The 112,028-nt window shown below is 70.2% G+C and carries 109 protein-coding genes, 1 tRNA gene and 1 pseudogene (1 of these 111 running past the window's edge); 33 read left to right on the top strand and 78 right to left on the bottom strand.

The features are described from left to right. The 8 genes from ACFQU4_RS27430 to ACFQU4_RS27395 form a co-directional block, all read right to left on the bottom strand. Window positions 1-820 carry the 5' portion of a TerC family protein gene (locus ACFQU4_RS27430; protein ID WP_377498183.1) on the bottom strand. The gene continues 200 nt to the left of window position 1, outside the view, so 820 of the gene's 1,020 nt are visible here — the first part of the coding sequence; the start codon lies at window positions 818-820; its stop codon lies beyond the left edge, outside the window. Between the two features lie 345 nt (window positions 821-1,165). Next, the gene (gene uvrB / locus ACFQU4_RS27425) at window positions 1,166-3,265 is read right to left on the bottom strand and encodes an excinuclease ABC subunit UvrB (protein WP_377498181.1); all 2,100 of its coding nucleotides are present in this window, start codon (window positions 3,263-3,265) and stop codon (window positions 1,166-1,168) included. Window positions 3,266-3,305: 40 nt separating this feature from the next. Continuing rightward, window positions 3,306-3,980, bottom strand: coding sequence for a hypothetical protein (locus ACFQU4_RS27420; RefSeq protein ID WP_377498179.1), 675 nt, complete (start codon window positions 3,978-3,980; stop codon window positions 3,306-3,308). 16 nt (window positions 3,981-3,996) lie between these two features. Next, on the bottom strand, window positions 3,997-5,040 hold the full coding sequence (locus tag ACFQU4_RS27415; protein WP_377498177.1) for a hypothetical protein: 1,044 nt from the start codon (window positions 5,038-5,040) through the stop codon (window positions 3,997-3,999). Beyond that, complete coding sequence (locus ACFQU4_RS27410) at window positions 5,037-6,599, bottom strand: PrsW family glutamic-type intramembrane protease (RefSeq protein ID WP_377498174.1); 1,563 nt, start codon at window positions 6,597-6,599, stop codon at window positions 5,037-5,039. The genes ACFQU4_RS27415 and ACFQU4_RS27410 overlap by 4 nt, the downstream gene beginning before the upstream one ends. 108 nt (window positions 6,600-6,707) lie before the next feature. Next, window positions 6,708-7,304 carry a dephospho-CoA kinase gene (gene coaE, locus ACFQU4_RS27405; protein ID WP_377498172.1) on the bottom strand — a complete coding sequence of 199 codons (597 nt, stop codon included), beginning with the start codon at window positions 7,302-7,304 and terminating at the stop codon, window positions 6,708-6,710. A 67-nt stretch (window positions 7,305-7,371) separates the two neighbouring features. Continuing rightward, window positions 7,372-8,838 carry a 30S ribosomal protein S1 gene (gene rpsA, locus ACFQU4_RS27400; RefSeq protein WP_377498455.1) on the bottom strand — a complete coding sequence of 489 codons (1,467 nt, stop codon included), beginning with the start codon at window positions 8,836-8,838 and terminating at the stop codon, window positions 7,372-7,374. A 199-nt stretch (window positions 8,839-9,037) separates the two neighbouring features. Next, the gene (locus tag ACFQU4_RS27395) at window positions 9,038-9,517 is read right to left on the bottom strand and encodes an NUDIX domain-containing protein (RefSeq protein ID WP_377498170.1); all 480 of its coding nucleotides are present in this window, start codon (window positions 9,515-9,517) and stop codon (window positions 9,038-9,040) included. Window positions 9,518-9,571: 54 nt separating this feature from the next. On the opposite strand from ACFQU4_RS27395, the gene ACFQU4_RS27390 reads away from it, so the two are divergent. After that, a complete protein-coding gene (locus ACFQU4_RS27390; RefSeq protein ID WP_377498168.1) occupies window positions 9,572-9,895 on the top strand; it encodes a DUF2277 domain-containing protein in 324 nt (107 codons plus the stop codon). A 57-nt stretch (window positions 9,896-9,952) separates the two neighbouring features. Here ACFQU4_RS27390 and ACFQU4_RS27385 read toward each other — a convergent pair whose 3' ends face one another. From ACFQU4_RS27385 to ACFQU4_RS27360, 6 genes are all read right to left on the bottom strand, one after another. Beyond that, the gene (locus ACFQU4_RS27385; RefSeq protein ID WP_377498166.1) at window positions 9,953-10,285 is read right to left on the bottom strand and encodes a DUF1048 domain-containing protein; all 333 of its coding nucleotides are present in this window, start codon (window positions 10,283-10,285) and stop codon (window positions 9,953-9,955) included. Window position 10,286: 1 nt separating this feature from the next. Continuing rightward, window positions 10,287-10,643: a DUF1048 domain-containing protein gene (locus ACFQU4_RS27380; RefSeq protein WP_377498164.1), complete on the bottom strand. Its 357-nt coding sequence runs from the start codon at window positions 10,641-10,643 to the stop codon at window positions 10,287-10,289. Next, on the bottom strand, window positions 10,640-10,966 hold the full coding sequence (locus tag ACFQU4_RS27375) for a PadR family transcriptional regulator (protein ID WP_377498162.1): 327 nt from the start codon (window positions 10,964-10,966) through the stop codon (window positions 10,640-10,642). The genes ACFQU4_RS27380 and ACFQU4_RS27375 overlap by 4 nt, the downstream gene beginning before the upstream one ends. Window positions 10,967-11,052: 86 nt before the next feature. Further along, a complete protein-coding gene (locus ACFQU4_RS27370) occupies window positions 11,053-11,616 on the bottom strand; it encodes a dihydrofolate reductase family protein (RefSeq protein WP_377498160.1) in 564 nt (187 codons plus the stop codon). 84 nt (window positions 11,617-11,700) lie between these two features. After that, window positions 11,701-12,096 (bottom strand): hypothetical protein, encoded by a 396-nt coding sequence (locus ACFQU4_RS27365; RefSeq protein ID WP_377498158.1) that lies wholly within the window; start codon window positions 12,094-12,096, stop codon window positions 11,701-11,703. Then, window positions 12,096-14,474: a CehA/McbA family metallohydrolase gene (locus tag ACFQU4_RS27360; protein WP_377498156.1), complete on the bottom strand. Its 2,379-nt coding sequence runs from the start codon at window positions 14,472-14,474 to the stop codon at window positions 12,096-12,098. The genes ACFQU4_RS27365 and ACFQU4_RS27360 overlap by 1 nt, the downstream gene beginning before the upstream one ends. A 186-nt stretch (window positions 14,475-14,660) precedes the next feature. On the opposite strand from ACFQU4_RS27360, the gene ACFQU4_RS27355 reads away from it, so the two are divergent. Then, on the top strand, window positions 14,661-15,524 hold the full coding sequence (locus ACFQU4_RS27355) for a DUF4862 family protein (protein ID WP_377498154.1): 864 nt from the start codon (window positions 14,661-14,663) through the stop codon (window positions 15,522-15,524). A gap of 70 nt (window positions 15,525-15,594) precedes the next feature. On the opposite strand, the gene ACFQU4_RS27350 is transcribed toward ACFQU4_RS27355, so the two are convergent. The 5 genes from ACFQU4_RS27350 to ACFQU4_RS27330 all read right to left on the bottom strand — a co-directional run bounded on the left by ACFQU4_RS27350 (window position 15,595) and on the right by ACFQU4_RS27330 (window position 21,387). Then, window positions 15,595-16,785: a Gfo/Idh/MocA family protein gene (locus ACFQU4_RS27350; RefSeq protein ID WP_377498152.1), complete on the bottom strand. Its 1,191-nt coding sequence runs from the start codon at window positions 16,783-16,785 to the stop codon at window positions 15,595-15,597. A gap of 5 nt (window positions 16,786-16,790) precedes the next feature. After that, on the bottom strand, window positions 16,791-17,843 hold the full coding sequence (locus tag ACFQU4_RS27345) for a Gfo/Idh/MocA family protein (protein WP_377498150.1): 1,053 nt from the start codon (window positions 17,841-17,843) through the stop codon (window positions 16,791-16,793). Window positions 17,844-17,923: 80 nt separating this feature from the next. Next, on the bottom strand, window positions 17,924-19,549 hold the full coding sequence (locus tag ACFQU4_RS27340) for an extracellular solute-binding protein (protein WP_377498148.1): 1,626 nt from the start codon (window positions 19,547-19,549) through the stop codon (window positions 17,924-17,926). 36 nt (window positions 19,550-19,585) lie between these two features. Then, window positions 19,586-20,458: a carbohydrate ABC transporter permease gene (locus ACFQU4_RS27335; protein WP_377498146.1), complete on the bottom strand. Its 873-nt coding sequence runs from the start codon at window positions 20,456-20,458 to the stop codon at window positions 19,586-19,588. 65 nt (window positions 20,459-20,523) lie between these two features. Beyond that, window positions 20,524-21,387, bottom strand: coding sequence for an ABC transporter permease (locus ACFQU4_RS27330; protein ID WP_377498144.1), 864 nt, complete (start codon window positions 21,385-21,387; stop codon window positions 20,524-20,526). A 615-nt stretch (window positions 21,388-22,002) separates the two neighbouring features. On the opposite strand from ACFQU4_RS27330, the gene ACFQU4_RS27325 reads away from it, so the two are divergent. Then, window positions 22,003-23,028: a LacI family DNA-binding transcriptional regulator gene (locus ACFQU4_RS27325; RefSeq protein WP_377498142.1), complete on the top strand. Its 1,026-nt coding sequence runs from the start codon at window positions 22,003-22,005 to the stop codon at window positions 23,026-23,028. Between the two features lie 85 nt (window positions 23,029-23,113). Here ACFQU4_RS27325 and ACFQU4_RS27320 read toward each other — a convergent pair whose 3' ends face one another. Further along, window positions 23,114-23,917, bottom strand: coding sequence for a hypothetical protein (locus ACFQU4_RS27320; protein ID WP_377498140.1), 804 nt, complete (start codon window positions 23,915-23,917; stop codon window positions 23,114-23,116). 94 nt (window positions 23,918-24,011) lie between these two features. Between ACFQU4_RS27320 and ACFQU4_RS27315 the strand changes: the two genes are divergently transcribed. Beyond that, window positions 24,012-24,314, top strand: a complete 303-nt coding sequence (locus ACFQU4_RS27315; RefSeq protein ID WP_377498138.1) for a hypothetical protein — start codon at window positions 24,012-24,014, stop codon at window positions 24,312-24,314. After that, window positions 24,311-25,129, top strand: coding sequence for a Cof-type HAD-IIB family hydrolase (locus ACFQU4_RS27310; RefSeq protein ID WP_377498136.1), 819 nt, complete (start codon window positions 24,311-24,313; stop codon window positions 25,127-25,129). The genes ACFQU4_RS27315 and ACFQU4_RS27310 overlap by 4 nt, the downstream gene beginning before the upstream one ends. 9 nt (window positions 25,130-25,138) lie before the next feature. Here the strand turns inward: ACFQU4_RS27310 and ACFQU4_RS27305 are convergent, their stop codons facing one another. The 10 genes from ACFQU4_RS27305 to ACFQU4_RS27260 form a co-directional block, all read right to left on the bottom strand. After that, window positions 25,139-25,795: an SDR family NAD(P)-dependent oxidoreductase gene (locus ACFQU4_RS27305; RefSeq protein ID WP_377498134.1), complete on the bottom strand. Its 657-nt coding sequence runs from the start codon at window positions 25,793-25,795 to the stop codon at window positions 25,139-25,141. A gap of 85 nt (window positions 25,796-25,880) precedes the next feature. Next, entirely contained in the window at window positions 25,881-26,543 is a 663-nt protein-coding gene (locus ACFQU4_RS27300; protein WP_377498132.1) for a response regulator, read from the bottom strand. After that, entirely contained in the window at window positions 26,540-27,772 is a 1,233-nt protein-coding gene (locus ACFQU4_RS27295; protein ID WP_377498130.1) for a sensor histidine kinase, read from the bottom strand. The genes ACFQU4_RS27300 and ACFQU4_RS27295 overlap by 4 nt, the downstream gene beginning before the upstream one ends. Window positions 27,773-27,789: 17 nt before the next feature. Next, the gene (locus tag ACFQU4_RS27290; protein WP_377498128.1) at window positions 27,790-28,281 is read right to left on the bottom strand and encodes a hypothetical protein; all 492 of its coding nucleotides are present in this window, start codon (window positions 28,279-28,281) and stop codon (window positions 27,790-27,792) included. 598 nt (window positions 28,282-28,879) lie between these two features. After that, complete coding sequence (gene polA, locus ACFQU4_RS27285) at window positions 28,880-31,615, bottom strand: DNA polymerase I (protein WP_377498126.1); 2,736 nt, start codon at window positions 31,613-31,615, stop codon at window positions 28,880-28,882. 121 nt (window positions 31,616-31,736) lie between these two features. Next, window positions 31,737-33,440 carry an ATP-binding cassette domain-containing protein gene (locus ACFQU4_RS27280; RefSeq protein ID WP_377498124.1) on the bottom strand — a complete coding sequence of 568 codons (1,704 nt, stop codon included), beginning with the start codon at window positions 33,438-33,440 and terminating at the stop codon, window positions 31,737-31,739. After that, the gene (locus tag ACFQU4_RS27275; protein WP_377498122.1) at window positions 33,437-35,116 is read right to left on the bottom strand and encodes an ABC transporter ATP-binding protein/permease; all 1,680 of its coding nucleotides are present in this window, start codon (window positions 35,114-35,116) and stop codon (window positions 33,437-33,439) included. The genes ACFQU4_RS27280 and ACFQU4_RS27275 overlap by 4 nt, the downstream gene beginning before the upstream one ends. A 3-nt stretch (window positions 35,117-35,119) precedes the next feature. Then, window positions 35,120-36,124: an ABC transporter substrate-binding protein gene (locus ACFQU4_RS27270; RefSeq protein ID WP_377498120.1), complete on the bottom strand. Its 1,005-nt coding sequence runs from the start codon at window positions 36,122-36,124 to the stop codon at window positions 35,120-35,122. After that, window positions 36,121-36,945: an ABC transporter ATP-binding protein gene (locus ACFQU4_RS27265; protein ID WP_377498118.1), complete on the bottom strand. Its 825-nt coding sequence runs from the start codon at window positions 36,943-36,945 to the stop codon at window positions 36,121-36,123. The genes ACFQU4_RS27270 and ACFQU4_RS27265 overlap by 4 nt, the downstream gene beginning before the upstream one ends. Continuing rightward, window positions 36,942-38,045: a FecCD family ABC transporter permease gene (locus ACFQU4_RS27260; RefSeq protein WP_377498453.1), complete on the bottom strand. Its 1,104-nt coding sequence runs from the start codon at window positions 38,043-38,045 to the stop codon at window positions 36,942-36,944. Before ACFQU4_RS27260 ends, ACFQU4_RS27265 begins: the two co-directional genes overlap by 4 nt. Before the next feature lie 117 nt (window positions 38,046-38,162). Between ACFQU4_RS27260 and ACFQU4_RS27255 the strand changes: the two genes are divergently transcribed. From ACFQU4_RS27255 to ACFQU4_RS27220, 8 genes are all read left to right on the top strand, one after another. Then, window positions 38,163-38,582 (top strand): PaaI family thioesterase, encoded by a 420-nt coding sequence (locus ACFQU4_RS27255; protein WP_377498116.1) that lies wholly within the window; start codon window positions 38,163-38,165, stop codon window positions 38,580-38,582. After that, complete coding sequence (locus tag ACFQU4_RS27250) at window positions 38,579-38,887, top strand: hypothetical protein (RefSeq protein WP_377498114.1); 309 nt, start codon at window positions 38,579-38,581, stop codon at window positions 38,885-38,887. The genes ACFQU4_RS27255 and ACFQU4_RS27250 overlap by 4 nt, the downstream gene beginning before the upstream one ends. Before the next feature lie 143 nt (window positions 38,888-39,030). Continuing rightward, the gene (locus tag ACFQU4_RS27245) at window positions 39,031-39,177 is read left to right on the top strand and encodes a hypothetical protein (protein ID WP_377498112.1); all 147 of its coding nucleotides are present in this window, start codon (window positions 39,031-39,033) and stop codon (window positions 39,175-39,177) included. A 34-nt stretch (window positions 39,178-39,211) separates the two neighbouring features. Further along, the gene (locus ACFQU4_RS27240; RefSeq protein WP_377498110.1) at window positions 39,212-39,568 is read left to right on the top strand and encodes a hypothetical protein; all 357 of its coding nucleotides are present in this window, start codon (window positions 39,212-39,214) and stop codon (window positions 39,566-39,568) included. 238 nt (window positions 39,569-39,806) lie between these two features. Continuing rightward, entirely contained in the window at window positions 39,807-40,877 is a 1,071-nt protein-coding gene (locus ACFQU4_RS27235) for an SGNH/GDSL hydrolase family protein (RefSeq protein WP_377498108.1), read from the top strand. 19 nt (window positions 40,878-40,896) lie between these two features. Next, entirely contained in the window at window positions 40,897-41,028 is a 132-nt protein-coding gene (locus tag ACFQU4_RS27230; RefSeq protein WP_377498105.1) for a hypothetical protein, read from the top strand. A 100-nt stretch (window positions 41,029-41,128) separates the two neighbouring features. After that, window positions 41,129-41,752: a hypothetical protein gene (locus ACFQU4_RS27225; RefSeq protein WP_377498103.1), complete on the top strand. Its 624-nt coding sequence runs from the start codon at window positions 41,129-41,131 to the stop codon at window positions 41,750-41,752. Between the two features lie 97 nt (window positions 41,753-41,849). Next, the gene (locus ACFQU4_RS27220; protein ID WP_377498101.1) at window positions 41,850-42,917 is read left to right on the top strand and encodes an SGNH/GDSL hydrolase family protein; all 1,068 of its coding nucleotides are present in this window, start codon (window positions 41,850-41,852) and stop codon (window positions 42,915-42,917) included. Here the strand turns inward: ACFQU4_RS27220 and ACFQU4_RS27215 are convergent. Then, window positions 42,893-43,279: a DUF192 domain-containing protein gene (locus tag ACFQU4_RS27215; protein ID WP_377498099.1), complete on the bottom strand. Its 387-nt coding sequence runs from the start codon at window positions 43,277-43,279 to the stop codon at window positions 42,893-42,895. The genes ACFQU4_RS27220 and ACFQU4_RS27215 overlap by 25 nt on opposite strands. 54 nt (window positions 43,280-43,333) lie before the next feature. On the opposite strand from ACFQU4_RS27215, the gene ACFQU4_RS27210 reads away from it, so the two are divergent. From ACFQU4_RS27210 to ACFQU4_RS27195, 4 genes are all read left to right on the top strand, one after another. Continuing rightward, a complete protein-coding gene (locus ACFQU4_RS27210; protein WP_377498097.1) occupies window positions 43,334-44,017 on the top strand; it encodes a hypothetical protein in 684 nt (227 codons plus the stop codon). A gap of 83 nt (window positions 44,018-44,100) precedes the next feature. Continuing rightward, on the top strand, window positions 44,101-45,351 hold the full coding sequence (locus tag ACFQU4_RS27205) for a hypothetical protein (RefSeq protein WP_377498095.1): 1,251 nt from the start codon (window positions 44,101-44,103) through the stop codon (window positions 45,349-45,351). Then, the gene (locus tag ACFQU4_RS27200; RefSeq protein WP_377498093.1) at window positions 45,345-45,887 is read left to right on the top strand and encodes a hypothetical protein; all 543 of its coding nucleotides are present in this window, start codon (window positions 45,345-45,347) and stop codon (window positions 45,885-45,887) included. The genes ACFQU4_RS27205 and ACFQU4_RS27200 overlap by 7 nt, the downstream gene beginning before the upstream one ends. After that, window positions 45,887-46,282 (top strand): hypothetical protein, encoded by a 396-nt coding sequence (locus tag ACFQU4_RS27195; protein WP_377498091.1) that lies wholly within the window; start codon window positions 45,887-45,889, stop codon window positions 46,280-46,282. The genes ACFQU4_RS27200 and ACFQU4_RS27195 overlap by 1 nt, the downstream gene beginning before the upstream one ends. Here ACFQU4_RS27195 and ACFQU4_RS27190 read toward each other — a convergent pair whose 3' ends face one another. The 13 genes from ACFQU4_RS27190 to ACFQU4_RS27130 form a co-directional block, all read right to left on the bottom strand. Next, window positions 46,283-46,978, bottom strand: a complete 696-nt coding sequence (locus ACFQU4_RS27190) for a pilus assembly protein TadG-related protein (RefSeq protein ID WP_377498089.1) — start codon at window positions 46,976-46,978, stop codon at window positions 46,283-46,285. It abuts the gene before it with no gap. 87 nt (window positions 46,979-47,065) lie between these two features. Further along, a complete protein-coding gene (locus ACFQU4_RS27185; RefSeq protein WP_377498087.1) occupies window positions 47,066-47,308 on the bottom strand; it encodes a hypothetical protein in 243 nt (80 codons plus the stop codon). A 141-nt stretch (window positions 47,309-47,449) separates the two neighbouring features. Next, on the bottom strand, window positions 47,450-49,456 hold the full coding sequence (locus ACFQU4_RS27180) for a VWA domain-containing protein (protein WP_377498085.1): 2,007 nt from the start codon (window positions 49,454-49,456) through the stop codon (window positions 47,450-47,452). 83 nt (window positions 49,457-49,539) lie between these two features. Then, window positions 49,540-50,202, bottom strand: a complete 663-nt coding sequence (locus tag ACFQU4_RS27175; RefSeq protein WP_377498083.1) for a response regulator — start codon at window positions 50,200-50,202, stop codon at window positions 49,540-49,542. Further along, window positions 50,178-51,380, bottom strand: a complete 1,203-nt coding sequence (locus tag ACFQU4_RS27170; RefSeq protein WP_377498081.1) for a sensor histidine kinase — start codon at window positions 51,378-51,380, stop codon at window positions 50,178-50,180. Before ACFQU4_RS27170 ends, ACFQU4_RS27175 begins: the two co-directional genes overlap by 25 nt. Further along, window positions 51,377-52,285, bottom strand: a complete 909-nt coding sequence (locus ACFQU4_RS27165; protein WP_377498078.1) for a type II secretion system F family protein — start codon at window positions 52,283-52,285, stop codon at window positions 51,377-51,379. The genes ACFQU4_RS27170 and ACFQU4_RS27165 overlap by 4 nt, the downstream gene beginning before the upstream one ends. Continuing rightward, the gene (locus ACFQU4_RS27160; protein ID WP_377498076.1) at window positions 52,282-53,208 is read right to left on the bottom strand and encodes a type II secretion system F family protein; all 927 of its coding nucleotides are present in this window, start codon (window positions 53,206-53,208) and stop codon (window positions 52,282-52,284) included. Before ACFQU4_RS27160 ends, ACFQU4_RS27165 begins: the two co-directional genes overlap by 4 nt. After that, window positions 53,205-54,524 carry a CpaF family protein gene (locus ACFQU4_RS27155; RefSeq protein WP_377498074.1) on the bottom strand — a complete coding sequence of 440 codons (1,320 nt, stop codon included), beginning with the start codon at window positions 54,522-54,524 and terminating at the stop codon, window positions 53,205-53,207. The genes ACFQU4_RS27160 and ACFQU4_RS27155 overlap by 4 nt, the downstream gene beginning before the upstream one ends. Next, window positions 54,521-54,856: a TadE/TadG family type IV pilus assembly protein gene (locus ACFQU4_RS27150; RefSeq protein WP_377498072.1), complete on the bottom strand. Its 336-nt coding sequence runs from the start codon at window positions 54,854-54,856 to the stop codon at window positions 54,521-54,523. The genes ACFQU4_RS27155 and ACFQU4_RS27150 overlap by 4 nt, the downstream gene beginning before the upstream one ends. Then, entirely contained in the window at window positions 54,853-56,484 is a 1,632-nt protein-coding gene (locus tag ACFQU4_RS27145; RefSeq protein ID WP_377498069.1) for a CpaE family protein, read from the bottom strand. Before ACFQU4_RS27145 ends, ACFQU4_RS27150 begins: the two co-directional genes overlap by 4 nt. Further along, window positions 56,481-57,206, bottom strand: a complete 726-nt coding sequence (gene cpaB / locus ACFQU4_RS27140) for a Flp pilus assembly protein CpaB (protein ID WP_377498067.1) — start codon at window positions 57,204-57,206, stop codon at window positions 56,481-56,483. Before cpaB ends, ACFQU4_RS27145 begins: the two co-directional genes overlap by 4 nt. Beyond that, the gene (locus ACFQU4_RS27135) at window positions 57,203-58,000 is read right to left on the bottom strand and encodes a hypothetical protein (RefSeq protein ID WP_377498065.1); all 798 of its coding nucleotides are present in this window, start codon (window positions 57,998-58,000) and stop codon (window positions 57,203-57,205) included. The genes cpaB and ACFQU4_RS27135 overlap by 4 nt, the downstream gene beginning before the upstream one ends. Before the next feature lie 129 nt (window positions 58,001-58,129). After that, on the bottom strand, window positions 58,130-58,777 hold the full coding sequence (locus tag ACFQU4_RS27130) for a prepilin peptidase (RefSeq protein WP_377498063.1): 648 nt from the start codon (window positions 58,775-58,777) through the stop codon (window positions 58,130-58,132). Between the two features lie 92 nt (window positions 58,778-58,869). Between ACFQU4_RS27130 and ACFQU4_RS27125 the strand changes: the two genes are divergently transcribed. The 3 genes from ACFQU4_RS27125 to ACFQU4_RS27115 all read left to right on the top strand — a co-directional run bounded on the left by ACFQU4_RS27125 (window position 58,870) and on the right by ACFQU4_RS27115 (window position 61,424). Continuing rightward, window positions 58,870-59,394 carry a hypothetical protein gene (locus ACFQU4_RS27125; RefSeq protein ID WP_377498061.1) on the top strand — a complete coding sequence of 175 codons (525 nt, stop codon included), beginning with the start codon at window positions 58,870-58,872 and terminating at the stop codon, window positions 59,392-59,394. 150 nt (window positions 59,395-59,544) lie between these two features. After that, a complete protein-coding gene (locus ACFQU4_RS27120) occupies window positions 59,545-60,960 on the top strand; it encodes a hypothetical protein (RefSeq protein WP_377498059.1) in 1,416 nt (471 codons plus the stop codon). Then, window positions 60,957-61,424: a hypothetical protein gene (locus ACFQU4_RS27115; RefSeq protein ID WP_377498056.1), complete on the top strand. Its 468-nt coding sequence runs from the start codon at window positions 60,957-60,959 to the stop codon at window positions 61,422-61,424. The genes ACFQU4_RS27120 and ACFQU4_RS27115 overlap by 4 nt, the downstream gene beginning before the upstream one ends. Here ACFQU4_RS27115 and ACFQU4_RS27110 read toward each other — a convergent pair. Next, window positions 61,421-61,969 carry a TetR/AcrR family transcriptional regulator gene (locus ACFQU4_RS27110; protein WP_377498054.1) on the bottom strand — a complete coding sequence of 183 codons (549 nt, stop codon included), beginning with the start codon at window positions 61,967-61,969 and terminating at the stop codon, window positions 61,421-61,423. The two genes, ACFQU4_RS27115 and ACFQU4_RS27110, sit on opposite strands and share 4 nt — an antisense overlap. Window positions 61,970-62,008: 39 nt before the next feature. On the opposite strand from ACFQU4_RS27110, the gene ACFQU4_RS27105 reads away from it, so the two are divergent. Continuing rightward, a complete protein-coding gene (locus tag ACFQU4_RS27105) occupies window positions 62,009-63,034 on the top strand; it encodes a DsbA family protein (RefSeq protein ID WP_377498052.1) in 1,026 nt (341 codons plus the stop codon). Window positions 63,035-63,443: 409 nt separating this feature from the next. On the opposite strand, the gene ACFQU4_RS27100 is transcribed toward ACFQU4_RS27105, so the two are convergent. The 6 genes from ACFQU4_RS27100 to ACFQU4_RS27075 all read right to left on the bottom strand — a co-directional run bounded on the left by ACFQU4_RS27100 (window position 63,444) and on the right by ACFQU4_RS27075 (window position 70,046). Further along, window positions 63,444-64,151, bottom strand: coding sequence for an ABC transporter ATP-binding protein (locus ACFQU4_RS27100; protein WP_377498050.1), 708 nt, complete (start codon window positions 64,149-64,151; stop codon window positions 63,444-63,446). Beyond that, window positions 64,144-64,977: an ABC transporter ATP-binding protein gene (locus ACFQU4_RS27095; protein ID WP_377498451.1), complete on the bottom strand. Its 834-nt coding sequence runs from the start codon at window positions 64,975-64,977 to the stop codon at window positions 64,144-64,146. The genes ACFQU4_RS27100 and ACFQU4_RS27095 overlap by 8 nt, the downstream gene beginning before the upstream one ends. Window positions 64,978-65,099: 122 nt before the next feature. Then, entirely contained in the window at window positions 65,100-66,830 is a 1,731-nt protein-coding gene (locus ACFQU4_RS27090; protein ID WP_377498048.1) for a branched-chain amino acid ABC transporter permease, read from the bottom strand. Then, window positions 66,827-67,714: a branched-chain amino acid ABC transporter permease gene (locus ACFQU4_RS27085; protein WP_377498448.1), complete on the bottom strand. Its 888-nt coding sequence runs from the start codon at window positions 67,712-67,714 to the stop codon at window positions 66,827-66,829. Before ACFQU4_RS27085 ends, ACFQU4_RS27090 begins: the two co-directional genes overlap by 4 nt. Before the next feature lie 276 nt (window positions 67,715-67,990). Then, complete coding sequence (locus tag ACFQU4_RS27080; protein ID WP_377498046.1) at window positions 67,991-69,217, bottom strand: branched-chain amino acid ABC transporter substrate-binding protein; 1,227 nt, start codon at window positions 69,215-69,217, stop codon at window positions 67,991-67,993. A gap of 202 nt (window positions 69,218-69,419) precedes the next feature. Next, entirely contained in the window at window positions 69,420-70,046 is a 627-nt protein-coding gene (locus tag ACFQU4_RS27075; protein WP_377498044.1) for an ANTAR domain-containing response regulator, read from the bottom strand. 72 nt (window positions 70,047-70,118) lie between these two features. Here ACFQU4_RS27075 and ACFQU4_RS27070 point away from each other — a divergent pair. Further along, window positions 70,119-70,201: transfer RNA gene (locus tag ACFQU4_RS27070), tRNA-Leu, on the top strand. Between the two features lie 62 nt (window positions 70,202-70,263). Here ACFQU4_RS27070 and pyk read toward each other — a convergent pair. From pyk to ACFQU4_RS27050, 4 genes are all read right to left on the bottom strand, one after another. Further along, window positions 70,264-71,679: a pyruvate kinase gene (pyk, locus tag ACFQU4_RS27065; RefSeq protein ID WP_377498041.1), complete on the bottom strand. Its 1,416-nt coding sequence runs from the start codon at window positions 71,677-71,679 to the stop codon at window positions 70,264-70,266. 232 nt (window positions 71,680-71,911) lie between these two features. Next, window positions 71,912-72,841 carry an RluA family pseudouridine synthase gene (locus tag ACFQU4_RS27060; RefSeq protein ID WP_377498039.1) on the bottom strand — a complete coding sequence of 310 codons (930 nt, stop codon included), beginning with the start codon at window positions 72,839-72,841 and terminating at the stop codon, window positions 71,912-71,914. Continuing rightward, complete coding sequence (gene lspA / locus ACFQU4_RS27055) at window positions 72,841-73,416, bottom strand: signal peptidase II (RefSeq protein ID WP_377498037.1); 576 nt, start codon at window positions 73,414-73,416, stop codon at window positions 72,841-72,843. Before lspA ends, ACFQU4_RS27060 begins: the two co-directional genes overlap by 1 nt. A 47-nt stretch (window positions 73,417-73,463) precedes the next feature. Then, window positions 73,464-73,904, bottom strand: coding sequence for a TraR/DksA family transcriptional regulator (locus tag ACFQU4_RS27050; protein ID WP_377498035.1), 441 nt, complete (start codon window positions 73,902-73,904; stop codon window positions 73,464-73,466). Window positions 73,905-74,007: 103 nt separating this feature from the next. Here ACFQU4_RS27050 and ACFQU4_RS27045 point away from each other — a divergent pair, with 103 nt between their 5' ends. Next, window positions 74,008-74,343, top strand: a complete 336-nt coding sequence (locus ACFQU4_RS27045) for a hypothetical protein (RefSeq protein ID WP_377498033.1) — start codon at window positions 74,008-74,010, stop codon at window positions 74,341-74,343. Between the two features lie 298 nt (window positions 74,344-74,641). Here ACFQU4_RS27045 and ACFQU4_RS27040 read toward each other — a convergent pair whose 3' ends face one another. The 16 genes from ACFQU4_RS27040 to mraZ form a co-directional block, all read right to left on the bottom strand. Beyond that, window positions 74,642-75,499, bottom strand: coding sequence for a DivIVA domain-containing protein (locus ACFQU4_RS27040; protein WP_377498031.1), 858 nt, complete (start codon window positions 75,497-75,499; stop codon window positions 74,642-74,644). 107 nt (window positions 75,500-75,606) lie between these two features. Next, window positions 75,607-75,900, bottom strand: coding sequence for a YggT family protein (locus tag ACFQU4_RS27035; RefSeq protein WP_179757475.1), 294 nt, complete (start codon window positions 75,898-75,900; stop codon window positions 75,607-75,609). 110 nt (window positions 75,901-76,010) lie between these two features. Beyond that, window positions 76,011-76,529 (bottom strand): cell division protein SepF, encoded by a 519-nt coding sequence (locus ACFQU4_RS27030; RefSeq protein ID WP_377498028.1) that lies wholly within the window; start codon window positions 76,527-76,529, stop codon window positions 76,011-76,013. Window positions 76,530-76,687: 158 nt separating this feature from the next. After that, window positions 76,688-78,001 (bottom strand): cell division protein FtsZ, encoded by a 1,314-nt coding sequence (gene ftsZ / locus ACFQU4_RS27025; protein WP_377498026.1) that lies wholly within the window; start codon window positions 77,999-78,001, stop codon window positions 76,688-76,690. A gap of 310 nt (window positions 78,002-78,311) precedes the next feature. Continuing rightward, complete coding sequence (locus ACFQU4_RS27020) at window positions 78,312-79,043, bottom strand: cell division protein FtsQ/DivIB (protein ID WP_377498023.1); 732 nt, start codon at window positions 79,041-79,043, stop codon at window positions 78,312-78,314. Beyond that, the gene (gene murC / locus ACFQU4_RS27015; protein WP_377498020.1) at window positions 79,043-80,521 is read right to left on the bottom strand and encodes a UDP-N-acetylmuramate--L-alanine ligase; all 1,479 of its coding nucleotides are present in this window, start codon (window positions 80,519-80,521) and stop codon (window positions 79,043-79,045) included. Before murC ends, ACFQU4_RS27020 begins: the two co-directional genes overlap by 1 nt. After that, window positions 80,512-81,663, bottom strand: a complete 1,152-nt coding sequence (murG, locus tag ACFQU4_RS27010; protein WP_377498018.1) for an undecaprenyldiphospho-muramoylpentapeptide beta-N-acetylglucosaminyltransferase — start codon at window positions 81,661-81,663, stop codon at window positions 80,512-80,514. Before murG ends, murC begins: the two co-directional genes overlap by 10 nt. After that, a complete protein-coding gene (gene ftsW, locus ACFQU4_RS27005; RefSeq protein ID WP_377498015.1) occupies window positions 81,660-83,009 on the bottom strand; it encodes a putative lipid II flippase FtsW in 1,350 nt (449 codons plus the stop codon). Before ftsW ends, murG begins: the two co-directional genes overlap by 4 nt. A 42-nt stretch (window positions 83,010-83,051) precedes the next feature. Further along, complete coding sequence (murD, locus tag ACFQU4_RS27000) at window positions 83,052-84,524, bottom strand: UDP-N-acetylmuramoyl-L-alanine--D-glutamate ligase (RefSeq protein ID WP_377498013.1); 1,473 nt, start codon at window positions 84,522-84,524, stop codon at window positions 83,052-83,054. Further along, window positions 84,506-85,579: a phospho-N-acetylmuramoyl-pentapeptide-transferase gene (mraY, locus tag ACFQU4_RS26995; protein ID WP_377498010.1), complete on the bottom strand. Its 1,074-nt coding sequence runs from the start codon at window positions 85,577-85,579 to the stop codon at window positions 84,506-84,508. Before mraY ends, murD begins: the two co-directional genes overlap by 19 nt. Further along, a complete protein-coding gene (gene murF, locus ACFQU4_RS26990; protein WP_377498008.1) occupies window positions 85,576-87,054 on the bottom strand; it encodes a UDP-N-acetylmuramoyl-tripeptide--D-alanyl-D-alanine ligase in 1,479 nt (492 codons plus the stop codon). Before murF ends, mraY begins: the two co-directional genes overlap by 4 nt. Window positions 87,055-87,106: 52 nt before the next feature. Further along, the gene (locus ACFQU4_RS26985; protein ID WP_377498446.1) at window positions 87,107-88,651 is read right to left on the bottom strand and encodes a UDP-N-acetylmuramoyl-L-alanyl-D-glutamate--2,6-diaminopimelate ligase; all 1,545 of its coding nucleotides are present in this window, start codon (window positions 88,649-88,651) and stop codon (window positions 87,107-87,109) included. Window positions 88,652-88,779: 128 nt separating this feature from the next. Beyond that, a complete protein-coding gene (locus ACFQU4_RS26980) occupies window positions 88,780-90,678 on the bottom strand; it encodes a peptidoglycan D,D-transpeptidase FtsI family protein (protein WP_377498006.1) in 1,899 nt (632 codons plus the stop codon). Further along, entirely contained in the window at window positions 90,678-91,283 is a 606-nt protein-coding gene (locus ACFQU4_RS26975; RefSeq protein ID WP_377498004.1) for a hypothetical protein, read from the bottom strand. The genes ACFQU4_RS26980 and ACFQU4_RS26975 overlap by 1 nt, the downstream gene beginning before the upstream one ends. 64 nt (window positions 91,284-91,347) lie before the next feature. Continuing rightward, the gene (rsmH, locus tag ACFQU4_RS26970; protein WP_377498002.1) at window positions 91,348-92,355 is read right to left on the bottom strand and encodes a 16S rRNA (cytosine(1402)-N(4))-methyltransferase RsmH; all 1,008 of its coding nucleotides are present in this window, start codon (window positions 92,353-92,355) and stop codon (window positions 91,348-91,350) included. Between the two features lie 243 nt (window positions 92,356-92,598). Continuing rightward, window positions 92,599-93,027 carry a division/cell wall cluster transcriptional repressor MraZ gene (gene mraZ / locus ACFQU4_RS26965; protein WP_179757462.1) on the bottom strand — a complete coding sequence of 143 codons (429 nt, stop codon included), beginning with the start codon at window positions 93,025-93,027 and terminating at the stop codon, window positions 92,599-92,601. Window positions 93,028-93,999: 972 nt separating this feature from the next. On the opposite strand from mraZ, the gene ACFQU4_RS26960 reads away from it, so the two are divergent. The 4 genes and pseudogenes from ACFQU4_RS26960 to ACFQU4_RS26945 form a co-directional block, all read left to right on the top strand. After that, a complete protein-coding gene (locus tag ACFQU4_RS26960; protein ID WP_377498444.1) occupies window positions 94,000-94,986 on the top strand; it encodes an AAA family ATPase in 987 nt (328 codons plus the stop codon). A 6-nt stretch (window positions 94,987-94,992) separates the two neighbouring features. Further along, window positions 94,993-96,255 (top strand): DUF58 domain-containing protein, encoded by a 1,263-nt coding sequence (locus tag ACFQU4_RS26955; RefSeq protein WP_377497999.1) that lies wholly within the window; start codon window positions 94,993-94,995, stop codon window positions 96,253-96,255. Then, complete coding sequence (locus tag ACFQU4_RS26950; protein WP_377497997.1) at window positions 96,255-98,486, top strand: transglutaminaseTgpA domain-containing protein; 2,232 nt, start codon at window positions 96,255-96,257, stop codon at window positions 98,484-98,486. The genes ACFQU4_RS26955 and ACFQU4_RS26950 overlap by 1 nt, the downstream gene beginning before the upstream one ends. A 190-nt stretch (window positions 98,487-98,676) precedes the next feature. Continuing rightward, window positions 98,677-98,988 (top strand): annotated as a pseudogene (locus ACFQU4_RS26945) (Lsr2 family protein); the annotation flags it as partial. A gap of 183 nt (window positions 98,989-99,171) precedes the next feature. On the opposite strand, the gene ACFQU4_RS26940 reads toward ACFQU4_RS26945, so the two are convergent. The 6 genes from ACFQU4_RS26940 to ACFQU4_RS26915 all read right to left on the bottom strand — a co-directional run bounded on the left by ACFQU4_RS26940 (window position 99,172) and on the right by ACFQU4_RS26915 (window position 103,790). Beyond that, window positions 99,172-99,567, bottom strand: a complete 396-nt coding sequence (locus ACFQU4_RS26940) for a DUF3040 domain-containing protein (RefSeq protein ID WP_377497994.1) — start codon at window positions 99,565-99,567, stop codon at window positions 99,172-99,174. A gap of 246 nt (window positions 99,568-99,813) precedes the next feature. Next, window positions 99,814-101,040 (bottom strand): DNA polymerase IV, encoded by a 1,227-nt coding sequence (dinB, locus tag ACFQU4_RS26935; protein WP_377497992.1) that lies wholly within the window; start codon window positions 101,038-101,040, stop codon window positions 99,814-99,816. 37 nt (window positions 101,041-101,077) lie between these two features. Then, the gene (locus ACFQU4_RS26930) at window positions 101,078-101,809 is read right to left on the bottom strand and encodes a methyltransferase domain-containing protein (protein WP_377497989.1); all 732 of its coding nucleotides are present in this window, start codon (window positions 101,807-101,809) and stop codon (window positions 101,078-101,080) included. Between the two features lie 111 nt (window positions 101,810-101,920). Beyond that, entirely contained in the window at window positions 101,921-102,400 is a 480-nt protein-coding gene (locus tag ACFQU4_RS26925) for an SAV_6107 family HEPN domain-containing protein (RefSeq protein ID WP_377497987.1), read from the bottom strand. Window positions 102,401-102,656: 256 nt separating this feature from the next. Then, window positions 102,657-103,388 (bottom strand): PIG-L deacetylase family protein, encoded by a 732-nt coding sequence (locus tag ACFQU4_RS26920; RefSeq protein ID WP_377497985.1) that lies wholly within the window; start codon window positions 103,386-103,388, stop codon window positions 102,657-102,659. A 9-nt stretch (window positions 103,389-103,397) separates the two neighbouring features. Further along, window positions 103,398-103,790, bottom strand: coding sequence for a winged helix-turn-helix transcriptional regulator (locus tag ACFQU4_RS26915; protein ID WP_377497983.1), 393 nt, complete (start codon window positions 103,788-103,790; stop codon window positions 103,398-103,400). 74 nt (window positions 103,791-103,864) lie between these two features. Between ACFQU4_RS26915 and ACFQU4_RS26910 the strand changes: the two genes are divergently transcribed. The 4 genes from ACFQU4_RS26910 (at window position 103,865) to ACFQU4_RS26895 (ending at window position 108,952) form a co-directional block, all read left to right on the top strand. Continuing rightward, window positions 103,865-104,488 carry a malonic semialdehyde reductase gene (locus ACFQU4_RS26910; RefSeq protein ID WP_377497981.1) on the top strand — a complete coding sequence of 208 codons (624 nt, stop codon included), beginning with the start codon at window positions 103,865-103,867 and terminating at the stop codon, window positions 104,486-104,488. Between the two features lie 38 nt (window positions 104,489-104,526). Beyond that, window positions 104,527-105,834 carry an NAD(P)-binding protein gene (locus tag ACFQU4_RS26905; protein WP_377497979.1) on the top strand — a complete coding sequence of 436 codons (1,308 nt, stop codon included), beginning with the start codon at window positions 104,527-104,529 and terminating at the stop codon, window positions 105,832-105,834. 36 nt (window positions 105,835-105,870) lie between these two features. Beyond that, the gene (locus ACFQU4_RS26900; protein ID WP_377497977.1) at window positions 105,871-108,108 is read left to right on the top strand and encodes a HelD family protein; all 2,238 of its coding nucleotides are present in this window, start codon (window positions 105,871-105,873) and stop codon (window positions 108,106-108,108) included. A 187-nt stretch (window positions 108,109-108,295) separates the two neighbouring features. Continuing rightward, window positions 108,296-108,952 (top strand): DUF3558 family protein, encoded by a 657-nt coding sequence (locus ACFQU4_RS26895; RefSeq protein WP_377498442.1) that lies wholly within the window; start codon window positions 108,296-108,298, stop codon window positions 108,950-108,952. On the opposite strand, the gene metF is transcribed toward ACFQU4_RS26895, so the two are convergent. Beyond that, window positions 108,949-109,887 (bottom strand): methylenetetrahydrofolate reductase [NAD(P)H], encoded by a 939-nt coding sequence (gene metF / locus ACFQU4_RS26890; RefSeq protein ID WP_377497975.1) that lies wholly within the window; start codon window positions 109,885-109,887, stop codon window positions 108,949-108,951. The genes ACFQU4_RS26895 and metF overlap by 4 nt on opposite strands. Before the next feature lie 81 nt (window positions 109,888-109,968). Between metF and ACFQU4_RS26885 the strand changes: the two genes are divergently transcribed. Next, window positions 109,969-111,108, top strand: a complete 1,140-nt coding sequence (locus ACFQU4_RS26885) for a polyprenyl synthetase family protein (protein ID WP_377497972.1) — start codon at window positions 109,969-109,971, stop codon at window positions 111,106-111,108. 24 nt (window positions 111,109-111,132) lie between these two features. After that, window positions 111,133-111,663 carry a DinB family protein gene (locus ACFQU4_RS26880; protein WP_377497970.1) on the top strand — a complete coding sequence of 177 codons (531 nt, stop codon included), beginning with the start codon at window positions 111,133-111,135 and terminating at the stop codon, window positions 111,661-111,663. Window positions 111,664-112,028 lie beyond the last annotated feature (365 nt).

Here is a 112,028-nt window from a genome sequence, read left to right as displayed (position 1 = left end):
TCAGCAGCTTCACGCCGATGAAGGCCAAGATCACCGAGAGGCCGAGGGACAGGTAGACCAGCCGGCGCAGCAGGCCGCCGAGCAGGAAGTAGAGCTGCCGCAGCCCCATCAGCGCGAACACGTTGGCGGTGAAGACGAGGTACGGCTCCTGGGTCAGCCCGTAGATCGCCGGGATCGAGTCCAGCGCGAACATCAGGTCGGTGCTGCCCAGCGCGATGATCACCATCAGCATCGGCGTCGCCATCCGGCGGCCGTCGATCCGCGGGACCATCCGGGTGCCGTGGAAGTCAGGGGTGGAAGGGATCCGGCGCTTGACCCACCGCATCGCGATGTTGTCCGGTGCCTCGTCCTCGTCGTCGTGCTTGCGGTAGTCGATCACGAGCCGTACCGCGGTGAAGATCAGGAACGCGCCGAACAGGAAGAACACCCCGGCGAACGCGTTGATCACCACGGCGCCGAGCGCGATGAAGATGCCGCGGAAGACCAGGGCCAGCACGATGCCCACCATCAGGGCGAACTGCTGCAGGTGCCGCGGCACCTTCAACGCACCCATGATGATGATGAAGATGAACAGGTTGTCGATCGACAGGCTGTATTCGGTCAGCCAGCCGGCGAAGAACTCACCCGCGTAGCGCGCACCGGAGACGGCCCAGACGCCGAACCCGAAGATCACCGCCAGGGCGATGTAGATGGCGATGAAGATGCCGGCTTCCTTCATCGACGGCTCGTGCGGCCGGCGGCCGATCACGAGTACGTCGATGGCCAGGATCGCGACGGTGACGCCGACCGTGATGATCCAGGCGTACAGATGAACGTCCATGCGTGGCCTTCCGAGACTTGGGCAGGGGGAACCCTCTCGGAGGTCTCTTCCGCCGGGGGTGTCCGGCCACGGCGCCGGGGAGTCGCACGGATCGCTGGTCTGTGATCCGCTGACCGCCGTGGTGACGACGCCGCGCGGGGGAATACTCCCCTCCAGGCGGCAATTCTTCCAGGACTCACCCGGGCTGGGAAATTTGACAAGCCCGGCGGCTGCGCCCCGGCCAACGGCCGCTGCTCAGCACAGCGCCGCGGCACCACCCGCTATTCCGGAACACCGCTCCGGTCAGGTGAGATGTCCACCACACCGCTCCGGCAGCGGTGCTCGCGGGGCGATCAGGCGGGCGACTCAGCGGTTGGCTTCGACCATCTGCCGCAGTTCCTTCTTCAGCTCCGAGATCTCGTCGCGGAGCCGGGCGGCGACCTCGAACTGGAGGTCGGCGGCCGCGGTGTGCATCTGGTCGGTCAGGTCCTGGACCAGGTCGGCCAGGTCACCGGCGGGCAGGCCGGCGAGTTCGCGGGCGCGTTCGCTGAGATCGGCCGACTTGCCCAGCGACGGCACGGCGGCCTTCTGCCGGCGGCCGCCCCGCTTGGACAGCAGGTCGTCGGTGTCGGCGTCCTCCCGGGCCAGCATGTCGGTGATGTCGGCGATCTTCTTGCGCAGCGGCTGCGGGTCGATCCCGTTGGCCTTGTTGTAGGCCTCCTGCTTGTCCCGCCGCCGGTTGGTCTCCTCGATCGCCGAGGCCATCGAGTCGGTGATCTTGTCCGCGTACATGTGCACCTCGCCGGACACGTTCCGGGCGGCCCGGCCGATGGTCTGGATCAGGCTCTTCGCACTGCGCAGGAAGCCTTCCTTGTCGGCGTCGAGGATCGCCACCAGCGACACCTCGGGCAGGTCGAGGCCCTCCCGGAGCAGGTTGATCCCCACCAGCACGTCGAAGGCGCCGGTACGCAGCCCGCGCAGCAACTCGATCCGCTGCAACGTGTCCACCTCGGAGTGCAGGTAGCGGGTCTTGATCCCGTTCTCCAGCAGGTAGTCGGTGAGGTCCTCGGCCATCTTCTTGGTCAGCGTGGTGACCAGGACCCGTTCCGACTTCTCGGTCCGGATCTTGATCTCCCCCATCAGGTCGTCGATCTGGCCCTGGGTCGGCTTGATCACGACCGCCGGGTCGACCAGGCCGGTCGGCCGGATCAGCTGTTCGACGAAGCCGTCGGACCGAGCCATCTCGTAGTCGCCGGGCGTCGCCGACAGGTAGATCGTCTGGCCGATCCGCTCCACGAACTCCTCGAACCGGAGCGGCCGGTTGTCCAGCGCGCTGGGCAGCCGGAACCCGTGGTCGACCAGGGTCCGCTTCCGGGACGCGTCGCCCTCGAACATGCCGCCGATCTGCGGCACGGTCACGTGCGACTCATCGATCACCAGCAGGAAGTCCTCCGGGAAATAGTCCAGCAGGCAGTTCGGCGGCTCGCCGGCCGCCCGGCCGTCCATGTGCCGGGAGTAGTTCTCGATGCCGGAGCAGGTGCCGATCTGGCGCATCATCTCGATGTCGTAGCTGGTCCGCATCCGCAGCCGCTGCGCCTCCAGCAGCTTGTTCTGCTGCTCCAGCTCGGCCAGCCGTTCGGCCAGCTCGGCCTCGATCTTGGCGATGGCCTGCTCCATCCGGTCCGGCCCGGCCGAGTAGTGGCTGGCCGGCATCAGGAAGACCTCCTGGTCCTCCGAGACCACCTCGCCGGTCAGCGGGTGCATCGTCGACAGGGCCTCGATCTCGTCGCCGAAGAACTCGACCCGGACCGCCATCTCCTCGTACTTCGGGAACACCTCGAGGGTGTCGCCGCGGACCCGGAACGTGCCACGGGTCCCGGCCAGGTCGTTGCGCACATACTGGATCGCGACCAGCTTGCGCAGCAACGCGTCGCGGTCGAACTCCTGGCCGACCCGGAGCTGCACCATCTGATCCAGATACGACTCCGCGCTGCCCAGGCCGTAGATCGCCGAGACGGTCGCCACGACCACCACGTCGCGCCGGGTCAGCAGCGAGTTGGTGGCCGAGTGGCGGAGCCGCTCGACCTCCTCGTTGAGCGAGGAGTCCTTCTCGATGTACGTGTCCGTCTGCGGAACGTACGCCTCCGGCTGGTAGTAGTCGTAGTACGAGACGAAGTACTCGACCGCGTTCTTCGGGAAGAACTGGCGCAGCTCGTTGGCGAACTGCGCGGCCAGCGTCTTGTTCGGCTGCATCACCAGCATCGGCCGCTGCACCCGCTCGGCCAGCCAGGACACCGTCGCCGTCTTGCCGGTGCCGGTCGCGCCGAGCAGCACGACGTCCTGTTCGCCGGCGGCCAGCCGGCGCTCCAGGTCGGCGATCGCCTGCGGCTGGTCGCCGGCAGGGTCGAAGTCGCTGTGCACCTTGAACGGCGCAACAGTACGGATCAGATCATCCAGCGGACGCATGCGTCGAGCCTACGACCCGGCACTGACAACCCGCGATCGCTCAGTCGATCAAGGTCTCCCACATCGAGTCGGCCATCGTGCCGAAGTCCTGCAGGGTCTCCTCCTTGGTCGACCCGGGGCGGTAGCGCAGGGTGAGTTGGGCGGTCAGGCCGGGCTCGGCCCTGGCCACGACGCAGCGCCGGCCGGTTGGCCCGGAACCGAAGCCGCCGGTGGCGGTGCCGGTCACCTCGCACAGCACCGCGACGGTGTCGCCCGACGACTTGATCACCGTCGCGTCGGTGTACACGGCGTTGGCGATGCCCACACGGGCCATGGAGCGCAGGTAATCGTTGCACAGGTCGGCCGGGCTCTGCCGCATCTTCCGATACGTATTGCCGCTCACCGTCGAGAGTCCGCGGCTCGCACTGGCAGGCTCGTACTGCACGGCCTTCGGCTGCTTGACGTCCCAACCGTCGGGCACGGTCACGGTGACCTGGTTGCCGAGGTCCATCGTGCCGCCGGGACCCGAGTCCCCCATCGGTTCCAGCAACTGGGCGATCTCGTCGAAGCTGTCGCGGAACACCACGAAGACGACGCCGACCGCGCAGAGCAGTCCGACGAGCACGGTGACCAGCGCGATGATCCCGGTGCGGCCGCGACGGGGCGGCCTCGGTGCCGGGACCGGGTGCTGGGGCCAGCCGCCCTGCGGCGGCGGGCCCCATCCCTGTTGACTCACCAGACGCTCAACGGGCTCAGATCATCGAGGTGAGCATCGAGCCGTTGATCGCGCCCCAGTCCTTGCTGAGCTTCTCTTCGTCGCTGTTCGGCGTGTAGTAGACGGTGCTGGCGGCCAGCGTGCCGTCCGACTTCAGCGCCATCAGGCAGTTGACCATGAGCTGGCCCGAACCGCCGCTGCCGGTGACCGTGCCGGTCACGCCGCAGCTGGCCAGCGTGAGGCCGGACGCCTCGGAGGCCTTGGCCTCCAGGAACTTGGCGTTGGTCATCTTCTTGGCGACCTGCTGCATGAACGAGTCGCAGACCTGGTCGACCGAGTCGCCGACGTTGGTCACGGTCTGGCCGGTCCACTGGTCCTCACCGTTGCTGTACCGGACCACCGAGCCGCTCTTGCCGAGATCGGACCAGCCGTTCGGGATGCGTACGCTGACGCCGTTGCCGAGGCTGACCTCCTCGCCGCCGCCACTGCCGCCGCCGGTCGGGTCGTCCGACGGTGCCTCGCTGGTCGGATCCTCCGACGGCGGTTCGCTGGACGGGTCCTCCGACGGGTCCTCGGAGGGATCCTCGGTCGGGCCGTCGCTCGGCGGCTGCGTGTTGGTCGGCGTGATCGTCGCCTCGGGGCCGGCGGCGTTGCGGTTCAGCAGCATGAAGATGCCGCCGATCGCGACCAGCAGCACGACCGCCGCGACCACGATGCCGATCACCATGGCACCGCTGCGCTGCTGCGGTGGCTGGCCGGAGCCGCCCGGCGGCTGCTGATAGCCGCCGCCACCGCCGCCGTACCCACCGCCGGGCCGGTTCTGATAGCCCGGCTGCTGGTAGCCCTGTTGCTGGCCGGGCTGCTGGTAGCCGCCCTGCTGCCCGTAGCCACCCTGCTGGCCGTAGCCGCCTTGCTGCCCGTAACCGCCGCCCTGCTGCTGGCCGTAGCCGCCCTGCTGCTGACCCCAGCCCTGCTGCGGCGGCTGTTGCGGCTGCTGGGGCTGCTGCGGCTGGCCCTGCTGCGGCGGCCAGCCCGGCTGACCGCCCTGCTGCTGGCCCCACTGTCCCGGCTGCTGGCTCACGACCGGCCCTCCTCACCGTCGGTGGGACGCGCTTCCGGCGCCGATGCTTCGGCCTCCTCCGCGGTCCCCGGTTGCTCGGCTTCGCCCAGCCCGGCCTCGTCCGTCAGCCCGGCCTCGTCCGTCAGCCCGGCTTCGTCCGTCGGCACACCCTCGTCCGCCGGTACGGTCTCGTCGGCCGGACCGACCTGCTCGGCCGGGGCGTCGTCGAACGACGCGGTCTGCTCGGCCGGGGCGTCGTCGAACGTCGCGGTCTGCTCGGCCGGAGCGGGCGGCATCTCGGGCGCCCGGTCCTCGGCCACGCCGGCCGGCGGCTGCTGCGCATCCGGATACACCGGCACGGTGTCCTCGGTCTCGGCGGAGCCCGGCATCCCACCGTCGGGCAGCGCGGCGGCCGTAGCCACCACGGCCCGGCCGCGGACATGATGCGCCTTCGGCTGCACCCGGACCGCCGTCCCGCACGCGTTGCAGAAGGCGGCGTGCTCGAGCAGCGGCATCTCGCAGCGGGCGCAGAAGCCCAGCTCGCCGTCCTCGCCGACGCCGCCCTCGCGGGCGGTGCGCTCCAGCGCGGCCTCCATCAGGCCGGTGTGCAGCACGGTCCGTACCCGAAGGATCAGGATGGCCAGGATCAGCACGCCCCAGATCACGTTCAGCGAAATACTCAGGGCGAGGTTGCCCAGGAACGAGAACAGGTAGATGCCCGCCTGGTAAGCGATGTTGGCCACCACGGCCTCGACCAGGCCGCGGAAGTAACGCGGCGTGAAGCCGTCGTAGCCCCGGCCCAGGCCGGAGAACTCGGCGCAGGCGATGCCGGTCGCGGTGCCCATCAGCAGCGGCTTGACGAAGCCCTCCAGGAACATCAGCGGCACCCAGACGCCCGGGTCCGCCGCCTGCAGGCCGCCGGTCAGCAGGTCCCAGTGCCGGACCAGGGTGTCGAACGTCGCGTACGAGACGCCGGAGATCACGCCGAAGGTCAGGCCGTCCATCAGGTCGTCGAACTGCGGCCGGCTGGCCAGCACCAGCGGACCGACCTGCCGGATCGCCTCGCCGATGATCGGCACCAGCAGCGCCGCGATCAGGAAGCCGCCGACGGTCGGGCCGCTGCCCAGACCCTCCAGGTCGGAGGTGATCACCCGCGGGCCGCCCAGGCCCGTCCACCAGACGATGGTGAAGACGATCGCCAGCACACCGGTCAGGCCGAACGCCATCGCGGTCACCGGCACCGGGGCGTCGTCCCACAGGTTCACGTCGTACAGATAGACGATGTAGACGAGCGGGATCGCGAACGCGGCCACCAGGACGGCGATCGGCAGCGCTCCGAAGATCGCCGCGACCAGCGCGACCACCAACGCGAACACCAGAGCGATCCGGTACGTCTGCGGACGTTCCCCGGTCCCGCGCGGCATGATCGTCGAGATCAGCGCGAACGAGGTGACCGGTTCGTCCGGCTTGACGGCGAACGCCTTCCGGCGCGCCTGGTCACCGGAGCGCTGGTCCTGGCCGCAGACGTGACAGTAGTGCGCGACCTCGGGGAGTTCGGCTCGGCATCGTGGACACTCCACGCGAGTCCTCCTACGGGCTTGGCCGTATCAGCAACGGCGTCGTTCGACGATCACCCGGAAGGTGCAGCCGAACTCACCGGCCGCAGGGTGCGTCCGCCGGAGAGTATGTCACTTCGGCTCTCGAATGTCGTGGACCCGCCGCCACAACCGGTCCACCTCGCCCGGCAGCCGCTCGGCCGGGCCCGTGTTGTCCACCACCAGGTCGGCCGCGGCCAGCCGATCCGCCCGGCTCGCCTGGGCCGCCAGCCGCTCCTCGACCTGCCGTTCGTCCAGCCCGTTGCGGCGGCGCAGCCGCTCCCGCTGCTGGGCCGGATCGGCGTCGACGACGATCACCAGGTCGAACCCGTCGGCCAGGCCGGCCTCGACCAGCAGCGGGATCACCTGGATCACCACGGCGTCGTCGGGCGCCGCGCGTTCCAGCTCCTCGGCGCGCTGCCGGACCAGCGGATGGGTGATCGCCTCGAGATCCCGCCGGGCCGCCGGGTCGGCGAAGATGATCTTGCCCAGCGCCGCCCGGTCCAGCTGGTCGCCGTCCAGGACGCCGGGTCCGAACCGCTCCACGATCGCGGCCAGTCCGGGCGTGCCGGGGGCGACCACCTCGCGGGCCAGCAGGTCGGAGTCGATGATCACCGCACCGCGCTCGCGGAGCAGGTCCGACACCGCCGTCTTGCCCGACGCGATGCCGCCGGTCAACGCGATCCGCATCCAGAATCCTTTGCAGATAAGACGAAACGGCCCCGGACGCTATCGCGTCCGGGGCCGTTCGTGGTGATCAGTTACTGCTGCCGGTCAACTTCTCGCGCAGTGCCTGCAGCGCCTCGTCCGAAGCCAGCGAGCCTTCCGGCGCGGCGGGGGTCGGAGCGGAGCCACTGGTGCTGCTCGAGTACGAAGCGGACGGCGGCGGCGCGACAACGTCGCCGTTCTCGGCCTCGGCCACCTGCTTCTTGTGCGCCTCCCAGCGGGCATGAGCCTCGGCGTACTGCTGCTCCCAGGCCGCCTGCTGCTCCTCGTACCCTTCGAGCCACTCGCCCGTCTCCGGATCGAAGCCGTCGGGGTAGATGTAGTTGCCCTGATCGTCGTAGTTCGCCGTCATGCCGTAGAGGGCCGGGTCGAACTCGTCCGAGCTGACGTCGACGCTCTCGTTGGCCTGCTTGAGCGACAGCGAGATCCGGCGACGCTCCAGGTCGATGTCGATGATCTTGACCATCACGTCGTCGCTGACCTGGACGACCTGCTCCGGGATCTCCACGTGGCGCTCGGCCAGCTCGGAGACGTGGACCAGGCCCTCGATGCCGTCCTCGACCCGGACGAACGCACCGAACGGCACCAGCTTGGTGACCTTGCCCGGAACGATCTGACCGATCTGGTGCAGCCGCGCGAACGCCTGCCACGGATCTTCCTGGGTCGCCTTCAGAGACAGCGAGACGCGCTCGCGGTCCATCTCGACCGACAGCACCTCGACCGTGACCTCCTGGCCGACCTCGACCACCTCGGAGGGGTGATCGATGTGCTTCCAGGACAGCTCGGACACGTGCACCAGGCCGTCCACGCCGCCGAGATCGACGAACGCGCCGAAGTTGACGATCGAGGACACAACACCCTTGCGGATCTGGCCCTTCTGCAGCTGGGTGAGGAAGGACTGCCGCACCTCGGACTGGGTCTGCTCGAGCCAGGCCCGGCGAGACAGCACGACGTTGTTGCGGTTCTTGTCCAGCTCGATGATCTTCGCCTCGAGCTCCTGGCCGACGTACGGCTGGAGGTCCCGGACCCGACGCATCTCCACCAGGGAGGCCGGCAGGAAGCCGCGCAGACCGATGTCGAGGATCAGGCCACCCTTGACGACCTCGATCACCTGACCGGTGACCACGCCGTCCTCGTCCTTGATCTTCTCGATCGTGCCCCAGGCGCGCTCGTACTGAGCCCGCTTCTTGGACAGGATCAGCCGGCCCTCTTTGTCCTCTTTCTGCTGGACCAGGGCCTCGACCTCGTCGCCGACGCTGACCACGTCGTGAGGATCGACATCGTGCTTGATCGAGAGTTCCTTGGAGGGGATGACCCCTTCGGTCTTGTAACCGATGTCGAGCAGGACCTCGTCACGGTCGACCTTGACGACGGTTCCAGTGACAATGTCGCCGTCGTTGAAGTACTTGATTGTTGCGTCGATAGCCTCGAGGAAGGCTTCCGGCGAACTGAAGTCGTCTACCGCAACCTGCGGCGGCGCTTCTAGGGAGGACGTCATGTAGTAGGGCTCCGATATGGCTGGACTAGAAATTCGGGTTGCTGCGGCCCTTCCGTACAATCCGTTCCGCCGAGAACCTTGACCTGCTGCCAGCTGCCCAGGGTGTACGAGCGTGACCCACTCCGTCCGAGGTCGCGCAGGCCACAGCGACACGACAGCCTATCGCCGCGGGCAAAGCAGGGTCAATTTGAGGTCCACGTCAGCCGAGCTCGTGCAACGTGCCGTCGGCCACCGCGGCCAGCCCGGCGGTGACCAGCCGGCGGCTTCGCGGTCCGAGATAATCACCGATCCGGTCCACCTCGACGAGTGCGTACGACCTCAGTTCGTCGGCCGGCAACCGGATCGCCGCGAGCTCCTGCTCGGTCAGGACGCCGCCGTCGTAGCCGAACTGCAGTGAGCCGTACGGATCCGTCGGCGGCTCCGGCCGGTTGGAGTTGATCACCAGCAGCCGGCCGATCGGACGATCCAGCCCCAGCTCCTCCAGCACCTCGCGCCGACAGGCCTCCGCCGGAGCCTCGTGGGCCTCCACCGTCCCGCCCGGCAGCAGCCAGTCCGGCCGGTAGGTCGGCTCCACCAGCAGCACCCGGCCCGCCTCGTCCCGGAACAGCGCACCGGCCCCGATCCGGCGCCGCGGCAGCGTCGCCAGGAAGGTCGCCCGGTCCAGCCGTTCCCCGCTCACCGGCCCGAGTGTAAGTGGGTGCCGGGTGTCATCGCCCGCAGGTAGGTTCGGAGCATGTGCCGAAACATCACCACACTGCGTGGACTCGAGCCGCCCGCCACGGACGAGGAGATCACCGCCGCCGCCCTCCAGTTCGTCCGCAAGGTCACCGGCGTCACGAAGGTGACCGACGCCACCCGGGACCAGGTGGAGCAGGCCACCGACGAGATCGCCGGCATCGTGACGCGACTGCTCGGCTCCCTGCCGGAGCGCCGACAGCCGCCGAAGAACGTGCCGCCGCTGCGCCGCCCCGAGGTTCAGGCCCGGATCGCGCAACGGATGAAGGAGCGCGAGGAGCACGAGCGGATGCACGAACTCGGGATCGCGCACACGCACTGATCCCGCAGCTCGCATCGATTGGACGCCAAGGGCAGCGAAATCGCGCGGGAGTTGCCCTTAGCGTCCACTCGGCGAAGCTGGCGGGCGGGTGCCGGCGGCTTCCTGGTACTGGTCGGCGTAGGTGGGCGTGTCCTTGATCAACTCGTCGCAGAACGCGGCGACGTCCTTGCCGGTGAGCTCGAGGACACCCTTGCCGGCCGCGACGCCCTCCTCGAAGAAGTCGACGAGTTCCGCGAGCAGGTTGCCTTCGGTGAGCGAGACCGGGCCGACCTTGAACAGGTAGCGCTGCAGCTCCTGGTAGACGATCCGGTAGTCCGGCGGGAGTGCCTTGACCCGGGCCAGGTGGGCCCGCCACTGCTTCTTGCCCTCGATGATGTCGTGGATTCCCATGTCAGCCTCCGAGCCGTTCGAGTTTGCGGGCGACGTTGCGGTTCAGCTGCTCCCGCCAGCGATCCCGGTAGGTCCGGCTCCCCTGGCCGCCGGTCAGGGCCGCGCCGAAGCCGGCCAGGTCGTCGCCCAGCACGTCGCGGGCGCTCTGCCCTTCGGCCGCCGCCTCCTCGAGCAGGCCGAGGACGCCGTCCAGGATCGGCATCAGCTTGCGCCCCGAGAAATCCCCCGGGACCGCGAGACTGAACTTGAGTTCGTCCCAGGCCTCCTTGTGGTCGACCGGCAGCGCCGCCGCCCGGGCTTCGAACGCCTTCCATTCCCTGGTCAGATCGCTGCCGGTGATCGTTTCCCAGAAGTTCATCTGCCACCCTCCTTGAGCTTGTCGATGCGCGAGGTGAGGTAGTCCCATTTGGCCCAGAAGGTCGCGAGTTCGGCTCGGCCCGCAGCGTTGAGCGCATAGAACTTGCGCGGCGGGCCCTGCTCGGACGGCCGTTTCGTCACTCGCACGAGCCCGTTCCGCTCCAGCCGGACCAAGATCGTGTAGACCGTCCCCTCGACCACATCAGGGAAGCCGAGCTCGTTCAGCCGGCGCGTGATCGCGTAGCCGTACGTCTCCTCGCCGCTGATGATCTCGAGCACGCAGCCCTCCAGGGTGCCCTTGAGCAACTCCGTCAGGTCGTCCATCCCCACCACCTACACCTCGGTACTGAGTGTTACCAAGTACCACTATACAGTAACACCGAGTAGCGGTCGGAAGGAGCGGGGCGGCCTCACCGGATGATCGCGTAGCGCAGCAGGAGTACGCCGTTCGAGAACCCGGTCGCCTGGATCAGCTTCAGGTCCTGCCGGTCCTCGAACACACGCCGCCCCTTGCCGCGCGAGGTCGGGCAGACGAGCAGCCGGATCTCGTCGACGGCGCCGGCGGCCAGCAGCGCCTGCATCAAGTCCAGACTCCCCCACAGCCAGAGATCCTGGCCGTTCTGCTCCTTCAGGTCCCGCACGGTGGTGATCGGGTCGCGGGTCACGGTCGCGGCAGGGAAGTCGCCCCAGGGTGCCTCGGTCAGGGTCGTCGAGGCGACGTACTTGGTGAGGTTGTTGAGCTTCTCCCCGTACTCACCCTGGCCCTCGGCGTCCGCCCAGCCGGTGGACTGGGCGTAGGTCCGCGCCCCGAGGATCAAGGTGTCGACCGAGTCGATCAGCCCCATCATGGCGGCCTTGTACGCGGGGTCGGTGGTCTCGGAGAAGGGTTCCACGTCGACGAAGCTGAGGCCGCCGTCCTCCTCGGCGGCGATGTTGTCGACGGTGACCCACTGCTGTACGACGAGCTTGCGCATGACGATCCTTCCGTTGCGGTGAGATCCGGCCACTCCGGCCGTCTCTGCACCTGGAACGGAGCCGCCACGCGGCTTTCGACATCGTCAGGAAGCAGTGCGTACGTAAAGCTGCGCGGTGTTCTTGTTGGCCAGGCCGCCGAGGGCGCCGAGGGCCCAGAAACGGAAGGTGACGTCGGCGGCGCCGCGGTCGGCGAGCCGGACCCGGAACCGGGTGTCCTGCCGGGCCGCTCCGGTCAGCTCGGTGTCCGGAGCGTCGACCTCGACGCCGGGCAGCCGGGACCAGCGCAGCTGCAGCGGGCCGGTCACGTACCCCTGGTTGAGCACGGCGACATCGATCTCGGCCCACTCCCCCGGCCGGACCGGCGCAACGGCGAGCTCGGTCCGCGCCGCCTCCACCCGGCCCTCGGGGTTGATCGTCACCACGAACGCGGCGTCATCGACGGCCGGCGTACAGCAGGAACAGCCCGGTTCGCAGGACATCAGTCGACCTCGCTCTCGTCGCGGCGCGCGGCATAGACGGCCTGCGCCTGGTCGTAGGCGAACCGTGCCGCCGGCCGCTCGGCCGGCCGGATGAAGCCGTGCTTGACCTCCCACAGCTGGTCCACGCAGTCGTGCAGCCACTGCGCACTCCGGCGCGAGGCGCGGATCGGCCGGCCGCCGATCTCGACGAAGACCGGCGAGGTGTGCAGGCTCGGCAACAGCCGCAACGCCACCCAGGACGAGCGCTCCAGGTCGAGGTCGAAGCTCACCTCCTGCTCGCTCCCGTCGGCGACGATCTCCTGCCGCGCGACGGCCTGTCCGTTGACGACGGCCTCGACGGCGACGGTGCGGGTGTCGCCGATCCGGGCCCATTCCAGGTGCCAGGCCGACGCGTCCCAGTCCGAGGAACCGTCGCTCGGCACGGTGAGTTCGGCCGGCGCGAGGTCGTAGTCGAAGTCGGGCACGCTCGGTTCCGGCCGCTGCTCGGGCAGCAGCGCGGCGACGGTCGCGGTCAGCCGGACCGGCCCGGCGGCGGCCCGCCGCTGTTCCCGGGACTGGTCGCCGTCCAGGGCCACGTCGAAGGCGTGGCTCCGCCCGTCCCCGAAGTACGAGGAGCGGGTCCGCAGGCCGTCGATCCAGGCCTCCAGCGCGCGGTCGCCGGCCGGCGGTTCCGGCAGCGAGACGTACGTGCGGCCGATGCCGGGACGCTCGTCGGAGACGCAGGGGAAGTCGGTCTCGCCGAGCATCAGCGTCCGGAAGCCGGTGTTGAGCAGGTGGTACCAGACGTTCATCTCGGCCGCGAGCCCGAACTCGGCGCCGGCGATGAAGTCCGCCGCCCCGTGCGGGACGTCGACCACGAGCTCGTTGGAGCCGATCGAGGAGAACGGCGGCAGGTCGAAGTTGGGCAGGTCCCGGGACGGAGTCGCCATGCCGAGCCCGCAGTGGGCGAACCCGGTGAACGCGCCCTGCGCCTGCGCCCACTGGTGGATCGGCAGATTCCAGGACGGCCAGTCCTCCAGCACCGACGTCCCCGGATAGTCCTGGTCGGTCAGTCCGAGCAAGATCAAATGGCCCGAGTGGCTGGACGGGAAGCCGGAGATCTCGACGTCGTAGCGGAGCACGCTCTCGCCGTCGGTCTGGGTGGGCTGCGGCTGCCAGGTGACGCCGTTCGCCTCCTGGTGCGACGGGTGTTCCAAGATCGCCGGCGGGCTGATGCTGCGGCCGGTGAAGAACTGCTTCTGGTAGTAGTAGCAAGGCCCCCAGGTGAGCACGCTGGACACCCAGATGGCCTCGCCGCGGGCGTGCCTGATCATGGTCTCCGGCGACACGCCCTCGGTCGGCTGGCTGTAGTGCGAGCAGCCGCCGCCGTGGATGTGCGGGTCGCCCGAGTAGTAGCCGCGGGTCGACGGGTCGATCCACCGATCCAGCTGTACGGAGAGCTGCGCCGGACCCGCCGGATCGACGGTGAACCGGGTCGTCACCGGCCGGTACTCGGGGCCGCGCCAGGCCGTGACCGCGTACTCCCCCGCGGGCAGCCGCAGGATCTCGCCGGTCGAGCGGTACACCTGGTCCTGGAAAAACATGTCCGGGGCCAGCCGCAGCCCGCGGCTCGGATAGACCCGGCCCAGGTCGTCCTTCGTGATGATCGAGGCGACGCAGGTCCGGCCGTCGGCATCGCGCAGGTCCAGCACGACGTCGTGCGCCGGCGCCGCGTCGAGCTCGAGGTCGACGGACGCCGAGCCGACCGTGGAGAGCCGGCGCCGCTGGGTCTGGGTCCAGCTGTCCCCGGCGTTGCCGTCGGTCGGCCGGCCGGTCCGGGAGACGCTGATCGGTGCGGCGCGGCGGCCGGCGTCGCGGCTGTACAGGCTGATCACGAAGAATTCCAGCTCGCGGCCGGTCAGGGTGCCCGGACCGTCCAGCTTGAGCTCGTACCACCACTTGTCGCGGATCGTCGCGGCGTGCTCGATCCGGTCCGGCAGGTACGGCCGGGTGACCATCCCGCCCGCCCGGGTCACGTCGCTGCCGCCGCCGGACACCGAGAACGCGGCCTCCAGCCCGCCCGGATTCACCGCACAGAGCAGGAAACTGTTCCAGCCGCCCTGCACCACGCGCGCCGGATCACCGTGCTGGACCAGGGTCTCCGGACCGTGCCGGCCCACGGTGAGTTCGAGCAGCAGGTGCGGCGCGAGCAGCCGCCGCAGTTCGTCGGCGAGGTCGGCGTCCGGCCGGTCGGCCAGCGCGCTCACCGCCTCGCGAAGCGTTGGATCGACGGGTTCACCGAGCTCGGCCAGCCGGTCCAAGGCCCGCGTCGCGGAACTGAGGATCGGCTGCGCTGCCGGGTTGGTCGTCGCCAGTTGGTCGGTGTGGTCGAGCGTCACGGTGCTCCCCTCGCAAGGCTGCGTCTCGACCGATGCTACGTGCGCCGATCACCGGACGGCGAGCGGGTTTCGGGTCGTCCGTATCATGATCGTCCCCGGCGGCCCGGGGTCGGCCCACAGCTTCGCGCACGAGGGAACTCGGTGCCTGGGCGAAATATGAAATCCTGTTCCATCTATCCTGGCGCGATGCGACTGATTGCCGGTGCGTATCCCGCCGCCCCGCCCGAATCCGCCGACCAAGCCGCGTTCCTGAGCCGCCTGACAGAGTCTGACCTGATCGGCGGCCTCGAACTGCCGTTCATCGATGACGAGGAGCGGTGGCTGGCCGGCGCGTTGCCGACCGAGTGGCGACACGTCGTGACCGCCGCGCCCGTCACCGGGATCCGGAGCCGCAACGACCCGGCCTACGGACTCGCGTCCACCGATCCGGCCGGACGCCGCGAGGCCGTCGCGGTGACACGATCGATTCGGGACGCGATCGAACGATCGGGCCTGACCGTGGCCGCGATCGAACTCCAGTCGGCCCCGTCCCGGACGGGCACCCCCGAGGCCCTGGCGGAGTCGTTGTCGGAGATCGCGGACTGGGACTGGTCCGGGGCGGCGATCCTCCTGGAACACTGCGACGCGGTCATGGCCGGACACGAACCGGAGAAGGGATTCCTGGCGTTGGCCGACGAGTTGTCGGTCGCGCGGGACCTCGGGCTCGGCGTCGTGATCAACTGGGCCAGGTCGGTGATCGAGACGCGGAGCCCGGAGGGCGCCGTGGCCCACGTGAGAGAGGCGGGTGAGCTCTTGTCGGGACTGATCTTCTCCGGGGTCGCCGATGTGCCGCTCAACGGTCATTCCGCTTGGGTCGACGCGCACCTGCCGCCGGCGCCGATCGAACCGGCCTCGCTGCTCACCGCCGAGCACATCGCGCGCACTCGGGCTGCGGGCAGGCCGGACGTCCTCCTCGGCGCCAAGGTGCGCGCGGGCACGGCGGACCGCAGCCCGAAGCAGCGAGCCGAGTCCGTACTCGAGGCGCTGCACCTGGTGATCACGTCTGCCTGACGAACCGAACGTGGGAGCCGCCCGCATGTCCAAGGAGTAACGGACAACGGGCGGCTCCCGTTCGTAGACGTCAGATCGCCATCGACGCGTCGATCTCCTCCTGTGAGACGTTGCCGTGCAGGGCCGGGTAGTACGGGTGTCCCGGGGTCAGGTCGGCCCGGTTCACCGGGCCGCCGGTGATCGACGAGGCGTAGAGCGCGGTGACGAACTCCATCGTCGGCCGGGTGCTGGCCAGCGTGGTGTCGTGGGTGCGCCCGGCGAGCAGGTCGTCGATCACGCGGTTCAACTGGGCCTTGTGGCTGCTCGGCACCTCGGTCCCGGTGGAGGCGGCCCACGGATCGGTGTCATGATCATCGGCGGCGCCCGCGGCGGCCAGGTCGCCGGTCGCGGTGCGGACGCCGGGATCGGCCCCGAGCTTGGCGGCCCGGCCTGCGTCGGGTGCCGGGTGGAAGGTCCAGTCGGCGTCCTTGTAGCCGTACACATGATCGACTTCGAGGGAGCCGCCGGTCGTGTCGATCCGGATCCGGCTCAGCTCGCGTGGCGACAGCAGGCTGTTGATCACGGTCGCGACGGCACCGCTCTCGAAGATCACCGTGGCCAGTGACACGTCCTCGAACTGCACCGGCCGGTCCAGCCGGACGGCCGTCGCGGTGATCGTCTTCCACGGCCCGAGCAGGTGCAGCAGCAGGTCGATCTGGTGGATCCCGTGGCCGAGCGTCGGGCCGCCGCCCTCGCCCACCCAGGTGCCGCGCCAGTCCGGATCGAAGTAGCTGCGCGGCCGGTACCAGAGCGTCTCGCAAACCGCGACCTGCGGGGCGCCGAGCGCGCCGCTGGCCAGCAGATCGGCCGCCCGGAGCGCGCCGGAACCGTGCCGGTGCTGGAAGATCACGTACGCGGAGCCGTCGCTCGCCTGCTCCGCCTCGGCGATCGCGTCCAACTCGGCCAGCGACAGCACCGGCGGCTTCTCGATCAACACCGAGGCGCCCGCGCGGAGCACCTCGATCGCGATCTCGGCATGGCTGCCGGGTGGAGTCGACACCGAGACCAGCTCCGGCTGCTGCGCCGACAGCAGCTCGGTGACGTTCCCGTACGGCTTCGACCCGAACTTCTCCGCCGCCGCCTCGGCCCGTTCGGGCACGATGTCGGCGACCCCGACCAGCTCGGTCCGGCCGGAGTCGGCGTACCCCTCCAGATGCCGGCGGCTGATCCCGCCGCAGCCGACGACGGCGACCTTCAGTTTCCGATCATTCCCTTTCTGCACTGTATTCACCGCGCCGCGCCCCGAACCGTGGCGTTCTGCTGGGCGGTCAACGCCAGCCGCATCGTCTCGAACGTGTGCTGCTGCGGCGCGGCCGTCGTGGTCCGCTCCCGTACGTCCTGGACCAGGGCCGGGTAGTACGGCAGCACGACGTCGCTGCAGTCGATGTAGTGGGTGCCCTCCTGATCGACCAGGAACAGGTGGTTGCCACCCTCCCGGCCCTCCAGGTCGATGTACTTGCGCATCTCGATGTAGCCCTGGGTGCCGAGCACCATCAGCCGCCCGTCGCCCCAGGTCGGCAACCCCGCCGGGGTGTACCAGTCGACCCGGACGTAGCCCTGCGCGTTCTCGCTGCGCAGCAGCACCTCCCCGAAGTCCTGCAGGCCGGGCGTGTCCGGGTTGGCGAAGTTGCCGACCGTGCTGGCGACGACCTCGGCCGTCTCCGAGCCGGTGAACCAGAGGAACTGGTCGATCTGGTGCGAGGCGATGTCGGCGATGATGCCGCCGTAGCGCTGGTTGTCGAAGAACCAGTCCGGCCGGCCCTTGCCGTCGCCGAGGTGGCCGCGGTCGCCGACCCGGTGCGGGCCGAGCCCGAGGGTCTGCACGACCGTGCCGATCCGGCCCTCCCGGACCAGCTCGCCGGCCTTGATCACGCACTTGACCTCGAACCGCTCCGAGAACGTCACCGACCAGAACCGGCCGGTCTCGGCGACCGCCTTCTCGATCTCGGCGAGTTGATCAAGAGATACGCAGCCCGGCTTGTCGGCGACCACGTCCTTGCCGGCCCGGAGCGCCGCGACGGCGATCGGCCCGCGCCGGTCCGGCACCGCGGCCGTGACGACCAGGTCGATGCCGTCCCGGACGGCCAGCTCGTCGGGATCGTCGGCCACCTCGACGTCCGGGTGGACCTCCCGGACCTTGGTGGCGATCGCTGCGTCCGGATCGTCCGTCGCCATCGCGACGAACTCGGCACCGGCCCGGATCAGGCCGGCGATCTGACCGAAGATGTGAGCATGATCAAGTCCGACGGCGGCGAACCGTACGGGCTGCGGGGTGGTCATGGATTCCTCTCAATCAAAAGGGACGCGCCCCTCCACGGACGGAGGGGCGGTCCGGTCACGATGATGCGTGATCTTGTACGTCAGCGGGATTCGGCGAGTGCCTTGGTGAACTCCTCCGCAATCTGATCACCGCCATCAGTCTTCCACTTCTTGACGGCCGACGCCCATGCGGAGATCGGCTTGCGGCCGGTGATGATGTCCTCCGCGACGTCGTCGAGCGCCTCGTTGATCTGCGGGCCCTTGCGGCGATCGGTCTCCGAATACATGCCGGTGACCGGGTTGTCGAGGGCGTTCGGGATGATCTCCTTCATCGCGTTGAAGCAGGACTCGGTGCTCTCCTGATCCTCGGGGAGGAAGATCGTCCACGGCCCGTCGGCCTGGTAGGACAGGCCCAGCTGGGTCTCGCTGAAGCCCTTGTCGTTCAGCACCGGCTTGCCGTCTTCCATCTTGTGGTGCACGCCTTCGAGGCCGTACTTGCGGAACAGGTACTCCTGGGTGCCGAACGGCGCGGCCAGGAAGTTCAGGTACGCCAGGATGGTCTCGATCCGGTCCTCGGCGTTCTTGTTGACCGCCACGGTGCCGATGACGTGCCCGCCGAGCCAGGTCGCGCCGACGCCGGAGCCGTCGGCCTTCGGCGGCGGGATGATCGCGATCCGGGTGTCCTCCTGGACCCTGGTCTGCAGGTACGTCTGCCAACCGCTGAAGGTGTCCAGCACCAGCGGGCTGGAGCCGTTGTTGAACCGGACCTTCATGTCCTGGTTCTGACCCGAGTAGGCATCCGGATGGATGTAGCCCGCCTTCCAGAGCTGGTTCAAGATCTCGAACACGGCCTCGTGCGCCTCGTGCTCGCGGAAGTTGACCAGCTTGCCGCCCTCTTCGGCCCAGCCGTTGGGCATCGCGAACATGTTCCGGACGTACTGCGTCGGCGCGGTCGCCAGGGCGAACCGGTTCTTCCGCTTGTCGCTCAGCGACTTGCACAGTTCGATGAAGTCGTCGGAACTCTTGACCTCGGCCTTCAGCCCCTGGGCCTCCAGCATGTCCTCGCGGCTGTAGAGAACACTGGAACTGATCGCGCCGCGCGGAATCGGAATCGCGTAGATCTTGCCGCCGAAGATGCAGGAGTTCCAGCCGGCCTCGGGCAGGTTCGCCAGGAACGGGTACTTCTTGATGTTGTCGCCGGACAGGTGCGGCGTGAGGTCGACCGCCTTCGCCGCCAGCATCTGCGGGACCTGCGGAATGCCGCCCACCATGAAGATGTCGCCGAGCTTGTTCCCGGCCACCGCGGTGGCGAACTTCTGGGTGTAGTCGACCGACGGGGTGAGGCTCACCGTGATCGGCGAGCCGGCCTGCTTGTTCAGCTCCTGCCAGAACGTGTTCTGCTCCAGCTTGGGCGGGATCGGCGTGTTCGTGTACGTGGTCACCGAGATCGGCTTGCCGTCGCCCGGCGGTTCCGTGATCGCGTCGACCGGGGCCTCCGGGTACTTCAGGAATGCGTTCGGGATGTTGAACTCGGCGCCGGAGAGGTCCGGCTTCACGCCCTCGTACGGGACGTAGACGGGCCGGACCTGGGTCCGCGTCGCCTCGTCGTTGTTGCCGGTGGCGCCGCCGCGGCCCTCGTTCGAGCAGCCGACGACGCCGGCCATGCCGAGCGCCGCGCCGCCGGCGAGGATCGCCCGGCGGCTCAGCCGTGAATCAGGAGTCTTCATTGTCTCTTTGCCTTTCGGTTCTATGAGCGAGGGCATTCAGCCCTTCACGGCTCCGGTCAACACACCCTTGGCGAAGTGGCGCTGGATGAACGGGTACACGCACAGGATCGGAATGATCGAAATCATCAGAATGGCCATTTGGATCGAGGTCTGCGGGGGCAGGATCTCCTGCCCGACGCCGAGGTCCTGACCGCCGATCTCGACCCCGTTGACGACATAGGTGCGCAGCACCAACTGCAGCGGCCACAGGCTGCTGTCGTCGAGATAGAGCAGGGCGCTGAAGAAGCTGTTCCAGTAACCGACGCCATAGAAGAGGCCGATCACCGCCACCACGGCCTTCGACAGCGGCAGGCCGATGTGCCAGAACAGTTTCCACTCCGTCGCGCCGTCGATGCGTGCCGAGTCGATGACCTCGCCCGGCAGACCGACGAAGAACGCCCGGACGACGATCACGTTGAACGCACTCACACAGGTCGGCACGATGACCGCCCACAAGGTGTCCAGCAGGCCGAACTGCTGAACGGTGAGGTACATCGGGATCAGGCCCGGATTGAACAGCAGGCTGACCAGGACCAGCAGCAGCAGTGCCTTGTTGCCGATCGTCCCGCGCCGGCTCAGCGCCCAGCCGAGGGTGCAGGTGAGCAGCAGCGCGATCGCGGTGCCGACCGTCGTGATGAAGGTGCTGACCAGCAGCGCCTGGGTCACCGTGCCGCCGGCGAAGATCGACCGGTACGCCGACAGGTCGATCCCCTGGGTCGGGAAGAGGACGAAGCCGCCGGAGCCGACCACCTCCTCCGGCTTGGCCAGGCTGGTCGAGATCACCCCGATGAACGGGAACACGACCAGGCCACAGATCACGAAGAGGAAGATCGCCTTGATCACCCGCTCGGGCATCCGCGGCATCACCATGCCGCCGACGAGCACCTGACGTCGTTTCCCTTGTGCACGAGCGGGCCGTGCAGCAGTGAGCTGGCTCATCCCTTGTACACCCCCTCTTCGCCGAACTTGTGCGCGATCTTGTTGGCCAGCAGGACCAGGGTCAGCGCGACCACGCTCTTCACCAGGCCGACCGCGGCCGAGACGCCCCAGTTCCCGCCGATGATCCCGTTGTTGTAGACGTACGTATCGAGGACCTCACTCGCATCCACCCCGACCGCCGACTGCTGCAGGATGATCTGCTCGAAGCCGACCGTCAGCGAGTCACCCAGCTTCAAGATCAACAGCAGGATGATGATCGGTTTCAGGCCGGGCAGCGTGACGTGCCAGGTCTGCCGCCAGCGACCCGCCCCGTCCACCGCCGACGCCTCGTACAGCGAACGGTCGATCTGGGACAGCACGGCGAGGAACAGGATGGTCGCCCACCCGGTGTCCTTCCACATCACCTGCGAGGTCAGCAGTGCCCGGAACGCCTCGACGTTCCCGATGATGTTGATCGCCTCGAGGCCGTTCATCCGCAACCAGTTGTTGATCATGCCGGTGCCGCCCAACACCTGCTGGAAGACCGCGACCACGATCACCCACGACATGAAGTGCGGTACGTAGATGATGCTCTGCACCAACTGGCGGAGCCGGTTGGAGAGCAGGCTGTGCAGGACCAGCGCCACGACGATGGGCGCCGGGAACACGATCACGGTCTGGATCGCGGTCAGGATCAGCGTGTTCTGGACCGCGTTCAGGAACGCCGGGTCGCCACTGGCGATGATCTTGAAGTTCTCGAAACCGACCCAGAGACTCTGCTCGACGCCGAGGTAGGGCTGGTAGTCCTGGAAGGCGATGACATTGCCCCACAAGGGGTAGTACTGGAACGCCAGAATGATCAACATTCCCGGAATCGCCAACAGCAGAACCGGATAGTCGCGCCGTAATCGCGTGAAGACGGAGAGTCTCCGTATTTGATGCGGGGGTTCCGCTATCGCCTCCGGCCCGCGTGTTCGACGGGCCGGACGGGCGAGATCGACCTCGGTCACGAACGCTCCTTTGGGTCGGCCGGCAAAAAGTGATCGATCCACTTTCTGACCGGGAGGCTAATCGTGGCCGGACCGGTGCGTCAAGGCTGTGGCCAACGGTTGCCATGGTTTGCCATGGATCGTTGCGGACCGGTGTCCTAACCCTGGGTTCACGCCCGGAAACCCATGACAACAAAGGGCTCCAACGACGTTCCGAGGCCACTCAAGAGGCCGCCGACCGGCGGTCCGAGTCCGCGGTCCGAGGGTTGATGAGGCCAGTCCGCGGACTGGTCCGGTCGGCCGGTCCGGAATCTGTGCGTGCATTTCCCGTACGCGATGTCGAATTTCTTCGGATTCTCGTACGATCGGTGGATCGATCACTTTCTGGGTCACGGATAGGGCGAAAGATTCTCAACGAATGACGCCGTTGGTTCCGCATAATCGACAGAACTCCTGTCCACCCAGTGATACTGTGGCTCGGCATGCGGGTGGCACGAGGAGGACACTGTGGCGGCTTCAGGGCTGAATAGGCCGGCGACGATCCATCAGGTGGCCCGGCTCGCCGGCGTCTCCCACACGACGGTCTCCCGGTACCTGGCGGACAAGGAGAGCCTGAAGCCGACCACCCGGGTCAAGGTGGACTTCGCCGTGAAGGCACTGGACTACCGGCCGAACCTGGTGGCCCGCTCGATGCGGACCCGGCGGACGAACCGGCTCGCGATCGTGCTCCCCTCCGGCCCGAACCACTTCCCGGGCCGGCTGCTGGCGGCGGCATCCGAGACCGCACACCAGGCCGGGTACCAGGTCGAGATGGTCAGCGTCGAAGGCAGTGTGCGGGCCCGCTCGGCCAGGATCCTCGACCTGGCCCGGTCGGGTCAGGTCGAAGGCATCCTGTCCATCTCCTCGATCGACGTGCGCGGCCGGGCCTCCTCCGAGGTGCCGATCGTGGCCACCGGCACCTACGACGACAACCTCCGCGGCCTGGGCGAGCTCGCCGACGCGACCGAGATCCGGGAGATCATCGAACATCTCGCGGGGCTCGGCCACCGGGTCTTCTTCCACGTGGCCGGACCGTCGACCTTCGCCTCGGCGCGGAACCGGAAGCGCGTCTATCTCGAGACCATCGAGCGGATGGGCCTGCGCTCGGTCGGCGTCCACGACGGCAACTGGTCCGCGCAGTCGGGGTTCGACGGGATCACCGGCCTCCCGGACGACTGCGGTGTGACCGCCGTCGTCGCGGGCAACGACGTCGTCGCGATGGGCGTGATCCGCGGCGCCCGGTCCCGCGGCTGGGAGGTGCCGCGCGATCTCAGTGTGTTCGGCTGGGACGACCTCGAGATCGCCCGCTTCACCACCCCGTCACTGTCCACCGTCGCGGTGGACCGGGAGGCCCAGGGCCGCGACGGGATCCGCAGGCTGCTCGCCGAGATCCGCGGCGAACCCGCGCCCCAGCCGACCACCAACACGATCAACAGGATCATGTACCGCGAATCCACCGCCCCACCCCCACCCGCACCACCCCAACCCCGCTGACTCGGCACAAAAGCAGGCGTTTCTGCGGCGTGTCGCTGCACGAGTGCCCAGTCGATGAGAAGCAGGGACGGGAGGCGGGTCGGGATCAGGCGGCGGATTTGATCTTGTACCGGTGCAGCCTGGTGCCCGGGAAGCGCCAGGAGTGGACGGCGTCGGTCACGGTCCAGACCAGGCGTGGGCTGGACCAGGACTGGGACGGCTTGTTGATCACCCAGCCGTCGCCGAGGGTCACCACGGCGTGGCCGAGTTCGCCGTTCTCGGTCCAGACCAGGACGGTGCCCGGTTCGTGATCATGACCGGTCCCCCGCACCGGTTCGGTCGCCTCGTCCAGCCAGGCCTGGAACGGCTCCCGGACGACCCGTACGGTCTCGGTGCCGGGCACCCCGGCCGCGGCGAGGACGTTGCCGAAGCAGTTCGGCCCGGAGCCGGCCGCCTCGAAGGTGCCGGCCAGCCGTTCCGCCTCGGGCAGCAGCCGGCGGGCCGCGCGCCAGACGTCGGCCGGCACCGCCTCGTGGCTGCTCGGCCGGACGCCCGCCTCGATCCACCGGAACATCGGCTCGTCGCCCTCCCGGGCGAGTTCCGTCGGCCACAGCAGCCGGGCGGACTTCGGCCGCATCGTCCGGCGCCGGGCCGCCAGCAGGGCTCGTCGGCTCCGGCCGGGCAGCGCCGCGAACTCCGTCTCGTCGAACCAGGTCCAGCTGCCGCCGTACAGGAAGAACGTGTCCCGCCACTCGGCGGTCGGCTCTCCCTTCTGCACCGGCAGGTCGCCCGCGACCTTCGGGTCGGCCAGGTCGAGCGGGAAGGCCTGCCGAGCGGGCGCGAACCAGTCCCGCCAGCGCCGGACCAGGGCGTCGTCGACCGCGATGCCGAGCACCTCGCGCAGAGTCACCCGGCCCAGCCTTCCGTACGGCCGCGGTCGCCGCGAACCCCTTTTCGGGCGGGCCAGCCGTGGGCTCGCGTACCGCATCGGACAGGATGGGGCCATGGCGAACTTTCGGGCGACGACGGGTGACGGCCGGGTCATCGAGGAGATCACACCGGAGGCCCTGCGGCCGTTGCTCGCGGCCGGCACCGGCTCCGTGATCATGGAAGGACCGGACGGCCGGGCCGCACAGGCCGAGGCCGGCGACGACGGCCGCTGGTTGATCAAGCTCACCGGAGGTCCGGACGGGCCGAAGGAGTCGGCGACCGTGCCGAACGGCGATGCGGCGTTCGACGCGCTGCGGTCCTGGGCGGCCGACGACGACTGGTGGCGCGAGGCCTTCAGCTGGACCCCGCTGCCGTGACCGTACGGCTGATCGCCACCGACCTGGACGGCACCCTGCTCCGCGACGACCTGTCGGTGAGCCCGCGGACCAGGCGTGCCCTGGACGCCGTACGCGCCGCCGGGATCGAGGTCGTCCCGGTCTCCGCCCGACAGCCGCGGGGCATCCGGATGATCGCCGAGCAGGCTGGGTTCACCGGGTGGGCGCTCGGCGGCAACGGTGCCCAGTGCCAGCACCTGACCACCCGCGAGGTGCTGTTCGAGGCCCACGTCGACGTCGCGGTGCAGCAGGCGGTCGCCGCCCAGCTGGCCGAACGGTTGCCCGGCGTCCTGTTCGTGAGCGTACGGTCCGGCGGCGAGGTGTTCATCGCCCAGGACGGGTACGCCGAGCTGGCCCACTTCGAAGATCACAAACGCGACCCGGCGACGATGGGCCGGCACGACCTGGCCGCCGTCCTCGCGGAGCCGAGCCTGAAGTTCATCGTCCGGCATCCGGACCGGCTTCCGGCCGAGTTGATCATGGACGTCCGCGCGCTCGGCCTGGACGGCTTCGCCGTCACCCACTCCGGCGCCCCGTTCGTGGAGATCCTCGCCGAAGGGGTCAACAAAGCCTGGGCCGTCGCGAAGCTCAGTGATCATCTCGGCATCGACCGCGCCGAGGTGCTGGCCTTCGGCGACGCACCGAACGACGCCGAACTGCTGGCCTGGGCCGGCCGCGGCGTCGCCATGGCGAATGCCCATCCGGAGGCCCGGGCCGCAGCCACCGAGGTCACCGTGAGCAACCAGGACGACGGGGTCGCGATGATCTTGGAACGATTGCTCGACGACGCCGGCTGAGGCGGCGGCTCAACCGTCGAAGACGCGGGTCAGCTCCCACCGGTCGCGGGGCTGGGCGTGCAGTTCCGGATAGACCGCCGCGATCTTGGCCGGGTCGAACGCGGTGCCCGGCTCGACCACGTCGGTGACGATGATCGACGCGACGTGGATCCCGGCCGGGCCGTACTCGGCGGCCAGCAGCTCGGCATAGACCCGGGCCGCGGCCTTGCCCAGGGACAGGCTGGTGTACTCGGCCTTCACCGCCGGCATCCCGCTGGTGATCAGGATGCTGCCGCTGCCGCGCTCGGCCATCGCCGGCCCGAGGTGGGTTGCCGCGGTGGCGAGGCCGACCACGTTGACGTCGAGGGTGGCCAGCAGCTCGGCCGAGGACAGCTCGCCGACTCGGTCGGCCCGCAGCCGGGCGGCGTTGTAGATGATCACGTCCGGCACGCCGTGGGTGGCGACCGCGCGGTCCAGCGCGGACAGCAGCCCGGCCTCGTCGGTGCTGTCCGCGCGCAGCCCGAGTACGGCGCCGCCGTGGGCGCGGACCGCGGCCGTGGTCTCGTCCACCGTCTCGGCCGAGCGGGCGATCACCGTGACCGCCCAGCCGTCGGCGGCGAAGCGTTGGGCCACGGCCCGGCCGATCCCGGGTCCGGCGCCGATCACGAGGGCAGAGGGTACGGGCACGGCTGGGCCGCCTTTCGAGTCGGGGCGTGATTCCGTCTCGGCAACCCGGAGCACCTCGGCTTGTATTCCGGGGCGGGCCGGCGTCTCAGCCGTCGGGAAACAGCTGGCCGGCCAGCCGGACGGCCTGGGCCCGGTCCCGCAACTGCAGCTTGGCGAACAGGTTGTTGATGTGGGTCTTCACGGTGGCGACGCTGACGTACAGCTCGTCGGCGATCTCGGCGTTGTTGCGCCCGTCGCCGATCAGGCGGAACACCTCGCGTTCCCGTCCGGTCAGCTCGGCCAGCCGCGGGTCGGCGCCGGCGGCGGGCTCGGCCGCCCCGGGCTGCCAGCCGGACAGCAGGCGGGCGGTGACGGCGGGCGCGAAGGTCGCCTGACCGCGGGCGACCGATCGGAGGGCTGCGGCCAGGTCGTCCCGGGACGCGTCCTTGGTCAGGTAGCCGCGGGCGCCGGCGCGTAGCGCGTCGCCGATCGAGGCGTCGTCGTCGTACGTGGTCAGCACCAGGACCGCCGTCTCCGGCCGCTCGGCGAGGATCCGGGCGGTCGCCGCGGCACCGTCGAGGACCGGCATCCGGAGGTCCATCAGCACCACGTCGGGCCGGTGCTCCGCGGCCAGCGCCACCGCCTGCGCGCCGTCGCCACCGGCCGCGACGACGGTGACGCCGTCCAGCAGCGACAGGACCGTGACCAGTCCGTCCCGGACGATGTCTTGATCATCGACGACGATCACCCGGATCGGCGGCTCCGTCATGCGTTGTCCTCCATCCACTCGGCCGACACCACCCAGCGGTCGCCGCGCGGGCCGGCGGTCAGGGTGCCGCCGATCTCCGCGATCCGCTGCCGCATCCCCGGTACGCCGAGTCCGCCTCCGGTGCCCGCCAGTTCATGATCATGATCCGGCTTCAGGGCGTTGATCAACTCGAGCCGTACCTGGTCGCCGAAGATCACCGTGATCACCGAACGGCTCCCGGCGGCGTGCTTGTTGATGTTGGTCAGCCCCTCCCGGCAGACCGCGGCGAACGCGGCGGCGACCGGTTCCGGCACCGGCCGCGGCTCCCCGACCACGTCGAACTCCACGCCGAGCTGGATCCCGACCGGACCACGGGCCAGGGCGTTGAGCCGGTCCACCAGGTCGACGTCGGCAGCACCGGCGTCCGGCGCGGTCGCGTCGCCGGCCCGGAGTTCCCGGACGGCGAGCCGTGCCTCGCGCAGCCCCTCCACGGCGAGCCGGCGTGAGGTACGGACCCGTTCCGCCGCACCCTCCGGGTCCCGGCCGTCCGCCAGCAGCGCGTCCGCGGCGTCGAGCTGGACGACCAGCCCGCCGAGCGAGTGGGCGAGCACGTCGTGCACCTCGCGGGCGATCCGGTTGCGTTCCTCGAGCGCGGCCGCGCGGGCCGCTTCGACCCGGGTGCGCTCGGTCTGGGCGAGCACCTCGAGGCTCCGCTCCTCCAGCTGGCGGCTGCGCTCGACCAGTTCCCGCTCCTGCCGACGGCGCAGGATCCGCTGCCGGCGGCTGTAGCCCAGCACGCCGACCATGATCACGAGTCCGGCGGTCCAGAGCGGCTCCCGCTGATCCGGTCCGGGCAGCGCGGCCTCCGCGACGATGACCACGCCGGCCAGGGTGACCAGCGGAACCGCCGCCCGGAGCGGGATCGCGGGCCGGCCGATCAGATGGAACGCGGCGAACCCGTACAGCACCCAGGCGATCGCCGCGATCTCGTAGCACAGCGCGGCCCCGGCGAACAGCGCGACCGCGAGGATGATCACTCGCACCCGTACCGGGGCGAACCGTTCGACGAGCACGTAGCCGGCCGACGCAACCAGGCCGACGATTCCGGCGATCATGGTCGGGACCGAGCGGAGCAGCCCGCCGGAGGCGACGAAGGCGTACCCGATCGCGATCACGAACGCCAGCCGGACCAGCGTGCCGAGCGGTTCCTCCCAGCGGGAGTCCGCTCGTACGCTGTCGGAGCCGATCACGCCCACCGACCTTACCCTCAGCCGACTCGGACCGGCTCCGGCAGCCGGGCCACCCGGCGGGTGACGATGATCGCCTGGATCCCCTTGACGATCGCCACCATCACGTAGATCAACGGGGTGCTCGCGGCCAGCTCGGCACCGGTGGAGTGGGCCAGCGCGGCCATCCCGATCCGGAACGCGATGAAGCCGAACCAGACCAGGAGGCCGAGCCAGGTCAGCCGGAACCTGGCCCCTCCGCCGGTCCGTTCGATGTGGGTCAGCCGACCCATCACCAGACCGCCGATCACGGCGACCGCCGACTCCAGCAGGATGCTCAGCACGTCGATCGCGTCGGGCTGCAGGGCCCCCAGCGCGCCGGCCGACTGGACCACGTTGAACACCGCCAGCCCGATCAGGATCACCGGGATCAGCATCAGCCGCCGCGGATCGACCGGCTGCCAACGCAACTGCCGGTACGAGATGAAGATCAAGAACGCGACACCGAGGAGGACGGAGATCACAGTCGACATGACGAGGACACCCTTTCCGATCAAGGAATTCGATGTCTCGAGTCTCGAAGAATCCACCCCGATCCCCCACCGCCCGCAGGTGGAGATCCAGGTGGAGATCCCTCCACCCCGCACTCCGAAGGAATCCGATGCGACACACCCCTGTCCGCCGATCGGCGCACAGGTCGCGACTCCGGAAGAGGAGCGCGACGCCCGAGCACGGAGGAGAGTCGCTCGCCGACTGGAACTGCCGCGGACCAGAACGGCGGCGGACTGGAGCGATAGGAGTGGGCGGACGGGCTGCGCTCGGGAGGCGTGGACTGAACCGACCGAACCGCATCAGCGCACGGTCAGGCGGGCGGAACGATCATGATCAACGCTCGGCTGAAGACCGTTTCCCCCGCACTGCGGCCCAAGTCGAGGTGGGGTCCAGGGGCTTGGGGATGGGTGCGCGGACGTGGATGGGCCTGGCGGGAGGCCGCATCGCAGTATGGCGGCAGCGGCACCCAGACCATCGCGGCCGGATGGTTGTCCGCGCACCCATCCCCAAGCCCCTGGACCCCGCCGCGACACCAAGCCCTCGCACTTCGACAAGCTCAGTGCGCGTACCTGCTGGGCCTCAGTGCGCAGCCTCATGCCAGGAGCGGCCAAGACCGACAGAGACGTCCAACGGGACGCTCAGGTCGACGGCGTGGCTCATCTTGTCCTCGACCAGGGCCATGGCGGCGTCGCGTTCGCCCGGGGCGACCTCGAAGACGAGTTCGTCGTGCACCTGGAGCAGCATCCGGCTCTGCAGACCTTGATCATTGAGGGCCTGCTCGACGTCCAGCATCGCGATCTTGATGATGTCGGCGGCGGAGCCCTGGATCGGGGCGTTCAGCGCCATCCGTTCCGCCATCTCGCGGCGCTGCCGGTTGCTGCTGGTCAGATCCGGCAGGTAGCGGCGGCGGCCGAGCAGGGTCGCGGTGTATTCGGTCCGCCGAGCCTCGTCGACCAGGGACCGCAGATAGTCGCGGACCCCGCCGAACCGCTCGAAGTACTCGTCCATCAGGCCCTTGGCCTCGGACACCTCGATGCCCAGCTGCCCGCTCAGCCCGAACGCGCTCAGCCCGTACGCCAGGCCGTAGTTCATCGCCTTGATCTTGGCCCGCTCGGCCTGGTTGACCGAGTCCGGCTCCACCCCGAACACGCGGGCGGCGGTGACGGTGTGGAAGTCGGCACCGGACTTGAACGCGTCGATCAGGCTCTCGTCGCCGCTGGCGTGCGCCATGATCCGCATCTCGATCTGCGAGTAGTCGGCGGTCAGCAGCGTTTCGTACCCCTCACCGACGACGAACGCCTCCCGGATCCGGCGGCCTTCCTCGGTCCGGATCGGGATGTTCTGCAGGTTGGGCTCGGTGCTGGACAGCCGGCCGGTGGCGGCGATCGTCTGCCCGTAGGTGGTGTGGATCCGGCCGTCGTCGGAGACCGACTTGAGCAGGCCCTCGACGGTCTGCCGGAGCCGGGTCGCGTCCCGGTGCAGCAGCAACTGGGCCAGGAACGGGTGCTCGGTCTTCACGTACAGCTGCTGCAGGGCGTCCGCGTCCGTCGTGTAGCCGGTCCGGGTGCGCCGGGTCTTCGGCATCTTCAGCTCGTCGAAGAGCACCGTCTGCAGCTGCTTCGGCGAACCGAGATTGATCTGCTTGCCGAGGATCGAGAAGGCCTCCTCGGCGGCGGTCGCCACCTTGGCGCCGAACTCGCCCTCCAACCGCTCCAGGTGGTCGACGTCGACCGCGACGCCGGTCTGCTCCATCCGGGCCAGGGTCCGCTGCAGCGGCAGCTCGACCTCGCGGAGCAGCATCGTCTCGTTGCGCTGCTCCACCTCCGCGTCCAGCGCGTTGGCCAGGTCGATCACCGCGTGGGCCCTGATCATCGCCGCGTTGGCCGCCGACTCGGCACCCGAGTCGTCGTCGCCGAAGTCCAGCGTCAACTGGTCGTCCGGCTCCGCGGCCGCGTCCTCGGCCCGCAGCTCGCGCTTCAGGTAGCGCAGGGTCAGGTCGGCCAGGTCGAAGGTGCGCTGGTCGGGCCGGATCAGGTAGGCCGCCAACTGGGAGTCCGAGGTGAGCCCGGCCAGCTCCCAGCCGCGGGACCAGATCGCCAGCAGCGGTCCCTTGGCGTCGTGGATCGCCTTCGGCCGGTCCGGGTCGGCCAGCCAGGCCGCCAGCGCCGCGTCGTCGGCGGGGTCGAGCTCGGTCACGTCCAGATAGGCCGCGGCGCCGTCGCCGGCCGCCAGCGCGATCGCGCGCAGGTCGCCGCGGCCCGCCGACCACTGCCCGATCAGGTCGACGCCGGTCCGCTCGCCGGTCGCGTGCTCGGCCAGCCAGCCGGTCAGCGCTCCGGGCGCCAGCCGTTCGCCCTCGACCTCGAAGCCGCCCTCCGGCGCGGTCTCCTCGGCCGGCAATGACTCCAGCAGCCGGTCCCGGAGCACCCGGAACTCCAGCCCGTCGAACAGCTGGTGGGTCGCCTCCCGGTCCCAGTCGCGGCGCAGCAGGTCGGTCACCGTGATCGGCAGCTCGACGTCGGTGACCAGCGCGTTGACCTGCCGGTTGCGCCGGACGTCCTCGATCTGCTCCCGGAACGACTCCGCCGCCTTGCCCTTGATCTCGCCGGCGTGGACGAACAGGTTTTCCAGGCCGTCGTAGTTCTCCAGCCACTTCGCCGCGGTCTTCGGGCCGACGCCCGGCACGCCCGGCAGGTTGTCGCTGGTCTCCCCGACCAGCGCGGCCAGCTCGGGGTAGCGCTGCGGGGACACGAAGTATTTGTCCTGGACCGCCTCCGGCGTCATCCGGGCCAGGTCGGAGACCCCCTTGCGCGGATAGAGCACGGTCACCCGGTCCGACACCAGCTGCAGCGCGTCCCGGTCACCGGTGCAGATCAGCACGTCGAAGCCCTCGGCCTCGGCCTGCTTGGCCAGGGTCGCGATGATGTCGTCGGCCTCGAAGCCCTCCTTGTCGACGTGGGCGATGTTGAGGGCGTTCAGCACCTCCTTGACCAGGTCGACCTGGCCCCGGAACTCGTCCGGCGAGGTGCTCCGGTTCGCCTTGTATTCGGTGTAGAGCTCGGACCGGAACGTCTTCCGGGACACGTCGAAGGCCACCCCGAGATGGGTCGGCTGCTCGTCCCGCAGGACGTTGATCAACATCGAGGTGAAGCCGAAGACGCCGTTGGTGTGCTGGCCCGTCTTGGTGCTGAAATTCTCCACCGGCAGGGCGAAGAACGCCCGGTAGGCGACCGAATGGCCGTCGATCAGCAACAGGCGCGGGCGCTCGCCCGCCTCGGCGGGGGCGGGCGCTGCGGGTTCGGTGGTGGTCGACACGGGGCCGACTCTAGCGACAACCTCCGACAGTCAGCGCCGGCGCGGCCGAGTGCGGCCGGCGAGCCGGGTCCGCGGACCGTTCCGGGCCACCCTTCGGTACGGGCTCGGAGGCCCCACCGGGCTAGGTAGCACCCTGATCCCGACGTGGCCCGCGCGGTCGGGAATCGTCCAGGCCCGGCAACGCGACCACCCGATCGGCCGCCGCGATCGTGTCCGGCCGGTGCGCGATCAGCAGGGTCGCGCGGTCGGCGGAACGCCGGAGGAATTCCATGATCACCAGATCGGCGTCCGGGTCGAGGGACGCGGTGGCCTCATCGAGGACCAGCACCCGGGGGTCCCGGAGCAGCGCCCGGGCGAGCGCGACCCGGGCCCGCTGACCGCCGGACAGCCCGCCGCCGTGTTCGCCGATCGGGGTGTCCAGTCCGAGGGGCAGCGCGCTCCCCGGATCGAGCAGACCCGCGGCCCGGGCCGCGCTGTTGATCATGTCCTCGGTCGCGCCGGGCTCCCCCAGGAGGAGGTTGGACCGGACCGTGCCGCGCAGCAGCGGCGAGGACTGCGGCACGGCCGCGACGGCGGCTCGGAACTCGCCGTCGGGCAGCCTGCGGAGGTCGGTCCCGTCGAGGAGGATGCTGCCGGAATCGGGATCCCACAGCCGCAGCGCGAGCCGGGCGGCAGTGGTCTTCCCGGCACCGGACGGGCCGGTCAGCGCGACCGTCTCGCCCGGCCGGACGTGCAGGGTGAACCGGTCGAGGACGGGCCGCCCGGGCTCGTACGAGAAGGACACCTGGTCGAACCTGAGCCCGACCCCGGTTCCATGATCACGGGTTCCATGATCACGGAGGCCAAGATCACGGATTCCATGATCACCAGCTTCATGATCATGGACCGCGGGCGGCTCGTCCAGGACCTCGGAGATCCGGGCCGCCGCGGCGCGCAGGGTGCCCGCGTTGCGGAGCAGGTCGGCGATCTGCGCGGCGGGACCGAGACCGGCGACGGCGACCGCGACCGCAAGCGGGATGTCGGCCGGCGGGATGCCGGTACGGTCGATGACGACGATCAGGATGGCGCCGAGGGCGGCCAGGGCGAGGGTGACCTCGGCGATGCCGCGTTCGGCGCCGAGCCGCGACGCCTCCCGTACCTGAAGCCGAGCCAGGGTCCGGGTGTCCTCGGTCAGCCGGTCCAGCCGCCCGCCGAGCGCCTGAGCGCCGGTGAGTTCCCGCAGTCCGCGGACGATGTCGAGCAGGTCGGCGCGCAGGGTGGCGGCCCCGGCGGCGAGCCGCTCCCCGTCACGCCGGGCCCGGGCGCCGGTGAGCAGCGGGACGACGATCCCAATCACGAGCAGTGGCAGCCAGACGAGCAGCAGGAGCGGGTTCAGCGAGGCCGACACCGCGACACCGATCAACAGGATCAGCAGGGCGCTGAGGGCCTGCGCCGCCGTGTGCGCGTACAGCCATTCGAGGGTCTCGATGTCGGCCATCACGGTGGTGGCGAGGTCGCCGCTGCGATGCTGCCGGCGGCGCGACGGCAGGGCCCGCCGCAATGCGTCGAAGACCCGGCCGCGCAGATCGCCGATGATGCGGTACGCCAGGTCGTGCGAGACCCAGGATTCCCGCCAGGCCGCGAGCGCGGCGACCACCGCGAGCCCGGCCAGGACCACCCAGGGCACCGGTACGGCCTCGCCTGCGACGGCGTGCCCGACGGCGAAGGCCAGTCCGAGCGAGATCCCGAGTACGGCGAGCTGCGTGACGACGCTCCAGAGCACGGTCTCGGCGAACAGGACCCGGCGGGTGGCGATGACCGGCAGCAGCCGGAGGACGGTCCTCATCGGGCTCGCTCCGACGCCGGGATCCGCGCTGGCGGCGGGCCGTCGCCGCCGTCCGCGATCCGCCCGTGGTCGAGCGCGATCCACCGGGTGGCGTGCGCGCACGCGGTCTCGCGGTGGGCGATCAGGACCTTCGTCCGGCCGGGGGTTGCCGCGGCGACGGCGTCCATGACACGCCGCTCGGTGTCGAGGTCCAGGGCGGAGGTGACCTCGTCGAACACGAGCACCGGAGCGGTCGACAGCAGGGCCCGGGCGATGGCCAACCGCTGCCGCTGCCCGCCGGAGAGCTGCTCGCCGTTCTCGGCCAGTACGGTCTCGTAGCCGTCGGGTAGAGCGCGGATGACCTCCTCCAGCTGAGCGGTTTCGGCGGCGTGCTCGAGCTCGGCGTCGGTCGCATCGGGCCGGTACAGCCGCAGGTTGTCGCGGACGGACCAGGCGAAGAGCACCGGGTCCTGCGGCACCACGACGACGCTGCGACTGCGGGCCTGGTCGGTGTAATCGCGCAGTTCCGTACCGTCGAGGCAGAGCCGGCCCGACGCCGGGTCGACGTCCCGCTCCAGCAACCGGGCCAGGGTGCTCTTGCCGGATCCCGAGCGCCCGACGACGGCGACCGTCTCCCCCGCGGCGATCCGCAGGGTCAGGCCGACGACGCCGCGATCGGTGCCGGGATAGCGATAGCTGACCTCCTCGACCTCGACCACTCCGCGCCGCGCCGGCTGAGTCCGGGTCCCGTCGGCGGTCACGGCGGGCGTCCGGGAGAGCAGCCGGTCCAGCCCGTCGACCGCGGTCAGGCCGAGGTAGCCGGCGTGCCAGTTCGCGCCGAGGTCCTGCACCGGCCGGAAGCACTCGCGGGCCAGGAGCAGGACGGTGACCGCCGCAGCGGCGCCGGGACTGCCGCCGACGACACCGATCACCGCCGCGACCACGGCCAGGACCGTGCCGAGGTGTACGGCCAGCCCGCTCAACCCGGTCTCCACCAGCGACAGCCTCAGCTGGGCCATGGTCGAGCGGCGCAGGCCCTCGGCGTCGTCGGCCAGCCGGCCCGCAGTACGGCCGGCGGCGCCGAAGGTCCGCAGCAACGGGACGTGTTGCAGGGCCTCGACGTAGTCCGAGGACAGCCGGGCGAACCGGGCCCAGCGACGTCGCCCGTTCCGCAGCAGCCGGGCGTCCCAGGCCCGCGGCGCGATCACCGCGATCGCCGCGGCGACGGCGAGCACCAGCCCGGCCGTACCGGAGTACGTGGCGGTCAGGGCGACGACCGCCGCGGGCACGACGAGAACGACGAGCAGCTGCGGCAGGTAGCGGGTGTAGTAGGCGTCCAGGCCCTCGACCCCGTCGATCACGGTGGCGGCGGCCTGCCCGGAATCCCGCTCGGCGGCGGGCACCGCGGACAGCCGGTCCAGCAGCCGCCGGCGGAGCCGGATCCGGACCGTCGCGCCGACCCGGGCGGCGACGGGCTCGCGGACCCAGACCAGCAGGCCGCGGGCCAGGGTCACCGCGGCCAGGGTCGCGAGCGCCGGCCACGGGTCGCCCGTACCGCGGACGAGGGCGGCGATCACCGATCCGGCGGTGATCGCGAAGGCGATCTGCAGCGCCGCGATGACGATCCCGATCGCGGCGAGCCCGAGGACGGCGCCGGGGACGGCGCCCGCGAGCTGCAGGAGGCGTCGATGGATCACGGCTCAGAAGGCGTCCGGGTAGAGCCGTTCGGCGATCCGCCGGACGGCCGAGATGTTGCCGAGCGTCCCCGGGAAGACGTCGGCCGTCGAGACCGCGATCAGCCGGTCCTCGCGGACGGCCGGCAGGTCCGGGAACGTCGTGGTGAGGTACTTCCGGGTCGCGGCCTCGTGCTGCTCGTCGTACACGGCGAACACCAGCGCCTCCGGCTGCTCGGCGGCCAGCGACTCCGGGGTGATCGTGGCCGCGAAGAACTCGGCGAACGCCGGCTGGTCGGGCGTGTAGACGCTGTCGGCGCCGGCCTGGCGCAGGATGTCGTACTCGACGCCGGCACCGATCGCCTGCAGCGTCGTCCCGTCCACGTACACCTGGGCGACCCGCAGCCGGTCCACCCCGGACAGCGCGGTCGCGACCTGATCCAGCTCGGCCTGGCTGGACGACACGAGTTCGGCGGCGGCGTCCTCGACCCGGAAGATCGCGCCGAGGTTCTCCAGGTCGGTGAACAGGTCCCGGACCTCGCCGGTCATCCGGCGCTCCTGGCAGCCGCCGCCCGCGACGTAGACGGCGGCGCCCGCCTGCTCGAGCTGTTCGATGCTGGCGAAGCCCTGCTCCGCGGTGAATTCGTAGGTGGTCGGCGAGTACACGAAGTCCGGTTCGACGGCCAGCAGGTCCTCCCGGCTCGGCGGCTTCACGTCACCGATGACGGGGATGTCCTTCGCCAGCGGGGCGATGTCGGCCGGCAGCGCCTGCGCCTTCGCCTGGGCCTGCCCGGCCAGTCGATCCGCCAGGCCGAGCCGCAGCAGGAGTTCGGTCTGGGCCGGGTGCAGGCCGACCGCGGCTGCGGGGACGCCGTCGGCGACGACCTCACGGCCGCAGTTCGTCAGCGTCACCGCCGCGGCGGAGCCGCTCGGTGCCGAGGTGGGCGTCACGGACGATCCGCAGCCGGTCAGGAACAGGGTCCCGGCGGCGAGTACGGCAGCGGCGCGGACGGAGAGGCGGGAGATGATCATGGATGGGCGTGGCTTTCTGTGCGGAGCGCCGGCCCGTCGGAATCGGGTCCGGCCGGGATCGGGGCGAGCCGGCGGAAGGCGAAGACCGGCTCCGCGGGCCCACCCAGGACACGGACCTCGACCTCGAAGGTGGCCCGGATCAGCTCCGGCGTGAGCACCCGGGTCGGCGGTCCGTCGGCGACGAGGTGGCCGGCCGAGAGCACGGCGACCCGGTCGCAGTACTGGGTCGCGAGGTTCAGGTCGTGCAGCGCGGCGATCACCGTACGGCCGAGGCCCCGGACGGTGCTCATCAACTCGTGCTGGTGGCTGATGTCGAGGTGGTTGCTGGGTTCGTCCAGCACCAGCACCGGACTCTCCTGGGCCAGCGCCCGGGCGAGCATGACCCGCTGCCGCTGCCCGCCGGAGAGGGTCGCGACCATGCGGTCGGCGAGGTCGGTGATCTCGGCCCGGCGCATCGCCTCCGCGACGATCCGCAGGTCGGCCGCGGAGTCGCGCCCGAAGGAGGAGTGGTGCGGCGCGCGGCCGAGCAGCACCGTCTCCAGGACGCTCAGGTCGAAGTCGGTCGGCGGGTCCTGGAGCATCACCGCGACGGCGCGGGCCGCCTGCCGGCCGGTCAGCTTCCGTACGTCCCGGCCGTCGATCCGCACCGTGCCCAGCCGCGGGGTCAGGACCCGGTAGAGGGTACGCAGGAGCGAGGACTTCCCGCTGCCGTTCGGGCCGAGCACGCCGACCACCGTGCCCGGTTCGACCACCAGCGAGGCCTGCCGGACCACGTCCCGGCCGCCGAGGGAGACGGTGACCCCGTCGAACTCCACCCTCATCGCCCGAACCCCGCCCGGTCGGCGCCGTCGCGCCGCATCAGCCACAGGAAGAACGGGGCGCCCACGAAGGCGGTCAGGATGCCCAACGGGATCTCGGTGGGGGCCGCGACCGTACGCGCCAGCAGGTCGGCGATGATCAGGAACGCGGCCCCGCCGAGCAGTGTCACCGGAATCAGCCGACGGTGGTCCGCGCCGACCGCGATCCGCGCGACATGGGGCACGACCAGGCCGACGAACCCGATCCCGCCGGCGACCGAGACGACCGTGCCGGTCAGCAGCGACGCCACGACGAGCAGCAAGCCACGCAGCCGGGACGCGTTGACGCCCAGCGACACGGCCGACTCGTCGCCGGTCATCAAGGCGTTCAGCGATCTCGCCAGCAGGGCGGCGACCAGCGCGGCGACCACCACCGCGATCGCCGGGCCGAGCAGGCTCCCCATCGTCGCCGCCGACACGCTCCCGAGCAGGAAGAACAGCACGCTGACGACGTTCTGCGCATCCGTGGAGATGGTCAGGTAGCTGGTCACCGCACTCAGCAGGGTGCCCAGCGCCACGCCCGCGAGAATCATCCGCGTCGGTGACAGCGCCCCGCGCTTCCGGGCCAGCGCCCACACGCACCCGCACGCGGCCAGGGCACCGCCGAAGGCGGCCAGGTTCAGCGACAGGCCGCCCAGCACCGCCGAGCCGAAGACGATCACCAGCACCGCGCCGACGCTCGCGCCGGAGGACACGCCCAGGATGTACGGCTCCGCGAGCGGGTTGCGCACCGTGACCTGCATCAGGGCCCCGGCCAGCGCGAGCCCGGCGCCGGCCAGCCCGGCCAGCAGGGCCCGCGGCAGCCGGAACTGCCAGACCGCCTGATCCTGCAACGGTGTCAGCGATCCGTCCGACATCCACGGCATCCCCGGCAGCAGATGCCCGACCACGAGCCGGGCCGCCTGGCCAGGGCTCACCGACACCGATCCGATCGCACCCGAGATCACGATCAGCACCATGATCAACACCGTCAGCGCGACGCACAGCAGCGCGGTCCGGCGAGCCAGCCGGCCACGAAGATCACCCGCCCTGCGCGACTCGAGCGAGGGCACAGCGGCGTCCATGATCACGCGTCGAAACGTTACTGATAATGATTCTCATCTGCAAATTCTGTCCCCCGGGTCAGCGCCCGGCCCAGCAACCGCCCGGGAGCTGCCATCGGCCGTGGTTACCCTTCAGGAATGACCGCTGCGCTGCCCGACTGGGCGACCTCCTTGACCAGTGCGCTGGACACCGCCATGGGACTGGAACTCCTCGAGGCCTCGGCCGACCGGGTGGTCGGCCGGATGCCGGTGACCGGCAACACCCAGCCGTACGGGCTCTGGCACGGCGGCGCCTCCTGCGTACTGGCCGAGACCCTCGCCTCGATCGGCGCGTCGGCACACGGCCTGCCCGACAAGATCGCCGTCGGGGTCGACCTCAACGCTACCCACCACAAGGCGGTCCGCGAGGGCTGGGTGACCGGGACCGCGACCCCGGTGCACCGCGGGTCCCGGGTCGCCACCTACGAGGTCGTCCTGGTCGACGACCGCGACGTCCGGATCTGCACCGCGCGGGTCACCTGCCAGCTGATCCCCCGGCCGACCGGCGGCGGGTCATGAGACCCAGGACCGCGGCCTGGCTGCTCGCCCTGCTCGCCGTACCGGCGAATCTGGCGATGCTCTTCGTCGGCTTCGCGTACAACTTCCAGTTGAGCCGCTCCGACGAGGCGATGGCGGAAGCCACCAAGGGCAAGTTCATCGGACTGATCGCCCTGATCGGGTTGGTCGCCGCGATCGTCGGGCTGATCGTCGGCCGACGACCCGGCGACTCGATCCGGCGGGCCTGGCTGGCGACCGGGATCGCCCTCGGCTGCGTCCTGGTCGGCATCGTGATCACGGCCGCCGTACCGCCGCACGGTCTTTAGGCCCAGGGGCCCACCGAGGTTGGGCCTCCGGGCTCAAGCGCCCGGCCCGTGACCCGGCCTAAGGTCGCACCATGATCAACTCTCGGGTACGAGCAGCCGCTGCGGGTCGGCCTCAGGCCGCTCGCATCCTTGAGCACGTCGGCGTGATCGCCCTCGCAGTCGCCCTGATGGTCGGCATCGCGATCGCCGGCTGGGGCACCGAACTCCGGGCGCTGACCGGGCAGGTGATCTGCACGGTCACCCCGCAGCCGGACTGTGCTCCGGCACCGTCGCTCCCCCGTTCGCGCTAACCTGCTGCGTGCCGCCGTCCGGCGGCGCCCGCCCGTGATCATGGAGCCGACGTTGAACCAGCGCAGCTCAGCCGTCGCCCTCGCCGGGATCGCCGTCGTCGGCAACCTCGTCATGCTCGTCGTCGCGTTCTTCACCGGATTCCACATCTGGTCCTCGCCCGCATCCTTGATCAACTCTGCGAAGGCCCAGGCCATCTGCTGGGCGGCCGTTCCCGGCCTGTTGATCGGAGTGGCCGCCCTGGTGGTCAGCCTGGTCCGACTCGCCCGGTCCCGGCGTAACCGGCTCGGACTCGTGCTCGCGGTGCTCGCCGCCGCTCTGTTCGTCACAGCCTTGATCATCTCCGTCGTGCTGCCGACGGCCACCGGAATCGGCTCCGATCCGTGGGGCTGAATCTGGCCCGTGGACCCAGGCCGGTTGGCTCCCCAGGCTCACGACCTCCGGCAGACCACCCGCCTGGCGCTCGACCATGATCAAGCGTCACCTCCCCTGGGCACTCGCCGCGGGATTGATCGCGTGGATCGTGATCCCCGAACCCTACTGATCATGAGATCGGCTGGGTCCTGAGACCCAGTCCAGGTGGGTCCGCGGACTCAATCGTCGAACCATTCCTGCGGCCTAGGGTTCGATCATGATCAACTGGGGGCGAGGCCCAGGCGCCTGTCGCGACCGCCGCGACCGAGGCCAGGGAACGCTCGAATACATTGGGACGCTCGCCCTGGTGGCCTTGTTGATCATCGCCGTTGTGGCAGCGGCTCTGCACTTCCAGGCGGGTCCCTTCGTCGCCCGCGCCATCTGTGCGATCGCGCAGCAGCCGACCTGTCAGGTCGGGACCGGTGAAACGCCCTACGAACGCGCTCGCTCCGGCCGCTATCTGGCGATGGGCGACAGCTTCGCGTCCGGCGAGGGTGCTTGGGACTACGACGAAGGCACCGACTTCGACGACCGGGACGACCCGTGGCCATTCAACAACGGCGAAGAGGATCACAACCGGTGCCGCCGGTCCAAGCATGCGTACGCGAGGCTGCTGGCCGACGGCAACGACTTCGCCGGCGGCAGCCGGTTCGTGGCCTGTTCCGGCGCGCTGATCGACGATTTCTACCAACCCAACCACAAGGAGACCGACGAGGATCCGCAGCTCGAGGCTCTGGGCGAGGACGTCTCGTTGATCACCCTGTCGGTGGGCGGCAACAACCTCGGCTTCGCGGGTGTGCTCATCGACTGCGTCACCAGCAACCTCAAGGCGGGGCTGACCGGTCGCTGCCAGGAGCACCAGGATGCAGCGATCAAGGAGCGGATGCCCCAGGTGCGCGCCGACCTGGTCCAGCTCTATCGACGGCTCCGCCAAGAGGCTCCGAACGCCCGCATCATTGTCGTCGGATATCCGGCCCTGTTCGAAGAGAAGCCGGACCCGAGCCTGCGCAACGTGCTGTCGGCTCCCGACCAGCGCTGGATGAACGAGGTCGCGGCCACGTTCAACGGCACCGTCGCCTCGGCGGCGTGGGAGGCGGGCGTGGAGTACGTCGATCCGTCGGCAGCCTTCCGCGGCCACGGATTGGGCAGCGACGACCCGTGGTTCAACGACCTCATCCCCAAGGGTCCCGGCGCCATGGTGGCCGACCCCAGCTCCTTCCATCCCAGCGCCGACGGCCATGCCGCCTTTGCCAGATTGGTCCAGCAGCAGCTTGAGAATCCTCAATAGGCGGGCGGAAGGAATGACGATGCGGACTGCGACCTGGCGAGGTGGCCGCCGATGCCGGGCGCTGCCCATGATCATCTTCGTGTCGAACGACCTGGCCGGCAAGCCCGACGAGGCTGCGTTGCGGCAGGCGATCCACGCACTGCCGGAGTGAGACGCCTCCATCACACCGGCCCACCCCTGGGCCCGTGGACCCAGAGGCGTTGGGGCCGCGGGCTCAGGCGATCCGCGCCGGGACGCCGTACGGTTGCCGCATGGGTCTCCATCGCGGAGCGACCGCCGGCCGGGCCGGTGGCGTGTTGATCATGCTCTTCGCCGGGCTGTTCGCACTCGCCGGCTCCGGTTGCCAGCCGGCTCCAGCAGAGCCGGGTCTGCGGCCGGAACCGCAGGACTACGTGATCTCGGTCGAGGACCTGCCGAAGGGTTGGCGGACGAGCAACGATGCCCAGGGCGGCTACCGCACCCAGGTCTGCGGGGTGGACCTGGAGCCGACGGCGCCGGCTGCCAAGGCCAGTGTCCGGTTCTCGATGGGCCCGTTCGGCCCGTTCCTCCAGCAGTACGTCCGCAGCTACACCGACGGCTCCGCCGAGCGCTTGATGACCGGACTGTCCGAAGCTGTGGAGGGCTGCACGTCCTACGTCGCGACCGGGACGAAGGGGACGAAGAGCGAGACGTTCCGGATCACCCCGCTGAACCCGGCGCCGGCCGGATCGGAGGCCGTCACCTGGCGCCAGGTGCCGGAGTCCAATCCGGGATTGATCACCGACCTGGCGTTCTTCCGTCGCGGTGACACGGTGATCGCGTTCCTCTCCTACAGCCTCCGCGACGAACCCGATCCGGCCGTGCTGGAGCGGGCGATCAGCGCCGTGCCGAGGTAGCACCACAGCCGTCAGCCGCCAGCTGGGCCCGTGGACCCAGTCAGGTTGGGCCCGCGGACTCAAGCGCCGAACAGCTCCAAGATCATAGCCTCAGACCATGATCGACAGGCGGCGTCGGACCGGAGCGGGAAAGGACCGCGGCGTCGGTGCTCTCGAGTACATCGGTGCCATCGGGATCGCGTGCCTGCTGATCGTGACGGTTGTTCTGGCCGGCCTGCCCGCCCAGATCCACCAGGTGGCGACCGAGGCGATCTGCAAGATCATCCAGCAGCCGGGGTGCGCCGGCCAACTGGCGCTGACGCCGTACCAGCAGGCCTTGGCCGGCAAGTACGTCGCGATGGGCGACAGCTTCGCCTCCGGTGAAGGCGCCTGGGACTACGAGGACGGCACCAACTTCGACGACCGGGACGACCTGTGGCCGTTCAACGACGACGAGGAAGATCACAACCGGTGCCACCGGTCGGAGAACGCGTACTCGCAGATCCTGGCGGCGGACAACGACTTCGCCGGCGGCGACGGCTTCGTCGCCTGTTCGGGCGCGGTGATCGACGACTTCAACGATCCCAACGGCGCCAACACCGATGAGAAGGCACAGCTGGACGCGCTGGACGAGAACACGTCACTGGTCACGCTGTCGGTCGGCGGCAATGATCTCGGCTTCGCCGACGTGATCACCGACTGCGTCCTCAACGGCGAGAGCGGGGTCGGCTTCATCGACAGCTGCCAGGAGAAGCACGACAAGCGGATCGAACGACGCCTCCCCCGACTGAAGCAGGAGCTGATCACCCTCTACCAGAAGGCGAAGCAGAAGGCGCCCAACGCCCGGATCGTCGTCGTCGGCTACCCGCCCCTGTTCGCCCAGAACCCGAAGGACGACTACGGCAACCTGCTGTTCGGCGAAGATCAGAAATGGATGAACGAGAAGGCCGGTGACCTCAACCAGATCCTTGCCGAGGCGGCGCACGAGTCCGGGGTCGAGTTCGTCGATCCGACCGACGCCTTCAAGGGGCACGGTCTCGGCACCGACGACCCCTGGTTCAACGACCTGAACTGGGGCGGCCCGGGCATGATGCCGGTCGATCCGAGCAGCTTCCATCCCAACGCCAAGGGGCACGCGGCCTTCGCCAAGCTGATCCAGGATCAGCTCGAGAACCCCGGTTCATGATCACGGCGGATCGCCAGCACTCCGCCGACCTCGATCCCCCACTCGGCCATCGCGCCGGCGCCGGCCTCGATCGTCGCGCTCGCCCGCAACCGCGGCCAGGTGCCGCCGATCCACGGCTGCAAGGTCTTGACCAAGATCACCCGGCCGGAGTTGTCGACGACTGCGACGTCGATCGGGTAACGCATCCCGATCATGTGGACCGACGGGCAGCGGGTGATCCACAGCGCCCCGACCACGGAGTCGGTGCCGAGCAGGCCGCGCTGCCGGGTCCGGTAGGTCTCGGCGACCGCCAGCGGGGCGACCTCGACCCCGTCCCGGAGCAGCCGGTGCGGTCCCGGCCCGAAAACCCGATCAGCAGCCATGATCATGATCCTAACCATGGAAGACTGCACGGACACGGGTGATAGGAGGGCGCGATGAGAACGGTGTCGCTGATCACCGCCGCGGTCGTCATGATGATCTTCGCGACCGTCGGGTGTGAGTCGGGGACCAACCCGCCGCCGGGCGATCTTCGCGAGCGGCTGGCCCGCGCCCTGGATCCGGTCGATGCCGAACGCGCGACGTTGGTCCGGGACGAACAACGGACCTCGCTCACCGAGCTGCCGACCGCCTGGCTGCGCGGGTGGCTGATGATCGACGTACTGCATCGCGGCGCGCAGCATCCGCTCCGATTCAACGTCGCGCTGTCCGACGAGGACCGGGCGGTGGTGCTGAACCGCAATCCCGAAGGGTTCAACGAGGTCGTCCGTGACTCGGCGCAGCCGGACGCAGGCCGGGCCGCCGACGTCGCCCGTACGTTCCTCGACACCACCCGCGACTTCCGGAAGTGGGCCTACCGGGTGGAGAGCACCGGGGACATCACATGGTTGCCCAAGCCCGATGCGAGACAGGCCGCCGCCCGGGACGAGTTGATCAAGCGCTTCGCCGACCAGATCCAGCCTCCGGAGCCGCGGCCCGTCGACGCCGGCTGGGCGATGGTGCTGTGGGTCGTCGACGGGACCGAGCTGGCCCGGCACGAGGTCACCGTGGCCGAGGACGGCACCGTCACCTCGATCGCCGCCGTCGTGGCCTCCGCACTACCCGTCCCGGACTCGATCTAGCAGGACGCCGGGCTCGGCGCCGCTGACGCGCCCTTGGGTTAGGCTGCGCCCGACCCCTCGGGACCGGGTGCGAAAGGGATGCGGTGGCTCGACTACGACGGCCCGTCGAACGCGAAGGTCTGCGGCAGCGCGTCGTCGACCGGCTGATCGCGGTCGGTCTGGCGGCCGTCGCCATCGCCGGGCTGATGAGCTTCGCCTTCGGTCCACGCCAGGCCGCCGTGTCCCGCGCGGCCTGTCTGATCGGTTCGCTCGGGCTGGCCACCTGCCGCGACGAACTGCCGAGCTTCGAGCCGGTCCGGCTGGGCGAGCCCCGCTGCCGGTTCCTGGCCGAGCTCGACCCGGCGCTGCCGGAGGTACGGACCGAGACGGTGACCCTGCCGAGCGGTCTCTCCCTGACGACGAGCCGCGCCAGGTCCGGCGACGTCTGGGTGCAGGCCGGGCCGCCGACCGCGACCGATCCCCCAGCCGTGCTCGACGGCGAGCAACGACGCGCCCGCTACCCGGCCCCCGGCCTTGAGGTCCCGGCCCACACCGAGTGGCTGTTGCCGCCGGGTGCGGACCTTCGGCAGCTGGCGACGGCGTTGCAGGTCCGCCATGATCAGGAGGTACGGAGTCGTTCGGCGATGGCGCTGTTCGCCCGACTGGTGCATCCGGTGGGTGGCCCCGAGCTCCCGGCTCCGACTGTCCGCTACAGCCGGCTGTCCCTCGACTCGGCACCGTTCCCGGTGCCACTCGAAACATCGGAATCCGTACCAGGCAAGGATGATCACCTGGCGTTGGACCGGGGCAGGCCGGCCATGACCGCCTACCGGACGACGCAGCGTGAGCTGGCCGTGATCGCACCGATCGCCGGCGAGGTGGACGGCCGGCCGGTCGCCGGCGTGGTCCGCTGGATCCGGGACGAGGAATCCCGGCTGACCGGAGTGTTGATCATGGTCGTGGCCGACGGTTCCTTGATCAAGAGCGCCCCGGAGCTCGAGAAGTCGATCTCCGTCGGCTATGTCGGGCTGCCGATCCGGACCGACGGCGAACGCGAGCTGGCGGAGCGCTGGCTGAGTGACCGGGCCGGCTTCGGCGTGTCCACCCGCGAGCTGTTCGGGCTGGCCGCGCCGAAGGACCGGCTGACCGGGTGGCTCAGCCGGGCGGCGACCGTGACAGTGCTGCGATACCGAGGGATCGCGTCCGCCACGGCACTCGGCCGGGCGAGCGAGGAGGTCCGGCTGGCCCGGCGCGCCGACTGGCCCGAGGCACGGCTGGTGTCGGTGCAGCAGGTCGCCCCCCGCCCGGACGGGACGGCACGCACCGCAGTCGACGATCCCGGCTGCGGATGGTGAGGAACGAGCCGCCTGATCCCCGGCGCCGCTGGACCCGGCGGGCGGCACTCGGCCTCGGCCTGGCGGGTGCCGGGGCCGTGATCGGGTCGCCGCCCGCGACGGCGGCCGGGGTGAGCCTGGGCCGGTTCACCTTCGACGTCCAGAGCTCCATCCGGCCGCAGGACCCGCCCAGCGCGGGCTGGCAGTGGCAGGGGCAGCTGATCGAGGACAACGTCGCATCGATCCTGATCCTGGCCCGGGCCGATCTCACCGGGACGGAGCCGCAGGAGGCACTCGGACTGCTGCTCGCCTCCGGAATCGGCGGCTGGCTGCCGGAGCTGACGACCGGCCCGGCCCGGGCCCGGGCGACTCAGGACGGTTCGCCGGGGCTGCGGTCCCCGATCGGGTTCCGGCCGGAGCCCGGGCGCCGCTACCGCGGGACGGTGTTGATCACCAGCAACGGTGGCAGCACCGCCATCCTCGCGGTGCTCGGTACGGACCGGCTGACCGCGGGCCGGATCGACCAGGTCCTCGACTCGGCCCGGTGGTCGTCGTGATGAAGAACCTGCTGCTCGGCTGGGCTGCCGGGCTGACCTCTTTGATCATCGCCGGCGCGGGAATGTCGGCGACGCTGGCCGGGAGCGCGACCACCGAGACCCAACGGCTCAGCTTCGCCGCGATGGTGCTCGGCTGTTACGCCGCGATCGTCGGCGTGATCGTCACGGAGCGGTCCGACCGGACCCGGCTGCGCTGCCTGCTCTGGGGTGGCGGAGTGCCGGTCCTGGTCGGCTGGGTGACCACGCTCGTGGTCACCGTTGATGCCGGTCTCGGGGCGGGACTGGTGGCCGGCTCGCCCTGGTTGGTCGGACCGCTGCTGGTCACGCTGATCGGCCGGCGGCTGCCCGGATTCCATCCGTACCGCTGGATCCGGGACCGGCTGGACAACCGGTGATCAACTGACCAGCCGGGGCCGGAGGTCGCCCAACGCCTGGTCGAGGTCGACGAACGTGAACCGTAGCGTCGTCGGGTCGAAGATCAACGCCAGCGCACCGAAACCGCAGTCGATCGACGTCTCCACCGGGGGCGGCGGGGGCGGTGGCGGCGGAGGGGGCGGAGGCGGTCCGGTCGGGGTCGAGGTGGGCGTCGGAGTCGGCGAGGGTGTCGGGGTCGGGGTGGGTGTCGGAGTGGCGAAGTCGGCGGCGATCCGGCAGCCGGCCAGGTCGAAACGGGTGGCTGCCTCGGCCCGGGCGGTGGCAGGCTCGCCGTCGTCGGAGGCCTGGTCGAGCCGGACGGTCACGGTGACCCGATCGGTGAAGACGTTCCAGCAGTAGCTGGTCAGAGTCGCCTGGTTGGCCGCGGCCAGCTCGGTCGCGCGCACGATGCCGCGCTGGCCGCACTGGCCGGCACCGGTCAGGCCCGGCAGGTCGAGCACGTCCAGGAATCCCCCCGAAAGCAGGTCCGACAGGTTGCCGAGGATCGCCTCGGCCCCGGCGAGGGCCGCCGCGTCAGCCGCATGCTGAGCGGCCGACCGCTGCTCCCGAGCCGCGGCGCCGATCGCGAACACACCGATCGCGAAGAGCAGCACACAGATGCCGAGGACCAGGACCGCAGTGACCGGACCCGATCCGCGCTCTGCCCGCTGTGCCACCGACCCGTCCTTTCCTGGAGACTGCCACTCTGAAACGCCCGAAGGGCCGGGCAAGAAAGTTCTCGCCCGGCCGCTGATCGGAGCTTCTTACCCGCCGGGCTTCGGTGCCGGCTTCGGCACGGTGCTGTTGGTGATCCCCTGGATCACGCCGTCGATCCAGGCCTTCAGCGTGGGACCGCTCACTGCGGCCACGACCAGAGCAATGATCAGCGCCGCCACCGCGATCATGCCGACATATTCCAGCGCACCCTGCCCGGACTCCCGCCGGGACCGCAGCTTGTCGGCCACGGTCAGCTGCCATGCGTAGAGGTTGAAGAACAGCTTTTCCATGATTCCAGTCCTTCCGGTTCCCGGCTCGACCAGCCGAATCCTGTTGTCTCCCGGGATTTCCCGGTTGCCTTGATGACCTCTAAGTTACGGAGATCCGCCGGTCCTGCCATGGGTCCAGAGACCCAACTCCGGGCCCAAGGCTCAGGGGGTCTCCGGCGGCCCGGACGACCCGCCCGGCCCCGAGGCTCCGCGCCCTCTCGCCGCGGCTCTCCGGCGCAGCAGGAACACGGTCACGGCGCCGGCGACGACGAGCACGGCCAGGATGCCGAGCACCCCGGCGAGAGCGCCGCCCGCCCCGGGCGCACCGCTGCCGGGTGCGGGCGTCTCGGAGCTGCCGGTGCCCGGCGAGGTCGGTACCGGGGTCTCCGACGACGGGGTCGACGCCGGGGAAGACGGATCAGGCGACGACGGGCCCGGTGTCGATGGGCCGGGGGACGACTGTTCGGCGTACACGGGAAGCCCGGTGGGCGAACCGTCGACGGCGATGTTCAGCCGGACCGGGGTCAGCACGCCGAGCAGGTCACTGTCCTGAGGCCGGAGACTGATCATCACATAGTGGTTGCCGCCGAAGGCCGCGCCCACCACGGGCCGGGCGTCGTTCGGCTGGCCCTTCAGTTCCCGGTTACGGATCCGGATCTCGGGGGTCGCCGCCGTCGTCCGTACCGTCTTCGCCGGCGAGCCCGGGGCAACCTGCCCCGACTGCTGGTCCAGCAGGGCACGCTTGGCCGAGAACACCGACAGGTCGGCCCCGATCCCGGGACCCTCGAATCCCCACTTCCGGCCCGCCACCGGAGTGTCCAACGTTGCCCGTAACCGCTGACCGGGCTGCACCGGCACCTGGTAGACCAGCGTCTCACCGACCACGATGCTGCTCAGGTACGAACCCGGCTGCAGCACCGGTGCATCTGAGAACGCGACCCCGCCGACCACGCTCTCGGCCTGCTTCGCCGCGTCGACCGGCTTCCGGTTGACCGACTCATCGGTCAAGCCAGGCGGCAGCTCGGCCAGGTTCGCGATCGGCGGCTCCTCGGTGACCACGATTTCAACCCCGACCTCGGGCTGCAGCTCGGTGCCCGGCACGTTGTTGTTGAGCCGGGCCAGCTCGAGCAGCACGTCACCCTCGGCACACGAGAAGTCGCCGCCGGTCGACGTCAGGGCCTGGGACATGACAGCCGCTGTTCCATCGGCACCGGTGTCGGCGAAGACGCCTGAGCTGCACGGGTACGGCTGATCAGGCCCGCGAAGGGCGATCGACCACGACTCGTTGGCCCCCTGCCTGCCCCGGGGGACGATCACGGTCGCCGAAACAGTGATCGTCGACCCCGGGATGGTCCGCTCGATCCAGTAGTACCGATTGAGTCCCTTGAGGTCATAGGTCGACCGATAGTGGCCGGCCTTGATCCGCGGCGGCGTCGAGGTGTTCCCCACTCCGCCCATGATCGGCTTGCCGGACAGGGCGAACGGCCGCAGCGCCCGCCTGGTCAACTTGTCCAGCGAATCGTTCAGTTCGTCGGTGTCGTCGGCGTCGTAATAGGAGCCGTCGGTCTCGTCGACGATGCACTGCAACTGCTTGCGCGCCTTCGAATTCACGTCGAACCCGATCGCGTTGAACTGAAGATCAACTCCCTTGGCCGCCAGCTTCTTCGCCACCGGGCACGGATCCGGAACGCAGTTCTCCTCGCCGTCGGAGATCAACACCACCACCCGCCGACCTTGATCACCAAGGTCCGCCACCGTCTGCTCCAGCGAGTACGCGATCGGCGTCTCCCCCACCGCCTGGAACGAATCCACCGCCGCGTACATCCGGTTGCGTTCCAGCGGACCGATCGGCATCACCAGATCCGTGTCCTGGCAGGCTTTCGGGTTCTCCTCCTTCGGCTCCTTGATCTTGGAGCCGTACACCCGCAGACCCACCTGCGTCCCGGCCGGCAACGAGTCCGCCACCCGCTTCAGAGCCGACTTCGCCGCCGCCAGCTTCGTGCCGCCCGAGGACAACTTCTCGTTCATCGAACCCGACACGTCCAACAGCAACATCACCTTCACCGGATCATCGGCGACGGCCGCACGCACCGGCCCAAGAGTCAGGCCCGTGACGGCGAGCAGCACCACGACCCCCAACAACACGAATCGTCGGCCCCGGTCCCGCATGGCGTTCGACCTCTCACTCGGCGTCGCGTCGGTGGTCAAGCCTACGGGGCCCGGCCCGCCTGACGGCGGAACCGATCCCGACCTCACGACGATCCCGCGAGCCAGAGCGAGATCGCGTGCCCTCGGTTGTTCGCCTGGAGCTTGGCGAAGATCCGGTTGATGTGGTTCTTGACCGTCTTCTCGGAGATGAAGAGGCCGTGGGCGATGTCGGTGTTCGCCGAACCCTTGGCGATCAGGTCCATCACCTCGGCCTCCCGCTCGGAGAGCCCGAACCGGGTGGCCAGCTCGGCCAGGGACGGAGCCGGGTTGGACAGTGCTGCCAGGGTCTGGGCCGAGAACGTACCGATGCCGCCGGCGATCATCCGTACCGCCTGGATCAGTTCGGTGTCGCCGAAATGGCCGTGTACCAGGTAGCCCCGTGCGCCGGCCCGGACCGCAGCCGAGATCACGTCGGGTGCCTCCGAGTAGGTCAGCATCAGGACGTTCGTGAGCTGGGCGATCTCGGCGGCCGCTGTGACGCCGTCCTGCCGGGGCATCCGGACGTCGAGCAGCATCACCCGGGGACGTTTGGCCTTGGCGAGCGCCACCGCGGCGGCACCGTCGCCGGCTTCGCCGACCACCTGGATGTCCGTGGTCGTGGCCAGCAGCCCCCTGATGCCGGCACGCACCACGGCGTTGTCGTCGGCGATGCCGACCGTGATCACCTCGGGACCGGCTCCTGCTACGGCTGACGTCGTGCTGTCCATCGGTACGTCGCCCCCTCTCCTCTGGTCGACTCCACCTCGAAAACTCCGCCGACACTCTCGGCCCGTTCCCGCAACCCGCGCAGGCCGAAATGCCCGTCTTCCTCGGCACCCGCGACGGCCGTGGTGTCGAAGCCCCGGCCGTCATCGCTCACTTCGAGTTCGATCGTCTCGGCGTCGCCGCGCAGGATGACGTCCACCCGGCCGGCCGCCGCATGCTTGGCGATGTTGTGCAGCATCTCGCCCAAGGCCCGCTCCATCTGTTCGGTCACCCGCGGATCGGCGTCGACGGCCTGCACCGAATTCAGGACGACCGGGACCCCGGACTCGGCCTGCCACCGGTCGACGACGTCGCGGAGCACCTCGATCGTCGGTCGATCGGTCTTGCCGGAGCGCAACGCGACCAGCAGCGCGCGAGCCTCCGCGGCGGCGGTCTCGGCGGCCTCGGAGAGCGAGCCGGCCACCTCACGGGCGACCGCGGTGTCGGTGTCGATGGACCGCGTCAGCGCCTTGGCGCTGAGCGAGATCCCGTACAACGTCTTGCCGACGGAGTCGTGCATGTCCCGGGCCAACCGGGCTCGTTCCTCCGCGGCCCCGACCGCGGCGACGGCTTCGCTCACCTGCTGCCGGGCCTCGAGCATCCGCTCCGCATAGCGGCGGACCACGGCCCCGACCAGGCAGACTCCGACGACCAGGGCCGGGATGCCGGTCAGCCGTCGCAGCCACTCCTGCCAGCCGTCCGTCGGCGCGACGAGGCTCGGCGAGCCGATGGCGCCGAAGGCGAGCGGGATCACCAGTACGACCAGGATCCGGGTCGGGAACAGGAGCCCGGTCGCCAGGGCGGTACAGACGACGGCCAGTGCAGCTGGCTGCTCGGTGTCGAGGCTGATCAGCAACAGAACGGTCAGGGCGACGTCGAGGGACGCGAGCAGTGGGTGCAGTAACAGGTAGCGCATCACCCGGTCGCTGCGGCTGAGCAACAGGCTGCTGGCGGTCAACAGGATCAGCGTGATCCCGCCGACCAGGGTGGCCGAACTGGTCAGGAAGCCGGCCGGGGCGGCCAGGGCCAGGAAGACCAGCCGGCCGGTGAAGACCCAGCGCACCAGCAGCACGAACTGCGGTTCCTCGAGCAGTTGGTCCCGGGTCGGGACGAGGCCGCTGGAGAGCCCGACCGTGGTCATCCCAGGCCCCCGAAGAGTCTCGCGAAGTCGACGTCGGCGCCGATCACCAGCCCGACGATGACCAGGATCAGGCAGGCCGGCACCAGGATCAGGGAGGTGACGAGGGTGACCCGCGGCGCCGTCTGGGCCGCCCGCCGGCGCATCGCCTGGGCACTCTCCCTGCGCATGTCGACGGCGATCTGGTTCAGGGTCTCCGCCAGCGGCGCACCGAGTTCCTCGGCCTGCAGGAAAGCGGTGACGAAGCTCCGGACGGACGGGGTGCCGACCCGGCTCGCCATGCCGGTGAAGGCCACCCGCACGCTCGCCCCGTGCGACAGCTGACCCAGGGTGAGCCGGATCTCGTCCGAGATCGCGCCGGAGAAGTGTTCGGTCACCCGGGCCAGCGCCGCACGGAAGGACATGCCGGCACTGACCGTCACCGCGAGGATGTCCAGGAAGTCGGGCAGGTCCCGCTCGATCGACTCGCGGCGCCGTCGCGCCCGCGCCGCGATCGGCATCAGCGGCATCAGGACCGCCACCACCGGGAGCAGTACCAGACCGATCAGCTGGCCTCCGATCACCAGCAGGATCCCGGCCGGCATGAGCAGCAGCACCCAGATCAGCATCCGCCGGAGCAGCCCATCCACGGAGACGCCGGCCGGCCGCCCGGCCTGGTCGATCTGGCGCTGCAGCGTCTGCACCACCCCCGGGCCGAGCAGCCGGCGCAGCCGCGGCACGAACCGACCGGCCAGCCGCTCCAACGGTGGCGCCCGCCGGGTGGACTCGCGGCGCCGTTCGTCCCGGAGCAGGATCAGGTCGGAGGCGTCGAGGTAGTCGGCCACCCGGCCCCGCATCATCCGGAAGCTGATCAGGAACAGCAGCAGCGCGCCGGTCGCGGCCAGCGCGGGCCAGAAGGGCGAGATCATCGCTCGATCCTGGTCATCCGATAGACGATGAACTGGCCTAGACCGAACAGTCCGAAGGCGGCCACCAGCGCCGCCACGCCGAACACGTTCTGGGTCATCCGCTCAACGGTGCCGGGCTGGATCGCGTTGAGCATGAACAGCATCAGCACGCCGAGCCCGGTGACCATGACGCTGGTGCTGCGGGCCTGGGCGAGCGTGGTCCGCACCTCTCGGCGGACCTCCTTCCGGTCGTCCAGGGTCCGGGAGATCTCGCGCAGTGCGGTGACCAACGAACCGCCCGAGCGCGCGCTGACGACCAGCGTCGACATCAGGATCCGTACCTCCCGGGACGGCAGCCGGTCGTTCAGTTGCAGCATCGCGTCCTCCAGTGATGCGCCGAACCGGACCGCCGCGTTCAGCCTGCGGATCTCCGACTTCGCCGGCTCGGCCATCTCCTCCTCGGCCACCAGCCAGGACGTCACGATGCTGAGGCCGGCGTTGGTCGCGTTCGACAGCACCCGGGCCAGCTCGGGAATCTGCTGGACGAACTTCTCCCGTCGGCGGTCGCGGGCCCGGACGACCCAGAGGCGGAAGATGACGTAGCCGGCGATCAGCCCGACCAGACCCAGCGCCGGGGCCAGGAAGCGGGCCAACAGCAGCGGGACCACGATCGTCAGGGCGACGATCCCGGCGAAGATCACCAACGGCGGCTGTCGGATGCCGGCGAGCAGCAGGTCCCGCTCCAGGAACCGGCCCAGCCGGGTCTCCACGAACGCCCGGTCCCAGCGCTGGAACCGGGTCCGGCTCTCGTCCTGACCGACCCCGGCCACCAGCGTGGCCGAGACGAGCCGCCGCTGGTCGGTCGAGTTGACCAGGAACTGGGCGGTGCCGGCCACCAGCAGGACGACGAACAGGGCCAGCCCGAGGTAGATCAGGATGATCATGGGCTCACCCCGGGGATCGGCCAACTGCCGGGCACCGGAACTCCTGCCTGGGCGAGGCCCCGGGTCAGCCGGTCCGGCAACGGGTGGTGGACGAAGCGCCGGTCGATCGGGTCCCAGCCCATCACCGGCTGCAGCAGGTATTCCTCCCGGCGTGCCGACACGACGTAGGCCATCTCCACGATCCGGCGGGTCCCGTCGGAGTGCCGGGAGAGCTGGACGATCAGATGGATCGCGTTGTTGACCTGGTCGCGGATGGCCAGGAACGGCACCTCGACGTCGCTCATCGTGGCGAGCGTCTCGATCCGGGACAGGGCGTCGTCGGCCGAGTTGGCGTGCACAGTGGCCAGCGATCCCTCGTGGCCAGTGTTCATGGCCTGCAGCATGTCCAGCGCCTCGCCGCCGCGGACCTCGCCGACGATGATCCGGTCGGGCCGCATCCGCAGGCTGTTCCGGACCAGTTCGCGGACGCTGACCTCACCGCGCCCGTCGACGTTGGCCGGCCGGGTCTCCAGCCGGATCACGTGTTCCTGGTTCAGCGTCAGCTCCGCCGCGTCCTCCACGGTGACGATCCGCTCCCGGTCCGGGACGAACTGCGACAGCGCGTTCAGCAGGGTGGTCTTGCCCGAGGCCGTACCGCCGGAGACGATGATGTTCTGCCGGGCCCGGACGCAGGCGGACAGCAGGTCGGCGGAGGGCTGGTCCAGCGTCCCGCGTTCCAGCAGTTCGGTCAGTCCGTACGCGCGGGGGAACAAGCGGATCGTCACGACCGGGCCGCTCAGGGACAGCGGCGGCAGGACGACGTTGACCCGGGCGCCGCGTGGGATCCGGGCGTCAGCCGGCAGCCGGGCATCGACCATTGGGCTGGATTCGTCGACGCGACGGTTCACCGAGGAGACGATCCGGTCGATCGTCTGCAGAAGTTGATCTTCGGAGGTGAACCCGGACGGGATCCGCTCCAGCCGGCCGAACCGCTCGACGTAGACGGTCTCGTGACCGTTGATCATGATCTCGGAGATCGTCGGATCCACCAGCAGCGGTTCCAGGACGCCGAGCCCGATCGACTCGTCCACGACCCGACGGATCAGGATCGCCCGCTCCCGGCTGGACAGGATCACTCCCTCGCGGGAGATCAGGTGAGCCAGCACCCGCTCCAGCCGGGCCCGGCGCTCCTCCGCCGGCAGGTTGGCCAGTTCCTGCAGGTCGATCTCGTCCAGCAGGATCTGCTTGAACCGTCGCACCTGCAGGTCGTCCGCCTCGATCTCCCGGGTGGCGGCCGCGGCTGGGCCCGAGAAGCCGGACGAGAACGAATTCCTCACGGCATGATCACCTCCCGCGTCACCGTACGTTCACCGATCACCAGATAGGCCGGGCCCTGGACGGTGACCCGGACACCGTGCCGCGGGCCGACCCGGGTCACCTCGATCAGCCGTACGGTGCCGGGCAGACTGGCCTGGACGGCCGCTTCCGGCGACCGGCCCAGTGAGAAGGCGCGAGCGCCGTCCCGAGCGGCCTGCGACGCGGCCTGTACGGTGAACGCCGACGACAGCACCTGGACGACGGCCACGACGATGATCATCACCATCGGCACGATGGCGACCAGCTCGATGCTGGCCGTACCGCGCTCGGCCATCCGCCGGCGGGTGATCATCGGGGCTCCTCGACGATCCGGTGATCGACGGCCATCGTGGCGGTCCGGGTCACCCCGTCGAGGAACAGCAGCGGCGACGTGAACCGGACCGTGACCTGGTTGCCCTCCTGCTCGACGCCGATCCCGCCGGCCAGTTGCTCCGGCACCGCGGCCAGCGCGGCGGCCTCCGGATCCGCCCCGATGGAGGCCGCCCGGGCCGCCGCATCGGCGGCGGAACCGGCCGAGACGAAGCCGAGCCCGAACAGCGCCAGTTGCAGGCAGAAGATCAGCAGGAGCAGCGCGACCGGAATCAGCAGCACGTTCTCGAGCGCGATCTGCCCCGACTCCGGCTGCCGCCGCACCGCGGCCGGTACGGCGCCGGGAGCAGCCACCGGACTGGTGGCCGGCCCGGTCGCGAGATCGGGCTGCGACAGGATGTCCTGCGGCGGCCGACCGTTGCCGTTGACCGGTCGGTCCGGATGGAACTGGCTCATCACCCGCAGTTCCTGGCCGATCCGCCGCAGGCTCTTCCACCAGACGCCGTTACGGACCTCGCTCGGGGTACGGCTGTTGCCGGCGCGTTCCAGCCCCCGCTCCAGGTCCGGGATCAGCACCTCGGACCGCTCTCCGAGAATCAGCATGTCGATGGTGTCCTGCTGGATCTCGCCACGCCGCTGGAACCGGTTGACGACGACCCGGACGTCATCCGGATTGACCACGCCGAGCGATTCCCAGAAGACCACCTGACGGCGGGCCGATCGCAGGGCCGGCACGTCGGCCGAGACGATCTGCAATGTCTGGTCGGAGGACTCGACGGCGGCGGCCTGGGTGGCGGTGACCGACGAACCGGTGTCGATGATCACCAGTTGGTAGAGCCGGCGCAGCTGGGCCACGATCTGGCGTACCGCGGCCGGGGTGATCACCTCGGTCTCCCTGATCTCGGTCGGCGCGAGCAGCAGGTGCAGGCCGCTGCTGTGCACGACGACGGTGTCCGCGACCGCGCGGGAGGTGAGATCCTCGCTGATCTTGGCCAGGTCGGCGACCGACACCCGGTGGCTGACGTCGAGATAGCTGGGCACATCACCCTTCTCGACATCGAGGTCGACCAGGCAGACCCGCATCCCGCGCGCCTGCCGGACCACGTCCCAGGCCAGGTGAGTGGCGATGATCGTCGTACCCAGCCCACCCTTGGCACCGGCCACAGCGATCACCCGGCCGCCTGCCCCACCGGGGCCCGCCTCCTGCGCCTGGCTCCCGGCCAGCGCCTGCGCCATCGTGGCGCCCCATTCGATCACCGAGGCCAGACGATGATCAACTTCTTCGAGCCCGAACGGATAGTCCAGCACTCCCTTCGCATCGGCGTCCATGGCCAACCGGTAGGACTCGACACTCGGGTTGGAAGTGACGACGAGCACCGCCAGTCCCGGGTGCCGCAGGGTCAGCTCTCTGACCATCGGGACGACCGACGCCGGCCCGAGTTGATCATGGACGAAGAGGATGCTCGGCCGGTGCCGGAGCACCGCCGAAAGAGTCTCCTGGGTCGACTCCGCCACGAACACCACGTCGATGTCGTGCTCGCTCTGGTCCAGCCGGGACCGGAGCTCCTGGACGATCACCTGATCGGCGATCGCCACCACCGCGCGGTTCACCGGTCACCGCCTTCCGGCTGCGCCCTGCCGCCGAGGGCACCGGCGTCGAAGGAGCGCGGCTCCTTGCTGCGGTCCTGCGCCACCCCCGGCGGCAACCCGACCAGCCGTACCTCCTGCGCGAACGAGTTGGCGTAGGTGACGGCCAGCGCCGACTCGGTCCGCAGCGCCAGGGTCACCGGGATGACAGTCTGCAGCGCCTCCCGGTCCGGTGTCTGGACCTGCTGCTGCCCCGCCACGGACACCACGCGGACGTTCTGCACCAGGATCCGGGCCTGCTTCGGCAGTCCGGGCACGCTGGAGAACACGACGTAGACGTCCACCAGGTCGCCCGGGCGGATTCGGCCGGCAAGGCCGGTCACAGCGTCGACATTGACCGCGATCTCGCGCTCGTCCGGATTGAGGTTGCTCGCCGGCACCAGCAGATCGGTGCTCACAGCCGCCCCGGCCGAGAGCGGAACCGCGGTGACCCGGCCGTCGATGTCCTGCACCTTGAGCACCGTGTTGTCCGCGGCCCACTTCGCCGGAACTTCGACCGGCTCGATGTTCTCCGCGGACAGGGTGCTGAAGGCCGGCAGGTCCTGCTTCACCTGGTAGATCGTGACCATCGGGCCGACCTGCTTGTTGACCTCGGTCAGATAGTTGGAGACGCCGACGAAGACCAGCACCGCGACGGCCACGGACAAGATCATCAGCAGCAGCCCCCGCCGCTGTCTCGGGTTCATATCCGGATCCCTTCCTGCCTCGCCGGAGAGACCTCATCGAGCCGCTCCTCGGTCGCCGGCCCGCACCCGCAGAACGCGCAGAGCGCACCGACCAGGCTGGCCGAACAGTTCGGGCACTTCGGCCCGGACCAGGGGCGGAAGTACGGCGACGCGAGGTGCGTCACCTCGACAGATCTTCGTCCCGCATAGGGTCGATATCCGGCGGGACTGTAGTCGACCGGCTCGAGCACGACGCCCGGGAGGGCCGACTGCAGCGGACTCGGCGGCGGTCCAGCGACGTGCCAGCCGGACGGGTCGGACGGGACCGGGCCGGCCCCGACCGGCACCAGGCCGGACGACCCGAGCTCGTAGAAGTAGCTGCGGGACGGCAACAGCCCGATGGCCCGCTCGCCCACTGTCGGGCTGGGCTCGGCCAACGAACCGAGGCGCGGGTGCCAGACCAGGCTGCGGCTGTGGGCGGCGATGCTGCGCACCAGATGTACGGATTCGCCGGGGTCCGACCAGCCTCCCGGGCGCAGCTCGGCGGCCAGCACCGCGCGGCCGATCAGGGACAGCGTCAGCGCGTGGTGCCGCAGCGGCAGGACGCAGATCCGGGCCGCAGGGTCGGCGGCGATCACGACATGGGCCTGCTCCCGGGCGGCGACGGCGAGATGCTCCGGGCTGAGCACCAGAACGTGCCGGTGACGGAACGGGCCGAACCGGTCCCTGATCGCCCGCAGCAAGGCGTCCGGATCGGCCGGACCGACTCCCAGCACGCCGCCCAAGTCGGACGACCCCGGAACCGCAATCAGCATCGCGCTCTCCCTGGTGCCCACACGGGGGGCGGTCGACGCGACTCCGCGCCTCCCGCCCGGCTACCGACCAGATTTCCCACGTTCTGGCGTCAGCCTAGTGGGAAACCGGGTCCCCGGGAGTGCTTGTTTTCAGAGCGGCGGCAGCACGGCCCACAGGTACGCGCCGGCGATCATCGCCGGCCCGAACGACAGGTGGGAGCGCCGGTCGGCCTTCCGGAACAGCAACAGGAAGGCAGCCACAAGGCCGCCGAGCACGAATCCGCTGAGCAGCCCGAGCGCCGCCGTGGTCGGCGACAGCCAGCCGAGCAGGCCGCCGAGGACGCCGGCGAGCTTGACGTCGCCGAACCCGAGACCGTCACCGCCGGGCGCGAAGTACGCCAGCAGGAAGAAGACCACCAGGGCGATCGCGGCCGCGAGGCCGGCCACGGCCAGGTTCCACCAGGAGCCGGTCAGCGCCGAGCAGACCGTGAGCGCTGCGGCGAACACCGGATAGCCGGGCAGCGTCAGCAGGTCCGGCAGTCGCCGCACCTCGAGATCGATCAGGCCCAACGTCAGTGCCCACACCCAGGCCACCGCAAACGTGATCGCGACGGCCGGCGGCTGGTGCCAGATCAGGGCGGCCAGACCGACGCCGGCCACGGCCAGCACCGGGACCAGCCACGGGTTGATCGTCCGCCGGACCTCGTCGTCGTCGCGACGGTGACGTCGGGTCCGCAGCCACAGTGCGGCCACCACCCCGAACACGGCGGCGACCCCGAGAGCGATCCAGAGCGTCACCGCCAACCTCCTTCGCCGCAGACGTCTTCGGCACTGCCCGGTCGTGACTGTAGCGTGTCCGGAGGCAGCCATCCCTCGGCGGAGGAGGACTCATGTCGCCGCGCGCAGTTGATCATGTACTCGTCCTGATCTTGGTTCTGATCATGCTAGGCGGCTGCACGACCGACTCCGGCGACGGCTACGTCACCGAGACCGTCGATCGGCTGAGCGTCGACCGGCCGACCGGCTGGGACACCGAACAGCCCGTCGAATCGCCGTGGAGCAAGGGATTCCGCGCGGCTCCGGACGATACCGACCAGCTCCAGCTGTCCGGCGACTTCGGCTCGTACGCGACGGCGGCCCAGGGTATGGGGACCCTGGTCGGCCAGGCTCAGGTCGGCCTGTCCGGCTTCAGCGTGGTGGAGTCCCGGGAGGTCGAGGTCGAGGGCGCGACGACTGCGCAGTTGACCCGGTACACAGTGACCGACGGCGACCGGACGCTCACCGGTGTGTGGATCGTCGCGGCGCACTGGCCGTACCCGCAGTCGGTCGCGGTCTCGCTGCTGACGGCCGAGGACGACCCCACCCTGACGGAGCGGCTCGTCGAATCCATGAAGCTGCAGGCGGTCACCGGGTGACCCGGTGATCAGAGTGACCGGTGATCTTGGTCCCGGGTGATCTTGGGCCCGGGTGATCTTGGGCCCGGGAGTGGGTCCGAGGGCCCATGACCGGAGCGGTTCGCACTTCGTACCGTCGACGGAACGGATCCAGGAACGGCAGGCGGAGCGATGCGCAGCAGTCGACGCGAGGCAGGTGTGGCCGGGCTGGAGTACGTCGGCGCACTGGCCCTGGCCGCCGCGATGGTGATCATGGTCGCCGGATCCCTGACGGCGCAGAAGGTCGACGCCTGGGTCCAGGACGTGATCTGCGACCTGGTCAACGCGTTCGGCACGACCTGCGTCGTGTCGCCACCGGGCACCACTCCCGACCCGGGCTTCGATCCCAAGCCGGAGCGCTGCACCGTCACCCGGAAGTCGGAGAAGGTGAACTCCGAGATCAAGATCGCGTTCATCAAGATCGGCGAGAACGCCGGCTTCATCGAGACCACGTACAGCGACGGCAGGGTGACCTACACCGCGACCGACGGCGGCAGCATCGGCGTCACCGGCGGGGTCGGCGCCAAGCTCGATGTCGGCAAGCTCGAGGCCGGTGCCAAGGTCGACTTCGGGGCCGGCGTCGAATTCGACTACGGCAGCACGTGGGTCTTCAAGAACGCCGATGAGGCGAAGGCGATGAAGGAGCAGCTGAACACCTACCTGGCCGAGCAGCTGTCGCTCAAACACGACACCTACGGCGGCTACGCGATCTATCTGGCGATCAAGGGCGCCACCCCGCCGCCGAAGCCGCCGGACCAGACGGTCAGCAACGTCAAGGTGGACCGGAACGTGACCGGCAGCGTCGGCATCGACCTGCCCTGGGACTCCAACAAGGACAAGACGCCGAGCGGCGACGAGAACAAGACCGAGATCCCGAATCTCGAACTCGCCAAGGCGGGGATCAAGTTCGGCACCAGCGACACCTGGACCCAACTCACCGACAACAAGACCGGTGACACGACCTGGACCACGAACGGCGAGGTGTACGGGGAGGGTGAGGCGGCCGTCGGCCCGTACGGCAAGAAGCTGGACGGCCTGCTCGGCTCCAGCCTGGCGATCACCCGGAACAAGGACGGCAAGATCATCAGGGTGGTGATCACCACCACCCGGAAGGGCGGAGCCTCCACCTCGGTCAAGACCGGCCAGGAGAAGCTGGGCGGGGCCGGCAAGGACGAGAACGGGTCGACCGACGCCACGGTCACCACGACCACCCTCAAGGTCACCGACGACAAGCAGCGCGCGGTCGTCGACGGCTGGCTCGCGCAGGGCGGCATCGTCTCGCCGGAGACGGCGCTGCCGGATCGGCTGGTCCCGAACGACACGCTGCAGAACCTCATGTACACGAACGCGACCGTCAGCAATGTCCAGTACGACAACGTGATCGACAAGACCGGCTTCGCGGCCGAGGTGAAGCTCGGGGTCGCCTTCGGCGTCGACTTCAGCCTGGAGACCGAGAACTCCCGCTCGGTCGAGGCGAACTACCTCGACAAGGCCGGGCCGGACGGACTCCGCCAGCCCGTCGAGTTCAAGGAGTGCGTGGCCAAGTGAGTGCGAACCCAATCCCCCAAGATCAGCAGCGGAACCCCTACCTGGCGGCCGCTCCGGCGCAGCAGCGGACGGACCTGCGCCGGGTGCTGATCCGGATGTTCCTGGTGACGGTGCCCGGGCAGTTGGCCGGCTCCATGATCGGCGGACTCGTCGCGCAGGCGACCGGCTCCTTCGCCTTCTCGTTCGGTGGGCTCCTGGTCCGAGGCGCCGCCGCGGTCCTGGCCGGGATCCTGATCGGTCTGGCCACCACACCGCCGCGACGCCAGCAGGTGGTCTGCGCAATCCTCGCGGTCGTCCTCGGCGCGGCAGTCGCTGCGGCCGTGATGACCGTCGCTGTCGTCCGGCTCCAGGGCGGCTACGCACCCGGACCGCTCGAGGTCGTGCCCGGCGTGGCCGTGACCGCGTTCGGTCAGGGACTGGTCGCCTGGCTGTGCTGGCGACTCAAGGCCGGCTCCGCACGCTAGCCCGGGCCACGGATCAGGCGCCAGGCCTGGCCGGCCAGTCGGCCCGGGGTTTCCGCCGGGTCCCGGTGCCGGGCCAGCGCGATCACTCCGGCGGCGACGTACCGGGCGTGCAGGTCGGGCCGGACCCGGTCGAAACCCGGCGGGCGCTGGCCGGACCGGAACCGGACCGCGAGCACCTCGGACAGCGTCTCCGCGAGTTGATCATGGACCCGGGCCGCGGCGCTCGGTCCGAGCTTCGCCAACGTGGGTTCGGCGTCGGCGACGGCCGCGAACAGGGCCACCAGCTGGCGCGGCGCTCGGGACCGGTCCTCCGCGAACGGGCATTCGGTCAGCGCGCCGGCGATCTCGCCGATCCGGCCCGACAGTGCGTCGCAGATCAGGTCGTCCACGCTCGCATAGTGCTGATGGACCGTACTCCGGTTCACGTCCGCGGCCGCGGCGATCGACGCCATCGTGAGCCGGTCGGCTCCGTCGTCGAGGAGCCGCAACGCCGCCGCGCGCAGTTGGGCCCTGGTCCGCCGGACTCGTCGATCGTCCTCGTCCACAGCGGGAATGCTATCCGTCATTCGTACGTTAGCCAACACATGATGGATAACCGCCTGATCATCGACGGGTACGCCGACTTCCTGTGCGGCTGGGGCTACATCGGCAAGCGGCGGCTGGCCCGTGCCCTCGACCAGGTCCGCCGGTCGGCACCGGAGCTCGAGGTCCAGGTGCGCTGGCTGCCGTACCTGATCGACCCGACGGCGCCGCAATGGTCGGAGTCGATGGCCGGCATCCTGCAGCAACCGGAACTGGCCGAGGAGCTCGCCGGTTGCGGCCCGGGTTCCGCCACAGACAACCGGCTGCGGGCCCGCGACGCGGCCGCCCAGGAGGGCATCGAGGGTGACTTCGGCGCTCGCTGGCGGGCCAGCAGCTGGGCCGCACACCGGCTGGCCACGGCCGCGCTCGCGCACGGGCCGCAGGAACAGGACGAGCTGGTGGAGGAGCTGTATCGACTGCACTTCGTCGAGCACCGCGATCTCAATGATCTTGGTCTGCTGACGGCGTTGGCCGAGCGGTACCGGCTGCCGGTGCCGCCGGGCACCGCCGAGCTCGACGCCGGCCTGGTCTACCTGCAGCCCGGCTTCGCGCCGGACGACCCGGTGGAACGGGAGACCAGGGAGGCGTTGCTGACCGGCCGCGCGATCGGGGTCGACACCTCCCCCACGTTCGTGATCAACGGACGGACCGCGATCGCCGGGGCCCAGTCGGCCGAGCTGCTCGCCGACGCGATCCTGGCCGCCCCGGCGGCGGACCGGTCGCCGGAAGAGGTTCGCCGGCTCCGGCTCGCCGAGGCGCTGCTGGACCGGAAGGACCCGCACGGCAGCCTGTATCTGGTCGAACCGCTGCGCCGGGAGCATCCGGACGACCCGAACGTCCGGTCCCTGCTGGCCCGCGCCCGCGCCGCCTCGGCCAGCCTCGCCCCGGCCCGGGACACCCTGGCCGAGCTGGTCGCCGAGCACCCGGACGACGGCTACCTCCGCGAGCTCTACGGCCGCACCCTGCGCCGCCTCGGCGACCCCGCCGCCGACCGCGAGCTCGCCCTGGCCAAACACCTCCTCCCCTGAACCCGGGGCCACTGAAGAACCGCCGACCGGGCACAAAAGCAGGCGATCTGTCGGCGTGTCGCTGCGCTTGTGCCCGGTCGGCGGATCGAGAAACGGAACGTCCAGATCAGGGACTCGTTCGCGGGCGGCCGGTCGCGCAACCGAGATCCGTGGGCAGCTCAGCACCGGCCGAGAGACCGAGGGTTGACCAGAGGCGGCGGTTGCGCGGTCGACCGGTTTCGGGCTGGCCAGACTCGTCCGGTCCTGGCGGTAGCGCCCACGGCTCCACCCCAGCTGCGCATCGCAGCAACAGGGGACGGGCATTTGACCCGAGTCGCACGATGCCTGCCGATCGACCGGGCAGTTCAGCAGCGACACGCCGCCAGAACGCCTGCTTTTGTGCCCGGTCGGCGGGGTCTTTTTCGGGCGTTCAGTCCTCGCCGAGGTAGGCCTTGCGGACGTTCTCGTTGGTCAGCAGGTTGACGCCGGTGTCGTGCAGGACGATCTTGCCGACCTCGAGGACGTACCCGTAATCGGCGAGCGAGAGCGCGGCCTGGGCGTTCTGCTCGACCAACAGGATGGTGACGCCCTCCGATTTCAGCTCGGCGATCGTGGTCATGATCAACTGCATCATGATCGGCGACAGCCCCATCGAGGGCTCGTCGAGCATCAGCAGCTTCGGATTGCTCATCATGGCCCGGCCGATCGCCAGCATCTGCTGCTCGCCGCCGGAGAACAGGCCGGCCGACTGGTGCCGGCGCTGGGCCAGGACGTCGAACAGCTGATACACCCGGGCGAGGTCGCGCTGGATCCCGGCCCGGTCGCGCCGGGCGAAGGCGCCCAGCATCAGGTTCTCCTCGACCGAGAGCCGCGGGAAGAGCCGCCGGCCCTCGGGCGACTGGGCGACGCCCAGCCGGACGATCTGGTGCGCCGGCATCCCGTCCAGCCGGACCCCGTCGAACAGGATCTCGCCGGACTCGACCGGCAGCAGGCCGGACAGCGTCCGCAGCGTCGTCGTCTTGCCGGCGCCGTTGGTCCCGATCAGCGTGACGACCTGGCCCTCGTCGACGCTGAAGCTGATCCCCTTCACCGCACGGACCCGGCCGTAGGCGACCTTCAGATCTCGCACCTCAAGCATCGAGGCTCCCCCCTTCACCGACGGTGCCGTCCGGTTCGGCCCGGCGCGGTGCCGGCTCGGCAGCCGCCGGCTCCGCCGGTCCCGTTCCGTCCGGCTCTGCCGGCCCGGTGCCAATGTAGGCCTCGATCACCTGCGGATCGGACTGGACGACCTCCGGCGTGCCCTCCACCAGGACCTTGCCCTGGACCAGGCAGACCACTCGGTCGCACAGGTTGAAGATGAAGCGCATGTCGTGCTCGATCACGACGACCGCCAGGCCGAGGTCGCGGATCCGCCGGATCAGCTCTTCGGCCTGCCGGGTCTCCTGCGGGTTCATTCCGGCGGTCGGCTCGTCGAGCAGCAGCACCTTCGGCTCGGTGGCCAGCGCCCGGGCGATCTCGAGCCGCCGCTGATCGCCGTACGAGAGGTTGCGGGCCAGGTGGTCCCGGGACCCGGCGATCCCGACGAAGTCGAGCAGCTGGTCCGCCACCTGCTCGGTCTCGCGCTCCTCACGCTTGTACTTGAAGCCGCGGAGGATCGAGGTGAGCGGGCCTGCGCTGGTCCGGCAGTAGCGCCCGACCATGACGTTCTCCCGGGCCGTCATGTTGGCGAACAGCCGGATGTTCTGGAAGGTACGGGCCATGCCGGCCTGGACCACCTTGCGCGGCTTCGGCGGCAACACGGTGCCGTTGAACGTCACCAGGCCGGAGGTCGGCTGATAGAGACCGGTCAGGCAGTTGAAGAAGGTCGTCTTGCCGGCGCCGTTCGGGCCGATCAGCCCGACGATCTCGCCGAGCCCGACGTGCAGGCTGACGTGGTCGACCGCGACCAGGCCGCCGAACCGCATCGACACGTCGCGGGCCTCGAGGACCGGCCGGTCCGGGTCGACTCCGTACAGCTGCGGCGCGAGGTCCACCTCCCCGACCGCGTCCATCGGACCCCTGGCCGGCGGGGTCGGCTCCGACGTGCTCATGATCGCGCCCCCTCTGCCGGTACGGTCTCGGCTTCGTCGAGCTTCTCGGCCAGTTCCTCGTCGTCCTCGTGGAACTCGAGCTGCCGCTGGCGGTTCGGCACCAGGCCCTCGGGCCGGAATCGCATCATCACCACGAGCAGGACACCGAACAGCAGCAGCCGCAGCTCGGCGAAGTCGCGCAGCTTCTCCGGCGCCAGTTTCAGCAGGGTCGCGCCGACCAGGACCCCGACCACGGTGCCCATGCCACCGAGGACGACCGCCGAGAGCAGGAAGGCCGACTCGAGGAACATGTACTGGCCGGGATTGATCGAGATGTCGTGATGGGCCTTGACCGAGCCGGCCAGACCAGCGAGGAAGGCGCCGCCGGCGAAGGCGAACAGCTTCAGCCCGAAGGTGTTCACGCCCATCGCCTCGGCCGCCTTCTCGTCCTCCCGGATGGCGATCCAGCCGCGCCCGATCCGGCTGTTGTTCAGTCGGATCACGATCAGCACCACGAACAACAGGATGAGCAGCAGCAGGAAGTAGTAGTTGGCGAAGCGGGGCAGCACCAGCACGCCGAACAGCGGCGGCGGGTTGCCGAAGTCATACCCCAACGGATCGAGGTCCGGGATCGCGGGGATGCCGTTCGGGCCGTGGGTCAGATCCGGGCCGGAGGTGCCGTCCAGATTGAGCATGGCGATCCGGAAGATCTCGCCGAACGCGAGCGTCACGATCGCCAGGTAGTCGCCGGAGACCCGCAGCGTCGGCGAACCGATGATCAGGCCGAGGGTCGCGCTGACGCAGCCGCTGATCAACATCACCAGCGGGAACGGAGGATGGAAGTCGATCGTCGCGAACGCCGACTCGGACAGCATCGCCGCCACGTAGGCGCCCGAACCGAGGAACGCGATGTAGCCGAGGTCGAGCAGGCCGGCCAGGCCGACCACGATGTTCAGCCCCAGGGCCGTCATGGCGAAGATGATCACCTGGGTGGCGATCGAGAGGTTGGCGTCCGAGCTGCCCTGGGTGAACGGGAACAGGATCGCCGCCAGGATCGCCGCGGTCACCAGCACCGGCCGGCGCCGGGCGGCGATGCCGGAGTACCAGGACATCACGCCCGCCCGGAACAGCACCGCGGCCGCGACACCGACGAACGCGACGAAGCAGACGAACCCGCCGCCGTCATCGAAGTCGAGGGCGAACACCACCGCGAAGAACGCCGCACCCATGAGCACCGCGACCGCGACGATCTCCACCACGGCCGACGCGTCGAACTGGCCGAAGAGCGGCTCCGGTGCGGGGGCGATCAGCCGAGTTCCGGCGAAGGCGATCAGCGCGCCGGCCAGGGCCAGCCAACCGCCCGGTTCGATGTTGATCAAGCCACCGAGCTCCAGCGCAATGGTGATCATGATCAGCGCGAGGTAGACCAACGCCCCGGACGCGGCCGCGCGGGCGCCTCGGCGCCAGCCCGGCGCCAGGCTGAGCCGCTTCGGCGGCAGCAACCGGTCCAGCAGGGTTCCGGCGACGATCACCAGGCCGAGCGCCATCGCCAGGAACTGCAGCACGGACGGGTAGAACGCCACCGACATGTCGTCCAGCGCGGCGTCGTCGTACGCCCACGGCAGGAACGGCGCGATCACGATCAGCGCGCCGCCGATCAGGGCGATGATCCAGGCGAACGGTTCGGAGCGCCGGATCCGTTCCGGGGTGATCAACTGTGGCAGGCCCAGCCTGGTCAGGAAGCTCATGCGCGATCAACCACCCGGGCGCCGAGCAGACCCTGCGGCCGGAACACCAGCACCAAGATCAACAAGACGAAGGCCCAGACGTCCTTCCAGGCCGAACCGCTGAACGGCAGCGCGGTCGCCAGCGCCTCGGCCACGCCGAGCACCAGCCCGCCGACCACGGCGCCGTAGATGTTGCCGATGCCGCCGAGCACCGCGGCGGTGAACGCCTTCAGCCCGGCCAGGAAGCCCATGTTGAACTGCACCTGGGTGTAACGCAGTCCGTACGCCAGCCCGGCGACCGCGGCCAGCGCCGCGCCGACACCGAACGCCAGCATGATGATCCGGTCGACGTTGATCCCCATCAGCCGCGCGGTGTCCGGGTCCTGCGACGCGGCCTGCATGGCCCGGCCGAGCCGGCTCCGGTTCACGAATAGGTAGAGCAGGACGGTGCAGAGGACCAGCGCGAGCAGGGTGAAGACGGCACCGCGCTGGATGCTCAGGCCGGGACCCAGCGGGATCGCCGAGCCGCTGACCAGGTCGAGCTGCGGGAACACCACGGCAGCCTTGGCGCTGGGGAATCCCGGGATCCGGTCGTAGAAGAGCCGGACCGCCTCCTGCAGCACGATCGAGACGCCGATCGCCGTGATGAACGGCGCCAGTCTCGGTGCGTTGCGCAGTGGCCGGTACGCGAATCTCTCCATCAACAACGCCACCGCCACCGCGACGGCGATGCCCCCGATCAGCATCAGCGGGAAGATCCACAGTGCCACCGGCCGCCCCGGCGACAGCAGCCACACGGCCACCGCGCCGAACCCGCCGAGCATGAAGATCTCACCGTGCGCGAAGTTGATCAACTGCACGATGCCGTACACCACCGTGTAGCCGACCGCGATCAGGGCGTACATCGCACCGAGCGACAGTCCGTCGATCAGCTGCTGAAGTAGCACCACGAGGCCAAGCTCCTCTCATCCACTTCCCGCACCTTGATCAGCAAGGGGGACGACCCCCTTGACCCCCGTTCCGCTCCGCGCAAGGACATGCACCCTTCAGATCGATCGGCAAGGGGGACGACCCCCTTGGACCCCCGTTCCGCTCCGCGCAAGGACATGCTCCCTTTCAAGGTCGCGGTACGAGTTCGGCGCGAGGCTCCTGGTGGGAGCCTCGCGCCGAGGTGATGATCGTCAACTACCGGTTTCGACCGCCGCCCACTTCTGGTCGGTCACCTTGTAGACGGTGAGGATCTTGGTCGTCGCGTCGCCGTACTCGTCGAAGGCGACCTTGCCGGTGGCGCCGTCGAAGCTCACCTTGCCGATGGCGTCGATGGTCGCCTGCCGCGCAGCCTCTGCGCTTTCGGCGTCCTTGAGCGAGACCTTGAGGCCCTCGATGATCGCGCGGGCCGCGTCATAGGCGTACGGGCCGTACGCGGCGTACGGGTCGGAGTAGCCGGCGGCCTCGTAGTCGGCCACGAAGGTCTTCGAGGTCGGCAGCTTCTCCACCGGGGCGCCGACCGAGGTGGCCAGGTCGCCGTCGGACTTGGAGCCCGCCTGCTTGATGAAGTCGGGATCGAAGATGCCGTCGCCGCCCATCAGCGGGATGTTCAGCCCGGCCGCCTTCATCTGCTGGCTCAGCGGACCGGCCTGCGGGTACTCGCCGCCGTAGTAGAGCGCCTGCGGGTTGGTCGCCTTGATCTTGGTGATCACCGCCGAGTAGTCCTTGTCATCGGGGTTGATCGTCTCGGCCGCGGTGACCTGGCCGCCGAGCTCGGTGAACGCGTCGCTGAACGTCTTCACCAGGCCGGCGCCGTAGGCCTTCTTGTCGTTGACCGTGGCCACCTTGGTGAACTTCGCCGTGTTGAACAGGTACTTCGCGGCGAACGGACCCTGGACGTCGTCCGTCGCGCAGGTCCGGAAGTAGTTCGGATAGAGCCGCTTCGGGGAGTTCGCGTAGTCCTCGCCGCGGGTCAGCGCCGGGCCGGTGTTGGCCGGCGACACCATCGCGATCTTCTTGCCGTTGAGGACCGGCTGAACGCCCTGGGCGACGCTGGTGTTCAGCGTTCCGACGACGCCGACAACCTCCGGGTCGGAGGCCAGCGAGGTCGCCGCGTTCAGGCCGACGTCGCTCTTCGCCTCGTCGTCCTTGACCTCGATCTCCAGGGTCCAGCCGGGAATCTCGTTGTTCGCGTTCGCCTGCTTGATCGCGAGGTCCACCGAGTTCTGGATGCCGAGCCCGAGCGCGGAAAGCCCGCCGCTCATCGGAGAGATGACGCCGATCTTGGCAATCTTCTTCTCTTCGGTGCCGCCACCGCCGCCCGTGTTGCCGTCGCCCCCGCGCTGACCGCATCCGGTCAGTGCCAGGGCTGCGGCGACCAGGGTCGCGACACCGACCTTCGCAAGTCGTCGATTAAGCACAGTTCCTCCTCCTGGGCAGCTCAACCACGAGCTGAATCACGGCCGGCCGCGAATTCCGACATCCGGAATCCACGGCCGGTTTGCCAAGCATGATGAACCCTACGACGACTCACCGCCGCGCTGTCCAATTCCGCTGAGTGAGTTTCGTGTTCGTTACACGACCGCATCACGCGACGATGCGGCGCCGCGCAGGCGCGCGGCGCTACTTCTTCTTGGATCCCGCGCCGTGCTCGACGACGCCCTCGGCGACCTCGCGCATCGACTTGCGCAGGTCCATCGCGGTCTTCTGGATCCAGCGGAAAGCTTCCGGCTCGGTCAGTCCGAGACCGGCCTGCAGCATGCCCTTGGCCCGGTCCACGATCTTGCGCGATTCCAGCCGCTCCGCCAGATCGCTGACCTCGGCCTCGACCGCCTTGATCTCGGCGAAGCGGGCGGCGGCGATCTCGATCGCCGGCACCAGGTCGGACTTACCGAACGGCTTCACGACGTACGCCATCGCGCCGGCCTTGCTGGCCCGGTCGACCAGGTCCCGCTGGCTGAAGGCGGTCAGCATCACCACCGGGGCGATCCGCTCGCCGGCGATCTTCTCTGCGGCGCTGATCCCGTCCAGCTTGGGCATCTTGACATCCATCACCACCAGGTCAGGCCGCAGCTGTGTGGCCAGTTCGATCGCCTGCTCGCCGTCGCCGGCTTCGCCGACGACCTCGTAACCCTCTTCGGTGAGCATTTCGACCAGGTCGGTGCGGATGAGCACCTCGTCCTCGGCCACCAGGACGCGGGTGGGCGAGGTGGCGCCGGGGTCGTTCTTCTCGTTCGTCACGAGAGACACTTTAGAGCAGCCGTGTTACGGAGCCGATTCTCACCACCGGTGTACGGATGTGGCAGAATGTTCCGGGCCCCGGCCGGGGTGGCGGAATGGTATACGCGGACGGCTCAAACCCGTCTGTCCGAAAGGACATAGGGGTTCGACTCCCCTTCCCGGCACGGAAAAACGAGTCGCCACCGACGCATCCGAGAGATGGGTGCGCTGGTGGCGACTCGGCCGTTTACAGCGGGGCGCCGATCCGGCGGACCCGGACCATGTTGGTGTGGCCGGCGACTCCGGGCGGGGAGCCGGCGACGATCACGACCCGTTCGCCCTCGGCGATCCGGCCGGACTCCATCAGCGCCTTGTCGACCTGCCTGATCATGTCGTCGGTGTGACCGACCATCGGGACCAGGAACGACTCGGTGCCCCAGCTCAGCGTGAGGGCCTGCCGGGTCTGCTCGATCGGGGTGAACGCGAGCACCGGGATGGACGAGCGGAGTCGGGACATCCGGCGGGCCGAGTCGCCCGTATGGGTGAACGCGACCAGATACTTCGCGTCGATCCGCTCCGCCACCTCGGCGGCGGCCTTCGTGATCACGCCGCTGGTCGTGTGCGGGTCCCAGACGATGTCGCGCACCTGCTCCAGGCCGTGCTCCTCGGTGTTGACGACGATCCGGGCCATCGTCTCGACGGTGACCACCGGATACTGGCCGACGCTGGTCTCGCCGGACAGCATCACCGCGTCGGCGCCGTCCAGGATCGCGTTGGCCACGTCGGAGGCCTCGGCCCGGGTCGGCCGCGGCGCCGAGATCATCGACTCCAGCATCTGAGTGGCGACGATCACCGGCTTGGCCCAGCGCCGGGCGGCGGTGACGATCCGCTTCTGGACCAGCGGAACCTCCTCCAGCGGCAGCTCCACACCAAGATCACCACGGGCCACCATGAACGCGTCGAACGCGTCGATGATCTCGTCGAGGTTGTCCACCGCCTGCGGCTTCTCGATCTTGGCGATCACCGGGATCCGGCGACCCTCCTCGTCCATGATCTTGTGGACGAGATCGACATCGGCGGCGTTGCGGACGAACGACAGCGCGATCATGTCGACGCCGTGCTGCAGCGCCCAACGAAGGTCGTCGCAGTCCTTCTCGCTCATCGCCGGGACGCTCACCGCGACCCCGGGCAGGTTGATCCCCTTGTTGTTGCTGATCGGGCCGCCGACCTCAACCCGGGTCACCACGTCGGTGTCGGTCACCGAGGTCGCGCGCAGGGTCAGCCGGCCGTCGTCGATCAAGATCATGTCGCCGGGCTTCACATCCCCCGGCAGTCCCTTGTACGTGGTCGAGCACCGACGGACATCGCCCTCGATGTCTTCGGTCGTGATCGTGAAGGTCGCGCCGTAGGCGAGCACCTCCTTGCCGGCGGCGAACCGGCCGAGCCTGATCTTGGGCCCCTGCAGGTCGACCAGCACCCCGACCGGCCGGCCGGTGATCTTGGCGGCCCGGCGGACTCCGGTCAGGTTGTGCTCGTGATCGGCATAGTCGCCGTGGCTCATGTTCAGCCGGGCCACGTCCATCCCAGCCTTGACGAGTTCGATGAGGCGCTCCGGGGCCGACGTGGCCGGCCCGAGGGTGCAGACAATTTTCGCTCTACGCACGGATCGACACTAGCGCCCCGGCGCCGCCCGGCCACAGCGGCTCCCCCCAAGGAGGGTGGTGGCGAACGGTAGTGGTGGCGAGCGGCGTCCAGGTGCGTGCTGGACAAGGCGGAGGAGAGAGGCGTAGCGGGTGCCCTACGTCGACCGACGACAACGCAGTCCAGTGCGTGCCTGGGCGTCGCACGCTGCCACCACCGTTCGACACCACCCTCCTAGGTCCGGCTGAGGAGGCTCAGGCAGCCCGGACGACGTCCAGGGCGTGCGCCAGATCGGCGGGATAGTCGGAGTCGAAGCTCACGTACTCCTGGGTCCGCGGGTGCAGGAAGCCGAGCCGGACCGCGTGCAGCCACTGCCGCTCCAGCCCCAGCCGCTCGGCCAGCACCGGGTTCGCCCCGTACATCGGGTCGCCGACACAGGGATGCCGGATCGCCGCCATGTGCACCCGGATCTGGTGCGTTCGGCCGGTCTCCAGCGTCACCTCGAGCAGGGTCGCCCCGACGAACGCCTCCAGCGTCGTGTAGTGCGTGATGCTGTGCCGGCCGCCGTCCATGATCGCCATCTTGTAGTCGGCCGACGGGTGCCGCCCGATCGGCGCGTCGATCGTGCCGTGGAACGGGTCCGGATGCCCCTGCACCAGCGTGTGGTACGTCTTGTCGACGGTCCGGGACCGGAACGCCCGCTTCAGCATCGTGTACGCGTGCTCGCTCTTGGCCACCACCATCAGGCCGGAGGTGCCGACGTCCAGCCGCTGCACGATCCCCTGCCGCTCCGGTACGCCGGACGTGGTGATCCGGAACCCGGCGCCGACCAGGTGGCCGAGCACGGTCGGACCGGCCCAGCCCACACTCGGATGAGCGGCCACACCGACCGGCTTGTCGACCACGACGATGTCGTCGTCGTCGTACACGATCTTCAGGTCGGCGACCGTCTGCGGCACCACCTCGGCGGCCGGCCGCTCCGGCTCCAGTTCGACCTCGAGCATGGAGTGCGCATGGACCCGGTCCGACTTGCCGGCCGGCTTGCCGTCGACCAGGACCTGGCCCTGTTCGACCAGACCGGCGATCCGGGTCCGGGACAGGCCGAGCATCCGGGCCACCGCCGCGTCCACTCGTTCGCCGTCCAGTCCGTCCGGGATCAGCATGACCCGCGTCTGGGAGGACATCAGTCGGTGCTCGCCGGTCCCGGCTCGCTCGGCGTACGTTCGGCCGGCGGGTCCTGTCTCGACCCCACCGAGGAGCCGCTCCGCGGAGTCGGCGCCAGCCGCTGGCCGTCCAGGCCGATGTTCTTGATCACCGAGAGGACGATGATCAAGATCGCGGCCCCCGTGATGCACATGTCGGCGACGTTGAAGATCGGCCAGTACGGCAACTGCAGGAAGTCGACCACGTGGCCGTGCAGGAACCCGGGCGCCCGGAACAGCCGGTCGATCAGGTTACCGGCCACGCCGGCCGAGACCAGGCCGAACGCGACCGCCCAGCCGGTGTGCCCGATCCGCCGGACGCCGAACAGCACGATGCCGATCAGCACCGCCGCCGACAGCACCGCGAACACCGGGGTGAAGTTCTCGCCCAGGCTGAACGCGGCACCGGGATTGCGGACCAGCTGCAGGCGGAGCAACCCGCCGAGCAGCTGGACCGGGTCGGCCGGATTCAGCCAGGCCACCGCCATGATCTTGGTGATCAGGTCGAGCGTGACGCCGGTGACGGCAACGGCAACGTAGAGCAGCCGAAGCCGCAACAGACTGGTGGGCGGCCGGGACTCGTCCTGGGCCGTGGTGTTCTCGGTTATCGCCGTTCCTCGCGCTGTTTGCAGGTGACGCAGAGCGTCGCCCTCGGGAAGGCCAACAACCGACCCTTGCCGATCGGGTTGCCGCAGTTGTCACAACTGCCGTAGATCCCCTGATCGATGTGGCGCAGGGCGAGCCGCGACTGCTCCAGCATCTCGGCGGCGTTGTTGACCAGGGACATCTCGGCGTCGCGCTCGAAGTTCGCCGACCCGACATCGGCCGGGTCCCGGCCGGCGCCCTCGGCGCCGTCGCGGAGCATCCCGACCAGTTCCGCGTTGGACGCGGCGAGCTGGCTGGTGAAGCGTTCGATGTCGGACTCGAGGGTTTCCCTCACCTCGTCGAGCTCGGCCTTGGTCCAGGGGTCTTCGCCTTCCCGGACCGGAAGGGACGAGGGCTTGACGGGTTTGACGGTGGCTGCCGGTGCGGCTTCGCTGGTCATGGGGGCGCTCCGAGGGGTCAGGGCTGTTTCGGCCGGGTTGGTGGTCGAGGTCGTGGCACGGTCGGTGTCTGACCGCTTGCTCGCAGGGGCTTGACGAGACCGGGTGCCGGCCCGCTTCGAAGTCCGGCCGGTCGCGGTGGACCGCTTCGCTGCCGGGGTCTTCGAGGTGGACCGTTTCGTCGTGCCGGTCTTCTTCGTCGTCGGCTTGGCGGCCGACTTCGCTGCCCGCTTCTGCACGGCCGGGGTCGACGGGGTGGTGTCGTCCCGCTTGGACCGTGATCCCTCACGCGATGCTGCCTTCGGAGCGCTCGACGCCGCAGATTTTGATGATCGAGCCGACCGGGCCGGTGCCGATCCCGAGGCTCGACCGTCCTGGCTCGGCGTCTTCTTCGCCGAGGACTTCCTGGTCGTGCTCATCGTGATCCCCCCTTCGGGGTAAAGCGGCGCCGTCCCGTTCTCCGGGTAGCTGTGACCCAAGGGAGAGTAGGGGCGATTCGCTCTATCTTCAACGATGGACTCGTGTTTCGTCGCCGATTTCCCGAATCCTGGAGCGGAAAACGTGGCCTCCGAGGCGAGATTTCAGCGTCCTCTTAGCCTCGGCGTTTTGATGATCTTGGTGGAGCCGCCGGGCTCGATCGCGCCGGGCGACCTCGGACCGGTCGTCCCGGCATGGAAGAACCCCGCACCCTGAGGGTGCGGGGTTCGACCGATGGGTTCAGGCGTCAATCACGGTGTGGTCAGCGCTGGTCACCCAAGAGGGCGTCCAGTCGCGGCGTGTCACTGGTCGGCGAGCCGCCACCGAGGGTCGGCGAGTCGTTGTCGACCGACGAACCGTACGGCGAAGGGCCGGTGCCGTTCTTCTGGCCGTTGTCCCGCACCGAGCGGGGCTCCGGCTTGTCATCGAGATCCCGGACCAACTGCGGCGTGTCGACCGGCTCGGCCCGGGAGGCCTCGAGCGTGTCGATGTGCCGGCGCAGCTGACCGGTCAGGTTGCTCCGGAAGTTGGCCTCGAAGTTGCGCAGCTCGCGCACCGAGTTGCTCAGCTGGTCGCGCTGACGCTCCAACTCACTGAACATGTCGATCCGGCGCTGCTCGATCTCGCGGTCGAGCTGGGCGGCCCGGGCCGTCGCGTCGGACTGCACCCGCTCCGCGTTCACTCGCGCCTCGGATTCGACCCGCTCGGCCCGGGTCCGCGCATCGGTGGTCACCTGGTGCGCCGACCGGTTGGCCTCCTCGCGGATCCGGTTCGCGTCCTCCTCGGCCTCCGAGACCAGGCGCTCGGCCTGCTCGGTCGACAGCTCGACCAGGCGCACGACCGCCGCACTGGCCTCCTTGCCGGTGGTCACGACCAGGGTCTGCTTGCCGTCCGGCTGGGCCGCCGGCTGCAGGATCGTGTTATCGGAGGCTGCGGAGTCCTGGACTGGCGCGGCCCGCAGCGACTCGATTTGCTTCTTGAGGTTCTTGTTCTCCTCGATCAGCTGAGCGAAGGCCTCTTCGACCTCGTCGACGAACTCATCGACCTCCAGGACCTCGTACCCCGACTTGCGGGCCATCCGGAAGCGCTTGTTGCGCACATCGTCCAGCGACAGCGTCATCGTTCACCTCAAACAATCGGAACTCGGAACCGTGATGCGTCCGTTACCCATCTGCCTTACCGTACCGAATTTGAGCCTAATGCACACATCCGGCACTGAGCCAGATGTCAACTGAAGAACACGAGGGCGTTGATCCTCATCAAAATACTCACCAAGATTGCCAACGCGATGAATGCCAGGTCGAGCATCATCGAGCCGATCCGGACCGGACGCAGCACCTTGCGGAGCAGCCGCAGCGGCGGATCGGTGATCGAATAGATCCCCTCCGCGACGACCAGCATGGCCCCTCGCGGCTCCCAGTCCCGGACCAGGACCGGCACCCAGGACAGGATCATCCGGGCGAACAGAATCATCAGGAACAGCCACAGGACGAAGTTGATGATGAGACCGATGATGACCATCTGCGCCACGTGCCTCGCGTTCGTTTAGACATCCGACCAAGTCGTGACAGCAGACTATCGCGACGGCTCGCCACCACGGGCTGCCGCCGGACGTCCGTACCGACCGGTGATCAACTCTGGTTGAAAAAGCCACCCGCGATGCGTTCCTTGTCCTCGGCCGACGTCACGACGTTCGGCGGTGACAGGAGGAACACCTTGCTGGTCACGCGATCGATACTGCCACGCGCGCCAAAAATCAGGCCGGCCGCGAAATCGACCAGTCGCCGCGCGTCGGAGTCCTCCAGCTCGGTCAGGTTCATGATCACCGGCAGTCCGTCCCGGAAGTGCTCACCGATGGTTCGCGCCTCGTTGAAGCTGCGCGGGTGCACGGTGATGATCCGGGAGATGTCGGTGGCGCGTGGCGCGGGCGCCGGCTGGGCCGGCGCAGGCTTCGGCGTGGCCGCCTGCGTCGCGACCGCCGACGGAACCGGGCGCTTGGTCTCGAGGCTGGTCACCTTCGAGTCCTCCCGCTCGGCCGAGGTCGGCACGCCGGTGGTCGGCTCGTCATGCCCGGGCTCGTCGTACTCCGAGTAGCGGTCGTCCGTGACCAAACCGAGCCACGCCGCCGCCCTCTTCAACCTGTCCGCCATCTGACCGCCCTCACGTCCGATCCCTCACACACCGAAAACAACTGGGTCCGTCTCGGGACGGGATCGACATTACCGGCCGGGAACGCGCATCCGGCGCACCTTGCCCGGTGACACGCTGGCGGTGTCTCGGCGATCCCCGTCGCCGTACGACGCCCCTCCTACTTCAGAAAGTCCGGCACATCCAGGTCGTCATCCGCCGGTGCGGGTGGCGCCGGACGGTAGGTCGGCTGCGGGGCCGGCCGGCTGGCCGGGCCCGGCTGGTGACCGTTGCCGGAACTGCCGGAGTTGCCGGAGCCGGGTTGGCCCGGGGCGCCGTTGGTCCGCTGGCCCACCGGCTGTGGTTGCGGCGTGGCCGGCGACTGCTGCGGCTGCTGACCCGGGGACGACTGCCCCGGCGCCGCCTGCCCCGGACCGGGCTGGCCCTGGGACTGCGGCACCTGGGCCAGCGGCTGCTGACCCTGCTGGCGGGACTGACCCAGGCCGGGTTGCCGGCTGATCCCCTGCTGCCGCCGGGGCGGCTCGCCGCCCTCGAACCCGGCCGCGATCACGGTGACCCGGACCTCGTCGCCGAGCGCGTCGTCGATCACGGTGCCGAAGATGATGTTGGCTTCCTCGTGCGCCGACTCCTGGATCAGGGTGGCGGCGGCCGACACCTCGAACAGGCCGAGGTCGGAACCACCGGCGATCGAGATCAGGACGCCGTGGGCGCCCTCGATACTGGCCTCCAGCAACGGTGACGACACGGCCATGTCGGCCGCGGCCCTGGCCCGGTCCTCGCCGCGTGCGGAACCGATGCCCATCAACGCCGAGCCGGCGTTCGACATCACCGACTTCACGTCGGCGAAGTCGAGGTTGATCAGACCCGGCGTGGTGATCAGCTCCGTGATGCCGGACACGCCCTGCAGCAGCACCTGGTCGGCCTGCTTGAAGGCGTCCAGGATCGCGATCTGCTGGTTGTCCATCATCTGCAGCAGCTTGTCGTTCGGGATGACGATGAGGGTGTCGACCTCTTCGCGGAGGTTGGCGATCCCCTCCTCCGCCTGCACCGAACGCCGCTTGCCCTCGAATTGGAACGGTCGCGTCACCACGCCGATCGTCAGCGCGCCCATGGCGCGGGCGACCCGGGCGACGACGGGTGCTCCGCCGGTGCCCGTACCGCCACCCTCACCGGCGGTGACGAAGACCATGTCTGCGCCCTTGAGCGCTTCCTCGATGTCCTGGGCGTGATCCTCGGCTGCCTGCCGCCCCTTCTCCGGGTCGGCGCCAGCGCCGAGCCCGCGGGTCAGATCCCGCCCGATGTCGAGCTTCACATCGGCGTCGCTCATCAGCAACGCCTGCGCGTCCGTGTTGACCGCGATGAACTCGACGCCGCGTAGGCCCGCCTCGATCATCCGGTTGACTGCGTTGACGCCGCCGCCCCCGACGCCGACAACCTTGATCACGGCCACGTAATTCGTTGATGCAGAAACCACGAACCTCCGCCTCTTTCCTGCTCAATGACTACTGACGCTCACCCAGGTTGCCAAGTCTTGACCTCGGATCGAGGGGGAAGATTCCGCGGCAGACCAGGCGTTTCAGCAAGGCTATGAGTTAGCCGCCGACCGGCCCGGCATACCCGGCGGGACACGCCAAACTGTCTGATTCCCTCCACCTGAACCTCAGCTTTACGCGTGGCCGGTGGCGGACCGTCAACGTACTGGATCGCCGAGTGGGCAGTTCAGCAGCGACACGCCGCCAGAACGCCTGCTTTTGTGCCCGGTCAGCCGAGGGGGTGGCGGGATCTCAGCGGGTGGCGGGGTGGCGGGGGGCGGAGACGTTGTAGACCTTGGCCTTCTGCTTCATCAGGTCGAGCAGCACGGTGGCCTTCAGGGCCGAATCGTCCGCGGTGCCCCAGATCACCCGGTCGCCGTTCTTCAGCTCCAACTCGATCGAGCTCTCACTGGTCGCGGTGAGCCGGTCCAGCTTCTGGATCAGTTCGCCCGGCAGCGCCGCGGCGACCACGCCCAGCTGCTCGGCCAGCGGGGTGTTGCCGGCGTTGAACTCGGCCAGCAGGACCCCGGTCGGCAACTTCTTCACACTCCGGTACGGGACGCCGTGCCGGTCCAGCAGCAGATAGCCGTCGCCGTCGGCCACCCCGATCACCGCGGCCCGTTCCTTGATCACGATGACCACCGTGTCCGGGTACTGGCGGGTCACCTCGACCGACTCGATCGGGGTCAGGTCGGCCACCCGGGCCGCGATCGCGTCGATGTCCTGCCGGGCCAGAGGGAGCCCGAGCGGCACCGCGGCGGTCCGCTCCACGTCGCGCGGCGCGACCGCGTCGGTGCCGCGGACCTCGACCCGCTCGGTGCCGAGCACCGAGGAGAAGCCGACCAGCCAGACCCCGGTGCCCGCCAGCACGAGCAGCAGGACGCCGATCAGCACGAAGGGCCAGAGCCGGTGCCGTTTCCGGTACGACCTCGAACCGCCCGACCGGGCCACGCCGGGCGGGCGACCGAGCGTCGAGGTGGCCATCAGACCGCGTCCCGGCTTTCCGCACCCGCCGGGGCGGCGTGCCGGCGGCGGAGCTCGTCGACGATCTTCGGCGCCACCTTGGTCACGTCGCCGCAGCCGATCGTGACGACGACGTCGCCGGGCCGGGCGATCCCGGCCACCGTCGGGGCGGCCTCGTCCCAGACCGGCTGGTACGTGACGTTGGCGGTGCCGGGCCGGATCGCGTCACTGACCAGGGCCCCGTTGATCCCGTCGATCGGGTCCTCCCGGTCGCCGCAGACGTCCATCACGATCACCTCGTCGGCCTGCTCCAGGGCCACAGCGAACTCGCGCCAGAAGTCCCGGGTCCGGGTGTAGAGGTGCGGCTGGAAGCAGGCGACGACCCGGCCCTCCCCCGCAGCCGGGCGGGCGGTCTCGCCGAGCATGTTGCCGACCTCGGTCGGGTGGTGCGAATAGTCGTCGTAGACCCGGACGCCGTCCACGGTGCCGACCAGCTCGAACCGGCGGTGGGTGCCGCCGAACTGGCCCAGCGCTTCCCGTACCGCGCTGTCCTCGCCGCCGAAGTAGGAGGCGACGGCGTAGGTCGCGGTCGCGTTGAGGGCGTTGTACTTGGCCGGTACGGCGAGCCGGACCGGCCCGCCACGGTGTTGTCCGGTTGAGGCGCGCCGGGTGTCGGTCAGCGTGAACGTCGAGCCGGTGCCGGTCAGTTCCAGGTCGGTCAGCCGCAGGTCCGCGGCCGGATCCGTACCGAACGTGATGATCTCCGGCACCCGGGCGGAGGATTCCTTGATCGTCCGGACCAGTTCGACGGCACCCGGGTCGTCGGCGCTGACAATGAGCAGCTTCAGCTCCGGCTTGGTGGCGAACCGGACGAAGCCGTCCGCGTACGCCTCCGGAGTGCCCCAGTTGGTCAGGTGGTCCGGGTCGACGTTGGTCACCACGGCGACCTCGGCCGGGTACTGCAGGAAGGAGCCGTCGCTCTCGTCGGCCTCGACCACCAGCGCCTCGCCGCCGCCGATGTGGCCGCCGGTCGTGGAGCCGAGGAACGCGCCGCCGATCAGGTACGAGGGGTCGGTGCCGAGCTCGGTCAGCACCCGGGCGATCATCGCCGTCGTCGTCGTCTTGCCGTGGGTGCCGGCGACCGCGACGCCGCGCCGGCCCAGCATCAGCGAGCCGAGCGCCTCGCTGCGGTGCAGGATCCGCAGGCCCCGGGCCCGCGCCTCGACCAGCTCCGGGTTGTCGTCCCGGATCGCCGACGAGGCGATCACGGTCTTCGCGTTGCCGAGCTGCTCCGCGGCGTGCCCGATGTGGGTCCGGGCGCCGCGCTCCTGCAGCCCGCGCAGGTACTTCGAGTCCTGCCGGTCGCTGCCGCTGACCTCGTACCCGAGATCGAGGAAGGCCGAGGCGATCCCGTTCATCCCGGAGCCGCCGATGGCGATGAAGTGGACCGGCGCCAACTCCTCGACGCCGACCAGCTCGCGCGGCGTGATCAGGCCCATGACTGTGCTACCTCCAGGGTTCGTGCGGCAAGCTCCGCGGCCGCGTCGGTCCGGCCGACGTCCCGGCTGGCCGCCGACATCCGGGTCAACCGTTCCGGGTCCAGGATCAATTCCGGAATCCGGGTCCGGACCCAGTCCGGCGTGCAGTCCGGGTCCTCCAGCAGTTCGCCGCCGCCCGCCTCGACGACGCCGGCCGCATTGCGGCGCTGCTCGCCGTTCCCGAACGGCAGCGGTACGTAGACGGCGGGCAGGCCGACCGCGGAGGTCTCCATCACCGTGTTGGCGCCGCAGCGGCCGAGCATCAGGTCGGCCGCGGCGTAGCCGAGCTCCATCCGCTCCACGTACGCCAGCGGGGCGTAGACGGCGCCGGTCTCCGGGTCGGTCCGGCGTACGTACTCGTCGGTGAGGTTCTTCGGGCCGAGCACGTGCAGCACCTGGATCCCGGCCCGCAGCAATTGGTCGACCGCGCCGTGCACGGCCCGGTTGATGCTCAGCGCGCCCTGCGAGCCGCCGCTGACCAGCAGAGTCGGCTGGTCGTCGGCCAGGTCGAACTCCTTGCGCGCCTCGGTCCGGGTCGCGGCCCGGTCCAGCTCGGTGATCGCCCGGCGCAGCGGCAGACCGATGTAGACGGCGTTCGGCAGCGGCGTGCCCGGGAACGAGGTGTAGACGTTGCTGGTGAACCGGGCGGCCAGCTTGTTGGCCAGCCCGGGCAGCAGGTTGCCCTCGTGGATGACGATCGGGATCCGCAGCCGGCGCGCGGCCAGATAGGCGGGCGTCGACACGTAGCCGCCGAAGCCGAGCAGCACCGAGGCGTCGACCTTCCGCAGCACCGCGGCGGCGGCCGAGACGGCCTTGCCCAGCCGGGCCGGGACCTTGATCAGGTCCAGGCCGGGGCGGCGCGGCATCGGCACCGGCGGGATCAGTTCCAGCGGCAGCCCGGCGGCCGGGATCACCGTGGTCTCCAGGCCGCGGGCGGTGCCGATCGCGGTCAGCTGCACCTCGGGAGCCTGGCGGCGCAACTCGTCGGCGGTGGCGATCAGCGGCGACGTGTGTCCCGCGCTGCCGCCGCCGGCCAGCGCGATGCTGATCCGCCGCCCACCGGGAGGTCGCGGTGTTCCGCGCATCGGATTCGGTGTCGTCACCCGCGTCCCTTCTTGCTCTTCTTCGTCGCCTCGGCGTCGGCCTTGGCCTTGGCCTTCTTGGCCGGCTTGGCCTGCTTGCGGTGCCCGACCACGGTCGTCAGCTCCGGCCGGGCCGCGCCGGAGCGCCGGCTCAGGTAGGTCCGGGCCGCCGGTTCATTGCGGGCACAGGCCAGCAGGACGCCGATCGCCATCAGGTTCGCGATCAGTGCCGAGCCACCGTACGAGAGGAACGGTAGCGGCACCCCGGCGACCGGCAGCAGCCGGAGCACGACCGCGAGATTGATCAGGGCCTGCACCATCAACCAGACCGTAACCCCGGCGGCCGTGTACCGGAAGAACGGTTCGTCGCTGCGCATGGCGATCCGGATCCCGGCGTAGCCGAGGACCAGGAACAGCGCGAGCACGATCAGGCTGCCGAACAGGCCGAGTTCCTCGCCGATCACGGCGAAGATGAAGTCGGTGTGTGCCTCCGGCAGGCCGCCCCACTTCTGTTTGCTGCCGCCGATCCCGCTGCCCCACCAGCCGCCCATCGCGACGGCCAGCAGGCCCGCCGCGGTCTGGTCGTTCGCGCCGCCGAGGTCGGCCGACGGGTCGAGGAACGCGGCCAGCCGGGTCATCCGGTTGGAACTGGTCAGGAACAGGCCGATCACGCCGCCGACGCCGGCGACCGCGATCGAGACGAAGATCCGCAGCGGCGCGCCGACCACCCAGAGCACGCCGACCATGATGCTGGCCAGCACCACCGCGGTGCCGGCGTCGCGCTGGAAGACGACCAGCAGCACCAGGATCAGGGTCGCCGGCAGGTACGGCACGATCAGGTGCCGCGGCTGGTCGAGCAGCTTCTGCTTCCGGGCCAGGACGTCGGCGCCCCAGACCACCATGGCCAGCTTGGCGAACTCGGACGGCTGGATCATGAACAGCGACGAGCCGAGGTAGAGCCAGTTCTGGTTGCCGCCGACGTTGCGGCCGAGTCCGGGCACGTAGGTCAGGATCAGCAGCACCGCGGCCAGCGCCAGGCCGGCCCAGGACAGCACCCGCAGTGTCTTCGGCGGCAGCTTCATCACCAGCAGGCCGGCGGCGAGGCCGGCGGCCAGGAAGATCGCCTGCCGCTTCACGTAGTAGTAGGCGTCGTCGTACACCAGCTCCGCGGAGACGCTGGACGCCGAGAGCACCATCATCATGCCGAGCGCGACCAGGATGCCGGTCGCGCCGAGCACCAGGTGGTAGCTGGCCAGTGGTCGGTCCAGCGCCGCCTCCAGCCAGGCACCGGCGGAACGGCGGGAGCCGGACCGGTTGCTCCCCGGCAGCAGCCCACCCCGCTGGAGCGGGCCGGTCACGGTCGCCACGGCACTCCCTGCCTTCCTCGACCGAGTCGGGCCCGCAGCGGGCTAGGCCCCGGGCAACTCGGCCACCGCAGCGGCGAAGGCCTCGCCCCGTGCGGCGTAATCGGTGTACATGTCCCTGCTGGCGCAGCCCGGGGCGAGCAGCACTGCATCACCCGGTCTGGCCAGGGAAGCAGCCGCCGTCACGGCTTGAGCCATGGCCCTAGTTTCCGTCGAATCGACCCGAATCACCGGGACCTGCGGCGCGTGTCGGCTCAGCGCACCGGCGATCACGTCGGCGTCCACACCGAGCAGCACCGCACCGCGCAGCCGGTCGGCGTGTCTGATGATCAACTCGTCGAACGTGGTGCCCTTGGCCTGCCCGCCGGCCACCCAGACCACCGAGTCGAACGCGGCGAGGGCAGCGTCGGCGGCGTGCGGGTTGGTGGCCTTGGAGTCGTCGACGTACGTGACGCCGTCGAGCACCGCCACGGTCTCGATCTTGTGCGGGCCGAGCCGGACGTTGCGCAGCCCGTCCCGGACCGCCGTCGCGGGCACGCCGTACGAGCGGGCCAGGGCCGCGGCCGCCAGCGCGTTGGCGACGTTGTGCGGGGCGTTCGGGGTCACGTCGGCGACCTTGGCGAGCTCCAGGGCCGAGTCGGCGCGCTGCGGGATGAAGGCACGGTCGACGATCAGGTCGTCCACCACGCCGACCATCGAGCGGTCCGGGATGCCGAGGGTGAACCCGATCGCGCGGGCCCCCTCGACCACCTCCGCGTCCATCACCATCCGTTCGGTGGCCGGATCCTCCACGTTGTAGACGCAGCTGGCCTGCACCCGCTGGTAGATCTCCGCCTTGGCGTCGCGGTAGTTCTCCGCCGAGCCGTGCCACTCCAGGTGGTCCGGCTGCAGGTTGAGGACGGCGGCCGAGTGCAGCGACAACGAGTGGGACCAGTGCAGCTGGTGGCTGGACAGCTCGACCGCGAGGACGTCGTACGGCTCCGGGTCGAGCACGATCTCCATGATCGGCCGGCCGATGTTGCCGACCGCGGCGGTGCGCAGGCCGGCGGCCGCGAGGATCGACTCCAGCATCAGGGTGGTCGATGTCTTGCCGTTGGTGCCGGTGATGCCGATCCACGGAATGATCTTGTTCGGCCGGCTCAGCCGCCAGGCCAGCTCGACTTCGCTCCAGATCGGCACTCCGCGGGTCGCCGCCTGGACCAGCAGCGGCGCGTGCGGCGGGAATCCGGTGGTGATCACCAGGTGCGCCGGTTCCGGCAGCGTCGCGGTCGAGCCGGGGCCGAGCCGGACCTCCGCCCCGAGGGTCTCGAGCAGGGTGGCCCGGTCCCGGACCTGTTGGTTCTCCGCATCGTCCAGCACCGTCACCCGGGCGCCGAACTCGAGCAGCCCGTCCGCGGCGGCGAACCCGGCCACGCCGAGCCCGGCGATGATCACCCGCGCCTCCCGCCAGGGCGAAGCGCCGTCCGCCGTCGGCAGCCAGTCCGGAGTCTGGTTGTTGATCACGTACCGGCCACCCATTCCGCGTAGAAGATGCCAAGGCCGGCGGCGACGAAGAGGCCGGCCACGATCCAGAATCTCATCACGATGGTCACCTGCTGCCAGCCCAGCAGCTCGAAGTGGTGGTGCAGCGGGGACATCTTGAACAGACGTCTGCCCTTGGTCGCCTTGAAGAAGCCGACCTGCAGGATCACCGACGCCACCTCGATCACCAGCAGCCCGCCGAGGATGATCAACAGCAGCTCGGTCCGGGTGAAGATCGCCATCCCGGCCAGGGCGCCGCCCAGCGACAGCGACCCGGTGTCACCCATGAAGATCTTGGCCGGCTCGGCGTTCCACCAGAGGAAGCCGAAGCAGGCCCCGGCCAACGCTATGGCCACCACCGCAAGGTCGTACGGGTCGCGCACCTCGTAACATTTCGGGCCGGCCGACGACTCGTACGCGCAGGACTGGTTGTACTGCCAGATGTTGACCAGGGTGTACGCGCCGAAGATCATCACGCAGGCACCGGCGGCCAGGCCGTCCAGCCCGTCGGTCAGGTTCACCCCGTTGCTGGCGGCGGCGATCAGCAGCATCACCCAGATGATCACCACGACCACCGGCAGTTTGGACAGGAAGTCGATGTCGCGCAGGAACGAGATCGCGTCGGACGCGGGGGTCTTCCCGCGCTCGTCCGGGAACTGCAGCGACAGGATCGCGAACGTGATCGCGACCAGGGACTGGCCGAGCAGTTTTGCCTTGCTGCGGAGGCCGAGCGAGCGCTGGTTCTTGATCTTGAGGAAGTCGTCCAGGAAGCCGACCACGCCGAGCCCGGCGAACAGGAACAGCACCAGGACCGCCGACGCCGACGGCCGGGTCCAGGTGATCAGGTGGCTGATCGCGTACGCGGCGATGGTGGCGACGATGATCACCAGGCCGCCCATCGTCGGAGTGCCCCGCTTGGTGTGGTGCGAGGTCGGCCCGTCGTCACGGATCAGCTGGCCGTACCCCTTGCGGACCAGGAAGGTGATCGCCAGCCGGGTACCCAGCAGCGTGCCGAGCAGTGCCAGCGCACCGGCGATGACGATCGTCCTCATGGATGGCTGCCCTCCGCGGGGGCCGGCTGACCGGTCAGGATCGCTTCCGCGACCGTGTCCAGGGCCAGCCCGCGGGACGCCTTGACCAGCACCGTGTCGCCGGGCCGGGCCTCGACCAGCCGGACCGCCTCCTCGGCGTCGGTGGCCGCGGTCGCGTCGGCCAGGCCGGCCTTGCGGGCGGCGCCGACGAACACCGGGCCGTACTCGCCGACGCCGATCAGCCGCTGCACGCCGCGCTGGGCCGCGTAGCGTCCGATCGCCCGGTGCTCGCTGTCGGCCGAGTCGCCGAGCTCCAGCATGTCGCCGAGCACGGCCCAGACCCGGGCGTCCGGCCACTGCTGGGCCCGGCCCGCGGCCAGCTCGGTCAGCGCGTCGATCGCGGCCCGCATCGACTCCGGGTTGGCGTTGTACGCGTCGTTGACGACCAGCACGCCGTCGGGCCGCTCGGCCACCTCCATCCGGAACCGGGACCGGGCCTCGGCAGCCGACAGCCGCTGCACCACGTCGTCGAACCGGACGCCGACGGCCAGTGCCGCCGCGGCGGCGGCGACCGCGTTGCCGACCTGGTGCCGGCCGAGCACCCGGAGCCGTACCGTCCCGTCGCTCTCGGCCGGATCGGCGCTGCCGCCGTCGGGCAGCCGGGCGTGCAGCGTGAACGCGTAGCGGCCGGTCCGGTCGCCGGTCAGCCGGGTCGCCCAGACGGCCCGGTCGGTCCCCGGATCGTGGCCGACGCCGGTCGCGACGACCCGGCCCCGGGTCCGGTCCCGCATCGCCGAGACCAGCCGGTCGTCGGCGTTCACCACCGCGGTGCCGTCCTCGGTGAGCGCCTCGACCAGTTCGCCCTTGGCCTGCGCGATCGCCTCCACGCTGCCGAACTCGCCGACGTGGGCGCTGCCGACGTTGAGCACCACCGAGACGTCCGGCGGCGTCAGCTCGCACAGGTAACGGATGTGACCGACCCGGCGGGCGCCGTGCTCGGCGACCAGGAACCGGGTGCCGGCGTCGATCCGGGCGACCGTCAGCGGAACGCCGATCTCGGTGTTCAGGTTGCCCAGCGGCGCGACCGTGGACGCCTCGGCCTCGAGCACCTGGGCCAGCAGGTCCTTGGTCGAGGTCTTGCCCTGCGAGCCGGTGATCGCGATCACCTGCAGGCCGCCGGCCTTCGCCTGGTCGATCAGGTGCCGGGTGATCCGGCCCAGCGCCAGCAACGGGTCCGGCACCACGAGTTGCGGCCCGTCGCCGGGCACCTCGCGCGCGACCAGCGCCAGCGCCGCTCCGGCCGCCCAGGCGTCACCGACGAAGTCGTGCCCGTCGACCCGGTCGCCGGGCAGCGCGACGAACAACGCCCCCGGCTGGACCTTCCGTGAGTCCACGGAAAAGTCGGTGATCACCCGGCCCCGGTCGAACCCCGCCGACGTACCCGCCCCGGGCTCCGTCACCAGGTCGGCGACCTCGCCCGTGGTCAGTTCGATCATCGAATTCTCTCTCCCCGCTCCCGTAAGAGCATGCCTCCCCGCCCCGTCGGGTTCAGCAGCGCGCTTCCTGCCGCTGCCACTCCTCCACCGCCACCGTCGCATCGTCGAACGGCAGGATCTCAGCCCCGATCTGCTGCCCCTGTTCGTGGCCCTTACCCAGGATCGCCACCACGTCGCCCGACCGGGCCAACCGTAGTGCGGTCGCGATCGCGGCCCGACGGTCCCCTCCGTCGAGCACTGTGGTGCGGCCGGTCCGGGCCCGCTCGGTGGCGTTCGCTCCGGCCAGCGCCGCGGCCCGGATCGTGGCCGGGTCCTCGGTGCGCGGGTTGTCGTCGGTGATCACCACCACGTCCGCCCGCTCCGCCGCCGCCGCGCCCATCGGCCCGCGCTTGTCCGGGTCCCGGTCGCCGCCGCAGCCGATCACGACGATCCGCCGTCCGCGGTGCGGCGCGTCGGGACCCTGCGCCTCCGCCGCGGGCCCGCCCGGGAGGGCGTCGATCGCCGCGTCGATCGCCTGCGGGGTGTGCGCGAAGTCGACGTAGACCGCCGGAGCGTCGCCGTCCAGCGGCACCCGTTGCATCCGGCCGCGGACATCGGCGACCAGCCCGGCGACCGCGGCGTCGAGCTCGAAGCGGGCGGCGCCCTCGGCCAGCAGCACCTCGAGTACGGCGAGCGCCGTGAGCCCGTTGCGGACGTTGAAGTCGCCGGGCAGCCGCATGGCGAACTCCCGCGGCCCACCCGGGGTGCGCGCGGTGATCGCGAACTCGTCGCCGAGCGCGTGCACCGCCAGGGCCGCGTAGTCCGCATCCGCCGAGCTGCCGACGGTGCGGACCGGAATCGCGGCGGCGGCCAGACGGTCGATCAGCACCCGGCCCTTCGGGTCGTCGGAGTTGATCACCGCGGCCCGGGCCCGCTCCGGCGTGAACAACCTGGCCTTGGCCTCGAAGTAGTCGTCCAGGGTGGGGTGGAAATCCAGGTGGTCCCGGCCGAGATTGGTGAACGCCGCCACGTCGAACCGGATCGGATCGGTCCGGCCGAGCTGCAGCGCGTGGGAGCTGACTTCCATGATCACGGTGTCCGCGCCCTGGTCGACCATCCGGGCCAGCAGGCACTGCAGTTCCGGCGCCTCCGGGGTGGTCACCGTGGTCCGGTCCGACGGCAGTTCGGCACCGTCCAGCCGGAAGCCCATCGTGCCGATCATGCCGACCCGGCGGCCCGCGGCCCGCAGCGCGGATTCGATCAGCGAGCAGGTGGTGGTCTTGCCGTTGGTTCCGGTGACCGCGATCATCGTCAGCCGCTCGGCCGGTTCGCCGTACACCCGGGCGGCCAGCGCGCCCATCGCCGCGCGCGGGTCGGCCAGTTCGATCACCGGGACGCCGACCGGATCCGTACCCGACTCGATCAGCTCCCGGCCGGCGGTGTCGGTGACGATCGCGACAGCACCGGCGCGGGCCGCCGCCGCCGCGTACTTCGCACCGTGGGTGAGCCGCCCGGGCAGCGCGACGAACAGCCCGCCGGGCCGGATCAGCCGGTTGTTCAGGCTGACGTCCGAGACCGGCAGCGCCGGCAGATCGGGCTGGTCGAAGAGGTCGGACAGCCGCAGCGGGGCGGCCGGCCGGTCGGGTCGCGGCGCCCCCGAGCCGCGGGGACGGTCGGTAGTCACGGGAAGAAGCTATCGAGTACGTGCGCCCGCAACGAACTGAGCCTGAGCCAGTTCGATACCGGTCACCACTTGATCTTCTCCTTCTTCGGCCGCTCGGTGCTCGGCGGGACGCCGTACCGGGGCAGCGCGAGCTGCATGATGTCGACCGCCGCGGGCGCCGCACCGGTGGTGCCGGTGTCGCTGTTGGTCGGGTTGTCGACCACCACGTACGTCAGCAGTTCCGGGTCGTTGATCGGCGCCGCCGACACGTAGGACACCGTGTAGCCCCGGTAGCAGCTGCAGTCCGGGTCGTAGCGCTGCGCGGTGCCGGTCTTGCCGCCGCTGGCGTACTCGTCCAGGGCCAGCCAGTCCGAGCCGTGGTCCACCACGGCCTGCATCAGGTCGCGGATCTGGTCCGAGGTGCTCGACGAGACGACCCGCCGCGGCTCCTGCTTCGGCAGGTCTACCGGCTTGCCGTCCTGGTCGGTGGCGCTCTTGATCACCGACGGCTGGTTGTAGACGCCGTCGTTGAGCAGCGCCGCGATCGCCGCCGCCTCCTGGATCGCGGTCACCGAGAGGCCTTGGCCGAACGCGATCTGGTCCCGGGTGTAATCCTTCATGTCCGCCGGCGGCAGGTGCCCGCTCGACTCGCCGGGCAGCCCGATGCCGGTCTTGGCGCCGAGGCCGAACGAGGCGAGGTAGGCACGCAGCCGGGAGGTCTCCAGCTGCCGGGCCAGCATGATCGTCCCGATGTTGGACGACTTCGCGATCACGCCGCGCATCAGCAGGTCGATCTCGCCGTGCGAGAACGCGTCCTTGACCGTGCCGTCGCCGGACTCGAGCAGTTCCGGGATGGTCAGCTTGGTGTCCGGGTTCGCCACCCCGGCGTCGATCAGGGCCGCGGCGGTGAGCAGCTTCTGCACGCTGCCCGGTTCGTACGCGGACGAGACGGCCCGGTTGCTGAGGTTGTCCGGGTCGGCGCTGCCCGGCTTGGACGCGTCGTAGCCGGGGTAGTTGGCCATCGCCAACACCTCGCCGGTCTTGATGTTGATCGTGATCGCGGTGCCGGTCTCGCCGCCGGCCTTCCGTACCTGCTCCTCGAGCCGGCGCTCCACCATCCACTGCAGTTCGGTGTCCAGGGTGAGCTGGTAGTCGATCCCGTCGACGGCCGGATTGATCTTGCTCTCGCCGAGCGGGATCCGGCTGCCGTTCGGCGCCATCTCGAAGGTCTCCTGACCCTCGACGCCGGCCAGCTTCCCGTTCAGGGAACGTTCCAGGCCGGCCACTCCCTCACCCTCGCCGTTGACGAAGCCGACCACGCCCGCGGCGACGTTCTGGCCCGGGTAGACCCGGATCGGGTCGCTCTCCCGGAACACGCCGTACAGCTTCAGTTCGGTGAGTTCGGCGGCCAGCGCGAGGTACGTCGTCGCCGGCACCTTCTTGGCCAGGTAGACGAACCGGGTGTCCGGCTTGTTCAGCCGCTCCAGCAGGGTGGCCCGGTCCAGCTCGAGGTGCTTCAAGATCACGGCGGCGAACTTGGCCGCCCGCTCCGGGTCCTTGGTGGTGTTCCGGGTCAGCGTGGGATCGGCGGTCACCGCGACCGCCGGCTGGGTGGTCGCCAGCACCTGGCCGTTCCGGTCGACCAGGTCGCCGCGGGTCGGCAGCAGCGGCAGCTTGGCGGTGAACTGATCACCGTCCGCGGCGTACGCGGCGGAGTCGAAGCCCTGCAGCTGGAGCAGTCGGCCGCCGCACAGCGACAGCGCGATCGCCATCGCGACCAGCACCACCCGGAGCCGGCGCGGCGAGTTGCCCAGCGGCACCCGGCGGACCGGCTTGTGCACCTTCTTCCGCGTCGCCGCCTTCGTCCGGGTCGCCTTCGCGGCCAGCTTCTTCTCGGCCTGGGGCCGGAGCCGTCGGTTCGACGACGCGGCCGTACCGCCGGTCGTGGGTCGCCGGGTCTGCCGGCGGCGATCGTCGACCATCAGCGGTTCGCCTCCTGATCCCGCTCCTGTTCCTGCTGCTGCTTCCGCTGCTGCTCCTCGACCTTCTTCTTCTGCTCCGCGAGCTCCCGGCGCTGTCGTTCCTCGGCCTCGGCGCGCTTCTTGGCCTGCTTGGCGGCCTTCTTCGCCGCCTTCTCCGCCTTCTCCGCGGCCAGCTCCTCCGGCGTCTTCACGACGATCCCGGGCAGCTCGTCACCGTCGACCCGCTTCTTGTCGCCCTGCACCTCGCCGCCGGGCACCCGCAGGATCAGCGGGTACGGGTTCGGCCGCAGGCCGAGCTCCGACGCGCGGCGGGCCAGCTCCTGCGGCGCGGCGGCCTTGTCCAGTTCGATCTCCAACTCAGCCTGCCGGTACGCCAACTCGGACTCCTCGCGCTGCAGCGCCCGGGTCTCGAACGCGTTGCCCTGCAGCGAGGTGTTGAGCATCAGCAGCCCGGCCAGCCCGATCCCGAGCAGCCCGATCAGGACCACCAGGAACGGCATCGGGGCCAACCGCGGCGGCGGGTCGGGGACGGTCCGCAGCCGCTTCTTCCGGGCGCCGCCGACCTCCTCCTCCGGATCGTCTGCCGGTGCCAGTAGCGCGCTCATTCGGGGTCCCCTCGGTGTAGTTCGGAGGAGCGCAGCGGGGGAGAACTACGCCGTGGGGTGATTCTCACGCCGCTTCCCCCTCGCCGCTCGTGTCGTTCTCCTGCGCCGCCGCGCCCAGCTTCATCGCGGCCCGCAGCCGCGCCGACGCCGCCCGCGGGTTCTCGGCGACCTCGTCCGGGCCGGGCCGTTCCGCTCCCCTGGTCAGCAGGGTCAGTTCCGGCCGCAGCTCGGGTGGCACCACCGGCAGCCCGCGCGGGGCCCGGTCGGTGGCGCCGGCCGCGAAGGTGCGCTTGACCAGGCGGTCCTCCAGCGAGTGGTACGCCAGCACGGCGATCCGGCCGCCCGCGGCGAGCGCCTCGACGGCGGCCGGCAGCGCCGACTCCAGCGCGGCCAGCTCCGCGTTCACCTCGATCCGGAGCGCCTGGAACGTCCGCTTCGCCGGGTGCCCGCCGGTCTTCGCCGACTTCGCCGGGATCGCCTGCTGGAGCAGGGCGACCAGCCGGGCCGAGTTGGCGAACGGCTCCTTGCTCCGCTCGGCGACGATCCGCCGGGCGATCCGGTCGGCGAACCGTTCCTCGCCGTACACGCGCAGGATCCGGGTCAGCTCGGCGACGTCGTAGCCGTTCAGCACGGCGGCCGCGGTGAGCGTCTGGCCCTGGTCCATCCGCATGTCCAGGGGCGCGTCGACGGCGTACGCGAAGCCGCGGTCGGTCCGGTCGATCTGCAGCGACGACAGTCCGAGGTCGAACAGCACGGCCCGGACCGATGCGACGCCCGCGTCTTCCAGGACCTGCGGCAGCTCGTCGTACACGGCCTGGACCAGGTGCACCCGGCCGGAGTGTCGGCGCAGCCGCGAAGTGGCCTCGGCCAGGGCGTCGGCGTCGCGGTCCAGTCCGATCAGCCGGGCCGCCGGGCAGGCGTCCAGCAGCGCGCCGGAGTGGCCGCCGAGTCCGGTGGTGCAGTCGACCAGGATGGGTTCGGGATCCGCCTCGGTCGGTTCCAGCGCCGGGGCGAGCAGTTCGACGATGCGGTCCAGGAGGACCGGGACGTGGCGCGGTTCGTGGGTCGTCATCGGCGTCCCGCTCCGTACCGCATCATCTCGACCCCCACCCTTGTTGCCCGGTGTCCCGCTGTGGACGACGGAAATGTTCGGCTCGTGCCGTCAGGTTTCAACCCGGGATCCGCGGGAAGTACTACCTGGCACCGGGGAAGGTGCGCCAGGGAGCCGGATCGCGGGTTGAAGCCTGGGGGCACGAGCCTGCTGCTCCAATCCGTCGTCCCTCTTCAGTTGTGTTCCACCCGGGCGGTTCGCGGCCTACAGGCCCGGGAAGACCTCGTCGTTCATCTCGGCGAAGGCGGTCTCCTGCTCGTCCGAGTAGGACTGCCAGGCGGCCGCGTCCCAGACCTCGACCCGGTTCATCGCTCCCACCACTACGCAGTCCTTGTCGAGGCCTGCGTAGGCCCGCAGGTGCGGCGGGATGGTGATCCGGCCTTGCTTGTCCGGGGTCTCGTCCGAGGCTCCGGAGGCCAGCATCCGTTGGTAGTCCCGCACCTGCTTGCTGCTGGAGGGGGCGTTCCTCAGGGCTTGGGTCTGCTCGATGAACGTCGCGACGGGCCAGATCGCGAGGCATCGATCCTGCGCTCTCGTGATCACCAGTCCGTCCGCCAGTTCATCTCGAAACTTCGCCGGGAGGATCAGTCGGCCCTTCTCGTCGAGTTTCGGAGTGTGGGTCCCGAGAAACACGGTCCGCACCTCCTGGCTCCACAATCAGCCCGATCCGCTCCACTTTCCGCCACCATACTCCACTTTGCCCCACTTAGCACCCCAATCCACCCCAATCCCTCCCCCAGAGCGTTCTGACCGCCTTCCCGCGCCCTGTCTTGGGAGCGGTTCCGAGGAGGCGCTCACGGGCGCCGGCGAGTCCGGCGAGAGGGTCGACGAAGCACCGCAGCGGGCCGAGCGAGTCGGCGTCCGCGCCGAATCGGCAGGCGGGTCGAATCGGCAGCCGGGTCGAATCGGCAGGCGGGTCGAATCGGCAGCCGGAATGAGCAGGAGTCCAAGCGCGCGGTGGCAGCCGGCCGGGCGGCTTGGCAGGGGCTGACAACCAGGCACCCACGCGCGTGTCGGCCGGCGCAGCCACGGCAGCGAAGGGGGCGCCCCGGCACGGGAGCCGGCCGGAGCGAGCAGGAACCCAGCGGGAGGTTTCGCGACGGTTGATCAGCGGGCTCTCCGCGCGTGTCGGAAGGCGAGGCGAGGAGCCCTTTCATGCCGCAGGGGTCGGTTCACGCGGAGTCGGCGATCGCGCGGCGCCGGGCCGAACCCTGAATCCGCAGCGCGCAATGGGCCTCAGCAGCCGAGAACCCGATGGCACGACGCGCCCGCGAACTCCGTACCCCACAACTCCCCACCGCCGGTCATCAGCGAGTGGACGGGTTGACCTCGATCTCGGCGATTCCGCCGGTCAGAGCGTCCACTCGGCGAGGTTCGCGCGGGCCGCGGCGTTGACCTTGTCGTAACAATCCCAGCCCTCGGCCACCACCGACTGGAATCACCGCGTAGGGTCTTCGTGGGAACTTCTCCCATCGACGAGTTGTGCCGATGAGACGGTTCAGGCTGTCGAAACACGGCCCGACCAGGGACACGGAGGACAGGGTGACCTTGAGCTACGCCAGAACCGGGGACGGTTCGTATTCCCTCGCTGACGTGGTCCGGGTGATGGGAGACGTACGCCAAGCGATCGAGGGCATCATCGAGGGCAAGCGCAGCGTCATCGACCTGGCCCTGGTTGTCCTGCTCGCGGAGGGCCATCTGCTGGTCGAGGACGTACCGGGCGTCGGCAAGACGATGCTGGCCAAGGCGCTCGGCCGCTCGATCGACTGCACGGTGCGGCGGGTGCAGTTCACCCCCGACCTGCTGCCCTCCGACATCACCGGCGTCTCCGTCTTCAACCAGGAGACCCGCGACTTCGAGTTCAAGCCGGGCGGCATCTTCGCCAACATCGTCGTCGGCGACGAGATCAACCGGGCCTCGCCGAAGACCCAGTCGGCCCTGTTGGAATCGATGGAGGAACGGCAGGTCAGCGTCGACGGGACGACGTACCTGCTGGAGGCCCCGTTCATGGTGGTGGCCACCCAGAACCCGATCGAGATGGAGGGCACCTACCCTCTGCCCGAGGCACAGCGAGACCGGTTCATGGCCCGGATCCAGATGGGCTACCCGACGCCGAACGCCGAGTTGGACATGCTCGACGCGCACGGCTCCTCCGACCCGCTGGCCGACCTGCGCCCGGTCACCGACGCGGCGACCATCCGCGGGCTGATCGCCGCCGTCAAGGCCGTGTACGTCTCGCAGGCCGTGAAGCAGTACATCGTCGCGGTGGTCAACGCCACCCGGCAGTCGCGGGACCTGCGGATCGGCGCCTCGCCGCGGGCCAGCCTGCAGCTGCTCCGGGCGAGCCGCGCCTTCGCCGCCCTGTCCGGCCGCGACTACGTCACGCCCGACGACGTCGGCGCGCTGGCCGGTTCGGTCCTCGCCCACCGAGTGCTGCCGTCGACCGACGCGCAGCTGGCCCGGCGGACCGTCGCCGACATCATCGCCGCGGCCGTCGCCTCGGTGCACATCCCGGACCGCAACCCGGCCGAGGCCCCGAACCGGGCCGACCGGCGCCGCGACCGGCAGGGCCAGCCGGCCCGCCAAGCCTGACCGGCCATGCACCGCTTCTGGCAGCTGCTCACCGGTCGCGGGCGGATCTTCGCCGTCTTCGGCCTGATCGTCACGGTGGTCGGCATGGTCGGCGACCAGCGCGACATCATGCGGCTCGGGCTGCTGCTGCTCGTGCTGCCGATCCTGGCCGCGATCCTGGTCGCCCGGACCCGCCTCCGGCTGTCCTGCGAGCGCTCGGTCGAGCCGGCCCAGGTGCCGCTCGGCTCGCCGATGCGCGGCCGGATCGTGCTCGGCCAGCAGGGCCGGCTGCCGATCGGGATCCTGATGCTCGAGGACGCCGTACCGCGGGAGCTGGGCAACCGGCCGCGGTTCCTGATCGACCGGGCCACCCTCAACTGGCGCCGTGAGGTGGAGTATCCGCTGCTCGGCCGGGTGCGCGGACGCTTCCGTACCGGGCCGTTGATGGTGCGGACGACCGATCCGTTCGGGCTGGTCCGGATGGACCGCCAGTTCGTCGCCACCTCCGAGGTGATGGTGACCCCCGAGATCGTTCCGCTGCCGACGCTGCGGGCGGCCGGCGGGGCCGGCAGCACCGGCGAGGCGCAGCCGCACCGGATCGGCATGGTCGGCACCGACGACGCCCTGATCCGCGAGTATCGGCAGGGTGACGACGTGCGCCGGGTGCACTGGCGGTCGACCGCCCGCCGGGACCAGCTGATGGTGCGCCGCGAGGAGCAGGCGTGGGACCCGAGCGCGAGCGTCCTGCTCGACTCCCGCGAGTCGGCCCACGCTGGCCGTGGCATGCACAACTCGATCGAGTGGGCGATCTCGGCGGCCGGCTCGGTGGCCACCCACTTCCTCGACTCCGGCTTCAGCGTGGAGATCTTCGACGCCGGCGGCCCGCTGCACATCAGCGGCGCGCTCGGCCAGCACAGCTCGGCCAGCCGGCAGTTGGTCGTCGAGCGGCTGACCGACCTGCGGCCGCGGACCACCCGGACCCTGCACTACGCCGTCGAGTCGGCCAACGCCGACCGGCCCGGCCAGCTGATCATCGCCATCCTGGGCCGGCTCACGCCGGCCGACGCCGAGGTGCTGCTCCGGGTCCGGGGCAGCCGCGCCCGGGGCCTGGCGATCATGCTCGACGTGGCCAGCTTCGCCGGTGAGGAGGACGACGAACGGCAACGAGACGCCACCGACCTGGCCCAGAAGGTGCTGCTGGACAACCAGTGGCGGGTCGTCCGGGCCGACCGGACCACCACCGTCGGGGACGCCTGGACCCGCCTGGACGAGCTGAGCCGGGTGGCCTGATGCGCGACACCGACCGGAGCACCGTCGCCGTCACCATCGCCGTTCTGCTGGCGTCGCTGACGATCCGGCCGCTCACCTCCGACGGCCGCTACCTGGTCCTGGGCTGGCTGCTGGTGCTGACCCTCGGCCTGGTCACGTTGCTGCTGCGGCGGGCCCGGCTCGGTCCGACCACCGTGTTCCTGATCCAGGTCGCGGTGCTGACGATCGGGCTCGGCATGTTGACCTGGTCGATGTCCGAACTCGGCGGCGGCACCTGGTACGACAGCCTGCTCGACCTGTGGCGGTCCGGGATCGCCCACATGCAGACCCAGACCTCACCCATGCAGCCGAACGACGGCGTGACGCTGATCTTCGTCACCGCGGTCGGCATCGTGATGGTGCTGACCGACCTGCTGGTGGTCGGCGTCGGCCGGCCGGGCTGGGCGTTCGCGCCGCCGACCGCGCTCTACCTGGTGCCGGCGCTCGGGTTGGCCAAGGACGCCTCGATCCTCAGCTTCGGCCTGGTCGCGGTCGGCTACCTCGCGATCCTCATCGCCGACGGGCTGAACTCCAACGCCCGCTGGACCCGCGGCCTGTCCCACGACTCCTCGGAGACAATGGGCGCCGCCGCCCCGGTGGTCTGGCGGGCCGCCGGCTATCTCGCCGTGCCGGCACTGGTGATCACCGTGATCGTGTCGCTGATCATGCCGACGCTGTCGGTGGCCGGCTTCGGCATCGGCAACGGTTCCGGCGGGAACGGGCCGCTGCAGCTCGGCGACCCGACCCTCGACCTGCGGCGGAACCTGACCCAGGCCGAGGAGCGGCCGGTGCTGCGCTACCGCTCGACGCAGGACGACCGGGCGTCGGGGACGTACCTGCGGCTGACGACGCTGCCCCAGTTCGGCAACGCCGGCTGGTCCCCGGTGCAGATCCAGGTGACGCCGGGCAACCGGCTCGGCCAGATCCCCGGGGTGACCACCGAACCACGCGGGCAGCGGACGACCGACGTCACGGTCAGCGAGGGCTTCGAGTCGGAGTACCTGCCGGCGCCGTACGCCCCGCGCAACTTCAGCGCCAACGGATCCTGGGGCTTCGACCCGGGCGCGCTGTCGATCCTGGCGATGGGCAACGAGGACGTACGGCGGCGGCAGATCGCCGGGCTGTCGTACCGGGTGCAGAGCATCGACATCGAACCCACCGCCGAGCAGCTCTCGCTGGCCGCTTCCGGCACGCCGCAGGACTCCGCGATCACCACCGCGGTCCCGGACGACCTGCCGCAGAGCCTGATCGACCTGACCAACGAGGTGACCGAGGGCTCGACCTCGGCATTCGAGCGGGCGACGGCGATCCAGTCGTACCTGCGCAGCGACCTGTTCGAGTACGACACCCGGCCGCTGCCCGGCAGCGGCTACCAGGCACTGGAGAACTTCCTGCTCCGGGACCGCCGCGGCTACTGCGAGCAGTTCGCCGGCGCGATGGCGATGATGGCGCGGGTGGCGGACATCCCGTCCCGGGTGACCATCGGGTTCCTGCCCGGCCAGCGCAACAGCGACGGCAGCTACACCGTGACGAACCACAAGATGCACGCGTGGCCCGAGCTCTACTTCTCCGGCTACGGCTGGGTACGGTTCGAGCCGACCCCGGCCAGCCAGGCCGGCACCGTGCCGGACTGGTCGGTGCCGCCCTCGGAGAACGGCGAGCAGCCGGAGCCGTCCTCCGCGCCGACCCAGCAGTCGACCAACGGTCCGGACGAGCCGACGGCGGGCCCGACCGACGTGCCCACCGAGACCCCAACCGATCCGAATCAGACCACCGCCGATCCGTGGCAGGCCCTGCTCGCGACCGGAATCGGTTTGCTGGTGCTCGCCGTCCTGGCCGCCCCGGCCACGCTGCGGCTCCGGCGCCGGGCCTCCCGGCTCAGTCCGCACCAGGACGGCCGACAACGGGTGGAGGGTGCCTGGCAGGAGATCCGGGACACCATGATCGATCTCGGCGGGCGTTGGCCGGACGGTTCGCCGCGCCGGATCGGCGCCACCGTCGCGGACCGGCTGGACCGAAGTCAGGCCGACGAAATGGCCGGCGTCGCCGTGCTCGTCGAGCGCTCCCGATATGCCCCGACGGCACCGGACGGCGAACTCGACGAATTGCCCGAAATCACCCGGAACGTGCGCGCCGGGTTGGCCGAACCGCAAAGCCGATGGCGTCGATTCCTGGCCTTTTGGCTGCCCCGTTCATTGTTCCGTCGCCACTAGCCGCGCCCGGGTCATGCGGCGACTCCGCGTCGGTCGACCGGCGATCGCCCCGTAAAACAAGGGAAATCCCAGGCTCGGGTGCGACCGTGGTCTTGGACCGGTTCGCCCTACTGGACGACGATCGGCGCCGGTGAAATACTGCGAAAACCGAGTCGGCGGCGAATTCGTACGGGAATCGGAAGGCGGTTCAATGGCGCGCAGGATCGAAATCACCCTTGAAGACGATCTCGACGGGAGCCCGGCCGATGAAACCGTCGACTTCGCTCTCGACGGCGTCGACTATGCGATCGATCTTTCGGCCGAGCACGCCGCCCGACTGCGCGCGACCCTGGAACCGTACGCCGAGAAGGCGCGGCGCAGCGGCGGGCGCCAGAGCGGTCCGTCCGCCACGTTCGTGACCGAACTGCCGCCGGCCAACGCGACGCTGCGGGCCTGGGCCCAGTCCAACGGGTACAAGGTGCCCGACCGGGGCCGGCTTCCGGCCGAGGTGCGCCGGGCCTACGCGGCCGCCCAGGACGCCCCGCCGGAGGCCGACGGTGCCGACGGCACCGAGGCGACGGAGTCCGAGCCTGCGGTGACCGCCGAGTCCGCGAGCGCCTGAGCCGTCACTCCCCTGCCGGCGCGGGAACAGAAACGAGGCCCGTTCTTCGGTTGAAGAACGAGCCTCGGTGACAATCGGCTCCGGTCAGAAACCCTCGTCGCGCCGGCGACGCCAGCGCTCCTCCATCTTGTCCATGAAGTTGCGGGTGCTGTCCGGGCCGGACGGTTGAGACGCGCGTTGCCGCTCCGCGCCGGTCCGATGATCCGGGCCGGAACCCACGTGCTGCCACGCATAGATCGCCGTCACTGCGGCGGCGACCATCACCACGAAACCGAGCACACTGAGGAACAGGTAGGTCGACATTCCCGCGATCAGGAGTGCCAATCCGGCAAAGAACCCAACCCCGGCGAGCGCTGCTCGTCGACGATGGACCCGTCGCGGACCCGTCCCGCGCATGGTGTTCACCAGCTTCGGGTCTTCCGCGGCGAGGGCGGCTTCCATCTGCTCGAGGAGCCGCTGCTCTTCCTCTGAGAGGGCCACGTGGCCACCTCCGGCTTTCCATGCGCCAACGGCGCTGCTTGCGGTCCTCACACCCTGGCTGGCGTGATTCCTTGACCCTAGTCTAGGCCCACCCCCTGCCCAGGAAAACCCACCACCCAATGCTCCGGTGGTGCCCTGATCCGAGGTACGGGAAGGACCCGACTCCGACACTACCGCCGGGCAGCTCAAACCGCACCACTCCCGACCGACGACTCGCCAACCCGTGACCCGGCGCCGCCGCCTGGATCACTTGGGTTGGTGGGCGCGGCGGTCGGGATCGGACTGGCCCGGAGCGCCCATAGCGGCGACCCAGTTCCGCGGGGCAGCCAGTACGGCACGTTGGACCGCCTTGGGCCCGAAGCGCCCGACGGCGGCGTCGACGGCGCGTTCGGCCTCGCGCCAGCCGAACTCCGGGTCGTCGAGGAAGGGTTGCCGCTCGGCCCGTTCGGCCGGGACCAGGCCGCCGACCTTGATGCCGACCCGCCGGATCCGGGCCTGGTCCAGTCCGAGCCGGTCCAGCAGGGCGAGCGCCGCCCCGTAGATCTCGTCGGTCACGTCGGTCGGGGTCGGCAGCGTGCTGGACCGGGTCAGGGTCCGGAAGTCGGCGAACCGGATCGACATGGTCACGGTGCGGCCCAGGTAGCCGGCCCGCCGCATCCGGCGGGCGGTCTTCGCCGCCATCCGGAGCAGTTCGCGCCGAACGACGGTCGGGTCGTCGGTGTCGGACCCGAAGGTCTCCTGGGAGCCGACGCCGCGCTCCGGAACCGCCGGCACCACCCGGGTCCGGTCCCGGCCCCAGGCGAGTTCGACCAGCTGGTGCGACAGGTGCGGGCCGAAGGTCTGCCGGAGCGCGCCGGGCGGAGTCCGCGCCAGGTCGGCGATGGTGCGGATGCCGAGCCGGTGCAGCTTCTCCGCGGTCGGCGGCCCGACGCCGAACATGGCGTCCACCGGCATCGGGTGCAGGAAGTCGGCCACCCGCGGCGGCGGCACCTCGATCAGGCCGTCCGGCTTGGCCGCCCGGGAGGCCATCTTCGCGACGAACTTCGACGGCCCGATGCCGACCGAGCAGGTGATCTGCTGCTCGTCGCAGACCATGGCCCGGACGTACTCCCCGATCGCGTACGGCGAACTGAACCGGTGCCGGGCCCCGGCCAGATCGAGGTAGGCCTCGTCGATCGACGCCGCCTCGACGATCGGGGTGACGGTCTGGAAGACGGCCACGATCCCCTTGGCCACGGAGGAGAAGTCGTCGTAGGTCGGGTCGATGAAGTTCAGCCCGGGACAGAGCCGCTTGGCCCGTCCGGACGGCATCCCGGAACGGATCCCGTACGCCCGGGCCTCGTAGTTCGCCGACAGTACGACGCCGCGGGGATAGCCGCCCACGACCACCGGGGTGCCGCGCAGCTCGGGCCGGCGCCGCAGCGAGACCGAGGCGAAGAAGGCGTCCATGTCGACGTGCAGAATCACCGCCACCGGCGATCACCGCCCGGCTGCGGGTCAGGACGAACGGTCAGTCGGCGCGGCGGGCCGAGACGTGCAGCGCCGGAGCGATCGGTTGGAACGCCGGGTCGGTGCTCAGTTCGGTCTCCAGCGCGAGCAGTTCTGCGTACGCCCCCGCCGCCGACTCTACGACCGCCTCCGCGACGTAGTCCGCCGCGGCGCCGAGTCCGTGCTCGGCCACCACCTCCAGGCCGGCCCGCCGGACCAGTTCCAGGGTGGAGGCACGATCGAACCGGCTGCGGTCCGCCAGCACCTCGCGGGCCAACGCGATGTGCCCGGCCAGCGCATGGGACAGGACGAGAGCGTGCCGCTGCGGCACCAGCAGGCTGAGCCGGCCGCCCGGCCGGAGCACCCGGGTCACCTCGGCCAGCGCGTCGCCGGGGTTGTCCACGACGTCCAGCACTCGGTGGCACAGCACCAGGTCGACCGTGCCGGGGCTGACCAGGTCGGCCAGCGTTCCGGCGTCGCCCTGCAGCCCGTTGATCCGGTCGGCCAGGCCGAGTTCCGCGGTCCGCCGTTCCAGCGAGGCCAGCGCGTCCGGGCTTGGGTCGATGACCGTCACCCGGTGGCCGCGTTCGGCCAGAGCGGTCGCCACGCCGCCGGTCCCGCCGCCGAGGTCGACCACGGTCCGGGCCCCCTCGCCGTCCAGGTCGGCGAGCTGCGCGTCCAGGATCTGCAGCAGCAGGGCCTGGGTCACCGGCAGGCGACGCTTCGCGCGGTGGGTCGTGGCGCGGGTCGCCATGCCGCCCTCCTTCCGCCGAGACGCTCGGCAGCCTAGTGGTGGAAGGCAGCCTAGTGCCGACGACCCGTGGACTGCCGGGCGCCCACACCCGTCGCGGCGTGTCCATGATCATCATCGATCCCGGGCCGTCGGTTCGGGACCCAGCCGGGTGTGCACGTGCTGGTAGAACAGGCCGGCGTCGCGGAGCAGGTCGGCCGCCTCGCGCTCGCTGACGATGGACGTCGCGCCGGACCGGACCGCCTCCCGCTTGCCCTCGGTCGCCGCGAAGAAGGCCGCCCACTCGGCGTACTCCGGCGCGACGGCGGCGACCAGCGACCAGAGGTGGCTCGGGAACCGCACCTGGGCCGAGCGCAGCCGGACGATCAGTGCCCCGGTCCGCAGCGCCGCCAGGTGGGCCGTGAGGTAGCGCTCGCTCGGCCGGCCGGCCAGTTCGGCCTCCAGCAGGGTGCCCTCGATCCGGTGCAGGTCGGCCCGCAGTGCGGCCGGAAGTCGATCATGGTCGGCACGCAGGAAGGAGCCCGACAGCACGGGTTGGGTGGGCAGGTCGCGTTCGGTCGGGTCGGAGACGAGGGCGGTCGCAGGCAGGGGCATGTCAGGGATTCCTGTTTCGGGGCGCAGTTCGGGAGCGGGAAGGCTCGACCCTGGTGAGTGGCGGCCTTGGCGTGGACGGGGGTCGAGTCCATCCACGCCAAGGCGAGCCAGAGCGCGTGCCGCGAACACGGCGCTGTGCCGAACCCGCGTACGCGATCCTTCCCCAAGTATCGATATCGAACGCGTGTTCGAACAAGGATCAATCTACACCCGGCCACTGACAGTCCGTCAAGGACCGAATGCAAGGTCCTTCGGATCAGCCGCCGAAGGCGAGCGAATACACCTCGAAGGGCGCCGCGAACGGGACGCCCAGCCGGGCGCCGGCGGGCCGCGAGAACCCCTCCAGGAACTCCTCGGGGTCGAACTCCCAGCCCAGCCCGTCGATGTAGGCGCGGTGCGCCTTCAGCGAGGCGACACCGCGGTCGAAGGTCGCCGTGGTGTCCACGGCGTGCTCGGCCTCCGGTGAGCCCGAGGCCAGCACCTGGCGTACCCCGCCCCAGGGCTCCAGCCCGTCGGTCAGCTGATCGGCGAAGATCCACCGGTTGCCAGCGTCGCGCGCCGCGTCCAGCACGGCCCGGCCGGCGGCGATGTGGTCGGCCTGGTTGAGCGCCCGACCACCCCAGGTGTCCCGGAAGTTCGCCGTGATCACCACCTCCGGCCGGTGCACCCGGATGGTCCGGCAGATCGCGGCCCGCAGCGGCAGGCCGTACTCCAGAATCCCGTCCGGCAGACCGAGGAACTCGACGGCGTCGACGCCGACGATCCGGGCCGACTCGATCTGCTCGGCCTCCCGGACCCGGCGACACTCGTCCGGCGTCATCGCGTCGATGCCGGCCTCACCGCTGGTCACCATGACGTACGTGAGGTGCTTGCCCTGGTCGGTCCAGCGCGCGATCGCCGCCGCCGCGCCGAACTCGAGATCGTCCGGGTGGGCGACGACACAGAGACCGCGCTGCCACTGCTCGTCGACCGGTTCGAGATCTGCCATGGCGGCAGGCTACTCGGCGGCCGCCGATGCCGTCCGGCGTTTCCGGGTAGCGGCCCGGCAGCGCTCGTCGGTCAGGTGGCGGCGGGACCACACCATGAGCTCCTCGAGGGCCGGCAGCAGCGCCTCGCCGGCGGCGGTGAGCCGGTAACCGACAGTCACGGGCGGACCCTCCCGCACGGTGCGCTGGACCAGGCCGGCACCGGACAGTTCGGAGAGCCGGTCCGAGAGCACCGAGTCGCTGATCCCGGGAATCGCCCGGCGCAACTCGGCGAATCCGGCGGCGCCGCCCATCAGGGTGCCCAGCAGGACACCGTTCCACCGCTTGCCGAGGAACTGGAACGCGCGCGCCAACGCCTCGTCACATCCGTGTTCGTCGTGAGGGATCTCACCAGTCGGCGCCATGCCCGCCACTGTACCCGGCGGACTATGATCTCCGATGGTGCTTGTAATTTCCTAGTGACTTGGAGATAACTATCATGACCGAGACGCTGACCGAAGCAGCGACCACCGGGCGGCTCGACGACGCCGCCCTGGAGACGCTGTTCACCGGTGCGCACACGATCAACGCGTTCGCCCCGACCCCGGTCACCGACGACCAGCTCGCGGAGATCTGGAACCTGGCCCGGTGGGCACCCACCGCCGTCAACGTCCAGCCGCTGCGGGTCGTCTACGTACAGACGCGGGAAGCCCGGGAGCGCCTGGTGCAGCATCTGCACGAGGGCAACCAGGCGAAGACCCTGGCCGCTCCGGCGGTCGCCCTGCTCGCGGTCGACAACGGCTTCCACGAGCACATCCCGCGGGTCGCGCCGTTCCGGGCCGAGCTCCGCGAATCGCTGGCCGAGAACCCTCCGGTACGGGATCAGCTGGGCCGTTTCAACGGCGCGCTCCAGGCCGGCTACTTCATCCTGGCCGTCCGGGCGGTCGGCCTCGGGGCCGGACCGATGGGCGGCTTCGACGCGGCCGGGCTGGACGCCGAGTTCTTCCCCGACGGCGGCTGGACCTCGACCCTGGTGGTCAACATCGGCCATCCCGAGAACGACGACGCCTGGCATCCCCGGCTGCCCCGGCTCGAGCACGACGAGGTGGTTCGCTGGACCTGACCGCAGGGGTCCGGGGCGGGCTCTGATAGGACGGTGCCATGCCAGCCGGGCCGGACGCCGACTTCGCCGTGGTCGTGATCGGAGCGACGCTCGCCGGACTTGCCGCGGCGGCCCGCCTGGCCAAGGCGGGGCATCGGGTCGCGCTGGTCACCGACGGCCTCGAGCCGGGCGGTCCCTGGGCCGGGCGGCCTCTGGACGGCTCCGGCCCGGTGGTGGACGACGCCCCGGCGGTGCTCACCCTGCCGGCCGCCTGGCGCGACCTGTTCCGCAAGAGCGGCCGGCCGCTGGATGCGGAGCTGGCCCGTTCCGGCTGGGAACTGGCGCCCGCCCCGCCGGCCGTGCACCGATTCCCGGACGGCACCGAGCTCCGGCTGCCGACCGACCGCGGCGAGCAGTACGCGGCCCTCTCCGAGACGTACGGGAGCGCCGTCGCCGATCGATGGCGGGACCTGCTCGATGATCTTGACGAGGTCTGGCAGGCGCTGCGCCCGCTGGGGCTGGAGTCGGAACTGCACGGGCGGTTCCAACTCACCCGCCGGGTCGAGACGATCATGAAGAGCAAGCGCAGTCTGGAGCAGCTCGCCGACCTGCAGGGGCATGCCGCCCTGTCCGCTCTGGTCCGCGATGTCGCTTACCTGCAAGGCTCCGTGCCGAGTTCGACGCCGGCCCACTGCGCGGTCGATCTCGCCGTCCTGCGCCGGTTCGGTCGCTGGACCCTGCGCCGGACCGACGGTACGGAGACCGGGCGCACGTCGGCCCTGATCGAGGCGCTGGTCGGCCGGCTGGCGACCCGCCGGGTGACCATGATCGACTCCGAGGCGACCACGATCATGATCGAGGACGGCCGGCCGGCCGGCGTGATCACCGAGTCGGGCCCGGTACCCGCCCGCGCGGTGATCAGCACGGTCGACCCGGCCCGCACCCTTGATCAACTCCTGGCCGGCGTCGAACTGCCGCCGCAGCGGGCCACCCTGCGCCGGCTGCGCCCGGCCCTCGCCCCCGAGGTCACCACGACCCGGCTGCCCGGCCCGGTGACCGACGAACTGACCGAGACGGTGCAGCACCGGGCCGGCGCCGGGCCGCTGATCACCGTGGTCCGGCCGGCCAGCGACACCATGGTCGAGCTCCGGTACGACTACGCCCGGCCCCGGCCGGACTGGGGCCACGGGCTCGCCTGGCAGGGTTTCGGCAGCTGGCTGATCCGGCCGCCGATCCGCGGACCGCTGCCCGGGCTCTACCAGGCCGGGCCGTTCTCCGCGGCCGGACCGGGCCTGTCCCAGACCCTGTTGTCCGGCGCCCTCGCCTCGTACGCCTGCCATGACAGACTCACGGCCGATCGTTTGTAGACTGGAGTGTTTCGTCACTCGGGTAAGGACACGCTTTTGACTTCATCGTCGGACACCGCGTCGCCGGAATCCGTGACCGCAGACCAGGAGGCGGCAGCCATCTTGGATCGCGAGCTCGCTGCGGAGCAGGCTCACGTCGACAAGGTCTATCAGCGACTGGACGTCGCCTCCCGGTCGGCCCGCCTGGTCGCCGCGGAGGGGCGTTCGCTGTATCAGTCGGACCGTTCCAGCTATGTCCGGGAGGAGGACGGCACCGGGCTGCTGGAGCGCGACATCTTCGCCTTCCAGGCGGCGAAGCGGCTGGCCACGCTGGACGCCGAGCACGAGGGCCTGGTCTTCGGCCGGCTCGACCACGTGGACACCGAGGCCCGCTACATCGGGCGGATCGGCGTGCGGGACGGCGACTACGAGCCGCTGGTGATCGACTGGCGGGCACCGGCCGCGGCCGCCTTCTACCGGGCGACGCCGAACCAGCCGATGGGGGTCACCCGGCGGCGCGTGCTGCGCTGCCAGGGTGCCAAGGTGGTCGGGATCGAGGACGACCTGCTCGATTCCGAGAACGCGCCGGACGACCTGGTCGTGATCGGCGACGGCGCTCTGCTGGCCGCGCTGAGCCGGGCCCGCGGGCACAACATGCGCGACATCGTGGCCACCATCCAGGCCGAGCAGGACGAGGCGATCCGGGCGCCGTGGCAGGGCTTCACCATGATCAGCGGCGGCCCCGGCACCGGCAAGACGGTCGTCGCGCTGCACCGGGCCGCGTACCTGCTCTACTCGAACCGGCGCCGGTTCGAGTCCGGCGGCGTGCTGGTGGTCGGGCCGAGCCAGGTGTTCATGAACTACATCGAGCGGGTGCTCCCCTCCCTCGGCGAGGAGTCGGTGACGCTGCGCTCGGTCGGCACCGTGCCGAACGACATCGTCGAGGTCGCCGGGGTCCGGCACGACCCGGCCGAACTGTCCGCGATCAAGGGCAGCCTGCGGATGGTCCGGGTGCTGCGCCGGCTGGTCACCGAGCCGCCCGCGGGCGTACCGGACGAGTTGCGGCTGACGGTGGACGGGGTGGTCTATTCGCTGGACGGACCGGCGCTGGCCCGGATCCGTACCGACGTCCTGACGCATCACAAGCTCAACCAGGCCCGGGACGCGGCCGAGACCGCGCTGCTCACGGCCCTCTGGCGGCGCCGGCCGCGCGAACTCGACCTGGACCGGCCGGACTTCGACGACGCGGTCACCTCGACCGCGGCCTTCTACAACTTCACCTCCGCCTGGTGGCCGACGCTCAGCGCGCCGGCTGCCCTGGCCCGGCTGGCCGACCGGGCGTTGCTCGGGCGGGCCGCCGGCTCGCAGCTGTCCCGGCGGGAGCAGGACCTGCTCGCCGCGGACTACGCCCGGCTGACCTCGGTCCCGGCGGCCCGCTGGGACTGGTCGGTGGCCGACAGCGCCCTGCTGGACGAGCTGGCCTCGCTGCTGGGGCCGGTGCCGGAGTCGAACTCGGTCGAGATCCCGCTGTTCCTGGAGAGCGGCGACGACGTACCCGAGGTGTTCACGACGATGGAGCGGCTGGCCGACCGGTCCGAGCCGGATCCGTTCGCGACCCCGCACGACACGTACGCGCACATCCTGGTCGACGAGGCGCAGGACATCAGCCCGATGCAGTGGCGGATGCTGCGGCGCCGGGGCGGCAGCGCCAGCTGGACCATCGTCGGCGACCCGGCCCAGAGCTCCTGGCCGGATCCCGCCGAGACCGAGCGGGCGATGACCGAACTGGTCGGTACCGCGCCGGTGCGCCGGTTCCGGATGAGCACCAACTACCGGAGCCCGGCCGAGGTGTTCGACCTGGCCGCCAAGGTCGTCGTCGGTACGGTCCCGGACGCGGATCTGCCCACCGCTGTCCGTTCGGTCGGCTACCAGCCGGAACTGCTGGTCGGTGACGTCCAGGACACGGTGATCGACGCCGCCCGGGAGCTGCTGGACCAGGTCGAGGGCACGGTCGGCGTGATCGCTCCCCCGTCCCGGCAGCAATCCCTGCGGGAGACCCTCGCCGATGCGAAGTTGATCACCGACGACGGGGCGACCGACCGGCTGGTCCTGGTCACCCCGCTGGCCGCGAAGGGCCTCGAGTACGACGGCGCGATCGTGGTGACGCCGGACGACATCGTGGCCGAGTCGCCGGGCGGCACCCGGGTGCTCTACGTCGCGCTGACCCGGCCGACCCAGCGGCTGGTCACGGTCGACGCGGCGCCGGGCGCGGCCTGGCGGGCCAACCTCGACTGAACCGCAGGGCGGCTCGATCGGCCCGGTGGCCCGGGACGCCGAACCAGGTTGCCGAAGTCGGGCGTCGATCCGATTTGGCGACGGTCCGGCGATCGAACGACGCGTTCGGACTGCGCCCTGGTTAGGCTGCGGCCCGGACCCGTGGCCCGGACCGTGGGCAGCGCCGATTCAGGAGGATGCCGTGGGGATGCTGGGCCGTCGGTTCGTTGTCTGGGCCGCGATCGTGGTGCTGACTCCGCTCGTGGTTTCCTGCGCGGTCCTTGGGCCGGCTTCCTCCGGGAAGCCGGCGTTCGACGTCTCGCCGATCGCTCCGCCGACGTTCCCGACCGAGGAACCGACGCCGACCGCGACGACCCCCGCACCGTCGGCCAGCCGGCCGAACGGCCAGGACGGGGCGTGGAAGCCGTCCCCTCGCCTCCGGACCCGCGACCTTGATCTGTCGAAGATGAAGAACTGCGCCGCGCTCGACGACGTCCCCGTCACCCGGTGGCAGGTGAAGCCCGGACGCCCGGTCGGCGAGGCCCTCAAGACCGGGACCGTGTCCTGCTCCTGGGCATATCGGAAGCCCCCGTACGCGCTGACCTTGATCAAATACCAGCAAAGCATCTACGACGGGTACATCTTCTCCGAGACCGAGCCGACGGAGATCGAGGTCCGCGGGTTCCCGGCCTGGACCGGGCAGCGGATGGAGGTACGGCCGATCTGCCTGATCGAGATCGACATCCAGGACGACCAGTACCTGGCCATCACCTACAACGTGACCGGCCCGATCAAGGACAACACGGTGGACTGCGACCGGCTCCCCGACATCGGAGCGGAACTGGTCGACGCGCTGCTCCGCTAACTGTGGTCGGGATTCAGCCGGGCGTAGATCTCGCGGGTCGCGGTCGACCGGTTCATGGTGAGGAAGTGCAGGCCGGGCACGCCGCCCTCGAGCAGGTCGGCGCAGAGCTCGGTCGCGATGTCGGTACCGACCTGGCGGACCCGGGCCGGGTCGTCGCCGGCCTGTTCCAGCCGGGCCACCACCGGAGCCGGCAGGTCGGCGCCGGACAGTTCGGCGAACCGCTGGATCTGGCTCAGTCGGGTGACCGGCATGATCCCCGGGATGATCGGCAGGTCGCAGCCGAGCGAGCGGACCCGATCGACCAGTTCGAAGTAGCGGCTCGCCGTGAAGAACAGCTGGGTGATCGCGAACGACGCGCCGGCCTGGGCCTTCTCCACCAGCAGCCGGGCGTCCAGCTCGGCGTCGTACCGCTCCGGGTGCAGGTCCGGGAACGCGCCGACGCCGACACAGAAGTCGCCCAGCGAACAGACCAGGTCGACCAGCTCGGTCGCGTTCCGCAGGCCATCCGGATGCTGTTCCCAGGGCGCGGTCGGCCCGCCCGGCATGTCGCCGCGGATCGCCATCACGTGCCGGATCCCGGCCGCCGCGTACCAGCCGATCACCCGGCGCAACTGCTCGGCCGGCTGGCTGGCACAGGTCAGGTGGGCCATCGTCCGCAGGGTGGTGTGCTGGGCGATCGCCTCGGTGATCTCGATGGTCCGTTCCCGGCTGGACCCGTTGGCGCCGTAGGTCACCGAGACGAAGTCCGGCCCGAGCGCCTCCAGCCGCCGTACGGTCTGCCACAGCGTGCGGCGTTGGTCGTCGTCCTTGGGCGGGAACAGTTCGAAGGAGAACAGCGGGCCCGCCGGAGCGGCCAGTAGTTCCGCGATCGTCGCGTGCGGGTCCGTCCGGGCGGCCGGCCCGGTGCGGTGGTCGAGCGTCGTCTCAGGCGCCATGCGGCAACCCTAGTGTCGCGCTGGTCGCAGCGGAGACCGGGCCGGGCGGGTTCCCAGGATTCGATTCCGTAGGCTCGCCGGGTGACCACTTCACAACTCGACGCCGGCCCGGTGCTGGATCCCGCGGATCCGCTCGCGGCCGGGTTCCGGGAGGCCGTCGCCGACGTACTGGACGGGTTCCTGGACGGCCAGCGGGACGTACTGGCGGCGATCGACCCGTCGCTGGCGCCGCTGCACGAACAGGCCCGCGCACTGCTCGCCGGCGGCAAGCGGGTCCGGCCGGCCGGCTGTGTCTGGGGGTACGTCGCGGCGGCCGGCCTGCCCGGCGACGGCGACCGGGAGCCGTTGCTGGCGGCGGCGGCGAGCCTCGACCTGCTGCACGTCAGCGCCCTGGTGCACGACGACGTGATGGACGGCTCCGACCTGCGGCGCGGCCGCCCGTCGGCGCACCGTCAGTTCGAGCGGCTGCATGATGATCATGGTCTGATCGGCGACCCGGTGGTGTTCGGCCGGGCCGCCGCGATCCTGTACGGGGACCTGCTGCTGATCTGGTCCTCCGAGCTGCTGCACCGGTCCGGGCTGCCACCGGCCGCGCTGGCCCGGGCACTGCCGCTGGTCGAGTCGATGCGGACCGAGGTGACCGCCGGGCAGTACCTGGACATCCTGGCCCAGTCCCGCCCGGTCACCGAGCAGGACCTGGCCACCGCGATCGAGGCGGCCGAGCGGGTCGTCGAGTACAAGTCGGCCCGCTACACGATCCGGCGGCCGTGCCAGATCGGCGCCAGCCTCGGCGGCGGCTCCGAGTCCTTGATCACCATGCTGGCCGAGTACGGCTCCGCGCTCGGCCGGGCCTTCCAGCTCCGCGACGACCTGCTCGGGGTCTACGGCGACGAGCAGGTCACCGGCAAGCCGGCCGGAGATGATCTTCGCGAGGGCAAGCGCACCGTCCTGGTCGCGCACGCCCTGGCCGCCGCCGAAACCGTTGAGCGCAAGGCGATCCTGGACCTGTTCGGCCGGCCGGACCTTGATCAGGACCAGGTCGACCGGCTGCGGACCTTGATCACCGCGACCGGCGCCCGGGACCAGGTCGAGTCCATGATCGAATCCAGCCACGCCGCCGCCCAGGCCGCACTGACCGCGCTGCCCGGCACCGAGATCACCGACGAGGGCCGGCGAGCCCTCGGCACGCTGGCCACCCTCGCCACCCATCGCACCCACTGATCAACCCACCGAAGGGCCACCGCCGTGACGAAGGATCGCACCGATCCGCCGCTCCGCGCCGACGAGCTGACCACGCTCCTCGGCTTCCTGAACTATCACCGCGCCACGCTGCAGCGGAAGGCCGAGGGCCTCGACCATGATCAACTGGGGCGGACCCATCCGCCCTCGACGCTCACCCTGGCCGGGCTGCTCAAGCACGTCGCCCTGAACGAGTCGCACTGGTTCGGCTACGTGCTGCACGACCGGCCGCTGCCCGAGCCGTTCGCGTCGGCCGACTGGGACGCCGACATCGACTGGGAGCTGACCACCGCGGTCCAGGACTCCCCCGCCGAGCTGCACCGGCTGATGGACAACGCCGTCCGTACCGCCGATGCCGGCATCGCCGAGGCCTACGCCGCGGGCGGCCTGGACCAGCCCTCGGCCCGGCCCAGCCGCGACACCGGCGAGCCCTTCTCGCTGCACTGGATCCTGCTGCACATGATCGAGGAGTACGCCCGGCACAACGGGCACGCCGACCTCATCCGCGAGTCGATCGACGGCGCCACCGGCGAGTAACCCCCCACCTTTCGCCGACTCGGCACAAAAGCAGGCGTTCTGACGGCGTGTCGCTGCGTTGGTGCCCTGTCGGCGATGCGGGCGGGAGGTACGCGGCAGATCGCCGGGATGCCCGTCGCGAATCCACTGCTGGTGGAGCGCCCGGGCCGATGGCGACGTTGAACCGTACGAGTTGCCGAGAATCGCGACACCGGCCGGCCGGCGACGCAGTCCGTCGCCGCTACCCGCCACCTCCGACCGACTGGATGCCCCTATGTTTGTCAAGGGGTCGCGGGTGTGGGTTCTGCGGGTCGGAGGGCTTTGGTGATGATCTTGTGGACGTCGCGGGCGATGTAGCGTTTGAGGCGGCGGATGATGTCGCGTTT

Source organism: Microlunatus sp. GCM10028923 (genome assembly GCF_042666975.1).
GTDB lineage: Bacteria > Actinomycetota > Actinomycetes > Propionibacteriales > Propionibacteriaceae > Microlunatus.
The sequence above is the reverse complement of the archived record's forward strand: the minus strand, read 5'-3'. Positions and strand labels throughout refer to the sequence as shown.

What these genes read in the sequence shown, in the direction of transcription:
- uvrB (WP_377498181.1), bottom strand. Translation starts at nt 3,265, where the DNA reads ATGCGTCCGCTGGATGATCTGATCCGTACTGTTGCGCCGTTCAAGGTG.
- coaE (WP_377498172.1), bottom strand. Translation starts at nt 7,304, where the DNA reads ATGCGGATCGCGTTGACCGGCGGCATCGCGTCGGGCAAGACGGCGGTG.
- rpsA (WP_377498455.1), bottom strand. Translation starts at nt 8,838, where the DNA reads ATGACGTCCTCCCTAGAAGCGCCGCCGCAGGTTGCGGTAGACGACTTC.
- ACFQU4_RS27390 (WP_377498168.1), top strand. Translation starts at nt 9,572, where the DNA reads ATGTGCCGAAACATCACCACACTGCGTGGACTCGAGCCGCCCGCCACG.
- ACFQU4_RS27385 (WP_377498166.1), bottom strand. Translation starts at nt 10,285, where the DNA reads ATGGGAATCCACGACATCATCGAGGGCAAGAAGCAGTGGCGGGCCCAC.
- ACFQU4_RS27380 (WP_377498164.1), bottom strand. Translation starts at nt 10,643, where the DNA reads ATGAACTTCTGGGAAACGATCACCGGCAGCGATCTGACCAGGGAATGG.
- ACFQU4_RS27375 (WP_377498162.1), bottom strand. Translation starts at nt 10,966, where the DNA reads ATGGACGACCTGACGGAGTTGCTCAAGGGCACCCTGGAGGGCTGCGTG.
- ACFQU4_RS27370 (WP_377498160.1), bottom strand. Translation starts at nt 11,616, where the DNA reads ATGCGCAAGCTCGTCGTACAGCAGTGGGTCACCGTCGACAACATCGCC.
- ACFQU4_RS27365 (WP_377498158.1), bottom strand. Translation starts at nt 12,096, where the DNA reads ATGTCCTGCGAACCGGGCTGTTCCTGCTGTACGCCGGCCGTCGATGAC.
- ACFQU4_RS27355 (WP_377498154.1), top strand. Translation starts at nt 14,661, where the DNA reads ATGCGACTGATTGCCGGTGCGTATCCCGCCGCCCCGCCCGAATCCGCC.
- ACFQU4_RS27345 (WP_377498150.1), bottom strand. Translation starts at nt 17,843, where the DNA reads ATGACCACCCCGCAGCCCGTACGGTTCGCCGCCGTCGGACTTGATCAT.
- ACFQU4_RS27340 (WP_377498148.1), bottom strand. Translation starts at nt 19,549, where the DNA reads ATGAAGACTCCTGATTCACGGCTGAGCCGCCGGGCGATCCTCGCCGGC.
- ACFQU4_RS27335 (WP_377498146.1), bottom strand. Translation starts at nt 20,458, where the DNA reads ATGGTGATGCCGCGGATGCCCGAGCGGGTGATCAAGGCGATCTTCCTC.
- ACFQU4_RS27315 (WP_377498138.1), top strand. Translation starts at nt 24,012, where the DNA reads ATGGCGAACTTTCGGGCGACGACGGGTGACGGCCGGGTCATCGAGGAG.
- ACFQU4_RS27300 (WP_377498132.1), bottom strand. Translation starts at nt 26,543, where the DNA reads ATGACGGAGCCGCCGATCCGGGTGATCGTCGTCGATGATCAAGACATC.
- ACFQU4_RS27290 (WP_377498128.1), bottom strand. Translation starts at nt 28,281, where the DNA reads ATGTCGACTGTGATCTCCGTCCTCCTCGGTGTCGCGTTCTTGATCTTC.
- ACFQU4_RS27280 (WP_377498124.1), bottom strand. Translation starts at nt 33,440, where the DNA reads ATGAGGACCGTCCTCCGGCTGCTGCCGGTCATCGCCACCCGCCGGGTC.
- ACFQU4_RS27270 (WP_377498120.1), bottom strand. Translation starts at nt 36,124, where the DNA reads ATGATCATCTCCCGCCTCTCCGTCCGCGCCGCTGCCGTACTCGCCGCC.
- ACFQU4_RS27265 (WP_377498118.1), bottom strand. Translation starts at nt 36,945, where the DNA reads ATGAGGGTGGAGTTCGACGGGGTCACCGTCTCCCTCGGCGGCCGGGAC.
- ACFQU4_RS27260 (WP_377498453.1), bottom strand. Translation starts at nt 38,045, where the DNA reads ATGGACGCCGCTGTGCCCTCGCTCGAGTCGCGCAGGGCGGGTGATCTT.
- ACFQU4_RS27255 (WP_377498116.1), top strand. Translation starts at nt 38,163, where the DNA reads ATGACCGCTGCGCTGCCCGACTGGGCGACCTCCTTGACCAGTGCGCTG.
- ACFQU4_RS27250 (WP_377498114.1), top strand. Translation starts at nt 38,579, where the DNA reads ATGAGACCCAGGACCGCGGCCTGGCTGCTCGCCCTGCTCGCCGTACCG.
- ACFQU4_RS27235 (WP_377498108.1), top strand. Translation starts at nt 39,807, where the DNA reads ATGATCAACTGGGGGCGAGGCCCAGGCGCCTGTCGCGACCGCCGCGAC.
- ACFQU4_RS27230 (WP_377498105.1), top strand. Translation starts at nt 40,897, where the DNA reads ATGCGGACTGCGACCTGGCGAGGTGGCCGCCGATGCCGGGCGCTGCCC.
- ACFQU4_RS27225 (WP_377498103.1), top strand. Translation starts at nt 41,129, where the DNA reads ATGGGTCTCCATCGCGGAGCGACCGCCGGCCGGGCCGGTGGCGTGTTG.
- ACFQU4_RS27220 (WP_377498101.1), top strand. Translation starts at nt 41,850, where the DNA reads ATGATCGACAGGCGGCGTCGGACCGGAGCGGGAAAGGACCGCGGCGTC.
- ACFQU4_RS27215 (WP_377498099.1), bottom strand. Translation starts at nt 43,279, where the DNA reads ATGGCTGCTGATCGGGTTTTCGGGCCGGGACCGCACCGGCTGCTCCGG.
- ACFQU4_RS27210 (WP_377498097.1), top strand. Translation starts at nt 43,334, where the DNA reads ATGAGAACGGTGTCGCTGATCACCGCCGCGGTCGTCATGATGATCTTC.
- ACFQU4_RS27200 (WP_377498093.1), top strand. Translation starts at nt 45,345, where the DNA reads ATGGTGAGGAACGAGCCGCCTGATCCCCGGCGCCGCTGGACCCGGCGG.
- ACFQU4_RS27195 (WP_377498091.1), top strand. Translation starts at nt 45,887, where the DNA reads ATGAAGAACCTGCTGCTCGGCTGGGCTGCCGGGCTGACCTCTTTGATC.
- ACFQU4_RS27185 (WP_377498087.1), bottom strand. Translation starts at nt 47,308, where the DNA reads ATGGAAAAGCTGTTCTTCAACCTCTACGCATGGCAGCTGACCGTGGCC.
- ACFQU4_RS27180 (WP_377498085.1), bottom strand. Translation starts at nt 49,456, where the DNA reads ATGCGGGACCGGGGCCGACGATTCGTGTTGTTGGGGGTCGTGGTGCTG.
- ACFQU4_RS27175 (WP_377498083.1), bottom strand. Translation starts at nt 50,202, where the DNA reads ATGGACAGCACGACGTCAGCCGTAGCAGGAGCCGGTCCCGAGGTGATC.
- ACFQU4_RS27170 (WP_377498081.1), bottom strand. Translation starts at nt 51,380, where the DNA reads ATGACCACGGTCGGGCTCTCCAGCGGCCTCGTCCCGACCCGGGACCAA.
- ACFQU4_RS27165 (WP_377498078.1), bottom strand. Translation starts at nt 52,285, where the DNA reads ATGATCTCGCCCTTCTGGCCCGCGCTGGCCGCGACCGGCGCGCTGCTG.
- ACFQU4_RS27160 (WP_377498076.1), bottom strand. Translation starts at nt 53,208, where the DNA reads ATGATCATCCTGATCTACCTCGGGCTGGCCCTGTTCGTCGTCCTGCTG.
- ACFQU4_RS27150 (WP_377498072.1), bottom strand. Translation starts at nt 54,856, where the DNA reads ATGATCACCCGCCGGCGGATGGCCGAGCGCGGTACGGCCAGCATCGAG.
- cpaB (WP_377498067.1), bottom strand. Translation starts at nt 57,206, where the DNA reads ATGAACCCGAGACAGCGGCGGGGGCTGCTGCTGATGATCTTGTCCGTG.
- ACFQU4_RS27135 (WP_377498065.1), bottom strand. Translation starts at nt 58,000, where the DNA reads ATGCTGATTGCGGTTCCGGGGTCGTCCGACTTGGGCGGCGTGCTGGGA.
- ACFQU4_RS27125 (WP_377498061.1), top strand. Translation starts at nt 58,870, where the DNA reads ATGTCGCCGCGCGCAGTTGATCATGTACTCGTCCTGATCTTGGTTCTG.
- ACFQU4_RS27120 (WP_377498059.1), top strand. Translation starts at nt 59,545, where the DNA reads ATGCGCAGCAGTCGACGCGAGGCAGGTGTGGCCGGGCTGGAGTACGTC.
- ACFQU4_RS27105 (WP_377498052.1), top strand. Translation starts at nt 62,009, where the DNA reads ATGATGGATAACCGCCTGATCATCGACGGGTACGCCGACTTCCTGTGC.
- ACFQU4_RS27100 (WP_377498050.1), bottom strand. Translation starts at nt 64,151, where the DNA reads ATGCTTGAGGTGCGAGATCTGAAGGTCGCCTACGGCCGGGTCCGTGCG.
- ACFQU4_RS27095 (WP_377498451.1), bottom strand. Translation starts at nt 64,977, where the DNA reads ATGCGGTTCGGCGGCCTGGTCGCGGTCGACCACGTCAGCCTGCACGTC.
- ACFQU4_RS27090 (WP_377498048.1), bottom strand. Translation starts at nt 66,830, where the DNA reads ATGAGCTTCCTGACCAGGCTGGGCCTGCCACAGTTGATCACCCCGGAA.
- ACFQU4_RS27085 (WP_377498448.1), bottom strand. Translation starts at nt 67,714, where the DNA reads ATGTACGCCCTGATCGCGGTCGGCTACACGGTGGTGTACGGCATCGTG.
- ACFQU4_RS27060 (WP_377498039.1), bottom strand. Translation starts at nt 72,841, where the DNA reads ATGTCCTCCCAGACGCGGGTCATGCTGATCCCGGACGGACTGGACGGC.
- ACFQU4_RS27050 (WP_377498035.1), bottom strand. Translation starts at nt 73,904, where the DNA reads ATGACCAGCGAAGCCGCACCGGCAGCCACCGTCAAACCCGTCAAGCCC.
- ACFQU4_RS27040 (WP_377498031.1), bottom strand. Translation starts at nt 75,499, where the DNA reads ATGACGCTGTCGCTGGACGATGTGCGCAACAAGCGCTTCCGGATGGCC.
- ACFQU4_RS27035 (WP_179757475.1), bottom strand. Translation starts at nt 75,900, where the DNA reads ATGGTCATCATCGGTCTCATCATCAACTTCGTCCTGTGGCTGTTCCTG.
- ACFQU4_RS27030 (WP_377498028.1), bottom strand. Translation starts at nt 76,529, where the DNA reads ATGGCGGACAGGTTGAAGAGGGCGGCGGCGTGGCTCGGTTTGGTCACG.
- ACFQU4_RS27020 (WP_377498023.1), bottom strand. Translation starts at nt 79,043, where the DNA reads ATGGCCACCTCGACGCTCGGTCGCCCGCCCGGCGTGGCCCGGTCGGGC.
- murC (WP_377498020.1), bottom strand. Translation starts at nt 80,521, where the DNA reads ATGGGCCTGATCACGCCGCGCGAGCTGGTCGGCGTCGAGGAGTTGGCG.
- murD (WP_377498013.1), bottom strand. Translation starts at nt 84,524, where the DNA reads ATGGGTGGCCGGTACGTGATCAACAACCAGACTCCGGACTGGCTGCCG.
- mraY (WP_377498010.1), bottom strand. Translation starts at nt 85,579, where the DNA reads ATGAGGACGATCGTCATCGCCGGTGCGCTGGCACTGCTCGGCACGCTG.
- murF (WP_377498008.1), bottom strand. Translation starts at nt 87,054, where the DNA reads ATGATCGAACTGACCACGGGCGAGGTCGCCGACCTGGTGACGGAGCCC.
- ACFQU4_RS26980 (WP_377498006.1), bottom strand. Translation starts at nt 90,678, where the DNA reads ATGGTCGACGATCGCCGCCGGCAGACCCGGCGACCCACGACCGGCGGT.
- ACFQU4_RS26975 (WP_377498004.1), bottom strand. Translation starts at nt 91,283, where the DNA reads ATGAGCGCGCTACTGGCACCGGCAGACGATCCGGAGGAGGAGGTCGGC.
- rsmH (WP_377498002.1), bottom strand. Translation starts at nt 92,355, where the DNA reads ATGACGACCCACGAACCGCGCCACGTCCCGGTCCTCCTGGACCGCATC.
- ACFQU4_RS26960 (WP_377498444.1), top strand. Translation starts at nt 94,000, where the DNA reads ATGGGAGACGTACGCCAAGCGATCGAGGGCATCATCGAGGGCAAGCGC.
- ACFQU4_RS26955 (WP_377497999.1), top strand. Translation starts at nt 94,993, where the DNA reads ATGCACCGCTTCTGGCAGCTGCTCACCGGTCGCGGGCGGATCTTCGCC.
- ACFQU4_RS26950 (WP_377497997.1), top strand. Translation starts at nt 96,255, where the DNA reads ATGCGCGACACCGACCGGAGCACCGTCGCCGTCACCATCGCCGTTCTG.
- ACFQU4_RS26930 (WP_377497989.1), bottom strand. Translation starts at nt 101,809, where the DNA reads ATGGCGACCCGCGCCACGACCCACCGCGCGAAGCGTCGCCTGCCGGTG.
- ACFQU4_RS26925 (WP_377497987.1), bottom strand. Translation starts at nt 102,400, where the DNA reads ATGCCCCTGCCTGCGACCGCCCTCGTCTCCGACCCGACCGAACGCGAC.
- ACFQU4_RS26920 (WP_377497985.1), bottom strand. Translation starts at nt 103,388, where the DNA reads ATGGCAGATCTCGAACCGGTCGACGAGCAGTGGCAGCGCGGTCTCTGT.
- ACFQU4_RS26915 (WP_377497983.1), bottom strand. Translation starts at nt 103,790, where the DNA reads ATGGCGCCGACTGGTGAGATCCCTCACGACGAACACGGATGTGACGAG.
- ACFQU4_RS26910 (WP_377497981.1), top strand. Translation starts at nt 103,865, where the DNA reads ATGACCGAGACGCTGACCGAAGCAGCGACCACCGGGCGGCTCGACGAC.
- ACFQU4_RS26905 (WP_377497979.1), top strand. Translation starts at nt 104,527, where the DNA reads ATGCCAGCCGGGCCGGACGCCGACTTCGCCGTGGTCGTGATCGGAGCG.
- ACFQU4_RS26895 (WP_377498442.1), top strand. Translation starts at nt 108,296, where the DNA reads ATGCTGGGCCGTCGGTTCGTTGTCTGGGCCGCGATCGTGGTGCTGACT.
- metF (WP_377497975.1), bottom strand. Translation starts at nt 109,887, where the DNA reads ATGGCGCCTGAGACGACGCTCGACCACCGCACCGGGCCGGCCGCCCGG.